100 protein-coding genes, 2 tRNA genes and 1 riboswitch (1 of these 103 only partly in view) are annotated in these 112523 nt (G+C 71.6%); of the genes, 40 read left to right on the top strand and 62 right to left on the bottom strand.

Annotated elements, in window-relative coordinates; all coding sequences use genetic code 11:
- From ACIGO6_RS19060 to ACIGO6_RS19075, 4 genes are all read right to left on the bottom strand, one after another.
- Positions 1-731: the start of a glycoside hydrolase family 3 protein gene (locus ACIGO6_RS19060; protein ID WP_399877410.1), read on the bottom strand. 763 nt of this gene lie to the left of the window's left edge; the window shows 731 of its 1494 coding nt (coding positions 1-731); it begins with the start codon at positions 729-731; the stop codon falls past the left edge of the window.
- Positions 732-739: 8 nt separating this feature from the next.
- Positions 740-1570: a carbohydrate ABC transporter permease gene (locus tag ACIGO6_RS19065; protein WP_399877413.1), complete on the bottom strand. Its 831-nt coding sequence runs from the start codon at positions 1568-1570 to the stop codon at positions 740-742.
- Complete coding sequence (locus ACIGO6_RS19070) at positions 1567-2553, bottom strand: carbohydrate ABC transporter permease (RefSeq protein WP_399877415.1); 987 nt, start codon at positions 2551-2553, stop codon at positions 1567-1569. Before ACIGO6_RS19070 ends, ACIGO6_RS19065 begins: the two co-directional genes overlap by 4 nt.
- 111 nt (positions 2554-2664) lie before the next feature.
- A complete protein-coding gene (locus tag ACIGO6_RS19075) occupies positions 2665-3942 on the bottom strand; it encodes an extracellular solute-binding protein (protein WP_399877416.1) in 1278 nt (425 codons plus the stop codon).
- A gap of 452 nt (positions 3943-4394) precedes the next feature.
- On the opposite strand from ACIGO6_RS19075, the gene ACIGO6_RS19080 reads away from it, so the two are divergent.
- The 6 genes from ACIGO6_RS19080 (at position 4395) to ACIGO6_RS19105 (ending at position 11457) form a co-directional block, all read left to right on the top strand.
- Positions 4395-5159, top strand: coding sequence for a GntR family transcriptional regulator (locus ACIGO6_RS19080; protein WP_399877419.1), 765 nt, complete (start codon positions 4395-4397; stop codon positions 5157-5159).
- Between the two features lie 147 nt (positions 5160-5306).
- Entirely contained in the window at positions 5307-5564 is a 258-nt protein-coding gene (locus tag ACIGO6_RS19085; RefSeq protein WP_399877422.1) for a DUF3311 domain-containing protein, read from the top strand.
- On the top strand, positions 5561-7171 hold the full coding sequence (gene mctP / locus ACIGO6_RS19090; protein ID WP_399877424.1) for a monocarboxylate uptake permease MctP: 1611 nt from the start codon (positions 5561-5563) through the stop codon (positions 7169-7171). Before ACIGO6_RS19085 ends, mctP begins: the two co-directional genes overlap by 4 nt.
- A gap of 72 nt (positions 7172-7243) precedes the next feature.
- Entirely contained in the window at positions 7244-7750 is a 507-nt protein-coding gene (locus tag ACIGO6_RS19095) for a GNAT family N-acetyltransferase (protein ID WP_399877427.1), read from the top strand.
- A gap of 42 nt (positions 7751-7792) precedes the next feature.
- A riboswitch (cobalamin riboswitch) is annotated at positions 7793-7948 on the top strand.
- A 123-nt stretch (positions 7949-8071) separates the two neighbouring features.
- The gene (locus ACIGO6_RS19100) at positions 8072-10444 is read left to right on the top strand and encodes a ribonucleoside-diphosphate reductase subunit alpha (protein WP_399877430.1); all 2373 of its coding nucleotides are present in this window, start codon (positions 8072-8074) and stop codon (positions 10442-10444) included.
- Complete coding sequence (locus ACIGO6_RS19105; protein ID WP_399877432.1) at positions 10444-11457, top strand: ribonucleotide-diphosphate reductase subunit beta; 1014 nt, start codon at positions 10444-10446, stop codon at positions 11455-11457. Before ACIGO6_RS19100 ends, ACIGO6_RS19105 begins: the two co-directional genes overlap by 1 nt.
- Here ACIGO6_RS19105 and ACIGO6_RS19110 read toward each other — a convergent pair.
- Positions 11370-11615, bottom strand: a complete 246-nt coding sequence (locus ACIGO6_RS19110) for a hypothetical protein (protein WP_399877435.1) — start codon at positions 11613-11615, stop codon at positions 11370-11372. The two genes, ACIGO6_RS19105 and ACIGO6_RS19110, sit on opposite strands and share 88 nt — an antisense overlap.
- Positions 11616-11707: 92 nt before the next feature.
- On the opposite strand from ACIGO6_RS19110, the gene ACIGO6_RS19115 reads away from it, so the two are divergent.
- Complete coding sequence (locus tag ACIGO6_RS19115) at positions 11708-12676, top strand: GlxA family transcriptional regulator (RefSeq protein ID WP_399877437.1); 969 nt, start codon at positions 11708-11710, stop codon at positions 12674-12676.
- A gap of 3 nt (positions 12677-12679) precedes the next feature.
- Here ACIGO6_RS19115 and ACIGO6_RS19120 read toward each other — a convergent pair whose 3' ends face one another.
- From ACIGO6_RS19120 to ACIGO6_RS19165, 10 genes are all read right to left on the bottom strand, one after another.
- The gene (locus ACIGO6_RS19120) at positions 12680-14056 is read right to left on the bottom strand and encodes a cytochrome P450 (protein WP_399877440.1); all 1377 of its coding nucleotides are present in this window, start codon (positions 14054-14056) and stop codon (positions 12680-12682) included.
- Positions 14053-15144, bottom strand: a complete 1092-nt coding sequence (cyc1, locus tag ACIGO6_RS19125) for an epi-isozizaene synthase (protein WP_399878175.1) — start codon at positions 15142-15144, stop codon at positions 14053-14055. The genes ACIGO6_RS19120 and cyc1 overlap by 4 nt, the downstream gene beginning before the upstream one ends.
- Positions 15145-15426: 282 nt before the next feature.
- Positions 15427-16077: a peptide deformylase gene (def, locus tag ACIGO6_RS19130; RefSeq protein ID WP_399877443.1), complete on the bottom strand. Its 651-nt coding sequence runs from the start codon at positions 16075-16077 to the stop codon at positions 15427-15429.
- Between the two features lie 131 nt (positions 16078-16208).
- On the bottom strand, positions 16209-17189 hold the full coding sequence (locus ACIGO6_RS19135; protein ID WP_399877446.1) for a tetratricopeptide repeat protein: 981 nt from the start codon (positions 17187-17189) through the stop codon (positions 16209-16211).
- A 115-nt stretch (positions 17190-17304) separates the two neighbouring features.
- Positions 17305-18558: an HD-GYP domain-containing protein gene (locus ACIGO6_RS19140; protein ID WP_399877449.1), complete on the bottom strand. Its 1254-nt coding sequence runs from the start codon at positions 18556-18558 to the stop codon at positions 17305-17307.
- Positions 18559-18802: 244 nt separating this feature from the next.
- On the bottom strand, positions 18803-20137 hold the full coding sequence (locus ACIGO6_RS19145; RefSeq protein WP_399877452.1) for an HD-GYP domain-containing protein: 1335 nt from the start codon (positions 20135-20137) through the stop codon (positions 18803-18805).
- Positions 20138-20247: 110 nt separating this feature from the next.
- On the bottom strand, positions 20248-20559 hold the full coding sequence (rsrA, locus tag ACIGO6_RS19150) for a mycothiol system anti-sigma-R factor (protein WP_386316574.1): 312 nt from the start codon (positions 20557-20559) through the stop codon (positions 20248-20250).
- A complete protein-coding gene (gene sigR / locus ACIGO6_RS19155; RefSeq protein ID WP_399877454.1) occupies positions 20556-21239 on the bottom strand; it encodes an RNA polymerase sigma factor SigR in 684 nt (227 codons plus the stop codon). The genes rsrA and sigR overlap by 4 nt, the downstream gene beginning before the upstream one ends.
- A gap of 257 nt (positions 21240-21496) precedes the next feature.
- A complete protein-coding gene (locus ACIGO6_RS19160) occupies positions 21497-22132 on the bottom strand; it encodes an alpha/beta family hydrolase (protein WP_399878178.1) in 636 nt (211 codons plus the stop codon).
- Between the two features lie 67 nt (positions 22133-22199).
- Complete coding sequence (locus tag ACIGO6_RS19165; RefSeq protein WP_399877456.1) at positions 22200-23015, bottom strand: SOS response-associated peptidase; 816 nt, start codon at positions 23013-23015, stop codon at positions 22200-22202.
- 49 nt (positions 23016-23064) lie between these two features.
- Here ACIGO6_RS19165 and ACIGO6_RS19170 point away from each other — a divergent pair, with 49 nt between their 5' ends.
- From ACIGO6_RS19170 to ACIGO6_RS19185, 4 genes are all read left to right on the top strand, one after another.
- On the top strand, positions 23065-23787 hold the full coding sequence (locus ACIGO6_RS19170) for a M50 family metallopeptidase (protein WP_399877458.1): 723 nt from the start codon (positions 23065-23067) through the stop codon (positions 23785-23787).
- A gap of 82 nt (positions 23788-23869) precedes the next feature.
- Positions 23870-25186: a 3-phosphoshikimate 1-carboxyvinyltransferase gene (gene aroA, locus ACIGO6_RS19175; RefSeq protein ID WP_399877459.1), complete on the top strand. Its 1317-nt coding sequence runs from the start codon at positions 23870-23872 to the stop codon at positions 25184-25186.
- 12 nt (positions 25187-25198) lie between these two features.
- Complete coding sequence (gene rsgA, locus ACIGO6_RS19180; protein WP_399877461.1) at positions 25199-26212, top strand: ribosome small subunit-dependent GTPase A; 1014 nt, start codon at positions 25199-25201, stop codon at positions 26210-26212.
- A gap of 149 nt (positions 26213-26361) precedes the next feature.
- Positions 26362-26685 (top strand): multidrug efflux SMR transporter, encoded by a 324-nt coding sequence (locus tag ACIGO6_RS19185; protein WP_055417941.1) that lies wholly within the window; start codon positions 26362-26364, stop codon positions 26683-26685.
- 7 nt (positions 26686-26692) lie between these two features.
- Here ACIGO6_RS19185 and ACIGO6_RS19190 read toward each other — a convergent pair whose 3' ends face one another.
- Entirely contained in the window at positions 26693-27307 is a 615-nt protein-coding gene (locus tag ACIGO6_RS19190; protein WP_399877465.1) for a TetR/AcrR family transcriptional regulator, read from the bottom strand.
- 214 nt (positions 27308-27521) lie between these two features.
- On the opposite strand from ACIGO6_RS19190, the gene hisN reads away from it, so the two are divergent.
- Together hisN and ACIGO6_RS19200 are read left to right on the top strand one after the other, a co-directional pair.
- Positions 27522-28322: a histidinol-phosphatase gene (gene hisN / locus ACIGO6_RS19195; protein WP_399877467.1), complete on the top strand. Its 801-nt coding sequence runs from the start codon at positions 27522-27524 to the stop codon at positions 28320-28322.
- A gap of 131 nt (positions 28323-28453) precedes the next feature.
- The gene (locus tag ACIGO6_RS19200) at positions 28454-28861 is read left to right on the top strand and encodes a cyclic nucleotide-binding/CBS domain-containing protein (protein WP_399877470.1); all 408 of its coding nucleotides are present in this window, start codon (positions 28454-28456) and stop codon (positions 28859-28861) included.
- Positions 28862-28968: 107 nt separating this feature from the next.
- Here the strand turns inward: ACIGO6_RS19200 and ACIGO6_RS19205 are convergent, their stop codons facing one another.
- Positions 28969-30420 carry a catalase gene (locus ACIGO6_RS19205; protein WP_399877473.1) on the bottom strand — a complete coding sequence of 484 codons (1452 nt, stop codon included), beginning with the start codon at positions 30418-30420 and terminating at the stop codon, positions 28969-28971.
- Between the two features lie 144 nt (positions 30421-30564).
- Between ACIGO6_RS19205 and ACIGO6_RS19210 the strand changes: the two genes are divergently transcribed.
- The gene (locus ACIGO6_RS19210; RefSeq protein ID WP_399877475.1) at positions 30565-30981 is read left to right on the top strand and encodes a Fur family transcriptional regulator; all 417 of its coding nucleotides are present in this window, start codon (positions 30565-30567) and stop codon (positions 30979-30981) included.
- A 120-nt stretch (positions 30982-31101) separates the two neighbouring features.
- Here ACIGO6_RS19210 and ACIGO6_RS19215 read toward each other — a convergent pair.
- The 4 genes from ACIGO6_RS19215 to ACIGO6_RS19230 all read right to left on the bottom strand — a co-directional run bounded on the left by ACIGO6_RS19215 (position 31102) and on the right by ACIGO6_RS19230 (position 36621).
- Positions 31102-31175, bottom strand: a tRNA-Met gene (locus tag ACIGO6_RS19215).
- Positions 31176-31430: 255 nt separating this feature from the next.
- Entirely contained in the window at positions 31431-33248 is a 1818-nt protein-coding gene (locus tag ACIGO6_RS19220; RefSeq protein WP_399877478.1) for a tetratricopeptide repeat protein, read from the bottom strand.
- A gap of 230 nt (positions 33249-33478) precedes the next feature.
- Positions 33479-33552 (bottom strand) — tRNA-Met (locus tag ACIGO6_RS19225).
- An 87-nt stretch (positions 33553-33639) separates the two neighbouring features.
- Positions 33640-36621, bottom strand: a complete 2982-nt coding sequence (locus ACIGO6_RS19230; RefSeq protein ID WP_399878181.1) for a UPF0182 family protein — start codon at positions 36619-36621, stop codon at positions 33640-33642.
- A 164-nt stretch (positions 36622-36785) separates the two neighbouring features.
- On the opposite strand from ACIGO6_RS19230, the gene ACIGO6_RS19235 reads away from it, so the two are divergent.
- On the top strand, positions 36786-37328 hold the full coding sequence (locus ACIGO6_RS19235) for a PPA1309 family protein (protein ID WP_399877481.1): 543 nt from the start codon (positions 36786-36788) through the stop codon (positions 37326-37328).
- Positions 37329-37369: 41 nt separating this feature from the next.
- On the opposite strand, the gene ACIGO6_RS19240 is transcribed toward ACIGO6_RS19235, so the two are convergent.
- The 4 genes from ACIGO6_RS19240 to ACIGO6_RS19255 form a co-directional block, all read right to left on the bottom strand.
- Complete coding sequence (locus ACIGO6_RS19240) at positions 37370-38464, bottom strand: PDZ domain-containing protein (RefSeq protein WP_399877483.1); 1095 nt, start codon at positions 38462-38464, stop codon at positions 37370-37372.
- 55 nt (positions 38465-38519) lie between these two features.
- Positions 38520-38684: a hypothetical protein gene (locus ACIGO6_RS19245; protein ID WP_399877486.1), complete on the bottom strand. Its 165-nt coding sequence runs from the start codon at positions 38682-38684 to the stop codon at positions 38520-38522.
- 150 nt (positions 38685-38834) lie between these two features.
- Positions 38835-39296 (bottom strand): molybdenum cofactor biosynthesis protein MoaE, encoded by a 462-nt coding sequence (locus ACIGO6_RS19250; protein WP_399877488.1) that lies wholly within the window; start codon positions 39294-39296, stop codon positions 38835-38837.
- Positions 39297-39408: 112 nt separating this feature from the next.
- Positions 39409-40530: an SDR family oxidoreductase gene (locus ACIGO6_RS19255; protein ID WP_399877490.1), complete on the bottom strand. Its 1122-nt coding sequence runs from the start codon at positions 40528-40530 to the stop codon at positions 39409-39411.
- Between the two features lie 192 nt (positions 40531-40722).
- Between ACIGO6_RS19255 and ACIGO6_RS19260 the strand changes: the two genes are divergently transcribed.
- Positions 40723-42186, top strand: coding sequence for a zinc-dependent metalloprotease (locus ACIGO6_RS19260; RefSeq protein WP_399877492.1), 1464 nt, complete (start codon positions 40723-40725; stop codon positions 42184-42186).
- A complete protein-coding gene (locus ACIGO6_RS19265) occupies positions 42183-42698 on the top strand; it encodes an NUDIX hydrolase (protein ID WP_399877494.1) in 516 nt (171 codons plus the stop codon). Before ACIGO6_RS19260 ends, ACIGO6_RS19265 begins: the two co-directional genes overlap by 4 nt.
- Before the next feature lie 62 nt (positions 42699-42760).
- Here ACIGO6_RS19265 and ACIGO6_RS19270 read toward each other — a convergent pair whose 3' ends face one another.
- The 4 genes from ACIGO6_RS19270 to ACIGO6_RS19285 form a co-directional block, all read right to left on the bottom strand.
- Entirely contained in the window at positions 42761-43516 is a 756-nt protein-coding gene (locus tag ACIGO6_RS19270) for an AIM24 family protein (protein ID WP_399877497.1), read from the bottom strand.
- A gap of 17 nt (positions 43517-43533) precedes the next feature.
- Complete coding sequence (locus tag ACIGO6_RS19275; protein ID WP_399877498.1) at positions 43534-44214, bottom strand: AIM24 family protein; 681 nt, start codon at positions 44212-44214, stop codon at positions 43534-43536.
- 13 nt (positions 44215-44227) lie between these two features.
- The gene (locus tag ACIGO6_RS19280) at positions 44228-45934 is read right to left on the bottom strand and encodes a TerD family protein (protein WP_399877501.1); all 1707 of its coding nucleotides are present in this window, start codon (positions 45932-45934) and stop codon (positions 44228-44230) included.
- Between the two features lie 133 nt (positions 45935-46067).
- Positions 46068-46664: a M48 family metallopeptidase gene (locus tag ACIGO6_RS19285; protein WP_399877504.1), complete on the bottom strand. Its 597-nt coding sequence runs from the start codon at positions 46662-46664 to the stop codon at positions 46068-46070.
- A 235-nt stretch (positions 46665-46899) separates the two neighbouring features.
- Between ACIGO6_RS19285 and ACIGO6_RS19290 the strand changes: the two genes are divergently transcribed.
- Together ACIGO6_RS19290 and ACIGO6_RS19295 are read left to right on the top strand one after the other, a co-directional pair.
- Complete coding sequence (locus ACIGO6_RS19290) at positions 46900-48114, top strand: TOMM precursor leader peptide-binding protein (protein ID WP_399877506.1); 1215 nt, start codon at positions 46900-46902, stop codon at positions 48112-48114.
- Entirely contained in the window at positions 48107-49546 is a 1440-nt protein-coding gene (locus tag ACIGO6_RS19295) for an ABC1 kinase family protein (protein WP_399877509.1), read from the top strand. The genes ACIGO6_RS19290 and ACIGO6_RS19295 overlap by 8 nt, the downstream gene beginning before the upstream one ends.
- A 108-nt stretch (positions 49547-49654) precedes the next feature.
- On the opposite strand, the gene ACIGO6_RS19300 is transcribed toward ACIGO6_RS19295, so the two are convergent.
- The 4 genes from ACIGO6_RS19300 to ACIGO6_RS19315 all read right to left on the bottom strand — a co-directional run bounded on the left by ACIGO6_RS19300 (position 49655) and on the right by ACIGO6_RS19315 (position 53311).
- A complete protein-coding gene (locus tag ACIGO6_RS19300; protein WP_399877510.1) occupies positions 49655-49978 on the bottom strand; it encodes a hypothetical protein in 324 nt (107 codons plus the stop codon).
- Complete coding sequence (locus tag ACIGO6_RS19305) at positions 49975-50343, bottom strand: WhiB family transcriptional regulator (RefSeq protein WP_399877512.1); 369 nt, start codon at positions 50341-50343, stop codon at positions 49975-49977. Before ACIGO6_RS19305 ends, ACIGO6_RS19300 begins: the two co-directional genes overlap by 4 nt.
- Positions 50344-50517: 174 nt before the next feature.
- Positions 50518-50850 (bottom strand): hypothetical protein, encoded by a 333-nt coding sequence (locus ACIGO6_RS19310; protein WP_399877514.1) that lies wholly within the window; start codon positions 50848-50850, stop codon positions 50518-50520.
- A 163-nt stretch (positions 50851-51013) separates the two neighbouring features.
- Positions 51014-53311: an ATP-dependent DNA helicase UvrD2 gene (locus ACIGO6_RS19315; protein ID WP_399877517.1), complete on the bottom strand. Its 2298-nt coding sequence runs from the start codon at positions 53309-53311 to the stop codon at positions 51014-51016.
- Positions 53312-53424: 113 nt separating this feature from the next.
- Between ACIGO6_RS19315 and ACIGO6_RS19320 the strand changes: the two genes are divergently transcribed.
- On the top strand, positions 53425-53667 hold the full coding sequence (locus ACIGO6_RS19320; protein WP_055417962.1) for a mycoredoxin: 243 nt from the start codon (positions 53425-53427) through the stop codon (positions 53665-53667).
- A gap of 256 nt (positions 53668-53923) precedes the next feature.
- Here ACIGO6_RS19320 and nudC read toward each other — a convergent pair whose 3' ends face one another.
- The 5 genes from nudC to ACIGO6_RS19345 all read right to left on the bottom strand — a co-directional run bounded on the left by nudC (position 53924) and on the right by ACIGO6_RS19345 (position 64533).
- A complete protein-coding gene (gene nudC / locus ACIGO6_RS19325) occupies positions 53924-54868 on the bottom strand; it encodes an NAD(+) diphosphatase (protein WP_399877520.1) in 945 nt (314 codons plus the stop codon).
- 161 nt (positions 54869-55029) lie between these two features.
- Positions 55030-56442: a dipeptidase gene (locus ACIGO6_RS19330; protein WP_399877523.1), complete on the bottom strand. Its 1413-nt coding sequence runs from the start codon at positions 56440-56442 to the stop codon at positions 55030-55032.
- A gap of 10 nt (positions 56443-56452) precedes the next feature.
- Positions 56453-60013, bottom strand: coding sequence for a UvrD-helicase domain-containing protein (locus ACIGO6_RS19335; protein WP_399877526.1), 3561 nt, complete (start codon positions 60011-60013; stop codon positions 56453-56455).
- Between the two features lie 129 nt (positions 60014-60142).
- The gene (locus tag ACIGO6_RS19340) at positions 60143-63880 is read right to left on the bottom strand and encodes an ATP-dependent helicase (RefSeq protein WP_399877529.1); all 3738 of its coding nucleotides are present in this window, start codon (positions 63878-63880) and stop codon (positions 60143-60145) included.
- 266 nt (positions 63881-64146) lie between these two features.
- Positions 64147-64533: an MGMT family protein gene (locus ACIGO6_RS19345; RefSeq protein ID WP_399877532.1), complete on the bottom strand. Its 387-nt coding sequence runs from the start codon at positions 64531-64533 to the stop codon at positions 64147-64149.
- A gap of 185 nt (positions 64534-64718) precedes the next feature.
- On the opposite strand from ACIGO6_RS19345, the gene ACIGO6_RS19350 reads away from it, so the two are divergent.
- The 3 genes from ACIGO6_RS19350 to ACIGO6_RS19360 all read left to right on the top strand — a co-directional run bounded on the left by ACIGO6_RS19350 (position 64719) and on the right by ACIGO6_RS19360 (position 70853).
- Positions 64719-67505, top strand: coding sequence for a lysylphosphatidylglycerol synthase domain-containing protein (locus tag ACIGO6_RS19350; protein ID WP_399877535.1), 2787 nt, complete (start codon positions 64719-64721; stop codon positions 67503-67505).
- Positions 67506-67622: 117 nt separating this feature from the next.
- The gene (locus tag ACIGO6_RS19355) at positions 67623-69170 is read left to right on the top strand and encodes an alpha/beta hydrolase (RefSeq protein ID WP_399877538.1); all 1548 of its coding nucleotides are present in this window, start codon (positions 67623-67625) and stop codon (positions 69168-69170) included.
- A 144-nt stretch (positions 69171-69314) separates the two neighbouring features.
- Positions 69315-70853 carry an alpha/beta hydrolase gene (locus ACIGO6_RS19360; RefSeq protein WP_399877540.1) on the top strand — a complete coding sequence of 513 codons (1539 nt, stop codon included), beginning with the start codon at positions 69315-69317 and terminating at the stop codon, positions 70851-70853.
- A gap of 71 nt (positions 70854-70924) precedes the next feature.
- Here the strand turns inward: ACIGO6_RS19360 and moeZ are convergent, their stop codons facing one another.
- The 7 genes from moeZ to ACIGO6_RS19395 all read right to left on the bottom strand — a co-directional run bounded on the left by moeZ (position 70925) and on the right by ACIGO6_RS19395 (position 80008).
- The gene (gene moeZ / locus ACIGO6_RS19365; protein ID WP_399877542.1) at positions 70925-72103 is read right to left on the bottom strand and encodes an adenylyltransferase/sulfurtransferase MoeZ; all 1179 of its coding nucleotides are present in this window, start codon (positions 72101-72103) and stop codon (positions 70925-70927) included.
- Between the two features lie 63 nt (positions 72104-72166).
- A complete protein-coding gene (locus ACIGO6_RS19370; protein ID WP_399877545.1) occupies positions 72167-72934 on the bottom strand; it encodes a spherulation-specific family 4 protein in 768 nt (255 codons plus the stop codon).
- Positions 72922-73971, bottom strand: a complete 1050-nt coding sequence (locus ACIGO6_RS19375) for an NAD-dependent epimerase/dehydratase family protein (protein ID WP_399877548.1) — start codon at positions 73969-73971, stop codon at positions 72922-72924. Before ACIGO6_RS19375 ends, ACIGO6_RS19370 begins: the two co-directional genes overlap by 13 nt.
- Positions 73972-74071: 100 nt before the next feature.
- Complete coding sequence (locus ACIGO6_RS19380) at positions 74072-75406, bottom strand: hypothetical protein (RefSeq protein WP_399877551.1); 1335 nt, start codon at positions 75404-75406, stop codon at positions 74072-74074.
- On the bottom strand, positions 75403-77151 hold the full coding sequence (locus ACIGO6_RS19385) for a DUF3492 domain-containing protein (protein ID WP_399877553.1): 1749 nt from the start codon (positions 77149-77151) through the stop codon (positions 75403-75405). Before ACIGO6_RS19385 ends, ACIGO6_RS19380 begins: the two co-directional genes overlap by 4 nt.
- Positions 77152-77366: 215 nt before the next feature.
- Complete coding sequence (locus ACIGO6_RS19390; protein WP_399877555.1) at positions 77367-78977, bottom strand: DUF3152 domain-containing protein; 1611 nt, start codon at positions 78975-78977, stop codon at positions 77367-77369.
- Positions 78978-78985: 8 nt separating this feature from the next.
- Entirely contained in the window at positions 78986-80008 is a 1023-nt protein-coding gene (locus ACIGO6_RS19395) for an alpha/beta fold hydrolase (protein ID WP_399877558.1), read from the bottom strand.
- Between the two features lie 180 nt (positions 80009-80188).
- Here ACIGO6_RS19395 and ACIGO6_RS19400 point away from each other — a divergent pair, with 180 nt between their 5' ends.
- The 4 genes from ACIGO6_RS19400 to ACIGO6_RS19415 all read left to right on the top strand — a co-directional run bounded on the left by ACIGO6_RS19400 (position 80189) and on the right by ACIGO6_RS19415 (position 82150).
- The gene (locus ACIGO6_RS19400; protein WP_399877561.1) at positions 80189-80410 is read left to right on the top strand and encodes a hypothetical protein; all 222 of its coding nucleotides are present in this window, start codon (positions 80189-80191) and stop codon (positions 80408-80410) included.
- Positions 80411-80618: 208 nt separating this feature from the next.
- Positions 80619-81260, top strand: coding sequence for a TetR/AcrR family transcriptional regulator (locus ACIGO6_RS19405; protein WP_399877563.1), 642 nt, complete (start codon positions 80619-80621; stop codon positions 81258-81260).
- A 165-nt stretch (positions 81261-81425) separates the two neighbouring features.
- Positions 81426-81653, top strand: a complete 228-nt coding sequence (locus ACIGO6_RS19410; RefSeq protein WP_019327022.1) for a DUF3107 domain-containing protein — start codon at positions 81426-81428, stop codon at positions 81651-81653.
- A gap of 227 nt (positions 81654-81880) precedes the next feature.
- The gene (locus ACIGO6_RS19415; protein ID WP_399877565.1) at positions 81881-82150 is read left to right on the top strand and encodes a hypothetical protein; all 270 of its coding nucleotides are present in this window, start codon (positions 81881-81883) and stop codon (positions 82148-82150) included.
- 41 nt (positions 82151-82191) lie between these two features.
- On the opposite strand, the gene ACIGO6_RS19420 is transcribed toward ACIGO6_RS19415, so the two are convergent.
- Positions 82192-82938, bottom strand: a complete 747-nt coding sequence (locus tag ACIGO6_RS19420) for a ferritin-like domain-containing protein (RefSeq protein ID WP_399877568.1) — start codon at positions 82936-82938, stop codon at positions 82192-82194.
- Between the two features lie 522 nt (positions 82939-83460).
- On the opposite strand from ACIGO6_RS19420, the gene ACIGO6_RS19425 reads away from it, so the two are divergent.
- Complete coding sequence (locus ACIGO6_RS19425; protein ID WP_399877571.1) at positions 83461-86130, top strand: DEAD/DEAH box helicase; 2670 nt, start codon at positions 83461-83463, stop codon at positions 86128-86130.
- A gap of 108 nt (positions 86131-86238) precedes the next feature.
- Complete coding sequence (locus ACIGO6_RS19430; RefSeq protein WP_399877574.1) at positions 86239-87135, top strand: alpha/beta fold hydrolase; 897 nt, start codon at positions 86239-86241, stop codon at positions 87133-87135.
- A 16-nt stretch (positions 87136-87151) separates the two neighbouring features.
- Here the strand turns inward: ACIGO6_RS19430 and ACIGO6_RS19435 are convergent, their stop codons facing one another.
- Positions 87152-88048: an NYN domain-containing protein gene (locus ACIGO6_RS19435; RefSeq protein WP_399877576.1), complete on the bottom strand. Its 897-nt coding sequence runs from the start codon at positions 88046-88048 to the stop codon at positions 87152-87154.
- A 228-nt stretch (positions 88049-88276) separates the two neighbouring features.
- On the opposite strand from ACIGO6_RS19435, the gene ACIGO6_RS19440 reads away from it, so the two are divergent.
- The gene (locus ACIGO6_RS19440) at positions 88277-88429 is read left to right on the top strand and encodes a hypothetical protein (protein WP_225632295.1); all 153 of its coding nucleotides are present in this window, start codon (positions 88277-88279) and stop codon (positions 88427-88429) included.
- Between the two features lie 78 nt (positions 88430-88507).
- On the opposite strand, the gene ACIGO6_RS19445 is transcribed toward ACIGO6_RS19440, so the two are convergent.
- From ACIGO6_RS19445 to ACIGO6_RS19455, 3 genes are all read right to left on the bottom strand, one after another.
- Positions 88508-89113 (bottom strand): MarC family protein, encoded by a 606-nt coding sequence (locus tag ACIGO6_RS19445; protein WP_399877578.1) that lies wholly within the window; start codon positions 89111-89113, stop codon positions 88508-88510.
- Positions 89114-89168: 55 nt separating this feature from the next.
- Positions 89169-90026, bottom strand: coding sequence for a PHP domain-containing protein (locus ACIGO6_RS19450; RefSeq protein ID WP_399877581.1), 858 nt, complete (start codon positions 90024-90026; stop codon positions 89169-89171).
- Positions 90027-90170: 144 nt separating this feature from the next.
- A complete protein-coding gene (locus ACIGO6_RS19455; protein ID WP_399877584.1) occupies positions 90171-90812 on the bottom strand; it encodes a DUF6758 family protein in 642 nt (213 codons plus the stop codon).
- A gap of 179 nt (positions 90813-90991) precedes the next feature.
- On the opposite strand from ACIGO6_RS19455, the gene ACIGO6_RS19460 reads away from it, so the two are divergent.
- Positions 90992-92251, top strand: coding sequence for an MFS transporter (locus ACIGO6_RS19460; RefSeq protein ID WP_399877587.1), 1260 nt, complete (start codon positions 90992-90994; stop codon positions 92249-92251).
- A gap of 30 nt (positions 92252-92281) precedes the next feature.
- On the opposite strand, the gene ACIGO6_RS19465 is transcribed toward ACIGO6_RS19460, so the two are convergent.
- A complete protein-coding gene (locus ACIGO6_RS19465) occupies positions 92282-92878 on the bottom strand; it encodes a suppressor of fused domain protein (protein WP_399877589.1) in 597 nt (198 codons plus the stop codon).
- 525 nt (positions 92879-93403) lie between these two features.
- Between ACIGO6_RS19465 and ACIGO6_RS19470 the strand changes: the two genes are divergently transcribed.
- Both ACIGO6_RS19470 and ACIGO6_RS19475 read left to right on the top strand, forming a co-directional pair.
- Positions 93404-94519, top strand: a complete 1116-nt coding sequence (locus tag ACIGO6_RS19470; RefSeq protein ID WP_399877591.1) for a magnesium and cobalt transport protein CorA — start codon at positions 93404-93406, stop codon at positions 94517-94519.
- Positions 94520-94542: 23 nt separating this feature from the next.
- A complete protein-coding gene (locus ACIGO6_RS19475; RefSeq protein ID WP_399877594.1) occupies positions 94543-95055 on the top strand; it encodes a hypothetical protein in 513 nt (170 codons plus the stop codon).
- A gap of 16 nt (positions 95056-95071) precedes the next feature.
- Here the strand turns inward: ACIGO6_RS19475 and ACIGO6_RS19480 are convergent, their stop codons facing one another.
- Positions 95072-95809, bottom strand: coding sequence for a hypothetical protein (locus ACIGO6_RS19480; protein WP_399877596.1), 738 nt, complete (start codon positions 95807-95809; stop codon positions 95072-95074).
- Positions 95810-96102: 293 nt separating this feature from the next.
- Here ACIGO6_RS19480 and ACIGO6_RS19485 point away from each other — a divergent pair, with 293 nt between their 5' ends.
- Genes ACIGO6_RS19485 through ACIGO6_RS19495 form a run of 3 tightly spaced genes read left to right on the top strand, consistent with a single transcriptional unit; the run spans position 96103 to position 99219 of the window.
- A complete protein-coding gene (locus tag ACIGO6_RS19485) occupies positions 96103-97449 on the top strand; it encodes a magnesium transporter MgtE N-terminal domain-containing protein (RefSeq protein WP_399877598.1) in 1347 nt (448 codons plus the stop codon).
- Entirely contained in the window at positions 97439-98041 is a 603-nt protein-coding gene (locus ACIGO6_RS19490; RefSeq protein ID WP_399877601.1) for a DUF1003 domain-containing protein, read from the top strand. Before ACIGO6_RS19485 ends, ACIGO6_RS19490 begins: the two co-directional genes overlap by 11 nt.
- 44 nt (positions 98042-98085) lie before the next feature.
- A complete protein-coding gene (locus ACIGO6_RS19495; RefSeq protein WP_399877604.1) occupies positions 98086-99219 on the top strand; it encodes an Mrp/NBP35 family ATP-binding protein in 1134 nt (377 codons plus the stop codon).
- A 130-nt stretch (positions 99220-99349) separates the two neighbouring features.
- On the opposite strand, the gene ACIGO6_RS19500 is transcribed toward ACIGO6_RS19495, so the two are convergent.
- The 5 genes from ACIGO6_RS19500 to sigE all read right to left on the bottom strand — a co-directional run bounded on the left by ACIGO6_RS19500 (position 99350) and on the right by sigE (position 104711).
- The gene (locus ACIGO6_RS19500; protein ID WP_399877607.1) at positions 99350-100021 is read right to left on the bottom strand and encodes a hypothetical protein; all 672 of its coding nucleotides are present in this window, start codon (positions 100019-100021) and stop codon (positions 99350-99352) included.
- Between the two features lie 254 nt (positions 100022-100275).
- Complete coding sequence (locus tag ACIGO6_RS19505) at positions 100276-100725, bottom strand: sec-independent translocase (protein ID WP_399877609.1); 450 nt, start codon at positions 100723-100725, stop codon at positions 100276-100278.
- A 148-nt stretch (positions 100726-100873) separates the two neighbouring features.
- Entirely contained in the window at positions 100874-102913 is a 2040-nt protein-coding gene (locus ACIGO6_RS19510) for a trypsin-like peptidase domain-containing protein (protein ID WP_399877612.1), read from the bottom strand.
- Between the two features lie 95 nt (positions 102914-103008).
- A complete protein-coding gene (locus ACIGO6_RS19515; protein ID WP_399877614.1) occupies positions 103009-104043 on the bottom strand; it encodes an anti-sigma factor family protein in 1035 nt (344 codons plus the stop codon).
- A complete protein-coding gene (gene sigE, locus ACIGO6_RS19520; RefSeq protein ID WP_399877616.1) occupies positions 104040-104711 on the bottom strand; it encodes an RNA polymerase sigma factor SigE in 672 nt (223 codons plus the stop codon). The genes ACIGO6_RS19515 and sigE overlap by 4 nt, the downstream gene beginning before the upstream one ends.
- A 287-nt stretch (positions 104712-104998) precedes the next feature.
- On the opposite strand from sigE, the gene ACIGO6_RS19525 reads away from it, so the two are divergent.
- Positions 104999-105697 (top strand): O-methyltransferase, encoded by a 699-nt coding sequence (locus ACIGO6_RS19525; RefSeq protein ID WP_399878184.1) that lies wholly within the window; start codon positions 104999-105001, stop codon positions 105695-105697.
- 92 nt (positions 105698-105789) lie between these two features.
- Here the strand turns inward: ACIGO6_RS19525 and ACIGO6_RS19530 are convergent, their stop codons facing one another.
- Positions 105790-105957, bottom strand: coding sequence for a DUF3117 domain-containing protein (locus ACIGO6_RS19530; protein ID WP_003966491.1), 168 nt, complete (start codon positions 105955-105957; stop codon positions 105790-105792).
- A 350-nt stretch (positions 105958-106307) separates the two neighbouring features.
- Here ACIGO6_RS19530 and ACIGO6_RS19535 point away from each other — a divergent pair, with 350 nt between their 5' ends.
- Positions 106308-107111, top strand: a complete 804-nt coding sequence (locus ACIGO6_RS19535) for an enoyl-CoA hydratase/isomerase family protein (protein ID WP_399877618.1) — start codon at positions 106308-106310, stop codon at positions 107109-107111.
- 28 nt (positions 107112-107139) lie between these two features.
- Here ACIGO6_RS19535 and ACIGO6_RS19540 read toward each other — a convergent pair whose 3' ends face one another.
- Entirely contained in the window at positions 107140-107727 is a 588-nt protein-coding gene (locus ACIGO6_RS19540) for a DNA-3-methyladenine glycosylase I (RefSeq protein ID WP_399877621.1), read from the bottom strand.
- Positions 107724-108083 (bottom strand): DivIVA domain-containing protein, encoded by a 360-nt coding sequence (locus ACIGO6_RS19545; RefSeq protein ID WP_399877622.1) that lies wholly within the window; start codon positions 108081-108083, stop codon positions 107724-107726. Before ACIGO6_RS19545 ends, ACIGO6_RS19540 begins: the two co-directional genes overlap by 4 nt.
- Positions 108084-108304: 221 nt before the next feature.
- Between ACIGO6_RS19545 and folP the strand changes: the two genes are divergently transcribed.
- Positions 108305-109165: a dihydropteroate synthase gene (folP, locus tag ACIGO6_RS19550; protein WP_399877624.1), complete on the top strand. Its 861-nt coding sequence runs from the start codon at positions 108305-108307 to the stop codon at positions 109163-109165.
- Positions 109166-109372: 207 nt separating this feature from the next.
- Here folP and ACIGO6_RS19555 read toward each other — a convergent pair whose 3' ends face one another.
- Positions 109373-110131, bottom strand: a complete 759-nt coding sequence (locus tag ACIGO6_RS19555; protein ID WP_399877626.1) for a TIGR00730 family Rossman fold protein — start codon at positions 110129-110131, stop codon at positions 109373-109375.
- A 108-nt stretch (positions 110132-110239) separates the two neighbouring features.
- Positions 110240-111319, bottom strand: a complete 1080-nt coding sequence (gene dapE, locus ACIGO6_RS19560; protein WP_399877629.1) for a succinyl-diaminopimelate desuccinylase — start codon at positions 111317-111319, stop codon at positions 110240-110242.
- Between the two features lie 83 nt (positions 111320-111402).
- Here dapE and ACIGO6_RS19565 point away from each other — a divergent pair, with 83 nt between their 5' ends.
- Positions 111403-112401, top strand: a complete 999-nt coding sequence (locus ACIGO6_RS19565) for a heavy metal transporter (RefSeq protein ID WP_399877631.1) — start codon at positions 111403-111405, stop codon at positions 112399-112401.
- The last annotated feature ends 122 nt before the right edge of the window (positions 112402-112523 follow it).

The following is a 112523-nucleotide window of genomic DNA, read 5'->3' on the forward strand; positions in this document are numbered from 1 at the left end:
GTCAGGATGCGGCGGGACAACGTTGCCGGGTGGTCCGGGTCCAGGGCCGGGACCAGGATGTGGGCGCTCATCACCGCGCGGCTGCCGGCGGCGACGGCCGCGCGGAACGGGACGAGGTCGCGTGCGGCCAGCACGTCGGCGTCCACGTCGATGCGCGGCATGGCGTGGTGGGAGTCGACGGCCGTGTCGCCGTGGCCGGGGAAGTGCTTGGCGCAGGCGGCCACACCGGACGACTGCAGGCCGGTGACGTAGGCGGCGGTGTGCCGGGCGACCAGGTCGGTGCCGGCGCCGAAGGCGCGTACGCCGATGACCGGGTTGTCCGGGTTGGAATTCACGTCGGCGGACGGGGCCCAGTTGAAGTTCACCCCGCACGCCGCGAGCCGGCGGCCCAGTTCCGCGGCCACCTCCCGGGTGAGCCCGACGTCGTCCACCGCGCCGAGGGCGAGGTTGCCGGGGAAGGAGGAGCCGGTGCGCACCTCCAGGCGGGTGACGTCACCGCCCTCCTCGTCGATGGCGACGAGTACGTCCTCGCGCTCGGCGCGCAGTTGCGCGGTCAGCGCCGCCACCTGCTCGGGCGCGGCGATGTTGCGCCCGAACAGGCCGACGGAGGCCAGCCCCTCACCGAGGCGGCGCAGCAGCCAGTCCGGGGCGGTGGTGCCGGTGAAGCCGGGCTGAAGGACCGTGAGTGCGTCGCGGGTGAGGGTGTCGGTCCCCCTGGCGATGGTCGTCATGGGTGGCGTTATCCCTTCACGGCGCCGGCGGTCAGGCCGCTGACGGCCTTGCGCTGCAGGAAGACGAAGAGGATGAGGATCGGGATGGCGAAGAGCGACGAGGCGGCCATGGTCGCTCCCCAGTCGTCGCCGAAGACGGTCTGGAAGCTGGTCAGCCACAGCGGCAGGGTCTGGGACTCGGCCTCCTTGTTGACGACCAGGACGAGGGGCAGCTCGTTCCAGGCGGTGATGAAGCCGAACATCGAGGTGGACATCAGGCCCGGGGCGAGCAGCGGCAGGATGACCCGGCGGAACGCCTGGCCACGGGTGCAGCCGTCGACCATCGCGGACTCCTCCAGTTCCTTCGGCACGGCGGCGACGAAGCCGCGCAGCGTCAGGATGGTGAAGGGCAGGATCATCATCATGTAGAAGAGGGTGAGCGGCACGAGGCTGTTCAGCATCGACGCGTCGCGCACGATCATGTAGATCGCGATGACCATGACTTCCCAGGGCGCCATCTGCGCCAGCATGAAGCCGACGATGAAGCCGCGCCGCCCCTTGAACCGCATCCGCGCCAGGGCGAAGGCCCCGGCCAGCGCGATGATCAGCGAGAAGACGACCGCGCAGACGGTGACGATGAACGAGTTGCCGACGTACGTCCAGAAGTGGTCGGCGTTGACCGCGGTCTTGAAGTGCCGGAAGGTGACGTCGGTCGGGAACCAGACCGGGTCCTCCGAGATGATGTCGCCGGTCGGCTTGAAGGCCGTGGCGAACATCCAGTAGACGGGGAAGACGAGGCCGATGAACAGGACGACGGCCGTGACGTTGGGCCACAGGCGGCCGAAGAGCGAGCGCTTCACAGCTCGTCCTCCTCTTGCTTGAGCACGATCCTGAGGTAGTGGGCGGTCAGGCCGAGCAGGACCAGGATGGTCAGGACGGCGATGGCCGCACCCATGCCGTAGTGCTGGTTGCCGACGCCCTCGATGTAGGCGTAGACGGGCAGGATCTCGGTGAGACGGTCCGGGCCGCCGCCGTTGAACGTGTACACCTGGACGAACGCCTTGAAGATCCAGATGACTTCGAGGAACGTCGTCGCGTAGAGGAACGGCCGCAGGACCGGCATGGTGACCGTGGTGAAGCTGCGCCAGGCGCCGGCCCCGTCCAGGGAGGCGGCCTCGTACAGCTCACCGGGGATGGTGGTGGTCGCCGCGTAGAGGTTGATCGCGACGAACGGGACGGACATCCAGACGATCAGCACGGTGACGACGAAGAAGGTCGAGAACTGGCTGCCGGTCCAGCTGAAGTCGGCCATGGAGTGCCAGCCGAGCTTGTCCAGGACCCAGTTGACGACGCCGAAGCGCTGGGCGAAGAGCCACTGGTAGACGGTGGTCGCGGCGACCACCGGCATGGCCCAGGCCAGCACCAGGCCGATCAGCAGCACGAACCGCATCTTCCGGCCGAGGCGGGCGAGCAGCAGGCCGATCAGTGCGCCCACGACCATGGTGAGGACGACGTTGACGGCGGTGAAGAGGATCGAGCGGAGGGTGACCCGCCAGAAGTCCTCGCCGGTGAGGACCTCCTTGTAGTTGTCGATGCCGTTCCACTCGGTGACGTGCTGGATCAGCTGCGCCATGTTGAGGTTCTGGAAGGACAGCAGGAGGTCCTTCAGCAGCGGCCAGCCGAGCAGCAGCACGGTGGCCGCGCAGGCGGGCAGCAGCAACAGGTACGGGGCGAACGCGCCGGCGCGTGACGCGGCTCGCGGTGTCGGCCTGCCGGTTCCCCCGTCGTCCGTCTTGCGGACGTCCCCCGGCCCGGAGGGCGGCCGTTCGGTCTGCACGGTCATGCTCGCGATCTCTCTTCTCGACCTGGGCCCGACCGGACCCTCGTACGTCGACCCGCGTACGGTCGCCGGGGCGGGGCCGTCGTTCGGCGCCCCGCCCCGGCTCCCCCGGTGTTACTGCTGCTGCGCCAGGCGCTTGTTGAACTCGCCCTCGACCTGCTTGGCGGCCTCGGCCGGGGACTTCCCCTTCAGCACGGCCGTCAGATAGGTCTTGATCGGGTTGGGGTCGTTCTCGACCGCGGCCCACTCCGCGATCAGTGGCGTGGTGTCACCGCCCGCGGAGGCCGGCGCGGCCGCCTCGGCGGCGGCGTTGCCCTGGAGGTTGCTCTTCAGCGACTCCTTGTTGGGGATGACGCCGTTGGCCTTGGCCAGCGCGCCCTCGTACTTGTCGGAGAGCGCGAGCTTCAGGAACTCCTTGGCGAGCTCCTGCTTCTTGCTGCCCGCGGCGACGGCCAGGTTGGAGCCGCCGAGGAAGACGCCCTCGGGCTTGTCGGCCGTGGCACCCGGGATGGTGAAGTAGCCGAGGTCCTTCTCGATGGCCGGGTTGGTGGTGATCGCCGTGGCGCCCTCCCAGCCCATGCCGATGATGGCGCCGGTCTTGCCCTTGGCGAAGATCTCACCCTGCTGCGGGGTGGCCTCGTCCTTGTCCTTGGGCGCCTTGGAGAGGGCCTGGAACTTCTTGTAGGTCTCGGTGGCGGCGGCGATCTTCGGGTCGTCCAGGTTGGAGACGTACTTGTCGCCGTCCTTCTTGACCAGCTCGGCGCCCTCACCGATGGCCAGGCCCACGAAGTGGTACCAGTTCTGGCCGGGCAGGTAGATCGGCTCGGCGTCGGTCTTCTCGCCGATCGTCTTGAGGTCGTTGTAGAACTCGTCGCGGGTCTTGGGCGTGTCCGTGATGCCCGCGTCCGCCCAGATCTTCTTGTTGTAGATGACCACGCGGTTGACCACGAACCACGGGGCCGCGTACTGCTTGCCGTCGAAGACGGCGGACTTGTTGAGGGACTCGGACCAGTCGGCGCCGATCCCGCTCTTGAGGTCGCTCAGGTCCGCCAGGCCGCCGGTCTTGGCGTAGGCCGGGGTCTGGGTGTTGCCGATCTCGAAGACGTCGGGCGGGTTCTCCTCGGAGAGAGCGGTGGTCAGCTTCTGCTGGATACCGTTCCACTTCTGGATCTCGAACTTGACCTTGGCCTTGGTCTTCGCCTCGAACTCCTTGGCGAGGTCCGCCTGCCAGTCGTCGGGCGAGGAACCGTCCATCACCCACACGGTGAGTGTCTCGCCGGCGTAGCCGTCCGCCCCGGCCTTCTTGCCGTCGTCGTCGCTGTCGCCCCCGCACGCCGCGATCGAGACCATCATGCCCGCGATACCGATCGCGGCTATCAGCTTGCGCTTCACGCCACCCTCCTCAGGGATGCCACAAACCCCCCTGCCTCCCCGCGGTTGCTCGTCGACGCGGACCGCCCATGGGGCCGGGACCTGGACCAATGGTGTAGACCAGTACGGGGAGCTTGGCCCAGACCAATAGGGCTGTCAAGGGTGTTCAAGCACGGTCGCCGCGTCCGTGATGCGACCGAGATATGCAGGGACCTTTCATTCCGCAAGCGGCAGATCGGACGGACCGGGACCGGGTGTACCACCACCCACCGAATGACACGTCGACACGGTCCCGAACACGCGTACCAGCGATGCCGGGCGGCGCTGTGGACTAGACCAGCCCGGGTCCCGGAGGTATACAGAAGGGATTACGGAGCGTGTGGGACCGTCCCCGCGCGCAGCCGTGCCACGATGTGAGCCGTGGCCGACAGGGATAGCGGTCGCTTCGGCACCCGGAGCCGGGAAGGCAGAGCATGAGCACCGACGTCAGCAGTGCGGAGAACGAGGGTGGGGCGACCGTCCGTACCGCGCGCGTGCCCAAGTACTACCGTCTGAAGAAGCATCTGCTCGACATGACCCGGACACAGACGCCGGGCACACCGGTCCCGCCCGAGCGCACGCTGGCCGCCGAGTTCGACACCTCGCGCACGACCGTGCGCCAGGCCCTGCAGGAACTGGTCGTCGAGGGCCGCCTCGAGCGCATCCAGGGCAAGGGCACCTTCGTCGCCAAGCCCAAGGTGTCGCAGGCACTGCAACTCACCTCGTACACCGAGGACATGCGGGCGCAGGGCCTGGAGCCCACCTCACAGCTGCTGGACATCGGCTACATCACCGCCGACGACCGGCTCGCCGAGCTGCTGGACATCACGGCCGGCGGGCGGGTGCTGCGCATCGAGCGGCTGCGCATGGCCAACGGCGAGCCGATGGCCATCGAGACCACCCACCTCAGCGCCAAGCGCTTCCCGGCGCTGCGCAGGTCCCTGGTGAAGTACACGTCCCTCTACACGGCCCTCGCCGAGGTGTACGACGTCCATCTCGCCGAGGCCGAGGAGACCATCGAGACCTCCCTGGCCACCCCGCGCGAGGCCGGCCTGCTCGGCACCGACGTGGGCCTGCCCATGCTGATGCTCTCCCGCCACTCGCTGGACCGCACGGGCCGGCCGGTGGAGTGGGTGCGGTCGGTGTACCGGGGCGACCGCTACAAGTTCGTGGCCCGCCTCAAGCGGCCCCAGGACTAGGTCTGGTCTGGACCAGAACCCGCTCACACGGGCCCCAGATTGCGGTTGGGGACCGATATACGAACGAGGGCTTCCGCTGTCCTGAAGCCGTCACCTACATTTCGTGCGCACTGCACGAGGTGATCAGCGAGGGGACGGAGCCACCGCATGTCAGAAGACCCAGAAGTGAGCAGGGGGCCGGTGGTGACGCCGGTGCGCGTCGTCATCGGCCTCTGCCTCGTCGCACCGTTCGTCGCCATGCTGTGGGTCGGCTCGTACGCCGAGACCGACCCGGCCTTCATAGGGGTCCCGTTCTTCTACTGGTACCAGATGGCCTGGGTCGTGATCTCCACCGTCCTCACGATGATCGCGTACAAGCTCTGGCAGCGTGACCAGCGCGCCCGCCGGGAAGGTGGGGCCAAGTGAACGACGGAGTGAACGGCGTCGCCCTCGCCGTCTTCATCTTCTTCTTCGTCCTCGTCACCGCGATGGGCTTCCTGGCCGCGCGCTGGCGCCGGGCGGAGAACGAGCACAGCCTGGACGAGTGGGGCCTGGGCGGCCGCTCGTTCGGCACCTGGATCACCTGGTTCCTGCTGGGCGGCGACCTGTACACGGCGTACACCTTCGTGGCCGTCCCGGCGGCGATCTACGCGGCGGGCGCGTCCGGCTTCTTCGCGGTGCCGTACACGATCCTGGTCTACCCGCTGATCTTCACCTTCCTGCCCCGCCTGTGGTCGGTCTCCCACAAGCACGGGTACGTGACGACCTCGGACTTCGTGCGCGGCCGGTTCGGCTCGAAGGGGCTGTCCCTCGCGGTGGCCGTGACCGGCATCCTGGCCACGATGCCGTACATCGCGCTCCAGCTGGTCGGCATCCAGGCCGTGCTGGACGTGATGGGCGTCGGCGGCGGCGAGGACACCAACTGGTTCATCAAGGACCTGCCCCTGCTGATCGCCTTCGGCGTGCTGGCGGCGTACACCTACTCGTCGGGTCTGCGCGCGCCCGCGCTGATCGCGTTCGTGAAGGACACGCTGATCTACATCGTGATCGCGGTGGCGATCATCTACATCCCGATCAAGCTGGGCGGGTTCGACGACATCTTCGCCTCGGCCGGTGACAAGTTCACCGAAGCGGGCAAGGGCGGCCTGGTCCCGGACGCGACGGGGCAGTGGACGTACGCCACCCTGGCGCTCGGCTCGGCGCTCGCGCTCTTCATGTACCCGCACTCGATCACCGCGACGCTGTCCTCGCGCAGCCGCGAGGTGATCCGCCGCAACACCACGATCCTGCCGCTGTACTCGCTGATGCTGGGCCTGCTCGCGCTGCTGGGCTTCATGGCGATCGCGGCCGGGGTCAAGGTGGACAACGGCCAGCTGGCGATCCCGCAGCTGTTCGAGAACATGTTCCCGGACTGGTTCGCGGGCGTGGCCTTCGCGGCGATCGGCATCGGCGCCCTGGTCCCGGCGGCGATCATGTCGATCGCGGCCGCGAACCTCTTCACCCGCAACATCTACAAGGACTTCATCAAGCCGGACGCCACCCCGGCCCAGGAGACCAAGGTCTCCAAGCTGGTGTCCCTGCTGGTGAAGGTGGGCGCGCTGGTCTTCGTCCTCGGCATGGACAAGACGGTCGCGATCAACTTCCAGCTGCTCGGCGGCATCTGGATCCTGCAGACCTTCCCGGCCCTGGTCGGCGGCCTGTTCACCCGCTGGTTCCACCGCTGGGCACTGCTCGGCGGCTGGGCGGTCGGCATGATCTACGGCACGGTCGCCGCGTACGGGGTGGCCTCGCCGACGCAGAAGCACTTCGGCGGCTCCTCGAAGGAGATCCCGGGCATCGGCGAGATCGGCTACATCGGCCTCACCGCCTTCGTACTGAACGTACTGGTCACCGTGGTCCTCACCTTCGTCCTGAAGGCCGTCAAGGCACCCGAGGGCGTCGACGAGACCAAGCCGGGCGACTACACGGCGGACGCGGGCGACCCGGGCGTGGAGGTGGAGCTCCCGCCGGCCACGGCGGGCTCCTCGCACTGATCGCCGGTTCGAGACGGGCCGTCGGAGAAATCCGGCGGCCTGTTGTCGTACCCGTCGGGCACACTCGGCCCCATGGACTTCGAGATCCGGCAGGCGGCACCTGGCGAGTACGACGCCCTCGGCGAGATCACCGCGGGGGCCTATCTCCGCGACGGGCTCCTCGACTTCGGGGAGAGCGACGCGTACCTCGGCGAGCTGCGGAACGTGGCCAAGCGGGCGGCGGCGGCCGAGGTGCTGGTCGCCGCTGCGGACGGCCGGGTGCTCGGCGGCGTGACCTTCGTGCCCCGCGGCGGCCCCATGGCCGACATCGCCGGGTCCGGCGAGGCGGAGATACGCATGCTCGCCGTCACCCGTGAGGCACGCGGCCGCGGGGTCGGCGAGGCGCTCGTGCGGGCCTGCGTCGACCGCGCCCGGGCCGTCGAGGGCTGCGTGCGCGTGGTGCTGTCGACCCAGCGGACGATGCGCACCGCCCACCGCCTCTACGAACGGCTGGGCTTCACCCGCACCCCGGGGCGCGACTGGAACCCGCTGCCGGAGCTCGACGACATCACTCTGCTCACCTATGAGCTGACACTCTGAGACCGGCGCGACACAACATCTGGGGGTGCTCACGGAACCCGACACAAGATGTATGCTCTTGCTCGCTGTCGCCGCAGGGGAATCCGGTGCGAATCCGGAACTGTCCCGCAACGGTGTACTTGCGTGTTTCCGCACGTCTTTCGCACGTGCGTCCACGCATGGTCAGTCCGAGGACCTGCCGACAGTGCGCCCGGCCGTCCCGGCCCGGGTGCCATGACGTCCGGGCCTCGTGGAGTGGGCCGGTGGACGCGACGCCGCGTGCGCTCGTGAGCTGCCCCCTGCCCTCCGCCAGGCCCCGTGCCGAGCGAGGGAGTGCCCCACGTGACCATCGCGCCAGCCGATCCGGCTTCAGCGACCCCGGCGACGGCGACCGAGGAACCCGACGGTCCCGGTGCCGCCCTGCTGCGGACGCTGACCGGGCTGACCGCCGACCTCCCCGGCGCCGACCCCGGCCGGGTCGCCGCCGCCGCACTGCGCGGCCGGTCCGCGCACGCCGACGAGACGGAGCTGCGGGAGCTGGCCACGGAGGCCGCGGCCGGCCTGATCGCGGAGGACCCCGCGTACTCCCGGCTGGCCGCCCGGCTGCTGACCACCGGCATCCGCGCCGAGGCCGCCTCCCAGGGCGTCACGACCTTCACCGAGTCCGTCGCCACCGGCCACCGCGAGGGTCTGATCGCCGACCGCACCGCCGCGTTCGTACGGCTGCACGCGGACCGTCTGGACGCGCTGATCGACCCGTCCGCCGACGACCGCTTCGGCTACTTCGGCCTGCGCACGGTGCACAGCCGGTACCTGCTGCGGCACCCGATCACCCGCAAGGTCGTCGAGACGCCCCAGCACTTCATGCTGCGGGTGGCCGCCGGGCTCGCCGAGGACGACACCGCCCGCTCGGCGGAGGAAGTCGCCGCGCTCTACGGCCTGATGAGCCGCCTCGACTACCTGCCCTCCTCCCCCACCCTCTTCAACTCCGGCACCCGGCACGCCCAGATGTCGTCCTGCTACCTCCTGGACTCCCCCAAGGACGAGCTGGACTCCCTCTACGACCGCTACCACCAGGTCGCCAACCTCTCCAAGCACGCGGGCGGCATCGGCATCGCCTACTCCCGCGTCCGCGCCCGCGGTTCGCTGATCCGCGGCACCAACGGGCACTCCAACGGCATCGTCCCGTTCCTCAAGACGCTGGACGCCTCGGTCGCCGCGGTGAACCAGGGCGGCCGGCGCAAGGGCGCGGCGGCGGTCTACCTGGAGACCTGGCACGCGGACATCGAGGAGTTCCTGGAGCTCCGCGACAACACCGGCGAGGACGCCCGCCGCACGCACAACCTGAACCTCGCGCACTGGGTGCCGGACGAGTTCATGCGCCGGGTGGACGCCGACGGGCAGTGGTCGCTGTTCTCGCCCTCGGACGTGCCCGAGCTGGTCGACCTGTACGGCGAGGAGTTCGACGCCGCCTACCGCAAGGCCGAGGCCGCGGGCCTGGCCCGTAGGACGCTTCCCGCCAGGGAGCTGTACGGCCGCATGATGCGCACCCTCGCCCAGACCGGCAACGGCTGGATGACCTTCAAGGACACCGCCAACCGCACCGCCAACCAGACCGCCGAGCCCGGTCACGTCATCCACTCCTCCAACCTCTGCACGGAGATCCTGGAGGTCACCGACGACGGCGAGACGGCCGTCTGCAACCTGGGCTCGGTGAACCTGGGCGCGTTCGTCGACGTGGCCGAGGGCGACATCGACTGGGAGCGGCTGGACGCCACCGTCCGCACCGCCGTCACCTTCCTCGACCGGGTCGTCGACATCAACTTCTACCCGACCGAGCAGGCGGGCCGCTCCAACGCCCGCTGGCGCCCGGTCGGCCTCGGCGCGATGGGCCTCCAGGACGTCTTCTTCCAGCTGCGGCTGCCCTTCGACTCCCCCGAGGCGCGCACCCTCTCCACCCGTATCGCCGAGCGGATCATGCTCGCCGCGTACGAGACCTCCGCCGACCTCGCCGAGCGCAACGGCCCGTTGCCGGCCTGGGACAAGACCCGCACCGCCCGGGGCGTGCTGCACCCGGACCACTACGGCGTCGAGCAGGCCTGGCCGGAGCGCTGGGCGGCGCTGCGCGAGCGCATGGCCACGACCGGGCTGCGCAACTCCCTGCTCCTCGCCATCGCGCCGACCGCCACCATCGCCTCCATCGCCGGCGTCTACGAGTGCATCGAGCCGCAGGTGTCCAACCTGTTCAAGCGCGAGACCCTGTCCGGCGAGTTCCTCCAGGTCAACTCGTACCTGGTGGACGACCTCAAGCGGCTCGGCGTGTGGGACGCGCGCACCCGTGAGGCGCTGCGCGAGGCGAACGGCTCGGTGCAGGGCTTCACCTGGATTCCCGAGGACGTGCGCGCGCTGTACCGCACCGCCTGGGAGATCCCCCAGCGCGGCCTGATCGACATGGCCGCCGCCCGCACCCCGTACCTCGACCAGGCCCAGTCGCTGAACCTGTTCCTGGAGACGCCGACCATCGGGAAGCTCTCCTCGATGTACGCGTACGCCTGGAAGCAGGGCCTGAAGACCACGTACTACCTGCGCTCCCGCCCGGCGACCCGCATCGCCCGCGCCGCCGCCCGGGCCACCGCCCCCGTGCAGCAGACCCCCGACCCCGAAGCGGTCGCCTGCTCCCTGGAAAACCCCGAGTCCTGCGAGGCCTGCCAGTAATGAACGACACCACCAAGAACCTGCTCGACCCGGGCTTCGAACTGACCCTGCGCCCCATGCGCTACCCGGACTTCTACGAGCGCTACCGGGACGCCATCAAGAACACCTGGCACGTCGAGGAGGTCGACCTCCACTCGGACGTCGCCGACCTCGCGAAGCTCAGCCCCGAGGAGCAGCACCTGATCGGCCGGCTGGTGGCCTTCTTCGCCACCGGTGACTCGATCGTGGCGAACAACCTGGTGCTCACCCTCTACAAGCACATCAACTCCCCCGAGGCACGGCTGTACCTGTCGCGGCAGCTGTTCGAGGAGGCCGTCCACGTCCAGTTCTATCTGACGCTGCTGGACACCTACCTGCCCGACCCGGAGGACCGCGCCGCGGCCTTCGCCGCCGTGGAGAACATCCCCTCCATCCGCGAGAAGGCCGAGTTCTGCTTCAAGTGGATGGACTCGGTCGAGTCGATCGACCGCCTGGAGACCCAGGCCGACCGCCGCCGCTTCCTGCTCAACCTCATCTGCTTCGCCGCGTGCATCGAGGGCCTCTTCTTCTACGGCGCCTTCGCCTACGTCTACTGGTTCCGCAGCCGGGGCCTGCTGCACGGCCTGGCCACCGGCACCAACTGGGTGTTCCGGGACGAGACCATGCACATGTCCTTCGCCTTCGACGTGGTCGACACCGTCCGCAAGGAGGAGCCGGACCTCTTCGACGACGCGCTGCGGCAGCAGGTCACCGACATGCTGCGGGAGGCCGTCGAGGCCGAGCTGCAGTTCGCGCGCGACCTGTGCGGTGACGGCCTCCCGGGCATGAACACCGACTCGATGCGGCAGTACCTCGAGTGCGTCGCCGACCAGCGCCTGACGCGCCTCGGTTTCGCCCCGGTGTACGGCTCCGAGAACCCCTTCTCCTTCATGGAGCTGCAGGGCGTTCAGGAGTTGACCAACTTCTTCGAGCGGCGTCCCTCGGCGTACCAGGTGGCGGTGGAGGGCACCGTCGACCTGGACGAGGACTTCTGAGTCTCCTCTCCCTCCCGGACGTCCTCCTGGGCCTCCCTGAGCTGACGGTCGATGCGCCTGTCGCGCACGATGCCGATCACCGAGGGGAGGACCATGAGGACGAGGAGTCCGAAGGTCACGAGCATTCCGATCAGGGCTTCGATCTGGTTTCCGGTCATGACACCACTGTCGCGCCGGACACTCCTGACCGGGAGTGGCAGGACTGCCGTGGGACCTCGATTTCCTGCCACTTCCGAGGCACACTGGCGGCATGCTGCAGAACGTGGCCGCCGTCCTGCTGGACGGTGCGCATCCCTTCGAACTCGGTGTGATCTGCGAGGTCTTCGGCATCGACCGGAGCGACGAGGGCCTGCCGGGGTACGACTTCGCGGTGGTGTCGGCGGAGGGCCCCTCGCTGAGCACCCATGTCGGCGGGCTGACCGTCTCCACGCCGTACGGGCTGGACCGGCTGGAGGAGGCCGACCTGATCGCCGTGCCGGCGGGCAGCGACTACGTCCGCCGGGAGTACCCGCCCGAGCTGCTGGACGCCCTGCGGCGGGCGGTGGACCGGGGCGCGCGGGTGCTGAGCGTGTGCTCCGGGGTCTTCGTGCTGGGCGCCGCGGGGCTGCTGGACGGGCGGCGGTGCGCGGTGCACTGGCACCACGCGGCCGAGCTGGCCCGGCAGTATCCGCGGGTGGCCGTCTCGCCCGACGTGCTCTACGTGGACGAGGACCCGGTGATCACCAGTGCCGGCACCGCCGCCGGCATCGACGCCTGTCTGCACATCGTCCGCAAGGAGCAGGGGCCGGAGGTCGCCAACAAGATCGCCCGGCGCATGGTCGTACCGCCGCACCGGGACGGCGGGCAGGCGCAGTACATCGAACGTCCGCTGCCGCGATCCTCCTGCGACACCGTCGGCGAGGTGCTGGCCTGGATGCAGGAGCACCTCGACGAGGAGGTCACCGTCGACCAGCTCGCGGCCCGGGCGCACATGTCCCCGCGCACGTTCGCCCGCCGCTTCCAGCAGGAGACGGGTACGACTCCCTACCGCTGGATCCTGCGCCAGCGTGTGCTGCTGGCCCAGCGGCTGCTGGAGGCGACGGACGAGACGATGGACGCGATCGCCTGGCGCACCGGCTTCGGTACGGCGGCGGCCCTCAGGCACCAGTTCGTCAGGGCCCTGGGGACCACGCCGCACGCCTACCGGCGCACCTTCAGGGGACCCGAGGCGGCCGCCTGAGCGTCACCTCGCCACCGGCCTGACCAGCAGGTCGTGCGGACGGAGGGTGATACCCACGCGGACCGCGTCGTTCGAACCGGCCACCTGCTCGAAGCGGTACTTCGTGGCGAGCGCCGCCGTGATCAGCGTCAGCTGGGCCATCGAGAAGTGGTCGCTGGGGCACTTGCGATTGCCCACGCTGAACGGCTTCATGGCGTATTTCGGCACATCCCCGGCACGTTCCGGAATCCAACGGTCCGGGTCGAACTCCAGGTTGTCGGCGTACGACTTCGGATCGCGCTGGATTGCGTACGGACTGTAGATGATGTCCGAACCGGCTGGAATGCGATAGCCACCGAGTTCGGTCTCGACCACCGCGCGCCGCGTCAATACCCATACGGCCGGACGCAAACGCATGGCCTCCAGGATGACATTGCCGGTGTGGGTGAGACTGCGGACGTCCTCGAATACCACGGGACGCCCGCCGGTGACCGCTTCGACTTCGTCGCGTATGCGGTCGGCATGTACCGGGTGTTCGGCAAGTGCCTGGAGCAACCACATGATCGTGGATGCGATGGTTTCACTGCCGGGGGTGAGTATCGCGACGACCTGGTCGTGGATCTCCTGCTCCCCGATCGGGTCGCCATTGTCGTCCTTCGCCTCCAGCAATGCCGTCAGCAAATCGTCCGGCTTTTGACCAGATGCGCGACGCTCGGCGATGATCTCGTCGACCAGGAGATGCAAATCGGCCAGGGCGTTGTTGAATTTCCGGTTGGCCGGCAGCGGCAGCCGGTAGAGGGGTCCCAGCGGGACCACCATCCGCCGGTACATGCCCCGGAAGACGGTGGCGAGCGCGACGCACAGCCGCTCGGCCCGCTCGTCCATGTACTGGCCGCGCAGCAGGCAGCGGGCCGCGACGCGCACGGCGACGCGGAAGGACTCGGAGGTGGCGTCGACGGTCCGGCCCGGCCGCCAGCGCTCGGTGAGCGCGTGCGCCTCCTCCTCCATGATGGGCCCGTAGGCCGGGATGGCGTCGAGCCTGAAGGCGGGCTGGATGGTGCGCCGCTGACGCCGGTGCAGCGGACCGTTGGCGGTCGCCACGCCCTCCTTGCCGAGCAGGCCCTCCAGCGACTCCCAGAGCGGGCCGGCTATGTGGTAGTCGGGACTCAGCGCCAGGGCGCCGGTGAGCTCCGGCGCGGTGACCGCGTAGACGGTCTTCGGGCCGAGCTTGATGCGAACGATGTCACCGTGGTCGCGCAGCTGGGACATGTACGCCAGCGGGTCGCGGGCCAGCTTCCAGCCGTGGCCGAGAAGAGGGACGCCACCACCCGCGACGGGCGGCTCGCGCAGCTCGGGCGGCGCTTCGGGACGGGTCTCGGGGTTGACGGACTCGACGGTCATTTCTCACCTGCCGCTTCGTTGTTGACGTACGGGGGCGTGGACCGGTCGTCCCAGCTGTCGACCATGTAACGGCCGGACTCGTGGTGGAACCAGTAGACGGAACTGAACCAGTTCCGCATATTGCCGACGTTGGCCCGCACGGCGCCGCTGAGTTCTTTTCCGCGTACGGTTCCGTCGGCGAGACCGTCGGCGAACCGCAACGCGTCCTGTTCCGCGGCGAGGAATTCGGTAATGCATTCCTCGACGCGCCGCCGGACTTCTCCTATGGCTTCTTCCAGAGTCAGCCCGTGATGAGTTATGAGACTGATGCCGAGATTATGGACCTCATCCCCCGCTATTTCCTTCGGCAGCGAGCAGAGGTCGTTGTACCAGGCCGCGAATTCCTGGCTCAGCAGCGCCGGGCGACGATATGCCGGGTGTTTCCTGACGGCGTCCGGAAGCTCGCAGCCCGAGCTCGGCTCCAGCAGGTCGGTCCAGATCCAGTGCGCGAAGGTGAGCCGGCGCAGCTCGAGATACTCCTCGACGCCGGGCACGATACCGCGGGTGCGGTTGTGGAATTCACGGTCGTACGCCTCGATCACGGCGTGGAAGTGCCGGGCGAACCGGGCGTTCCACGTCGCCGGCGCCGGCAGGAAGGCGTACAGCCGGCGCACGGTGTCGGCGAACCCGGCGACCAGCGTGTCCTCGTGGTGCAGATGGTCTTCGGGGGAGTCGAGTGCCATGTGCAGCCGGTCCCGCAGCCGTCGCCAGGCGACGGGGCGGCCGTGGACGATGTCCCGGTCGTGCCGGTCGTCCCAGACGAAGAACCACGCGCTGTAGTCCGCTATCGCCTGCATGACCTCGTCGGGGGCGCCCAGGTAGTAGCCCGCCATGAGGTCCGTGTAGCACAGGCCGTCGGCATATTCCTCGACCTTGTCCGCCGGCATGAGCCGTTTTTCCAGCAGCCACGCGCGTGTCTTCCTCTGTAGCTTCGGCCAATACGGGTGCAGTTGCCGGGGAAAAACCGCCTCGATCACCGGGAGACGGAGCGATGAAGGTACCGCGATCGCGGTCGGTGTCGCTGTGGTGCCGTGTGAGAAAGCATGCACGAACAAACCCCTCTCAGCCGCCGATGGCGCACCCCTCTCGCTGAGCGGGGCGTGCGCCGTTGCGTATCCCCGCGCTTCCTATTCAGCACCACAACTGACCGTTCTGGGAACGGATTTGCTTCATTCACTACCCCCTGTGCCGGAATCCTCCTGTTGTGTGGCAGGTTCCCAGCAGACGGCAGACGGCAGACGGCAGACGAACGGCGCCCGCTCAGGATGAGACCCGAACGGGCGCCGTGCGCACAGGAGATGCGGGAGATGGGAGGGGCCGCTGATGCGGCGTCAGTCGTTCGCGACCACGGGGTAGCGCGGCTCGTTCTCGGCCATCTGCCGCAGCGCGTCCTTGCGTTCACGCTTGGAGAGCCGGTCGATGTAGAGGTACCCGTACAGGTGGTCGGTCTCGTGCTGCAAACACCGTGCGAAGTAGCCGGTGCCGCGCACCTTGATGGGGTTGCCCTGCTCGTCCTGCCCGGTCACCTCGGCGTAGTCGGGGCGGGCGAGCGGCGCGTAGGCAGTCGGGACGGACAGGCAGCCCTCGTTGCTGTCGTCCAGGCGGCGCCGGTCGGCGGGCAGTTCGACGAGCCTGGGGTTGCAGACCACGCCGACGTGGCGGACGCCCTCGTCGTCGGGGCAGTCGTAGACGAAGACCTTCTTGGCGACGCCGATCTGGTTGGCGGCCAGGCCCACGCCCTCGGCGGTGCGCTGGCTGGCGAACATGTCCGCGACCAGCTGCTGGAACTCCTCGCCGAAGTCGGTGACGTCCTCGCACTCCTTGTGCAGCACCGGGTTGCCGACCACCGTGATCGGGCGCGAGGTGCCGCGCTCACGCCAGGCAGTCTCGCGCTCCTCGCAGTCCTCGGTGTCGACGACGAACCCCTCGTCGTCCACGGGGAGCACGCCCGCGTGCTGCTGATCGGTGTCCTGCTGGGCCATGACCGACGTACGCCTTCCTCGAACAACTAAGGGGTGATGCTGATGGTGACTGCTGCAGAGTCCTGGTGCTGCGGAGTCCTGGTGCTGCGGAGTCCTGGTCTGCGGAGTCCTGGTAAAGACTACGGGGCCGCTCAGCAGACCTCTTCCAGATCCCGCCAGTCCCGCGAATCCGGACTGTCCGCGACCCACCCGTCCAGCAGCCCCCTCACCAGCGCGGCCGGCGCAGCCACCCCGCACTCCCGCTCCGGCACCCACAGCTGCCCGTCGGTCCGGTGGCCGAGGGGTCCCGGGTGCCCCGGCTCGCTGTGGTCGTGCGGGTCGAGGTGCTCGCCGTCGCCCTCGTCGGACGGCATCCGGGACTCCGAGCACATCCGGCACAGCAGCCGGACGGAGGAGGACCAGTCCTCGGCGGCGAACCCGGCGTCGGCGGCGAGCTGCTCCAGCGCGTCCCGGTCGGACTCGGTGGCGGCCTCCAGGAGGACCACCCAGGTGGGCACGGGCGACGGCGCCCACAGCTCGATCTCGTCGAAGACGGGGTAGGCGTGCCCGGCGGCGGTCGTGCGCTCCCCGTGCGGCACTCCGTCGTGCAGGACGACCTCGCCCCAGCGCCGGCCCGAGGACGGCAGCGGGATGGACAGCACCTCGATGCGGGCGGGGTCCAGCCGCCGCCCCCACACGACCTCGGCCTCGCCCTCCGGGGACAGCCGTACGGCCGCGCTGCCGAGGTCCATGCCGAGGGGCTCGCCGGCGTCCGTCGCGGCCCCGGGGGTGCGCAGTCCGTAGGCCTGCCACGCGCGGCGGGCCAGCGGCCAGTCCTGGAGGGCGGTCGCGGCGATGCCGACGTTCCACCAGTCGGGCGCGCCGCTGTCCCGGTCGAGCAGCGCCACGGCCCTCAGGCCCGCCGCTCTGGCCTGCTCCCAGTCGTGCCGGAACTTGTGCAGCAGGGCGAGGTTGAACCACGACTCCGACAGCCAGGGTTCCAGGTCGGCGGCGCGCGTCAGCAACGCGCCCGCGTCCTCGTAACGACCGTCGCCGATCAGCGTGAACGCGCGGTCGGTGGCCTGCCGCCAGGAGGCGGAGGGCCGGTGCCGTCCCTTGCCGAAGATCCTCACGATTCCCGCCTGCCAGTTCCGTTCAGTGGGCTGGCTGTGCCTTCCCGCGCCCCCGGACACCCTTCTCCTTCGCATCCAACCACGTACGGCCACAAGGGCGCTCATTACCCATGGGTTACCCACCCGGGGACGCGGTATGACTGCCTCGGGACAGCACTCGGGCCAGTGCTTCCACGACGTCGGGAGCGTAGTCGCCCGCGGTGGCCAGGCGCAGCTCCTCCAGTGCCGTGAGGCCGCCTCCCGGCCCCGCGTCCCGGGCCTTCTCCTCGTAGGCGTTCACGGCCCGTATGATCCGCGCGGCAACCGGCTGCTCGCGGCAGGGGTCGGCCTGTCGCTCCACCACCACCGCGACCGCCGCGTCGACTCCCGTCTGACGGACGACGGCGCCGCCGAGCAGCGCGATCCGCCGCTGTTCGGTGACCGGCAGACCGGCGGTGGCGCCCGCCGGGACGGGGTCGACCAGGCTCAGCTGCCCGATGTCGTGCATGAGGGCCGCGTACTCCAGGACGGTCAGCTCGGCTCCGGACAGTCCCAGGTCCCGACCGACGGCCCCGCTGAGCTCGGCGACGCGGCGGGCGTGCCCGGCCGGGGTGTACCCGGCGATCTCGGTGGCCCGGGCCAGGGAGGCGATGGTCTGCCGGTAGGTGGCCCGGACGGCCGCGTACCGGCGGTAGGACAGCTGCGTGAGCAGCAGCGGGACGCAGAAGACGGGGAGCGCCCACAGTCCCGCGACGGCCACCGCGAGGGCCATCACCGCCCCGGTCGCGCACACCGCGGACGTGATGCCGACCATGCCGCGCAGCTCTTCGCGCAGCAGCGGGCCGAAGGGCCACCCGGTGCGCGCGTGCACGGGGGCCGCGGCTAGTACGGCGTCGCACAGCGTGGTGAGGGCGAGCAGCGCGATCAGCAGCAGCGCGTGTGCGGGGCCGCTCCAGTCCTGGAAGACGCCCTGGTTGGCGAGCGGCCGGAAGCACACGGCCGCGAAGGCGACGGTGAGCACGCGCCGCGTCAGATGGTCCAGCACGGGCCCGCGGCCGCGCGCGATGTACGGCACGCTGCCGAGCAGCGAGGCGGCGAGCACGACGGTGACGGTCTGGGCGACGCCGTGGTGCACGGGCCGCCCGGCGACGTTGTCGAGCAGCGCGTAGGCCAGCGCCCCGGCGGCCCCCAGCGGCGCGGTCTCGCGGCTCTCGGCCCCGGCCCGCCGGGTGAGCTCACCGAGGGTGACAAGGACGCCGAAGGCCAGCGCGACGGGCCGCTCCGTCGTCCCCGACCACAGCACGGAGGCGACGCAGCCGAGCGCGAGGAGCCCGGCGCAGGCGGGGACGAGCCCCAGGACCACGGGGGGCCGGAACCACGACGACGTCATGGCAGCCTCCCGCCGAGGCGATCCCACGCTCCCCGCCCACCCGGCACGGAGAGCACACGGCGACCGGCCCCCACACACGACCGGGCCACCCACCCGCACCGCCCCCGGGGCCCTGTCCTCGAAGACAAGCCCCCACGGCCGGCACCCACCCGCCGAACCGTCCCCGACGGCCGGTCCGAGGGGGCATCGAGGGCGCCCTCACCGCCCAGGCCCAGGGGCGACCCCGCGACGGCCCCCGCGCCCATCACGGCGTCCCCCGGCCGGCGCTGTCCCGCGTCTCCTCGCGTCGGCCCGCGCTCACCCTGGCGGGGGCGGACGGTGTGCCGTCCGCCGTCACCGCCGGGCGCCAGCCGTGGCGTCCCAGGGCGCGCACCAGCGCCCCCACCATGCGTGGGTCGAACTGAACCCCGGCGCACCGCTCGAGCTCCGCTACGGCCGCAGCCACGGGTCGGGCCCTGCTGTAGCAGCGCGTGGACGTCATCGCGTCGAAGGCGTCGGCGACGGCCACCACCCGGGCCGATTCCGGGATCCGGTCGCCGGCCAGCCCGTAGGGGTAGCCGCTGCCGTCCAGGCGTTCGTGGTGGTGGAGGACGGCGGCCCGGGCCTCGCCCAGGAAGCGGATGCCCCGCACCATCTCGTGCCCGTACTCGGGGTGCAGCTCGATCACCCGGCGCTCCCCGGGCGTCAGCGGCCCGTCCTTGCGCAGCAGCCGGGTGGGCACGCCCAGCTTGCCCACGTCGTGCAGGATCCCGGCGAAGCGGAGTGTCTCGATGCGTTCGTCGTCCATGCCCAGTTCGCGGGCGATCATCATCGAGGCCTGCCCGACCCGTTCACTGTGCCCGCGCGTGTACCCGTCCTTGATGTCGACGGCCTGCACGAGCGCACGGATGGTTGCCTGGTGCGCGGCCCGCTCCCGGTGGTACTGGGCGAACGCCCACCACGCCACGCACATCGGCAGCAGCACGAGCAGCGCGGCGACGGGACCGTACGGGCTGCACCACAGGACGGCCATCATCAGCCCGGCGAGCCCGTGCACGGCGATCGGCGCGAGCGACCGGGAGAACAGCCCCCGCCAGGCCCGGCCCGCCGGCCCCCGGTCGGCGAGCGCCAGGACGCCACCGTCCAGCAGGGTCAGGACCAGGCAGAACGCGAGTACCCCGGCCCCGGCCGGCACCAGCGCGTAGGGGAAGTCGGCCGCGACGACCGCGTCCCGCCCGCCGAGCACCCCGTGCACCCGGGCGGCGGCCCACACGGCGAGCGTCAGCTGCGCGGCCCGCCAGACGCGCCGCAGGCCGAAGGGCCGGGCCGCCGGGAACAGCAGGGCCCCGGGCAGCGCCACGAGCGCGGCGGCGGACGGCGGCAACAGGAAGGCCCCGGCGAGCAGTACGGGGTAGCAGGTCCCCACGGAACGGGACCGGGCGACCTGCTCGCACCCCGCGTACAACCCGGCGAGCAGCAGCACGGCCCACCAGGGGGTGTACCAGGGGATGTGTGCCGCGGACAGCGGGAGCAGGCAGACCAGGGCGGCCAGGGCGACACCGGTGACGTACGCACGCACCCGCGCCGGTTCCGCGTCCATGTGCCCCTCCCCCGGCCATGCCTGTCAGGCTCCGGAGCCTAGGGCGGCGGCTGGGGGACGCGGGCGGACAGCCCGCGGATTAGCACGTACGAGTGACGTGACGTGCGCGGTCAGGACTCCTGAGGAGTCGGCGGCGCGGCCGTGACGTCGTGCTCGGGCACGGACTGCCCGGAGCGGATCAGGTCGATCCGGCCCATGACCTTGGACCGCAGGTCACCCGGCACGTCGTCCTGTCCGCAGCACCGCTTGACCAGCTTCTTCACGGCCTGCTCCAGCCCGTACTTCTCCAGGCAGGGCGAGCACTCCTCGAAGTGGTGCTCGAACTTCACGCAGTCCGAGTCCGGCATCTCTTTGTCGAGGAACTCGTAGAGATGATCGAGGATTTCGCTGCAATCCGTCTCGTGCGGCTCTCCGCAGCTCATGACCCCGAGCCTTTCGCTTCGTTCGACTCTCCGGCGCCGGCCGGGACCAGACCGCGGTCGCGGGCGTAGTCCTCCAGCATGCCGCGCAGCTGACGGCGTCCACGGTGCAGCCGGGACATCACCGTACCGATGGGTGTCCCCATGATGTCGGCGATCTCCTTGTAGGCAAAGCCCTCGACGTCCGCCAGGTACACGGCGATACGGAATTCCTCGGGGATCGCCTGGAGCGCCTGCTTCACGTCCGAGTCGGGCAGGTGGTCGAGCGCCTGCGACTCCGCGGAGCGCAGACCCGTCGACATGTGCGACTCGGCGCGCGCGAGCTGCCAGTCCTCGATCTCCTCGGCCGCACTGCGCTGAGGTTCGCGCTGCTTCTTGCGGTACGAGTTGATGAAGGTGTTGGTGAGGATGCGGTACAGCCAGGCCTTGAGGTTGGTGCCCTCGCGGAACTGGTGGAAGGACGCGTACGCCTTGGCGTAGGTCTCCTGCACCAGGTCCTCGGCGTCGGCCGGATTACGTGTCATGCGCAGCGCCGCCGAGTACATCTGGTCGAGGAACTCGAGCGCGTCCCGCTCGAAGCGCGCGCTGCGCTCCGCGTTCGACTCCACGCCCGTGCCCCGGCCCTCGGGCTGCTCCGCCTGGCCGTGTTCGGTCCCTGCGTCGGTCCCAGTGACCGGACCCACCTCCTCCAGTGACGTCGCGAGACCGAGACCGGCCCCACTCGAATCGGAGGATAGACGACGATCCGGTCCGCCCGCCGCCCGAATAGGGGCGGTCTTCGCCGCGTGCAGCACCGTCCAGTCCAAGTCGGACCGGCTGCTGCGGCTCGGGCAGAAGGCTGCACCCATGCGGCGGACTTCCTCTCCTACGGCGTCGGTGCTGTTTCCCAGCAACGTATGTCCGCCACAACAGTGGTCGCCCGCCGGTCATTCCCGGACGCTCACCCGAGTGAGCCGACCCACTTCGCGACCCCCTCGGTGATCAGTTCCAGGGCCTGTTCCTGGGTGATCTCCGCCCGCTTGGGCACGGCGAAGCCGTGGTCGCCGTACGGCACCTCGATCAGGTCGTACGTCCCCCTCGGGGCTTCGGGGAACTCCTGCGGCCTGCCGAACGGGTCGTTGCCGCCCTGTACGACGAGGGTGGGCACGCCGGCGCCGAGCAGCTCGTCGGCACGGGACTTCTCGGGCTTGCCCGGCGGGTGCAGCGGGAAGCTCAGGGCGAGGACGGCGTGGGCGCCCAGCTCGGTGGCGGTGCGGCAGGCGACGCGGGCACCGGCGCTGCGGCCGCCGGAGATCACCGGCAGGCCGGGCGCCTCCAGCGCGGGCCAGATTCCGCGCCAGCCGGTGTCCAGGGTCTTCGGGGCGGGCGCCAGTTTCTTGCCGGCCACCCGCCAGGGCTGCTCGACGAGGGCGACGCTGACGCCGTGCGCGGGCAGCGCGGCCGCCAGGGCCTTCAGATCGCGCGCCTCGATGCCGCCGCCGGCGCCGTGGCTCACGGCGAGGACGAGACGGGGGCGCTTCGCGCGGTGCCAGGTGATACGGGCGGGGCCCGCGTCCGTCCCGACGACCTCCGGCACGTCCGTTGTCGCATCCGTCACGCCGGAGTCGGTCACCTCGGAGCCCGTCACGTTTGATTCCGTCACGTCAGAAGAGTGTGCCCTCTTCCGGTGCCTCCAGCTCCTTGAGCAGCTCCGGACCGTTGTTGCGGACGTTGCTCACGGCCGTGGCGACCGGGAAGGCCCGCATCAGCCCGGCGGGCGGGGGCGCCAGCAGCGAGGTCAGCTCGTCGGGGTCCGTGCGTGCCGGGTCGAGCCAGTCGTCCCACCGGTCCGGCGTCAGCATCAGGGGCATGCGCGGGTGGATGTCGGCCAGGGCGTGCGGTCCGTCGGCCGGGGCGACCGCGAGCGGCGTGGCCTCCGCCTCCGTGGTGATCACGGAGCACGTCACCCACCAGGCCTGCGGATGGTCGTCCGGCAGCGTCCTGTCCCGCCAGAACTCGTACAGCCCCGCCATGGCGAACACGGATCCGTCGGCCGGGGTCACGAAGTACGGCTGCTTGCGCGGCCGCTTCTTGCGCCCCTCGACCTCCAGGTCCCGCTCCTGCTTGCCGGTGACCCACTCGTAGTAGCCGTCGGCGGGCAGGATGCAGCGCCTGGTGGCGAAGGCACGACGGAAGGACGGCTTCTCGTGGACGGTCTCCGCGCGGGCGTTGATCATCCGGGCGCCGCCCTCGGGCGTCTTGGACCAGGAGGGGACGAGCCCCCACTTCAGCTTCCGCAGCTGGCGAACCGGCTTCGGATCCTCGACGTCTTTCAGGGGACGGTCCAGGACGGCGTAGACCTCCTTGGTGGGGGCCACGTTGTAGTCGGGCTCCAAGGTCTCCTTGGGCTCCCACTTCTCGATCTCAAAGATTCCCGCGAGATCCTCGGGTCGACGACTCGCCGCATACCGTCCGCACATACGTGCCACACTGCCAGACCCCGCGCGCAAACGAGGAGCCTTCCCCACCATGGACCACCTCGCATCGGCCTCGCTCGCCTCCCTGTGGGACGAGGTCTCCGGCACCCAGCCCGACCCCGACCTGTGGGTGGTGATCGCGACCCTGGTCGCCGCGCTGGCCGTGGTCGTGCCGCACGGGCTGTGGCGGATAGCGCGCAACGCCATCACCATCGCCCACGAGGGCGGCCACGGGCTCGTGGCGCTGCTCACCGGGCGCACGCTGACCGGTATCACCCTGCACTCGGACACCAGCGGCCTGACCGTAAGCCGCGGCAAGCCGCACGGCCTCGGGATGATCCTCACCGCGGTCTCCGGCTACACCGCTCCCCCGCTGCTCGGCCTCGGCGGCGCGGCCCTGCTGGCCTCCGGGCGGATCACCCTGCTGCTGTGGCTCGCGACGGCGCTGCTCGCCGCCCTGCTGGTGATGGTCCGCAACGCGTACGGCGTGCTGACGGTGGTACTCACCGGCGCCACGTTCGTCCTGGTGTCCTGGCTGGCCGGGCCGCAGGTGCAGGCGGCCTTCGCGTACGCGGTGGTGTGGTTCCTGCTGCTCGGCGGGGTGCGCCCGGCGTTCGAGCTGCAGAGCAAGCGGGCACGGGGAGGCGCCGGTGACTCGGACGCCGACCAGCTGGCCCGGCTGACCCACGCACCGGCGGGGGTGTGGTTCTTCCTCTTCCACGCGGTGTCGCTGTGCTCGCTGGTCGGCGGGGGACGCTGGCTGCTGGGGCTCTGAACCGGGGCGCGGCCACTTTCAGTCAGGTTTCGCCGTTTTTGATCAAGATCTCCGATCGTCCTCAGCCATTAAAGTGGGGCCCATGACCGTGAACCCCGCGCACACCGCCCTCTGGCCCGCCCCGCTCGCGAGCGGGGCCGTCGACGCGACCGTCCACGTGCCCGGGTCCAAGTCGGTCACCAACCGCGCCCTGGTGCTGGCCGCCCTCGCCTCCGAGCCCGGCTGGCTGCGCCGCCCGCTGCGCTCCCGCGACACCCTGCTGATGGCCGGCGCCCTGCGCGCGATGGGCGTCGAGATCGAGGAAGGCGTCGGCCCGGAGGGCACCGGCGAGTTCTGGCGGGTCATCCCGGCCGGCCTGCGCGGCCCGGCCACGGTCGACGTCGGCAACGCCGGCACGGTCATGCGCTTCCTGCCCCCGGTCGCCACGCTCGCCGACGGCGCCATCCGCTTCGACGGCGACCCGCGTTCGTACGAGCGTCCGCTGCACGGCGTGATCGACGCGCTGCGCGTCCTGGGTGCCCGCATCGACGACGACGGGCGCGGCGCGCTGCCGATGACCGTGCACGGCGGCGGGGCCCTGGAGGGCGGCCCGGTCGAGATCGACGCGTCCTCGTCCTCGCAGTTCGTCAGCGCCCTGCTGCTGTCCGGCCCGCGCTTCAACCAGGGCGTCGAGGTCCGCCACACCGGTGCGGCGCTGCCGTCGATGCCGCACATCCGGATGACCGTCGACATGCTGCGCTCGGTCGGCGCCCAGGTCGACACCCCGGAGTCCGGCGGCGAGCCGAACGTCTGGCGGGTCACGCCGGGCGCGCTGCTCGGCCGGGACCTGACCATCGAGCCGGACCTCTCCAACGCCCAGCCGTTCCTGGCGGCGGCGCTCGTGACCGGCGGCAGGGTCGTGATCCCCGACTGGCCGTCCCGCACCACCCAGCCCGGCGACCGGCTCCGCGAGATCTTCACCGAAATGGGCGGTTCCTGCGAACTGACGGACTACGGGCTCGTCTTCACGGGATCGGGCGCCGTGCACGGCATCGACGTCGACCTCGGCGAGGTCGGCGAGCTGACCCCGGGCATCGCGGCCGTCGCCGCCCTCGCGGACTCTCCGTCGACCTTGCGCGGGGTGGCGCACCTGCGCCTGCACGAGACGGACCGCCTGGCCGCGCTCACCAAGGAGATCAACGAACTCGGCGGTGACGTCACCGAGACCGCCGACGGCCTGCACATCCGCCCGCGCCCCCTGCACGGCGGCATCTTCCACACCTACGAGGACCACCGCATGGCCACCGCCGGCGCGATCATCGGCCTCGCGGTCGAGGGCGTGGAGATCGAGAACGTGGCGACGACCGCCAAGACCCTCCCCGAATTCCCCGACCTGTGGACCGGGATGCTCGGGGCGTAGGGACGGTTCGCCATGCGCCGCTACGGCAAGCACACCGACGAGGACGACATCCGCTCCCGTCCCAACCGCAAGGGCAACCGGCCGCGCACCCACATCCGGCCCAAGCACGAGGACGCCGCCGCGGGTCTGGTCCTCACCGTGGACCGGGGCCGGCTGACCTGCCTCGTCGAGGACCGGGTCGTCATGGCGATGAAGGCACGGGAACTGGGCCGCAAGGCGGCGATCGTCGGCGACCGGGTGGCGCTGGTCGGTGATCTGTCCGGCACGAAGGACACCCTCGCGCGCATCGTGCGCATCGAGGAGCGCACCTCGGTCCTGCGCCGCACGGCGGACGACGACGACCCCTACGAGCGCGTGGTCGTCGCCAACGCCGACCAGCTCGCCATCGTCACCGCCCTCGCCGACCCCGAGCCGCGCCCCCGCCTGATCGACCGCTGCCTGGTCGCGGCGTTCGACGGCGGCCTCACCCCGCTGCTGGTGATGACCAAGTCCGACCTCGCCCCGCCCGACGAACTGCTCGAACTGTACGGCGCGTTGGACATCCCCTACGTGGTCACCAGCCGCGAGGAACTGGAGAACGGCGACGCCGCCGACCGCGTACGGGAGCATCTGGAGGGCAAGGTCACGGCCTTCGTCGGCCACTCGGGCGTCGGCAAGACGACGCTCGTCAACGCACTGGTCCCCGAGGACCGCCGCCGTACGACGGGACACGTCAACGCGGTGACGGGACGCGGCCGGCACACGACGACCTCGGCCCTCGCGCTGCCGCTGTCCTCGGACACGGGCGGCTGGGTCGTCGACACCCCGGGCGTACGGTCGTTCGGCCTCGCGCACATCGACCCGTCGCGGGTGATTCACGCCTTCCCCGACCTGGAGCCCGGTACGGAGGGCTGCCCGCGCGCGTGCAGCCACGACGAGCCCGACTGCGCGCTGGACGCGTGGGTCGCCGAAGGTCACGCCGACCCGGCGCGGCTGTACTCGCTGCGCAGGCTGCTGTCGACGCGGGAGCGGAAGGAGGGCGACTGACCTCCGCGTTGTTTGCCGTACCGCGAGATCGGTAAGTGCATAATCGCACCAAGCCGGATCCAAGCCTGAGCAAAGTCCGGACGAAGCCGGGTAGCGACGAGGACCAGGCGACGCAGCGGTCACGGTACGGGACTACGGGAGGACGAGACATGGCGTGGCTGCTGGTCATAGTTGCCGGGGTGCTCGAAACCGGGTTCGCCGTCTGCCTGAAGCTGTCGCACGGCTTCACCCGGCTCTGGCCCACCGTCGCCTTCTGCGTCTTCGCGCTGGGCAGTTTCGGCCTGCTGACCATGTCCCTGAAGAAACTCGACGTCGGCCCCGCGTACGCGGTGTGGACCGGCATCGGCGCCGCGGGTACCGCCATTTACGGCATGGTGTTCCTGGGCGACCTGGTCTCGACCCTGAAGATCGTCTCGATCAGCCTGGTCATCATCGGCGTGATCGGTCTGCAACTGTCCGGCTCGGCCCACTGACCGGACGTCAGGACGTCAACTGCCGCGCGAGCGCGGATCGTACGAGGTCCGCCACCCCGACCTCGCCGGGCGGAGCCGCGACACAGGACAGCGCGAGGCGCACGGCCAGTTCGCAGGAGCGGGCCAGCTCGGCGGGGCCCGGTGAGGGAAGCGTGCCGGCACCGTTCAGGACGGCCACGGCACGGTCGCGGACGAGGGCCACGAAGTCGCCGGGCGCGGGCAGCGGACCGTCGGCCCGGCGCTGCGCCGGCACCGCGGAGGAGGACGGCACCGCCGTCAGGGTCGGCGAGGGCAGCCGCTCGCTCCAGCATCCGGTGAGCAGGGCCCGCACCAGCGCGTTGTCCCGGGCGGCCGACGCGGTCCACTCGGCGGTCGCGGTGAGGCGCTCGCAGGGGTCGCCTGGGCCCGAGAGCGCGCGCTCCACGCCGATGAGATAGCCGTCGGCCTCCCTGCGGACGAGCGCCCGGGCGAGCCCCTCCTTGCTCCCGAACTCGTTGTACAGCGTCTGCCGGGACACCCCGGCCGCCGCCGCCACGTCCACCATCCGCACAGCGGACCACGGCCGACGCGCCAGCGCCGTACAAGCGGCATCGAGCAGGGACTCCCGGGCTGCAGGCACCATCGCCTCCCTCGGGCCGACCGACTTGGTGCCCAGATTTGACGGGTATGGGAGCACTGTCAAGACTCACGACAGACCTCCGCCCCAGCTGCGGACAGTCGTGCCGCCGCAGCTGCGGGCAGTCACCCCCGCCCCGCGCCAACGCACCCGCACGCAACACACCACCCCGCCAAACCCTCAGTGGCCCCGCCCCGCCCCCGCCCGATACCGTGACCGCATGGCCGACTACCTCGACGACCTCCGCCTCGCCCACGTCCTCGCGGACGCCGCCGACGCCGCGACAATGGACCGCTTCAAGGCCCTCGACCTGAAGGTCGAGACCAAGCCGGACATGACCCCGGTGAGCGAGGCGGACAAGGCCGCCGAGGAACTCATCCGGGGCCACCTCGCCCGCGCCCGCCCCCGCGACGCCGTCCTCGGCGAGGAGTACGGCGTCGAGGGCACCGGCCCCCGCCGCTGGGTGATCGACCCGATCGACGGCACCAAGAACTACGTGCGCGGCGTCCCCGTCTGGGCCACCCTCATCGCCCTCATGGAGGCCGGCGAGGGCGGCTATCAGCCCGTCGTCGGCCTCGTCTCCGCCCCGGCCCTCGGCCGCCGCTGGTGGGCCGCGAAGGGCCACGGCGCCTTCACCGGCCGTAGCCTGACCTCCGCCTCCCGGCTGCAGGTCTCCCAAGTCTCGACGCTCTCCGACGCCTCCTTCGCGTACTCCTCGCTCAGCGGCTGGGAGGAGCAGGGCCGACTGGACGGCTTCCTCGACCTGACCCGCGAGGTGTGGCGCACGCGCGCGTACGGCGACTTCTGGCCGTACATGATGGTCGCCGAGGGCTCGGTGGACCTCTGCGCGGAACCCGAGCTCTCGCTCTGGGACATGGCCGCGAACGCGATCATCGTCACGGAGGCGGGCGGCACCTTCACCGGCCTCGACGGCCGCCCCGGTCCGCACAGCGGCAACGCGGCGGCGTCCAACGGCCGACTGCACGACGAGTTGCTCGGCTATCTCAACCAGCGCTACTGAGCGCCGCCAACTCCCCCTCCGCGCCCCCTTGTTGACCCGCGCTTTACCTGCCACTCTGAGGGTTCCCCCACTTGTGAACTTGTGAATCCATGAACCAACTCATGGATCACCGGCAGGAGGTGGCTCCACCCATGCTCGTCCGCGAAGCCATGAGCACGGTCGTCCTCACCATCGGCCCCGCCCACACCCTCCGCCAGGCCGCCGCACTGATGTCCGCGCGCCGCGTCGGCGCGGCCGTGGTGTACGACCCCGACGCCGGCGGCATCGGCATCCTCACCGAACGCGACGTCCTCGTCTCCGTGGGCCTGGGCCAGGACCCGGACACCGAACGCGCCCACGCCCACACCACCACCGACGTCGTGTTCGCGACGCCGTCCTGGACCGTGGAGGAGGCGGCCGGGGCGATGGCGCACGGCGGCTTCCGCCACCTCATCGTCCTCGACGGCGGCGAGCCCGCCGGCATCGTCTCGGTCCGCGACATCATCCGCTGCTGGGCGCCGGCCCGCCCGCGGCACAACGCACCGGTGGTGACGGCCTGACGGACGGGAACGACACACGACAACAACGAACGGGAACGACGAACGGGCCGGACCCCCGTTCCCGGGGATCCGGCCCGCCGCTACGACAAGCGGTCCAGTGCTGGACGTCAGCCGCGCAGGGCCTGGACCGCGGCCTCCAGCCGCTTGCCGAAGTCACCGTCGGCCTGACGGAAGTTGTTGATCGCGCGCTCGATGATGTCCTCGCGCGAGACCTGGGAGATGGCACCCGCCAGGTTGTTCACCAGGCGCTCCTTCTCCTCGTCCGTCATCAGCCGGTAGAGGTTGCCCGCCTGGACGAAGTCGTTGTCCTCGGCGTGCGACGGAGCCTCGGTCTCACCGGTGACACCGGAGACCGCGACCGGCTGCCACAGCGCCCGGTCCGTCTGGAACGGGCCGCCGAAGCTGTTCGGCTCGTAGTTCTTCGCACCCTTGTGGCGACCGTCGTACAGGAAGCCGTCACGGGAGTTGGTGCGCGCCTCGGTGGCGTGCGGGCGGTTCACCGGCAGGTGGTCGGCGTTGATGCCGACGCGGTAGCGGTGCGCGTCGCCGTAGGCGAACAGACGACCCTGGAGCATCTTGTCCGGGGACGGACCGATGCCGGGCACGAAGTGCGCCGGGGAGAAGATCGACTGCTCGACCTCGGCGAAGACGTTCTCCGGGTTGCGGTTGAGCTCCAGCTTGCCGAACCAGACGATCGGGTAGTCCGCGTGCGGCCACACCTTGGTCAGGTCGAACGGGTTGAAGCGGTACGTCGCGGCCTCGGCGACGGGCATGATCTGCACGCCGACGGTCCAGGACGGGAACTCGCCCCGCTCGATGGCCTGACGCAGGTCGCGCTGGTGGGAGTCGGGGTCCTCACCGGCGAGCTTGTCGGCCTCGGCCTGGGTGAGGCACTTGATGCCCTGGTCGGTCTTGAAGTGGTACTTGACCCAGAAGGCCTCGCCGGCCTCGTTGTTCCACTGGTACGTGTGCGAACCGAAGCCGTCCATGTGGCGGTACGACGCCGGGATGCCGCGGTCACCGAACAGCCAGGTCACCTGGTGCGTCGACTCGGGCGACAGGCTCCAGAAGTCCCAGACGTTGTCCATCTCCGTCGAACCCGTGTAGGGGTCGCGCTTCTGGGTGTGGATGAAGTCGGGGAACTTGATGGCGTCCTTGATGAAGAACACCGGGGTGTTGTTGCCGACGAGGTCGTAGTTGCCCTCTTCGGTGTAGAACTTCAGCGCGAAGCCGCGCGGGTCACGAACGGCGTCCGCCGCACCCAGGTTGCCCGCCACGGTCGAGAAGCGGAGGAAGGTCTCCGTCTCCTTGCCGACCTCGGACAGGAACTTCGCCCGCGTGTACTTGGTGACATCGGCGGTGACCGTGAAGGTGCCGTAGGCGCCGGCGCCACGGGCGTGCACGACACGCTCCGGGATGCGCTCACGGTTGAAGTGGGCCAGCTTCTCCAGGAGGAGCTGGTCCTGGACGAGCACGGGGCCGCCGACGCCCGCGGTCTCGCTGTTCTGGTTGTCGGCTACCGGAGCACCGGCCTCCGTAGTGAGCGGTCCCTGAGTCACGTACGCCTCCTGCGCCAATCCTGCAAAACCTGTCCCTTGGCTAATGCCACTGCCGATCCTACAATGGACAATGTCTAAGTCAAGCAAGACTCCAAAGTCACACACGTTCGGGACCTGGTCCCCCTTGCTGTTAGGCTGGTCTGTATGAGTGACCTACTGGAACGGCTGCGTGGACGCGGCTGGCGCATGACCGCGCAGCGGCGCGTCGTGGCCGAGGTCCTCGACGGCGAACACGTCCACCTGACGGCCGACGAGGTGCACGCCAGGGCCGTGGACAAGCTCCCCGAGATCTCCCGGGCGACCGTCTACAACACCCTGGGTGAGCTCGTGTCGCTCGGTGAGGTGCTGGAAGTCGCGACGGACAAGCGCGCCAAGCGCTACGACCCGAACGCGCACCAGCCGCACCACCACCTGGTCTGCGCCCAGTGCGGTGCGATCCGCGACGTCCACCCGATCGGCAACCCGCTGGCCGATCTGCCCGACTCGGAGCGCTTCGGCTTCACCGTCTCGGACGTCGAGGTGACCTACCGCGGCACCTGCCCGAACTGCGCCGCGGCGTAAGCCACTCCACACGCACGAAAGCCCCGGCACCGATGGGTGCCGGGGCTTTGGCGTGGGGACGTACGGCAGTCAACGCACCGAGGGCCGGAACCCTTTCGGATTCCGGCCCTCGGCCTTCAGTAGCGGGGACAGGATTTGAACCTGCGACCTCTGGGTTATGAGCCCAGCGAGCTACCGAGCTGCTCCACCCCGCGTCGATGAATGGAACATTACGTCAACCGCACGACCAGAAGCAAATCACCCCCAGCCCAGCTGCGGGCAGTCGTGCCTCCCCCAGTGCCTGAACGGCCCGGGAGGCACCCCCAGGGCGGCACGGGTGGGCGGTGGGGGTCCCCCGCTCGAGCGAAGCCGAGAGTGGGGGAGGCACCCCGTAGCGCCGGGCCGCGCGACCCACCCCCGTCCAGCACCAGCACCCGGCGCTTCCCAACGCGCCCAAGCTCAGCGCAGCGTCACGCCGACAACTCCTGCCGCAACGCATCCCGCAACCGAGCCGCCCGCTCCGCCACCTCCCGCGGCCCCAGCGACACCGCCCGGTCCGCCCACCGCTGCCCCTCCGCCAGCTCCCCCCGCCGCGCGCAGACCAGCGCGAGCCGCAGCGCCGCCCGCCCGTGCCCGGCGTCGGCCGCCCGGCGCCACCACACGACGGCCTCCGGCTCGCTCCCCTCCCGGGCCAGCAGCAGCCCGAGATTGAACGCGCCGTTGCGGGACCCCGCCTCGGCCGCCTCCCGGTACCACTGCGCCGCCTCCACCACGTCCCCCCGCGCCGCGGCCAGCATCCCGACCCGCACCTGGGCCCGGCGGTGCCCCTGGGAGGCCGCCCGCTCGTACCACTCCTCGCACTCGGACCTCTCCCGCGCCGGCTCCCCCAGCTCGTGCGCGGGCGGGGGCGGCCGGCGTGCGTCGAGTACCGTCGCCAGCCGGTACGCGGCCTCCGCACTGCCGCCCCCCGCCGCGCACCGCAGGAACCGCTCGGCCTCGCGCTCGTCCCCGTCGCGCAGCCGCGCCATGCCGACCTGCAGCGCCGCCTCCGTGTGCCCGGCTGCGGCGGCCCGCTCGTACCAGCGCAGCGCGGCCCGGTCCTCGTGCCGCCCGGCGTGCAGGATCCCGAGGTTGAAGGCGGCGTCGACGCTGCCCGCCTCGGCGGCCTTGGAGAACCACGGCTCGGCGCCGGTCTCGTCCCCGCTCTGCAGAAGCAGGATCGCCAGCGCGTTGGATGCCTCCCGGTGTCCGGCGTAGGCGGCCCGCCGGTACCACTGCTCGGCCTGCGCGGTCCGTCCCTGTTCGGCGCAGAGCAGTCCGAGGTTGTACGCCCCGTTGTCGTCCCCGGCGTCCATCGCGGCCCGGTACCACCGCTCCGCGGTCTGGGTCTCGCCGCGCTCGGCGTGCAGCGCGCCCAGCGCGTTGGCCGCGTTGCCGTCGCCGTCCTGCGCGGCCCGCAGCCACCACACGGCGGCGCTCTCGGTGTCGCCGGCGTCCCGCAGCAGGAAGCCGAGCGCGCAGGCCGCGCGTGCCTCACCGTCCTTGGCCGAGGTCAGGTACCAGCGGCCGGCCTCCTTGAGCTCGCCCCGCTTCTCCAGGATCGCCCCGAGGTGGAGTGCGGCCCGCCGGTGGCCGCGCGCGGCGGCCTGCCGGTACCACTGCTCGGCCCCTTCGGCCGGCGCCGCCCCGTCGTCCTCGGCCTTCCTCCCGGCGCGCCGGTCCAGCGTCCGGGCCAGCCGGTACGCGGCCTCCCGGTGCCCACGCTCCGCGGCGGCCCGCATCCACCGCTCGGCGCCGGCGTCGTCGCCCCGGTGTTCCAGCAGGTCGGCGAGTGCGTAGGCGCCCAGTACATGGCCCTGTTCGGCGGACTGGCACAGCCAGTACTCGGCGGCGGGCTCGTCCCCGCGCTCACGGAAGTGCCTTCCCAGCGCGTGGGCGGCCGCGGCGGACCCGGCGACGGCGGCGATCCGCCACCATCCGGCGGCCTCGTCGGCGTAACCGCGCTGGTGGAGCAGGACGCCCAGGTTGTTGGCGGCGGCTCGGTCACCGGCCGCGGTGGCGGCGCGCAGATGGGACTCGGCCCCGTCGAAGTCGCCGCGGCGCAGCAGCATCGCGCCGAGGACGCTCATCGCCTCGACGTCACCGGCATCGGCGGCAAGCCGCCGGCGTACTTCCTCGGCGGCCTCGTCGGCGGCTTCCTGAGCCTCGTCCGCGGTGTCCTCCTGACCGGACGGCTGGGCAAAACGCCCTGTCCCGAACAGATTTGCCATGTCCCCCATAACGTCCATCGTCGCACCACCTGCAACCTGGGTACATCCGGTATACCGCAGCCAGTGAGGTCACTTCAGCGTTTTGTCGACATGCCCACAGGGAGACAAGTCAAACACAGATCTCCTCAACTCCCCTTGCCGACGCGGCCGTCGCCACCATCGGTACATGCGTTCGCACATCACGAAGGCCCGGATCCCTGGTGGGATCCGGGCCTTCGTGGTCGCTCGCACGTAGCTCACGACTTCAGTAGCGGGGACAGGATTTGAACCTGCGACCTCTGGGTTATGAGCCCAGCGAGCTACCGAGCTGCTCCACCCCGCGCCGTTGTGTTCACAACCGTATCACGGCGCGGGATGGGCCTTGACCAGCTCGAATGCCCGGCTCGAGCTCCCGGCTCGAGCGGCGGGGTCAGCCGCCGCCGGAGCCCCCGGTCGGAGTCGGACTCGGACTGGCCGTGCCGTCCCCGCTCTTGTCGCCCGGGTTCTTGTCGTCCCCGTTCTTGCCGCCGGCGCTCTGGTCGGCCTTGGCCTGAGCGTCCTCGGCCCGCTGCAGCGCCTCCTCCAGGTCCTTCTGCGCCTCGGCGTACGCGGCGAGGTCCTTCTGCTCCAGGGCCTTCTGGCCGGCCTCGAAGGCCTTCTGCGCATCGCTCAGCGCTTCCCGGACCGTGGGGCTGGTGGACGTCGGTGGCGGCTCGGCCGTGTCGTCACCCTCCTCCGGTGGTGGCTCGGTCCCGGTCCCGGACTCCTGCGCTCCGAAGACCTTGCTGAGGGCCTCGTCGAGCGTGTCCTCGAAGGCGGTGGTGCCTCCGTAGCTCACCAGCACCTTGCGCAGCAAGGGGTACTTGAGGTCGCCACCGCGTACGTAGACCGGCTCCACGTACAACAGGCCTCCGTCGAGCGGCACCGTCAGCAGGTTTCCGTACTCGACCTCCGAGTCGCCGCCTCTCAGCAGCCTGATGGACTCGGCGATGTCCTGTTCGGAGTTGAACTGGCTCTGGACCTGTTTGGGACCGTCGACGGTCGTGCTCGTCGGCAGTTTCAGGATTCTGATCTTGCCGTAGCCCTCCGTCCCGGCCTCGGCGTCGACCGCCATGAACGCGCTGAGGTTGTCCCGCCCGTTGGGCGTGAACGTCGTCGTCAGCGAGAAGGCCTGCTGGTCCTGGTCGGGCATCTTCATGCTCAGGTAGTACGGCGGCACCGCGTCGCCCGACTTGTTGGTCGGGTCGTCCGGCACCTGCCACACCTCGCTGCCGCTGAGGAAGGTGTTCGCGTCCTTCACGTGATAGCGGGTGAGCAGCTCGCGCTGGACCTTGAACAGGTCCTGCGGGTAGCGCAGATGCGCCATCAGGTCGCTGGAGATCTCGCTCTTGTCCTGCACCGTGTCCGGGAACGCCTTCATCCAGGTCTTCAGGACCGGATCCTGGGTGTCCCACTCGTAGAGCTTGACGTCACCGCTGTACGCGTCGACGGTCGCCTTCACGGAGTTGCGGATGTAGTTGACCTGGTTCTGCTGGGCCACCACCGCACGCTGGTCGTTGGCCGCGGTCAGCGAGTCGGCCGTGGTGTCGCCGAGCGTCGTGCGGGAGGCGTACGGATAGCCGTTCGTCGTCGTGTACGCGTCGACGATCCACTGGATACGGCCGTCCACCACCGCGGGGTAGGCGTCACCGTCGATGGTCAGCCACGGGGCGACCGCCTCGACGCGCTCCTTGGGCGTGCGGTTGTACAGGATCCGCGAGCCCTCGCCGATCGCGCCGGAGTAGAGGATCTGCGGCTCGCTGAACGCCGCCGCGTACGCCGCCCGGTTGATCGGGTTGGACAGGTCGACCCCGCCGTCGCCCTTGTAGCTGAAGGTCTTCTCCCCGGTGTCGTCGGAGTAGTCGATCTCCTTCTGGGGACCGCCGACGATCGAGTAGGTGGTGGTCTTCTCGCCGTAGTAGATCCGCTGCTCGTACCTCGGGAGGTCGCCCTCGGACGGCAGGTTGGACTCGGTGAAGACCGGGCGGCCCTCGGAGTCGACCTGGGTGCCCTTGGCCGCGACCACGCCGTAGCCGTGGGTGTAGCGGAAGTGGTTGTTGATCCAGTTCTTCTTCGGAATGCCGGCGAGATTCAGCTCGCGCAGACCGATGACCGTGTCCTGGTCCTTGCCGTCCTTGGCGTAACGGTCGACGTCCAGGTTGGTCGGGAACGCGTAGTAGTTCCGCATCTGCTGGAGCTGCTGGAACGTCGGCGAGATGACATTCGGGTCCATGATCCGGATGGATGCCGCGGCATCCACGTCGTCACGGAGCTTGGTCTTGTCCTTGGTCTCGCTCTTGCCCGCGTACTCGGAGACCTGGGTGCCCTCGATCCCGTATGCCTCGCGCGTCGCCTTGAGGTTCTTCTCGACGTACGGCGCTTCCTTGGCCTGCTCGTTCGGCTGGACCTGGAACTTCTGGACCAGGGCCGGGTACAGACCGCCGATGAGGATCGCGGAGAGCACCATCAGGCCGAAGCCGATCACGGGCAGCTGCCAGGTGCGCCGCCACAGGGTGGCGAAGAACAGCAGCGCGCAGATGACCGCGATGCAGAAGAGGATCGTCTTGGCGGGCAGATAGGCGTTGGCGTCGACGTACCGCAGACCCGTCCAGTTGTCGGTGGCCTTGAAGTCGCTCGACTTCACCGCCAGCCCGTACCGGTCGAGCCAGTAGGCGACGGCCTTGAGGGCGACGAAGACACCGATGAGCACCGAGAGGTGTCCGGTGGCCGCGGCCGTGGCGCGCGCGCCCGGGCTGGTGACGCGCAGTCCGCCGTACAGGTAGTGGGTGAGCGCGGCGGCGATCACGGAGATGATCACGGCTGCGAAGCCGAAGCCGAGCAGGAACCGGTACCAGGGCAGGTCGAAGGCGTAGAAGGAGACGTCCAGCTTGAACTGGGGGTCCTTCTGGCCGAACGGCACGCCGTTGACCCACATCAGCCAGGTCCGCCACTGGCCGGCCGCCGAGGCGCCGGCGATCAGGCCGACCAGGGCGGTGATGCCGAACAGCAGCCACTTCTTGTACGGGGCGATGCCCATCCGGTACCGGTCGAGGTTCTGCTGCTCCATCGACATGGCGCTCAGCGGCGGCCGCAGCCGGTGGGCCAGCCAGATGTTGAACCCGACGGCGAGCGCCATCAGCAGACCGAACACGAAGAAGAGTCCGATCTTGGTCCACAGGGTCGTCGTGAACACCGACGAGTAGTGGACCGACCGATACCACAGCCAGTCCGTCCAGAAGCCCGCGAACATGGTGAACGCCATGCCGAGCACGGCGAGGACACCAAGAGTCATCAGCAGGGTTCGGACACGCCGGGACGGGCGGCCCACTCTGATCCGCGGCCCCGTCGGGGGGCCTCCGCCGCGGTCCGGCATCTGGAAAGCCAAGGTGCGCACCTCGAAGTTCGCTGTTGATCCGTCAGGCCCTCGGGTTCGCGGGCCCCCCGTGCGCCCCCGTGATCGTGGGCCCACACTTATGCAACTTACTCATCGTTTACTCGGTTCCCGATTCGGGCCAGTAACGAGGCAGGATTGTGACCATGTCCAACACCCCCATGGCAGCGAGCCCCCTCACCCGGGCCGTACTCGAGATCGACGAGTACGTCTCCGGCCTGGGCTGGGACCAGCCCGCACGCCTCTTTGCACTTGTCGACACCGCGCGGCTGCGGGCCGACCAGCCCTCGCTCGCGGACCGGCTCGGTCTGCAGGACGAGCCGGAGAGCTCCGGCCTGACCCCGATCGAGCAGGACGAAATTCCAACGGACCAGCCTCTGGACGAGTTCCTGGGCACCATCGCCTGGCCCGACGCGGTGGTCGGGTGCGCGCTCGTGGTGGAGCGCCTGATGCTGCCGCCGTCCGCCGAGGCGCAGGTCCCGCAGGGCCTGAACGAGGCGAAGCTGGCGCGGTGGGTGGCGGAGCACCCGGACCGCCAGGAGGTCCGCATGACGGTCGCGGTGCTGCGCGACGGCGCCCGCGACTCGGCGCTGCGGCTGCGGGAGAAGGACTCCGCCACGGAGGTCCTCACGGGCTCCGACTTGGTGCCGGGGCTGGCGCAGGCGCTGACCGCGACGTTCGAGGAGTAGTCCCACGGGCCCCGAGGGGCCCTGCGTGGCCGCCCGCTCGGTCAGCCGGTCGTGCACTTCGGCAGGTCGCCGGTCTTCCCGGAGCGGATGTCCTCAAGTGCGCCGAGGGCGTCGTCGATGGTGTCCACCTTCACGAGGGTGAGCCCGTCGGGGATGTCCTCGGCGGCGGCCGCGCAGTTGTCGGCGGGCGTCAGGAAGTACTGCGCGCCCTTGTCGCGCGCCCCGATGGTCTTCATGCCGATGCCACCGATCGGGCCGATCTTGCCGTTGTCGTCGATCGTCCCGGTGCCGGCGACGAACTTGCCGCCGGTGAGGTCACCCGGAGTGAGCTTGTCGTAGATGCCGAGGGCGAACATCAGGCCGGCGCTCGGGCCGCCGACGTCGGCCAGCTTGATGTCGACGGAGAAGGGGAACGTGTGATCGGTCCCCGCGGAGATTCCGACGATGGCGCGCTTCTCGCCCGCGTCGTCGGAGGCCGCGGTGGTGATCGCGACCTTCTGCGTCCGGGTGGGCGTCCGCCCCTCCTTCTCCGCGGCGGCCTGTTCCTTGGCGGGCACGATGGTGAAGACGACGTCCTGCCCGGGCTCGTGCTTGGTCACCAGTTCGGCGACGTCGGCGGGCTTCTTGACCGCGGTGCCGTCCACGGCCTTGATCACGTCACCGGCGTGCAGCCTGCCCTCGGCCGGGGAGTCCTTGACGACCGTGGAGACGACCACCCAGGACTTCACCGGGATGTCGAGCGCCTTCAGCGCGGCGACCTTGGCGCTCTCCTGGGACTGGCTGAACTCCTCGGCGTTCTCCTGGGTGGCCTCTTCCTCGGTCTTGCCGTCCGGGTAGAGGGTCTCGTGCGGCACCACGCGGTTGTCGTGCGCGAGCCACCCGTAGACGGCCTCCACGAGGTTCATCCGGTACTCGGCGCTGGTGACACGGACGGTGGTCATGTTCAGATGACCGCTCGCCTCGTAGGTCTTGTGCCCGGAGATCTGCAGCACCGGCTCGCCGTCGTGGTCCCCCAGCGTGTTCACCGTCGGCCCCGGGGACATCTCCGAGTACGGCACGGGAATGAACACACCCGCGCACAGGAGCGCGATCAGCATCAGGGTGGAGGCGAGCATCGTCGCGGTGCGGCGTGGCATGGCACGACAGTACGGGACGTGACTGTCAGAGCACCGTCAGGGCTGCGCCGTCCGGTCAGGCTCCGGTGCGGGGCCGCTCCATGGCCTCACGGAACCGCGCGTACCCGTCCAGCTCGGGACCGTCGCTCCGGGCCTTGCGGGTCCGGTTGGCCCAGCTGCCCCACAGACCCGCGCCGACAGCAGCCAAAAGCGGAATCAGCAACCAGGCAAGTGCTGCCATGCCGACCTCCCAACCCCGTGAGTGTCCGCCACTGACTGATCAGCAGATTAACCATCCGCAGTGACAACGCTCACGCCGGGGTGCCGGTTACGCAACCGGGGCCACACGGTCACACAGGGGTGCAGGGGCTCAGGGGTGCAGGGGCCGCCTTCAGCAGGCGCCCACCCATTCCTCGGTGCCGTCGGAGAACGTCTGATGCTTCCAGATGGGCACTTCGTGCTTCAGGTCGTCGATCAGCTTGCGGCAGGCGTCGAATGCCTCTCCCCGGTGCGGGCACGACACCGCGACCACCACCGCGAGGTCCCCGACCTGCAGATCCCCCACGCGGTGTACGGCCGCGAGGGCCCGTACGGGGTACTCCGCGACGACCTTCTCCGCGATCCGCCGCATCTCGGCCTCGGCACTGGGATGGCACGAGTACCCGAGCCGGTCGACGTCGGTCCCGCCGTCGTGGTTCCGCACGGTCCCCACGAACAGCGCGGTCCCCCCGGCCGCGTCGTCCCCGACGGCCCGGAAGACCTCGTCCACGGAGAGGGGCGTCTCCCGGATGCCGATCAGCTTGACGGGGTCCGGTGCGGCCTGCTCACCGGGGTGGTCGTTCGTGGTTGCCATACGCCCATCGTGCCCCACGGCACGGACAGCGCGGAATAGCGCTATCACCCGGCACGCGCGCGTACCGCTTTGGAGCCTCCTACAGGGGGCCGATCAGGCCGCAGGAGCCCGCTCAGATCCGGCGCCGTGCCTTCCGCGCCCGCCGCACCACCGCGGCCGCGCCCAGCAGCGCCACCGTCGCACCGGCGGCTCCCGCGGCCGTGGCGTCCTTGCGCCCGAGGCGCCGCCCGGCGACCGTGTGCCGCCCGGAGACCTCCTCGAGCAGCTCCGCGAGCACCTCCTCGTTGGTGTACTTCGGCCGCCATCCGGCGTCGTGCAGCCGGCTGCCGCTCACCACCCAGGGGTACATCGTGTAGGCCAGGTCCCCGGCCGGTGAGGGCGTCAGGCCGATCCGGTGCAGCCGGGCCGCCGCACCGAGCGCGACCGCCGACGGCAGCTCCATCCGCCGGATCCCGCTGAGCTCCTCGACCTCCTCCTGCTCCAGCCACCCGTCGCACCCGACGGCCAGCTCTCCGTCGGCCTTCTCCAGAACGGCGTACTCCAGAGCGCTGCACAGATCGTCGACGTGACAGAACTGCCAGGCCGGCCGGGACCCGGCCACCACGAGCAGCCGTGGCGACTCGAAATACCTGGTCAGTGCGGTGTCCACGCCTCCGACCAGCACCGCGGGCCGGACGACGGTCACATTGAGCCCGGGATGCGCGCGCGGCGCGCGGCGCGCGAGCCGCTCGATCTCCAGCAGGTCCCCGACGCCCGTGGCCTCGGCCGTGGCGCGCAGCTCGGCGTCCTCGGACAGCGGCAGCTCGTTGTCCTCGAGCGCGCCGTAGACCATCGCGGACGTGCACAGCACGACCCGGTGCACGCCGGCCGCGGCGGCGGCGGTCAGGACGGTCTGGGTCCCCCGGACGTTGTAAGCCGTCCGGGCGGCCGCGTCGGTCTCCAGATCGAGGTCGAGCGCCAGGTGCACCACGACGTCCGCGCCGCGCAGCTTCTCGGCGATGGCCGGGTCCCGTACGTCCAGGATCTGCCACTGCGCCGCCGCGCACTCGCCACGTCGTTCGTCGATGGCCACGACCTGCCTGACCTCGTCGGACGCGGCGAGGCGCGCCGTGAGCAGCGCGCCGATCCCGGAGGCGGCTCCGGTGACCGCGACGACGGGTCCGCGCGCGCCGGAGCCGAGGGAACTGGTTGACTGGTTTCGCGCTGCGCGAACCTGCGGATCTGGGGAACTCACCGGGCGTCTCCAGCGGTTGTCTTCAGTACGGGCGCGCTCGACGCGTACGTACCAGGTGGCATCCATCCTGCCGCAGGCCGTCAGTCGGCGAAGCACCGAGGCCCGAACCGCCCCGGGTGTCTACGCTGGGTGGTGAAGTCGGGCAGCCGTGCCGCCGGAAAGAACCGGCGGCCTTACCAGCCGAGGAACCCCGTGAGTGACACCCCATTCGGATTCGGCCTTCCGCCGGAGGAGCCGGACCACGGCGACGAGGGCAAGAAGAAGGACCAGCAGAGCGGCGGTGGTCAGGGACCGGCCAACCCGTTCGGTTTCGGGCTGCCCGGTGCCGGAGGCCTTGGCGGCCCCGGCGGTCCGGGTGCGGACAACCCGTTCGCCGCCATGTTCGGTTCCATGAACCCCACCGACCTGGGCGCCGCGTTCCAGCAGCTCGGCCAGATGCTCTCCTACGAGGGCGGCCCGGTGAACTGGGACATGGCCAAGCAGATCGCCCGCCAGACGGTCTCCCAGGGCACGCCGGACGGTACCAAGGACGCGAGTGTCGGCCCCGCCGAGCGCAATGCCGTCCAGGAGGCCGTCCGCCTCGCCGACCTGTGGCTGGACGACGCGACCGCCCTGCCCTCCGGCGCGGGCACTGCGGTGGCGTGGAGCCGTGCGGAGTGGGTCGAGGCGACCCTGCCCGCCTGGCGCGAGCTGGTCGACCCGGTGGCCGAGCGCGTCGGCACCGCCATGGGCGACGTGCTGCCCGAGGAGATGCAGGCCATGGCCGGCCCGCTGATCGGCATGATGCGTTCCATGGGCGGCGCCATGTTCGGCACCCAGATCGGGCAGGCCGTCGGTGTGCTCGCCGGTGAGGTCGTCGGCTCGACCGACGTGGGCCTGCCGCTCGGCCCGGCCGGCAGGGCCGCGCTGCTTCCGGTGAACGTGGAGGCGTTCGGCAAGGACCTCGGCGTGCCGCAGGAGGAGGTGCGGCTGTACCTCGCCCTGCGCGAGGCCGCCCACCAGCGCCTCTTCGCGCACGTGCCGTGGCTGCGCTCGCACCTGTTCGGCGCGGTCGAGGGCTACGCCCGCGGGATCAAGGTCGACACGGCCAAGCTGGAGGACGTGGTCGGCCAGTTCGACCCGCAGAACCCCGAGCAACTGCAGGAGGCCCTCCAGCAGGGCATGTTCCAGCCGGAGGACTCCCCGGAGCAGAAGGCGGCCCTGGCCCGTCTGGAGACGGCTCTGGCACTCGTCGAGGGCTGGGTGGACGCGGTGGTGCACGCCGCCGCCAAGCCGCGCCTGTCCTCCGCCGACGCGCTGCGCGAGACGCTGCGCCGCCGTCGCGCCACCGGCGGCCCGGCGGAGCAGACCTTCGCGACGCTGATCGGCCTGGAGCTGCGCCCGCGCCGCCTGCGCGACGCCTCCCGTCTGTGGGCGTCCCTGACGGACGCGCGCGGTGTCGACGGCCGGGACGGCCTGTGGGCCCACCCGGACATGCTGCCGACCGCGGACGACCTCGCTGACGCGGACGGCTTCGTGCACCGCGAGCAGCTCGACTTCTCCGAGCTGGACAAAATGCTCGGCGAAGCGGCAGGCAAGCACGCCCCGAAGCCCGACCTGAAGAAGGACGAGAAGGACCAGGACGAGGCCGACGGCAAGGACGACGACACCGAGTGAGCCTCCACGACGACGCGGTCCTGGCCCTGAAGGCGTACGAGGGCCAGGACGAGCTGCGGCAGGTCTATCTGGACCACCTCGCGACACACCCGGACGGCCTGTGGAAGGCCTGCGGCGACGGGCACATCACGGCGAGCGCCCTGGTGATCGACCCCTCGCGCGATCAGGTCCTGCTCACCCTGCACAAGAAGCTGCGCATGTGGCTGCAGATGGGCGGCCACTGCGAGCCGGCCGACGAGACCCTGGCGAGGGCGGCGCTGCGCGAGGCGACCGAGGAGTCGGGCATCACGGACCTGGCCCTGGTCCCCGGCGGCCCGGTGCGGCTGGACCGCCACCACACGCCCTGCGCCTGGCACCTGGACGTCCAGTACGCGGCGGTGGCTCCGGCCGGGGCCGTGGAGGCGATCAGCGACGAGTCCCTCGACCTGCGCTGGTTCCCGTACGCCGAGGTGCCGGACGTGGCCGACGACTCGGTCGTACGCCTGCTGGAGGCGGCCCGCGCCCGGCTGTGAACGCGTAACGCGTAAGGGGTGACCGCCATGGCGATCACCCCTTACCGCACTGCGCTCGGCCCTCAGCTCCAGACGTTGCCCTGGTTCTGGCCCCGGGCCCCCTGCTGACCCATGCCGTACTGCGCGGCCAGGCCCGATCCGAGCTGGGCGTTCTGCGGCGGCAGCAGCTCGCTGGGCTGGACGAGCGCGAAGCCGCTGCCCATGAAGCTGAGCTCCCAGCCCTCACCCGTGCTGCCCCGGCGCCGCCACACTCCCGAGGAGTGCGTCTGGGCCTGCATCTGCACGCGCAGGCCGGTGGACCAGGCGACGATCGCGTCCGCGTCGCAGTTGACGTACTTGTCGGGAGTCACCTGCATCAGCAGCGGGGCTCCCGAGGTCATCAGGGCGACCTTGCCCCGGCCGGTGATGTTCAGCTGGTACTTCCCCGAGCCGGAGATGCCGTACAGGCTGTCGACCGCGATGACCTCGTGGTGGAGGGACGAGTCCATCGCCAGCACGTAGCTGCTGTCGACGGTGAGACCGTCCTGGTCGACCTCCATCACGTGGACGCACTGGGCGAGGTTGGCGAAGAAGACCGTGCCCTGCCCGTGGCAGCGCATCAGGTCCAGGCCCTCACCGGTGTGCGCACGCGCGCGTGACTGGTTGTTGCTCTGGTACTCGGCGTCGAACTCGACGAGCCCCTGGTAGGCGACCATCGTGCCCTTGCGGGCGAGCACGTCGTCGTGACCCTCCAGGGCGACGCGGAGCATGTGCTTGTTCTGCAGGCTCCAGGCTTCCTGGGTCTGCTGGTCGTTGTAGGCGAAAAGCGGGCTCTGCATGATGTTCTGGCTCCCCCTCAGCCCCGGACCCGGAGGCGGTCGGTGCTGTCCTCGCTGGGCTGGACGACGACGATGCCCTGACCGGAGAAGGCCATCTGGAAGGCCTCACCGCTGCCGCGGCCGATCAGCGACTGCGCCTTGAAGCTGCGCTTGCCCTTCACCTTGAGGTTCGGGGACCAGGCGACGAGTGCGTCCGGGTCGACGTACGTCTCGTCCTCGCCACCGCCGCAGTCGACGACGATCGGCTTGCCCCGGGAGGTGAGGGCGACCCAGCCCTGTCCGGAGATCTTCGTGTTCCACAGGCCCTGCCCGGCGAACTTCGCCAGCCCCTTGACCCGCTCCACTCCCCACGTCAGATGGGCGTCGAAGGCGAGCAGGTTGGTGGCGTTGACGGAGATCCCGTCGCCGTTGAGGTTGATGACGACGACGTTCGCGCCGTAGTCGGCGAGGTAGAGCAGACCGTCGCCGGAGCACTTCATCAGGGGCGCGCCCTCACCGGTCATCCAGTCCTTGGCGATCTGGCGGACGGCCGGCGGGTTGGGCTCGTACTGGACGAAGCCCTCGTAGGCGACCATCGACCCCACGCGCGCGAGGAGGTCGTTTCCGGTCTGCATGGCGACCTTCAGCATGTGGTTGCCGTGGTTCTCCATGCGGGCGGTGACCGGTGCGGGGGCGTAGCCCGCGAGCGGCTGGTTCATGTCGGGCTCTCCCTCAGATCTCGTACGGCTGGACGATGATGAAGTTGCCGGGCGCGGCCCGGAACTGCAGGTTGACGCTCTCGCCCGTGTCGCCGGCGTAGGAGTTGCGACGCATCCGCACCTGGCTGGAGACGACCACCTGGGCGGCGGCCGACCAGGCGACCACGGCGTTGCAGTCGGCGAAGGTGGTGGGCGTGACCGGCAGCACCACGGGCACGCCGTGCGTCTTGACGACGATCGTGCCGGTGCCCTGGAACTGCATCGTGAACAGCGCGCCGCCGGGAATGCCGTGGCCCTCGATGCGACGGACCTCGTACTGGAGGCTCTCGTCGAAGGCGAGGACGTTCTCCGCCGAGACGCACACCGCGTCGCCCTGGAGCTCGATGGGGTGCAGCATCGCGGAGTTGTCGGCGAGGAAGACCTGGCCCTTGCCCGTGCAGCGCATCAGCTGCATCTCCTGGCCGGTCGCGTTGCCCACGACCCGGCCGGTGAATCCGGCGCCCTTGTAGCTGAAGTCGACCTTGCCCTGGTAGAGCACCATGCTGCCCTGCCGGGCCAGTACCGGCTGGCCTTCCGCACCGAGGTCCACGCGGACGAGCTTCTTGTTCTGCTGGGTCCAGCGCTGACCGGTCGCCGTCTCCCGGAACTGCTGGAGCGCCGCGCTGACACCGGCACCCTGCGGCGCGCCCTGGGGCATGCCCTGCGGCACGCCCTGGGGAACCTGCTGGCCGTACCCCGGCGGCGGCACCGGCTGCCCGTACCCCTGAGGCGGGGTGGGCTGACCGTAGCCGGGCGGTGGGGCCGGGGCCTGGGGGGCCTGCGGCAGGCCGTAGCCGGGCGGCAGCGGGGCGGTCTGACCGGGGACCTGGCCGTATGGCGGCGGCTGCTGACCCGGCTGGGCGTACGGCGCGGGGGCCGGGGCCGGTGGCGGCACGGGGGAACCGCCGGGCGGCGTGTTCATGGGCGCGACGATGGTCGGCTCGGCGTGCACGTTCGGCGCGGGGGGCGGGGTGGCGCCGGGCGGGGGCGCGAAGCCCTGCGGCGCGGGCTGGGCGGGCTGGACGGGCTGCGGCGCGGGGGCCGGTGCGGGAGCGCCGAACGCCGGCGGCGCGGCGGCCTGGGCGGGCGGGGCGAAGCCGGGGACGGCGCCGGCCTGGGGCTGCTGCGGCTGCTGCGCCGCGGGCGCCTCCTCCTGGGCCACCTCTCCGCCGAAGTTCCTCAGCAGCGCGTCGAGCCCGCCGTCGAAGCCCTGGCCGACGGCGGCGAACCGCCACACGTCCTTCAGATAGAAGTCGCCCAGCATCACCGCCCGCTCGGTGGAGAACTCCGCGCCGCTGAACGGGTAGCGGGCCACCTCCTCACCGCCGGCGACGATCCGGATGTAGCCGGGTCCGACCTGCGACATCTGGCCGGCACCGTCGATCGTCGCGGTGAAGGACAGCTTCTGGATCTGCGGCGGGATCCGGTCGAGGGTGACCCGGAAGGACTCCGTGTCACCCGCCTGCGCACCCAGGAGCTGGATGGACTCCTCCGGGGTCTTCGGCTGGTTGAAGAACACGAAGTACCGGTCGTCCGACAACCGTTCGTCGGCGTCGAGACCGAAGCAACTGATGTCGAAGGTCAGCCCGGGGGCGGAGATCTGCACGCCTACGTACAGATCCGTGCCCGCGGTGAGGTCACTGATCCTGGCCTTGTGGCCGCGTTGAAATTCCCTGGCCATGCGTTACGACCGTCCCCCATCCGAATGCGAGTGCGTCGCGCCAGGCTAACGGCAATGTCCGACACCGGAGGAGGTCGGTACAGACCCGGTACAGAATGCGTGCGCGGCCGTGTCGGACACCGGCCCGGGCGCGCTACTCGCTGCGGGCCCCGGGGACGTGCGGCAACCGGTCGGCGGCGACCACACCCTCCAGATAGCCCCTGGCCCGCTCGGTGCGCGGATACGCCTCCAGCAGCCGCCAGAACCGGGGCCCGTGCCCGGGGACCAGCAGATGCGCCAGCTCGTGGAGCAGCACGTAGTCGACGACGTACTCGGGCATGCCCTGGAGCCGGTGGGACAGCCGGATGCTTCCTTCGGCGGGGGTGCACGAGCCCCAGCGTGTGTTCTGGTTGGTGACCCAACGGACCGCGGAGGGCCGGGCCCGTCCGTCGAAGTACTGGGCCGAAAGGCGCTCCGCCCGCTCGGCCAGTTCCGCGTCGCCGAGGACGCGCTTGCTCTCCTGGGCGGCGAGCTTGTCCAGCATGAGGCTCACCCAGCGTTGCTCCTCCGCCTCGGACATCCGGGCGGGGATCAGCACGACGGTGCGATCGCCCTCGCGGTACGCGGAGACCGTCCGGCGTCGCCGGTTGCTCCTGCGGACCTCGATCGCGCTCGCCCCCGAGCCGTTCGGCGGCGGATTCGTCGGTGTGCGCTGGGGCGCCCCGGCGCGGTGCAGTGGGTCGGCGGACACGCCCCGACGTTACCCGCTGCACACGGGGAAGTCCCGGCTCCGGGATGCTTCGGTGCCGATCCGCCGCCTCGCCTCCCAGACACGCGACCGACTTGTGTGACGAATGACTTGTACGACGAATAACCACTACCTGTGGACAACTTTCGGCGCCCGGCCGCGGACCGGGGCATCCTGGCACTCGCCGGCGGATTCGCAACCGACCGCACAGACAGCGAAGACATACAGGGGACCAGGCATGCATCCGATGGTGAAGCCCGCACTCAGGCGCGGCTGGCGCGATCTGAACACCGTGCAGTTCGGGATGACGCCGGCGCACGCTCTGACGCTCGGCCCGGTGGACACGGCGACGGGCAGCTTCCTGGAACTGCTCAACGGCACCCGCGGGCCGGCACTCCTGCGCGAGGAGGGGCGCCGCATGGACCTGCCGGACGGACACGTCGACCGGGTGGTGGAGCGGCTGGCCCGGGCCGGGCTCCTCGACGACTCGCGCGGCGGCGGTCCGGAAGCCGAGGCCCTGCGGGAGGAGAAGGAGATCCTGGACCGGCTCCGCCCCGACCTGGCCTCACTGTCGTTGACTACCTCCGAGCCCGGGGACGCGATCAGACACCTGGCCGCCCGGCGTGCCCAGCGGGTGCGGGTGAAGGGTGCGGGCCGGGTGGGCGCGGTGTTGTCCTGCCTGTTGTCGAGCGCCGGCGTCGGCGAGATCGATGTGCGCGACGGTGGATGCGTCGAGCCGTGGGACGTCGCCCCGGGCGGGCTGCCCGCCGAGTCCGTCGGCGACCGCCGGGACGAGACGGCGCGCCGCGTCGTGCGCCGGGCCGCTCCCGGCAGGCCGCCGCGCCGCGGACCGACGACGCCGCCGGAGGAGGGCGACCCGGGTTTCTCCCTGGTGATCCTCGCCCCGCGCGACGACGTCGCGGTCCACACCCCCGACCCCGCCACCGCGGAGTCCCTGATGGCCTCGGGTACGCCCCATCTGTACGCCGGTGTCGTGGAGGGTACCGGCGTCGTCGGCCCCCTCGTGCTGCCCGGCGAGACGGGGTGTGCGGGCTGCCTGCACGCGGACCGCACCGATCGGGACCCGGCCTGGCCGCGCCTGGTGGCGCAGTGGCGCTCCGGCGGGCAACGGCAGGTTGGAGCCTGCGATCTCACGCTGGCCACGGCCGTCGCCGGGCTGGCGGCAGCCCACGCGCTCGCCTTCCTGGACGGCCGGGCCCCCTCGAGCGTCGGCGAGCGATGGGAGGCCTCCCTGCCCGGACTGCGGTGGCAGGCGCGGCCGGTCCCGGCCCACCCCGCGTGCCGGTGCGGAGCCGCCGGGAAAGGTAAGCAGGAACACACCCCCGAGGACCGGGAGCGGCGCGAGACAATGGCTGGGCAATGGCCGTCGGCAGAGGTACGCCGCGAGGCGGGAACGGCGCGGCCGGCTGGGACTTGGAGGGCGCATGTCTGATCTTCCGCGCAAGGCGGTCACCCGGACCGCCAAACTCGCCGCGCTCCCGCTCGGCTTCGCCGGGCGGGCGACCTGGGGGCTGGGCAAGCGGATCGTGGGCGAGTCCGCGGAGATCGTCGGCCAGCAGCTGCAGCAGCGGACCGCGGAGCAGTTGTTCAAGGTGCTCGGCGAGCTCAAGGGCGGGGCGATGAAGTTCGGCCAGGCCCTGTCCGTCTTCGAGTCGGCGCTGCCCGAGGAGGTCGCCGGGCCCTATCGGGCGGCGCTGACCAAACTGCAGGAAGCGGCACCGCCGATGCCGACGCGCACGGTGCACTCGGTTCTCGCGGAGCGGCTCGGAGAGGACTGGCAGGACCTGTTCCTGGAGTTCGAGGACAAGCCGGCCGCCGCCGCCTCGATCGGCCAGGTGCACCGCGCGGTGTGGCACGACGGCCGCGAGGTGGCGGTCAAGGTGCAGTACCCGGGGGCCGGCGAGGCACTGCTGTCCGATCTGAACCAGCTGAGCCGCTTCGCCCGTCTGCTGGGCCCCCTGGTCCCCGGCATGGACGTCAAACCGCTGATCACAGAGCTCAAGGACCGTGTCTCGGAGGAACTGGACTACGACTTGGAGGCGCAGGCCCAGCGGGCTCACGCCGAGGAGTTCGCGGACGACCCGGACATCGTGGTGCCGGACGTCGTCCACCAGTGTGAGCAGGTGCTGATCACCGAGTGGATGGACGGCATCCCGATGTCGGAGATCATCACGGACGGCACACCGGAGCAGCGCGACAGGGCCGGACAGCTCCTGGCCCACTTCCTGTTCTCGGGCCCGGCCCGCACCGGCCTCCTGCACGCCGACCCGCACCCCGGCAACTTCCGTCTGCTGCCCGGCGGGCCGGAGGGCGAGGACGACTGGCGCCTGGGCGTCCTGGACTTCGGCACGGTCGACCGCCTCCCGGGCGGCCTGCCGGAGCCCATCGGGGAGGCCCTGCGCATGACGCTGGACGGCGAGGCCGAGGCCGTCTACGAGATGCTCTGTGCGGAGGGCTTCGTCAAGGAGTCGATAGAGCTCGACCCGGACGCCGTCCTCGACTACCTCCTGCCGATCATCGAACCGGCCAGGGTCGACGCCTTCACCTTCACCCGCGGCTGGATGCGCAGCCAGGCGGCCCGGATCGCCGACCCCCGTTCTCCCGCGTACCAGCTGGCCAAGCAGCTCAACCTGCCGCCGGCCTACCTACTGATCCACCGCGTGACCTTGAGCACCATCGGCGTGCTGTGTCAGCTGGGAGCAACGGTGCGGCTGCGCGACGAGCTTGACGAGTGGCTGGTGGGATTCCTCCCCGAGACAGAGGCGGAGGACGAGACAAGGGCAGAAGAAGAGGACGAACGAGAGGAAGAGGCCGACGCCGTGGACGGCGTGGACGGGGTTGAGCAGGCGGCAGCGGAGGCGTGAGCCGCCGACGGTGAACGCCTGTGGGGGCCGGTCCGTTCGGACGGACCGACCCCCACAGGATGAGCTTCACCTCCCGCACCGGGGAGGCCACCGTTTCGGTGTACTCGGTTACTGCATGACCGCCATGGCGAGCGCACGCCGGGCTCGCATCGAGGCGCGCTCGGCCCGGCGCTGCATCCGGCGAGCGGTCGCCAGGCGCAGGGCTCGGCGTTCCTGCTCCGCCTCTTGCAGGCGGTCGTGCATATGCGCACGTGCCAGGGCTTCTGGGATGAGTTGCATCTGACGGGTCCTGTTCTGACGCGAGTCCTTCGCGCCGCTGGTGGTGAAGTCTTCAGGCACGGTGCCTGCGGTGTCGTGGGTGGACGGCTTCATCGGGGCCTGCTTCTCGGGGTCGTGCGTGAGGGGGCGGTCGATCGTTCCTGCGATGTTCATGCCGTGACCGGGTTCTTGCGCGGGCGACCACGGGGCCGCTTCCGGGCGACGACGACACCCTGGACGAACAGCTCGCCACCCCAGACGCCCCAGGGCTCACGCCGCTCCTTGGCGCCCGCGAGGCAGGCCTCGATGAGCGGGCAGGTGCGGCAGAGGGACTTGGCGTACTCGACGTCCGCCGGCGACTCCGCGAAGAAGACCTCCGGGTCGTAGGAACGGCAGGGGACGGGCACGCCGAGGTTCTCGATGGCGTCGTCGAGCGCGGTGAGCGCGGTGAGCGGGGTCAAGGTGGAGTCCTCCGTGGGGCAGGGCTTGGGGATCGTGTCGGAAGGCGGTACGGACGGGGCGTGCGCTTCGAGTTGCACGGGTGGTCTTCCTCGTCTGGTCGTTCCGGCCGGTTGGCCGGGTGGCGGCGTGGTACCGGGTTCTTTTCTTGTCCCGAGGCTCCTTCGTGCTGTCCTCCCCGTTCGGGGAAAACAGAAGGGCCGCGGATCCCGGATGGGGTTCCGCGGCCCTGAAGGCGCCGGCCTGATCGGCGATCAGGCTGGATCACTCCAGGGTTCTGGCCCACGGAAGGCCCACATCAGGTGGTGCTGCGTCGTCTGCTTCCGGAATCCGGCACCGGTCGCCGTAAAGGCATAGGCCTCTGCCTGTGCCTCTACCGCTGCTTCCAGTGCCTTGGTCGGTCGCTCATTGCGCTCACGGACGGGGAGACCCGCGGGAGCGAGGGAGGCCGAGGCCGGACGCACGGCACGAATGCCGGACAGACCGGTGCCCGGGTTGGAAACGCCGAGCATGCACAGGGAGACGGCCGAGCGATCGGTCATTTTGGCGGTGGAGCTGACGATGGAGCTGAAGTTGATGCTGATCACTGGACTCGCCTCCTCTCGGCGTCTCGGGGGACTGGGCGAACCAATCCGCGGATATGTAAGTACAGCACGGATTCAGGGCCTCCGGGAAGGCCGCTGCTCCCGTGACCAAGAACCTATGGGGATTCCTGGGGCATGCGCAAACTATTTTTTCGACGAGTTTGCATCAGCCGTCCTCGTCAAGCCCCTCGACGCTCTGGCCAGCGCAGATGGCCAGGACGTCGGCTCCGAAGCGGTGGAGCTTGCGGGCCACCACCCCAGGGATCCGGGCCAGTTCGCGTTCGTCCTCCGGGACGGACTCGGCGATCGCCATCAGCGTCTTGTCGGTGAAGACGCAGAACGCCGGCTGCCCGCTGAGCCCCGCCTGGATCTCACGCCACTCGCGCAGCCGCGCGTAGACGCCCTCGTCCATGTCGGACGGGCAGTCCTCGCAGCGCATCAACTTCATCTCGCCGGCGTCGGTGAGCGTGCGGCCGCAGACCCGGCAGCGGGCCGGGGTCCGCGGTGTCCGTCGGGGGACGGCGCCCGAGGTGCCGCCGCCCCCGTGGCCACCCCCGACGCCGCGCTCCACGCCCCCGGAGCCGCCCACGGCCGTTCGCCCGCCGGTCGAGCCCGACCCGGGCCGCAGCCCTCTCAGAAAACGGCTGGGGCGACGGCTCGGCCGGCCACCGGGAGAACGGGCCAGCGCCCAGGACACCTGCAGGCGTTCGCGCGCCCGGGTGACCCCGACGTACAGGAGACGGCGCTCCTCTTCGATCTGCTCCTCGGTCTTTGCGTAGGTGATCGGCATCATGCCCTCGGCGACGCCGACCAGGAAGACGACGTCCCACTCCAGGCCCTTGGCCGAGTGCAGGGAGGCGAGGGTGACGCCCTGCACCGTCGGGGCGTGCTGGGCGTTCATCCTCTCGTCGAGCTCCGCGACGAGGTCGCCGAGGCCGGCGCCCGGTCTGGCGGTGGCGAAGTCCTGAGCGAGGCCGACCAGGGCGGCCAGCGACTCCCAGCTCTCCCGGACGGCACCGGAGCCGGCCGGGGGCTGCGGGGTCCACCCCTCCCCCGAGAGCACGGCTCGCACCTGGGAGGGCAGGTCGACGACGTCGTCGAGCAGGGAGTCGTTGCCGCCGAAACGCGCCGCGGCCCGCAGGGAGCTGTGGGCCTTGCGCACCTCCGGCCGGTCGAAGAACCGCTCGGCGCCCCGCAGCTGGTAGGGAACACCGGCGTCGGCGAGAGCCTGCTCATAGGTCTCGGACTGGGAGTTGGTCCGGAAGAGGACCGCTATCTCGGCGGCGGGAACGCCCGCATCGATCAGCTCGCGGATGCGGCGGGCGGCGCCCTCGGCCTCGGCCGGTTCGTCGGTGTACTCGGTGTAGACGGGCTCGGGACCCGCGGGTCGCTGGGAGACCAGTTCCAGACGGTGGTCGGCGGCCCGGCCGCGGGCCTGGGCGAGCAGGCCGTTGGCGAGGTGGACGACCTGCGGAGTGGAGCGGTAGTCGCGGACCAGCTTGACGACGGTGGCGCCCGGATGGCGCGTGCGGAAGTCGAGCAGGTGGTCGGGGGTTGCTCCCGTGAACGAATAGATCGTCTGGCTGGCGTCGCCGACCACGCACAGGTCGTCGCGGTCGCCGAGCCACAGCTCCAGCAGACGCTGCTGAAGTGGGCTCACGTCCTGGTACTCGTCGACCACGAAGTGCTGGTACTGGGCGCGTACCTGCTCGGCGACGTCGTGGCGGTCCTGGAGGACGGCCACCGTCAGCAGCAGCACGTCCTCGAAGTCGATGACACCGCGGCCGCGCTTGAGGTCCTCGTAGGCGGAGTAGAGCTGGGCGATCTCGGCCGGGTCGCGGGGTGCCTCACGGCCGGCCTTGGCGGCCGCGAGGGCGTAGTCGGCGGGGACGGTCTGGGTGACCTTGGACCACTCGATCTCGGCGGTGACATCGCGCAGCTCGCCCCGGTCGAGCCGGATGCGACAGGCGGCGGCCGCGTCGGCGACGAGCTGGATCTTGCGGTCGACGAGCCTGGGCAGGGAGCCGCCGATCGCTTTCGGCCAAAAGTACTGGAGCTGGCGCAGGGCGGCCGAGTGGAAGGTGCGGGCCTGCACGCCGGCGGCGCCGAGCTGGCGCAGCCGACCGCGCATCTCGCCGGCGGCGCGGTTGGTGAAGGTGACGGCGAGCACGCTGGAGGGCTGGAGGACCCCGGAGCGCACCCCGTAGGCGATGCGGTGGGTGATCGCCCGGGTCTTGCCCGTACCGGCGCCCGCCAGCACGCACACCGGACCGCGCAGGGCGGTCGCCACCTCGCGCTGCTCGGGGTCGAGCCCGTCGAGCACCGCGTCGGCCGAGTCCGGTACCTGCGGGAAGAGGGTGGAATGCGTTGCTGCTGTCACACCGCCATGCTGCCAGGTCGCGGGAGACAGGTGAGTCGGTTGTCCACAGGCACGCACCGATAGTCGTACCAATGCGACAGGCATCACGCGCCGGAAGCCCGCCGGGAATGGTGGCGGCGCCACGGACGTTCCCCACCTGCGACCTCATCCAGAGAGCTGCGACCTCATCCCCGAGCCGCCGAAGGAGCACGAGAGACATGCCGGGCACTGTGACGATGTACAGCACCACGTGGTGCGGCTACTGCCGTCGGCTGAAGAGCCAGATGGACCGCGAGGGCATCGCGTACACCGAGATCAACATCGAGCAGGACCCGGAGTCCGCCGCGTTCGTGGAGAAGGCGAATGGCGGAAACCAGACGGTGCCGACCGTGCTCTTCCCGGACGGCTCGACGCTGACGAACCCGTCGCTGGCGCAGGTGAAGCAGAAGGTCGGCGCGTAAGCAGACGGACGGCAGGACGGTAGAGAGGGGTGGGGGGGCCCCCCCCCCGGGGGGGGCCCCCCCCCCCCCCGCCGCGCCCGCCGGGCCCCCGGGGGGGGGGGGGGGGGGGGGGGGGGGGGGCGGGGCGGCCCCGGGGGGGGGGGGGGGGCCCCCGGGGGGGGGGGGGGCCTCCGCGGGGGGGGGGGCGGGGGTTGGGGGGGGGGCCCCCCCGGGGGGGGGGCCCCCCCACCCCTCTCTACCGTCCTGCCGTCCTGTCTCAGACGAAGCCGCGTGTCGGCAGTGGCTTGCCGTACCAGAGCTCGATGAGGCGGGCCGCGATCGAGATGCCGTAGGGCGGGAGCACCTCGCCGGACTCGAAGGCGGCACCCAGCTCGTCACGGGAGAACCAGCGGGCCTCGTGGATCTCGTCACCGTCGACATTGATGTCGGTGGAGGTGGCGCGGGCCGTGAAGCCCAGCATGAGGCTGGACGGGAAGGGCCAGGGCTGGCTGGCGACGTACTCGACGGGGCCGACGGTGATGCCGACCTCCTCGTGCACCTCGCGGCGCACCGACTGCTCGATGGACTCGCCGGGCTCCACGAAACCGGCGAGCGTCGAGAACCGGCCCTCGGGCCAGTGGACCTGGCGGCCGAGCAGGATGCGGTCGTCCGCGTCGGTTACGGCCATGATCACCGCGGGGTCGGTCCGGGGATAGTGCTCGGCGCCGCAGGCGGGGCAGCGGCGGATGTGGCCCGCGGCGGCGATGACAGTGCGCTCGCCGCAGCGGGAGCAGAACCGGTGCAGACGCTGCCAGTTCTCCAGGGCGACCGCGTGGGCCATCAGGCCCGCGTCGCGGGGCGACAGGAGCAGCCCGGCCTCGCGCAGGCCCGCCGGGCGGGCGGACTGGTCCATGCGGCCGGGCAGGGAGTCCTTCTGGAGGGCGAAGTAGCTGACGCCGTCCTCGTCGGTGCCCAGGAAGTAGCGGTGTGCCTCGGTGAGCGGGGCCTCGAAGGACGGGGTCATGACGAGTTCGGTACGCCCGTCGGGCGTCTCGTCGATGAGGACCTGGCCGCCGGAGACCACGAAGCAGCGCGTCGAGGGGTGGCTCCACGCCGCCGCGAGCCAGGCCTCGTCGAGGCGGTGGTGGGCGGCGCGGTCGATACCGCTCGGGGCGGTGAGCGAGATGGGACGGTCGGCGGTGTGGTCGGTCCAGGTGGTCACGGGTGCTTCCAACTCCCCCGGTGAGCGGTTCTTTTCGGCAGGCGGTTCAGCGGGTCGTACGACGGGTGGCGACCGGGTCCGGGAGGGCTCGGCTGTGCGCGGCGGCCCCTCCAGTGTGCCGCGCGCGCGAGGCACGTCCGGACGCGGTCGGTGCGGAGCACTCAGGGTGCGTGGCGCCAGTACTCCGCCAGGTCGGCCCACAGGTGGGCGGAGGTTTCGACGCCCTTGACGAGCAGGTCCAGCTCCACCTTCTCGTCGGGGGCGTGCCAGCCGTCGGACGGGACGGAGATGCCGAGGAAGAGCACCGGGGAGCCGAGGACCTCCTGGAGGTCGGCGGCCGGTCCGGAGCCGCCCTCGCGGGTGAAGCGGACCGGCTTCTCGAAGGCGCGGCCCATGGCGCGGACCACCGATTGCAGCGCCGGGTGGTCCAGCGGTGTCAGGCACGGTCGTGTGGCCGCGCCGAAGGTGATCTCGCAACGGATGCCGGCGGGCACCTGCTCGGCGGCCCAGGCGCGGACTGCCTTCTCGACGTGGTGGGGGTCCTGGCCCGCGACCAGGCGGAAGGAGAGCTTCACCATGGCGGACGACGGGATGATCGTCTTGCTTCCCGGTCCCTGGTAGCCGCCGCCGATGCCGTTGACCTCGGCGGTGGGGCGGGCCCAGATGCGCTCCAGGGTGGTGTGGCCCGCCTCGCCGTGGGCGGCGTGGGACTTGGCCGTGCGCAGCCACTGCCGCTCGTCGAAGGGCAGCTCGGCGAAAAGGGCGCGTTCGTGGTCGGTGAGCTCGATCACTCCGTCGTAGAAGCCCGGGATCGCCACGCGCGCGTGCTCGTCGTGCAGGGCGGCGACGAGGCGGGCGACGGCCGTGGCGGGGTTGGGGACCGCGCCGCCGAAGGAGCCCGAGTGGATGTCCTGGTCGGGTCCGTGCAGCTGGATCTCGCACTCGGCGAGGCCGCGCATGCCGGTGCACACCGTGGGGGTGTCCTCGGACCACATGCCGGTGTCGGAGACGATCACCGCGTCGGCGGCGAGCCGCTCGGCACGCTCCTCCACCAGGGCGCGGAAGTGCGGGGAGCCGGACTCCTCCTCGCCCTCGATCAGCAGCTTGAGATTCACCGCCGGGGCGGTGCGGCCGGTGGCGGCGAGGTGGGCGCGGACGCCGAGTGTGTGGAAGAACACCTGCCCCTTGTCGTCGGCCGCACCGCGCGCGTAGAGACGGTTCTCGCGGACGACGGGTTCGAAGGGCTCGCTGTGCCAGCCGTCCTCGCGGGCCGCCGGCTGCACGTCGTGGTGGCCGTAGACGAGGATCGTGGGTGCTTCCGGGTCGCCGGAGGACCACTCGGCGAAGACGGCCGGGGCGCCCGGGGTCGGCCAGACCTCGGCGGTCGGGAAGCCTGTCTCCTTCAGTTTGGCGGCGAGCCAGTCGGCGCTGCGGCGCACATCGGTCGCGTGATCCGGCTGCGCCGACACGGACGGGATACGCAGCCAGTCGACGAGGTCGTCGAGGAAGGCGGCGCGGTGCTGCTCGATGTACGTACGGACAGCGCTGACAGCATTGTCAACGGGGTGGCTCATGCTCACGAGCCTATCGGCCCGCACGGACACCCGGATCGTGCGGTTCGTCACCGACCGGCTCGGCCAGCAGCAGGCTCTCCAGCGCGGCGCGGTCCGGCAGCCCGTCGGGCCGGACGATCTCGCCGGTGCGTACGTACAGGAAGGCGGCCGTGACCGACTCCAGTGGTACGCGCTGCTGCTCGGCCCAGGCGAGGCGGTAGAGCGCGAGCTGGAGCGGGTCGGCGGTGGCGGCGCGGCCGGTCTTCCAGTCGACGATCTCGTACGTGGCGGTCCGGCCGTCGCCCTCCTTGTAGACGGCGTCGATGCGGCCGCGTACGACTCGGCCGGCGAGGGAGAGCTGGAACGGCGCCTCGACGCGGTAAGGGGTGCGCCGGGCGTATGCGGTGCGCTCGAAGGCGTCCTTGAGGAACTCCAGATCGCTCTCGTCGGCGATCTCGGCGTCGCTGCCGGGCAGCTCCTCCGGTTCCAGCAGGGGCAGCGTCAGCGGTTCGAAGCGGGCTTCCACCCAGGCGTGGAAACGGGTTCCGCGACGGGCGGCGGGCTGGGGCGGGCGGGGCATGGGCCGGGCCAGCTCCTGCGCGAAGCCGTCCGGGTCCGCGGCCAGGCTCAGCAGTTGGGAGGCGGTCAGCGACGCGGGAAGACGCACTTCGGTGACGCTCTCGCGGGCGCGCAGGAGCTCGCCGGTGAGCGCGTCCAGGTCGCGGTCCCAGGAGGCGACGGTGCGGGCCTCCTCCGGGGTCAGGCGGGCGGGTGCGGGCTCCTGCGGGGCGGGCGCCGGTTCGGGTGTGCTCGGGTGAGGGCGCACGGCGTGGGTGTCGCCGGGCGGCCGGTCAGGAGGCGTCGCCTGGTGCGGGACAGTGGGGCGGCCCGGTGATCGTGTGACGGGCCGGTCCGTGGGCGGTGTGGCGGGGCGGTCCGTGGTCCAGGAGTCCCAGTCGGCGGGGTCTTCGGCCGGGTCGCGAACCTGTTCCTCCAGGAGGGCCTCGTCGTCCTCGGGGGGCGGCGGCCAGTCCGGGTCGTCGTGGGTGTCCGGGTGGTGCGCGGCGGCGGGGTGGCCGTTGTCGTGGGAGGCGAGGCTGTGGAGGTGGGCGAGGACCGTCTCGGCGGCGGCCCGGCGGCGGGCGAGGGCCTCGTCGTCCAGGGGCAGGGGCCAGGCCTGGTCGGCGGTCGCCCGGTGCAGGGCCGGGTTCTCCTCGTCCTCGGCGGGTTCGTCCGCCCAGGCCTCGATCTCGCCGTGTCCCGCGGCGCAGTGTTCGTACAGGGCCGTCAGGAAGTCGGACGGTCCGCGGGGTTTCTTCTGGCTGGGGCCCCACCAGTGGCCGGAGCCCAGCAGCAGGGAGCGGGGGCGGGTGAAGGTGACGTACCCGAGGCGGAGTTCCTCGGTGTGCTGGTGGTCCTTCATGGCCTCGTGGAAGGCCTTGAGGCCGCGGGAGTCCCAGGAGCCGACGTCGGGCAGGGTGTCGGCGTCGCCGCGCAGGCCGTGCGGCAGCACCTTGCCCTGGGCGGTCCACTTCTCGCGGCCCTGGCCGCTGGGGAAGGTGCCGGTGACCAGGCCCGGAACGGCGACGACGTCCCACTCCAGGCCCTTGGACTTGTGCGCGGTGAGCACCTTGACGGTGTTCTCGCCGCCGGGCAGGGCGTTGTCGAGGCCCTTCTCGTACTGGACGGCGGTCCGGAGGAAACCGAGGAAGGCGAGCAGGGTGGCTTCGCCGTCGCTCGCCGCGAAGGACGCGGCGACGTCCAGGAAGTTCGAGAGGGTCTCGCGGCGGCGGGCGGCCAGGGCGTGCGGGGACGCCGACAGCTCGACCTCCAGGCCGGTGACGGCGAGGACGCGGTGCAGGACGTCCATGAGCGGGTCGGCGAGGGCGCGGCGAAGGTCGCGCAGTTCGGCGGCCAGCCGTGCGAACCGCACGCGCGCGTCCGGTGAGAAGGGCAGCCCGTCGTCGTCGCCGGTGCCGTCCAGCGGCGTCTCCAGGAAGGTGTCGAGGGCGTCCGCGAGCGATATCACCTCGGACGGGTCGACGCCCTCGACGGCCTCGGCGAGGCGTCGGTCGGGGTCGTCGTCGCCGTCCACGCGCGCGTGGCTCACCAGGAGCCGGGCGCGGCGGCCCAGCAGGGCGAGGTCACGGGGGCCGATGCGCCAGCGCGGGCCGGTGAGCAGTCGGACCAGGGCGGCGTTGGCGCCGGGGTCCTGGAGGACCTCGCAGACGGCGACCAGGTCGGCCACCTCGGGCAGGTGCAGCAGTCCGGAGAGGCCCACGACCTCGACGGGGACGTCGCGGGCCACCAGCGCGCCCTGGATCTCGGCGAAGTCGGTCGCCGTGCGGCACAGGACGGCGATCTCGCCGGGCGCCTTGCCGGTGCGTACGAGGTGGGCGACGGAGTCGGCGATCCAGTCGATCTCCTCGGCGTGGGTGCGCAGCAGGGCACAGCGGACCGTGCCGTCGCGTTCGGCGCCGGGGGCGGGCCGAAGAGCCTCCACGCCCGCGTGCATGGCGCGCAGGGGTTCGGCGAGGCCGTTGGCGAGGTCGAGGAGGCGGCCGCCGCTGCGGCGGTTCTCGCTGAGGGCCTGGCGGGTGGCGGGGCGGCCGTCGGCGCGGGCGAAGTGCTCCGGGAAGTCGTCCAGGTTGGCCACGGAGGCGCCCCGCCAGCCGTAGATCGCCTGGCAGGGGTCGCCCACGGCGGTCACGGGGTGGCCGGTGCCGCCGCCGAACAGACCCGCCAGGAGGATGCGCTGGGCCACCGAGGTGTCCTGGTACTCGTCGAGCAGGACGACCCGGAATTCGTCGCGCAGGACGCGGCCCACCTCGGGAAGCCCGGCGAGCTGTGCGGACAGGGCGATCTGGTCGCCGAAGTCGAGCAGATCGCGTTCGCGTTTGGCGGCCCGGTAGCGGATCACCAGGTCGGCGAGTTCGCGGCGCGCGGCGGCGGCCTCGGGGACCTTGCGCAGATCGGCGTTGCTGAGTTTGACGCGCTGAAGGGAGTCCAGGAGGCCGGCGTCCCAGGTGCGCAGTTCCTCGGGGCGTACGAGGTGCTCGGCGAGCTCGGCGTCCAGGGCGAGAAGGTCGCTCACCAGGTCGGCGAAGGAGCGGGTGAGCGCCGGGTAGGGGCCGGGGGCCTCGCGCAGGATGCGCGCGGCGAGCTGGTAGCGGGAGGCGTCGGCGAGGAGGCGGGAGGTCGGTTCCAGACCGAGGCGCAGGCCGTGGTCGGTCAGGAGGCGGCCGGCGAAGGCGTGGTACGTCGAGATCACCGGTTCGCCCGGCGGGTTGTCCGGGTCGATCACGTCCGGGTCGGTGACACCGGCCCGGACGAGGGCCGTGCGGACACGGTCGGCGAGCTCACCGGCCGCCTTGTTGGTGAAGGTGAGGCCGAGCACCTGTTCCGGGGCCACCTGGCCGGTGCCGACCAGCCACACCACGCGCGCGGCCATCACGGTCGTCTTGCCCGATCCGGCTCCGGCCACGATCACCTGCGGGGCGGGCGGCGCGATGATGCAGGCCGTCTGCTCCGGGGTGAAGGGGATGCCGAGGAGCTCCTTGAGCTGCTCGGGATCGGTGAGATGGGCGGGCACGTCACAGAGGCTAACGGCGGCCACCGACAGCGGAGGCCGGGTCGCCCTTGGAGCCGGGAGAAGTGCTGGTCAGCACGTGTGGTGCGTCTTGTCACACCGGGACGCACCGGTGACGTCCGCACCGGTCGCTCACTCCACGACGTGCCGTCCCTCGGGCCGTGCGCTGCACGACGCGCGGAAGGCGCAGTGGGTGCAGTGCTGGCCCGTGGTCGGGGCGAACCGTTCGTCGAGGACCTTGCCGGCGGCCGTGGCCAGCAGGTCTCCGACCCACTCGCCCGCGGGCCCCTCCAGGGACTCCTGTGCCTGCACCTTGGGGAGCGTCTCGCCGCCGTCCCGCTTGGGCGCGCCCTGGCGCAGCTGGACGAGTTCGGCGCCACCCGGTTCCGGACGTACGCCGCCGAAGGCCTCGTCGACGGCTCCTTCGCGCACGGCGAGCTGGTAGACGGCGAGCTGGGGATGGCGGGCCACTTCGGCGGAGGTGGGCGCCTGCTTGCCGGTCTTGAAGTCGACGACGTAGGCGCGGCCGTCGCCGTCGGTCTCGACGCGGTCCATCTGGCCGCGGATGCGCACCTCGTAGTCACCGGCCTCCAGGGTCACGTCGAAGTCGTGCTCGCTCGCCACCGGTGTGCGCCCGGCGCGGTCCATGACGTGCCACTTCAGGAAGCGTTCGAGCGCCACGCGCGCGTTGGCCTTCTCCTGCGCCGACTTCCACGGCGCGTCGAAGGCGAGCGCGTTCCACACGGAGTCCAGGCGCTCCATGAGGACGTCGAGGTCGGCCGGCGTGCGTCCGGAGGCCACCTCGTCGGCGAGGACGTGCACCACGTTGCCGAAGCCCTGGGCGGCGGTCGCGGGCGCGTCGGCCTTCACCTCGCGTCCCAGGAACCACTGCAGGGCGCAGGTGTTGGCCAGCTGGTCCAGGGCGCTGCCGGAGAGCGTGACGGGCTGATCGCGGTCGCGCAGCGGCACCTTGCTCTCGGTCGGGTCCCACATGCCCCACCAGCGGTAGGGATGGGCGGACGGCACCAGGGGGCGGCCGTCCTCGTCGGCGAGGGCGGCAAGGCGGGCCAGGCGGCGGGCGGCGGCCTCCCTCAGGGGTTCGGAGACGCGGGGGTCGACCGTGGTGGCGCGCAGCTCGGCGACGAGTGCCGCGACGGCGAGGGGGCGGCGCGGGCGGCCCGTGACGTCGGAAGGTTCGACGCCGAGCTCGGTCAGGAACCGGGAGGGCTGGTCACCGTCGTCGGCCGGTGCCTTCACGGCCGTCACGACGAGGCGTTCACGCGCGCGTGTGGCGGCCACGTAGAACAGGCGGCGCTCCTCGGCGAGCAGCGCTCCTGGCGTGAGGGGTTCGGCGAGTCCGTCCCGGCCGATGCGGTCGGCCTCCAGCAGGGAGCCGCGGCGGCGCAGGTCCGGCCACAGTCCCTCCTGGACGCCCGCGACGACGACCAGCCGCCACTCCAGCCCCTTCGCGCGGTGTGCGGTCATCAGGCGGACGGCGTCGGGGCGCACGGCACGCCGGGTGAGGGTGTCGGCGGCGATGTCCTCGGCGTCGATCTCCTCCAGGAAGTTCAGGGCGCCCCGGCCGCCGGTGCGCTCCTCCGCGCGGACGGCCGTCGCGAACAGCGCGCACACGGCGTCGAGGTCGCGGTCGGCGTTGCGCCCGGCCGCGCCGCCGCGCCGGGCGGAGCGCTCCAGACGGGTGGGCCACGGGGTGCCCTCCCAGAGGTCCCACAGCGCCTCCTCTGCGCTGCCGCCGCCCGCCAGACGCGCGCGTGCCTTGTGCAGCAGCGCGCCGAGCCGCTGGGCGCCGCGCGCGTACGCGGGGTCGTGCACCGCCAGCCGCTCCGGCTCGGCCAGCGCCCGCGCGAGCAGTTCGTCCGAGGGCGGCGGCAGGGGGTTGCCGGCCGCGCGCTCCTCCTCGCGCAGGGCGCGGCCGAGGCGGCGCAGGTCGGCGGCGTCCATGCCGGCGAGGGGTGAGGTGAGCAGGGTGAGGGCGGTGTCGGTGGGGAGCCAGCACGCTTCCTCCGGGGGGCCGGAGCCGTCGCCGGGCGCCGGCCCCTCCGCCGTAACGACGTCTGCCGTATCGGCGTCGGCCGCTGCAACGGCCTCGACCGCCGCATCGGCGTCCGCTCCGGCCGCGGTCTCCACCGCCGGACCAGCGCCCGCCCCGGCCGCGGTCTCCGCTGTCGCGCTCGGGATTTCCGCGGGCGCGGCCTCCGTCGTGTCGTCGGTGTCCGTTCCGTGCTCGGCGTGCCCCGCCCGGTCGGCGTCCGCTTCGCGCGTGGACGTCGCGGCGCCATCGACGCCCGCGCCGGGCACGGCCTCGCCGTCGGCGGCCGCATCGGCACCAGTACCAGCAGCAGCACCAGCACCCCCGGCCACGGCCCCATCACCGCCGGCCTCACCCCGAGCCTCCGGCACGTCACCGGCACCGGTCCTGGCCCCGGTCCCGGACCCCGGCCGCTCCCCCGCCGCCGCCTCCGCCTCCGCCACGGCCCGCAGTGCCGTCAGCAAGGGCGCCACCGCCGGCTCGTGCCGCAGGGGGAGGTCGTCGCCGTCGATGTCCAGGGGGACGCCGGCCGAGGTGAGGGCGCGGCGGACCGTGGGGATGCTGCGGGACCCGGCGCGCACCAGGACGGCCATGTCGCTCCAGGGGACGCCGTCCTCCAGGTGGGCCCGGCGCAGGATGTCGGCGATGTTGTCCAGCTCGGTCCCGGACGTCGGGTACGTGTAGACCTCCACGCGCCCCCCGTCCCGTACCGGGGCGAGTTCGCGGTGGGCGCGCACCTTGTCGGCGGGAAGCCGGGTCAGCGGCATGCGCTGGGTCAGCAGCCGGGTGGCGGCCAGGAGGGCGCCCCCGGAGCGGCGCGAGGTCCGCAGTACCTCGACCGGCGCCGGGCGGCCGTCCGCGCGCGGGAAGGCGTTCGGGAAGTCGAGGATGCCGTTGACGTCCGCGCCCCGGAAGGCGTAGATCGACTGGTCGGGGTCGCCGAAGGCGACGAGGGTGCGCCCGCCGCCGGCCAGGGCGTGCAGCAGCCGCACCTGGGCCGGGTCGGTGTCCTGGTACTCGTCGACGTACACCGCGTCGTACTGAGCCGCCAGGTGCGCGGCGACCTCGGGACGGCGGGCGAGGAGCACCGCGCGGTGGACCAGTTCCGCGTAGTCGAGCACGCCTTGCAGGTCGAGCACGTCGAGGTACTCGGCGAGGAAGACGGCGGCCGCCCGCCAGTCCGGGCGGCCGATGCGGCGGGCGAAGGCCCCCAGGGCGTCCGGACCGAGGCCCAGTTCACGGCTGCGGGCGAGAACCGCGCGGACCTCGTCGGCGAAGCCGCGGGTGGTCAGGCAGGCCCGCAGTTCGTCCGGCCAGCGCACATGAGCCAGCCCGAGCCGCTCCAGATCGGCCTGCCCGGCGAGCAGCTCGCGTACCGCCACGTCCTGCTCCGGGCCGGAGAGCAGCCGCAGGGGCTCCACGAAGAGGTCGCTGTCCTGGTGGGCGCGGACCAGGGCGTAACCGAAGGAGTGAAAGGTCGTTGCCCGAGGAGCACGCGCGGCGCCCATGCGCAGCGCCATCCGGTCGCGCAGCTCGACGGCCGCCTTGCGGCTGAAGGTCAGCACCAGGATCCGCTCGGGGTCGCCGCCGCGGTCGATCCGGTGCGCCACGGACTCGACCAGCGTGGTGGTCTTGCCGGTGCCCGGGCCGGCCAGGACGAGCAGCGGCCCGGTCCTGTGGTCAACCACGGCGCGCTGTGCGGCGTCCAGACGAGGGGGGTCGATGCGTGCCGGCGGGGTACGCACCAGTCGGTAAGCGCCACGGCTCCCCCGTCGCGCCTGGGGGTGCGACGGGTGTCCGGTGGAGGAAGAGGAGCTCACGTGGTTCGCCGGTCCTGGTGGGTGTGCTGGTGGGCCGTCCGCGCTGCGGGTACGGCGGTGGCCGCGGGATGAGGGTGACGCGCGCGGCCGACGCTACGCCGGTGGACGAGGCGGAAGCAGGGCTTCCCCTTCTTCCCCCAGGACCCTCTCGGCACGGGAGTCCCCCGCCCCACGAACGTACGTCATGTCACGGACGTACCCGAAACATCCCTTTTCGCTCATCCGGATCACAGGCCACACGCCGGCCGGGCCGATGCCGGAAGCTGTCAGGTGTGACCCTGTGCACGTTCGCCGCCGTCCCATCGCGCCCGTCTCAGGTCGAGGCGCGGCAGATGGCCCTCCGCGGCTCTGTTCGCCTCCCTCAGGGGCGTGCCCTCCTCCCGGTAGCGGCCGAGCGCCTCGAGTTCGTGCCCCGCGAGCAGCACTCCGTCCGCGCGGACCACGCGCCACCACGGCACGCCTCCCCCGTAGAGGGACATCACCCGTCCGACCTGACGGGGTCCCCCCTCCTCCAGGTACTCGGCGACGTCCCCGTACGTCATGACGCGGCCCGGTGGAATGAGTTCGGTCACCTCGAGTACTCGCTCGGCGTACTCGGGCAGCGCGTCCACGTATTCCGGGCGGTCGCCGTCCGGAAGGCTCTGCTCGCTCATCCGACCCATCCTGCCCCACCCCACCGACAATGCGACGCGCTCCCGACGGTGCGTGCCCCTCGCCCGGGAGCGGCGCTTCGGGCAGACTGTGCGGCCCGCGCGGGCACCCTGATGCCTCCGCAGGCCGCCACGGCATGCCACCATCGTGCGGGCGGTGACCAGTGATACGAGAGCAAGAAGAGGCGATGAAGCAGCAGGGTGTGCACCCCGAGGACGCCGAGGGCACCTCTGACTCTTCGTCGCGCCCGGACACCGCGACCGGAAGTGACGAGAAGCCCGGCGAGCGCGCGACAGGAGGCCCGTCGGCGACGGCCGCCGACCCCGAGGACGTGGCGCACATCGACGAGGTGGAGGGCGACGAACCGCTGCTCCCCGCGCGCGTGCACCGTCCGTCCGACCTGATGCGGCTCCTGGTGGGCGTGCTCGCCGTCGGCGTGCTGCTCGCCGTCGCGGCCTTCGCGCACGGCACCACCTCGGGCCTCGAACAGGACATCACCAAGGGCACCGGACAGGCTCCCGATCTGCTGATCAAGATCGCGGGTCTGGCCTCCAGCATCGCGATCCTCCTGGTGCCCGTCGCGTTCGCCATCGAGCGGCTGGTCAAACGGGACGGACTGCGCATCGCCGACGGCGTCCTGGCGGCGGTCCTCGCGCACGGTGTGACCCTCGCCACCGATCTGTGGGTCGCCAAGGCGGCCCCCGGTTCCATCCAGGAGGCGCTCACCCAGCCGTCGCCGGGCGACGTCCACGCCCTCACCGATCCCGTGCACGGCTATCTGGCGCCGGTCATCGCCTATATGACGGCCGTCGGCATGTCCCGCCGACCCCGGTGGCGCGCGGTGCTGTGGATCGTGCTGCTCCTCGACGCCTTCTCGATGCTCGTCACCGGCTACACGACGCCTTTCTCCATCATCCTGACGGTCCTCATCGGCTGGACCGTGGCCTACGGGACGCTGTACGCGGTCGGCTCCCCGAACGTCCGTCCCACCGGGCGGACACTGATGGCGGGCCTGCGGACCGTGGGCTTCCACCCGGTGACCGCCGCCCGCGAGGAGGCACCGCCGGACACCGCCGAGACCGGTGACCGCGGCCGGCGCTACTTCGTCACCCTGGAGGACGGCCGTCCACTGGACGTGACGGTGGTGGACCGGGAGCAGCAGGCCCAGGGCTTCTTCTACCGTGCGTGGCGCAATCTGACGCTGCGCGGCTTCGCCACCCGCAGCAGTCTCCCGTCGCTGCGGCAGGCCCTGGAGCAGGAGGCGCTGCTCGCCTACGCGGCGATCGCGGCGGGCGCCAACGCCCCCAAGCTGATCGCGACGTCCGAACTGGGTCCCGACGCCGTGATGCTCGTCTACGAGCACACCGGCGGGCGCACCCTCGACTCGTTGCCGGACGAGGAGATCACCGACGAACTGCTGCGCGGCGCCTGGGAGCAGGTGCGGGCCCTGCAGTCCCGTCGCATCGCACACCGCAGACTGGTGGGCGACGCGATTCTGGTGGATCGTTCCGGCACGGTGATCCTCACCGACCTGCGCATCGGCGAGATCGCCGCCGGGGACCTGCTGCTGCGCATGGACATCTCCCAGCTTCTGGTGACGCTCGGCCTGCGGGTGGGTGCCGAACGAGCGGTCGCCTCGGCGGTGGGAGTGCTCGGGCCCGACGCCGTCGCGGACTGTCTCCCGATGCTCCAGCCCATCGCGCTCAGCCGCTCCACGCGCGCGACCCTGCGCAAGCTGGCCCGGGAGCGTGCCCAGCGAGAGCGCGAGGCGGTCCTGGAGTCCTCCCGAGAGGCCAAGGCGGCCCGCGCGGAGGAGACGGAGGGAGCCGGCGACCGCGGTCCCGTACGCGACGCACACGACAAGCCCGGCCCCGGCAAACCCGGAAAGCCCGACAAGAAGGCCGTGCGCGCCGAGCAGCGGGCCGAGAAACGGGCCGTGGACGAGGCGCTGGAGGAGGCACGCGAGGAGGACCTGCTCACGCTGATCCGGCATGCCGTGCTGCGCATCAGGCCGCAGGCCCCCGTCGAGCCGGCCCGGCTGGAGCGCATCCGGCCGCGCACCCTGATCAGCTTCATCGCCGGTGCGATCGGCGCGTACTTCCTGCTGACCCAGCTCACCCACATCGAGTTCGGTCCGCTGATCTCGAACGCCGAGTGGGGCTGGGTCGTCGCGGCCGTGCTGTTCTCGGCGGCGAGCTACGTCGCGGCGGCGATGGCCCTCCTGGGGTTCGTGCCGGAGCGGGTGCCGTTCGTGCGGACCGTGGCCGCGCAGGTCGCCGGGTCGTTCGTGAAGATCGTCGCGCCCGCGGCGGTCGGCGGCGTCGCCCTGAACACGCGCTTCCTGCAGCGTGCGGGCGTCCGGCCGGGGCTCGCGGTGGCGAGTGTCGGCGCGTCGCAGCTGTTCGGCCTCGGCTGTCACATCCTCATGCTGCTCGCCTTCGGCTATCTGACCGGTACCGAGAAGACACCGTCGCTGTCGCCGTCCCGGACGGTCATCGCGGGTCTGCTGACGGTGGCGGTGCTCGTGCTCGTGGTGACCTCGGTGCCGTTCCTGCGGAAATTCGTCGTCACGCGCGTGCGGTCGCTCTTCGCCGGAGTCGTGCCGCGCATGCTGGACGTGCTGCAGCGGCCGCAGAAGCTGATCACCGGCATCGGCGGCATGCTGCTGCTCACCGCCTGCTTCGTGATGTGCCTGGACGCCTCGATCCGCGCCTTCGGGGACGAGTCGACATCGATCAGCCTGGCCAGCGTCGCCGTGGTCTTCCTCGCGGGCAACGCCCTGGGGTCCGCCGCTCCGACGCCGGGTGGTGTGGGCGCGGTGGAAGCCACCCTGACGGTCGGTCTGATCGCCGTGGGCCTGCCCAAGGAGGTCGCCGCACCCGCGGTACTGCTGTTCCGGCTGCTCACACTGTGGCTGCCAGTACTGCCGGGCTGGCTGGCCTTCAACCACCTGTCGCGGAAAGAGGCGCTGTAGGGGCCCCGTAGCCCTGACTCGTACGACCCCTGCCTCGTACGGCCCTTACCTCGTACGGCCTACCTCGTACGGCCCTTGTCCCGAGCGCACGCACCCGCGCGACCGCACGATGGACGCATGCCGTATCCCGCCCGGCTGCGCGCCGCCGCCCTCACCGCCACCGCCGTCGTGCTGTCCGCCCTGCTGTCGGGCTGTGGTGACGACTCCCCGAAGGCGGAGGACCTGCCGGACCAGAAGCTCAGCTGGAAGGCCTGCCCGGCGCCGTCCGAGGCCGAAGGCGGCGGCACCGCCCCGTCCCCGCTGCCGGACGGTGCCGAGTGGCAGTGCGCCACCATGCGGGCGCCGCTCGACTGGGACGATCCCGAGGGCGACACGATCGGCCTCGCGCTGATCCGGGCCAGGGCGAGCGGCGGGGCGGACCGGCGGATCGGCTCGCTGGTCTTCAACTTCGGCGGCCCGGGCGGCTCGGGTGTCACCGCCCTGCACGCCTTCGGCCAGGACTATGCGAACCTGCGCACCCGATACGACCTGGTCAGCTTCGACCCGCGCGGTGTCGGCCGCAGCGTCCCCGTGGAATGCCTGGACGACAAGCAGCTCGACACCTACTTCCAGCAGGACGCGACCCCGGACGACGCCGCCGAGCGCACCGAGCTGCTGAACAACACGGAGAGGTTCAACGCGGCCTGCGAGAAGAACTCGAAGAGGATGCTGCCGCACGTGGCCACCACCGACGCGGCCCGCGACATGGACCTGATGCGCCAGGTCCTCGGCGACGACAAGCTGCACTACTTCGGCATCTCCTACGGCACCGAACTCGGCGGGGTCTACGCCCACCTGTTCCCGAAGAAGGTGGGCCGTGCCGTCTTCGACGCGGTCGTCGACCCCACCCAGACCTCGGAACAGGGGTCGCTCGGTCAGGCCAAGGGTTTCCAGCGCGCGCTGGACAACTACGCCGAGGACTGCGTGTCGAAGATCGAGGACTGCCCCGTCGGCGACAGCGCAAGGGACGTCAAGGACCGCATCGCCCGGCTGCTGAAGGACCTCGACCGCACCCCGCTCCCGGGCGTCTTCCCCCGCGAGCTCACCCAGACCGCCGCGACGGGTGGCATCGCGCAGGCGCTGTACTCGAAGGACTTCTGGGAGTACCTCACCGAAGGTCTGGTCCAGGCCTACGACGGTGACGGCAGGGTTCTGATGGTGCTCTCGGACTCGTTGAACGGACGCAACGAGAACGGTGAGTACAGCAACATCACCGCGGCCAACGTCGCCATCAACTGCGCCGACGACAAACCGCGGTACGACCCGGCGTACGTGGAACGCAAGCTGCCCGAGTTCCGGAAGGCGTCCCCGCTGTTCGGCGACTACCTCGCCTGGTCCATGATCGGCTGCACCGACTGGCCGGTCGCCGGCGCCGCCGACCATCCCGACGTCGGCGCGCCCGGGGCACCGCCGATCCTGGTGATCGGCAACACCGGCGACCCGGCGACGCCCTACGAGGGCGCGGGAAGGATGGCGAAGGCGCTGGGAAAGGGCGTCGGTGTGGAACTGACCTACAAGGGCCAGGGGCACGGCGCCTACGACAGCGGGAACAAGTGCGTGCGGGACGCGGTGGACGGCTATCTGCTGGACGGGAAGGTGCCCGCCGCCGGGACCGTCTGCTCCTGACCTGCCCCACGACACCAAAGCTCGCCCGAACCCGCAGGTCAGAGCGTTATCCACAGGGCGCGGTGGGCGATGTGCGATCCCGCCTACCATGGCATGACCGCCATCCGCTGCACGGCGCGGACGGCTCGCGAGGGGGGAGAGCACATGACGCGGCTCGGACGGTGGACGGCTCTGACGGCCGCCGCCGCACTGCTGACGGCGGGCTGCAGCAGCGGCTCGTCCGGCGACGACAAGGCCGACGAGGGCGAGAGCAGCGCGCGACCGTCGGCGGCGGCACCGTCGGGGGTGCCCGAGTCGCTGGCCTCCCAGACTCCGGACTGGGGCCGCTGCAAGGCCACCGCCGGCTCCCCCGCGCCGGGCGACGACTGGCAGTGCGCCACGCTCAAGGCGCCACTGGACTGGGCGAAACCCGACGGCGAGACGATCGACCTCGCCCTGATCCGGGCGAAGGCCACCGGTGACCAGCGCATCGGCTCCCTGCTGTTCAACTTCGGCGGCCCCGGGGGCTCGGGCGTCTCCATGATGCCGTCCTACGCCGACACCGTCTCCTCCCTGCACGAGCGGTACGACCTGGTGAGCTGGGACCCCCGCGGGGTGGCGGCCAGCGAGGGCGTCCGCTGTCGCAGCGACGAGGCGATCGAGGACGCCGAGTCGGTGGACTCCACGCCCGACACCGCCGCCGAGGAACAGGCGTATCTGAAGGACGCCGCCGACTTCGGACAGGGCTGCGAGAAAGCCGCCGGCAAGCTGATGGCCCATGTCTCGACCACGGACACCGCCCGCGACATGGACCTGATGCGGCATGTGCTGGGCGACGAGAAGATGCACTACTTCGGCATCTCCTACGGCACCGAACTCGGCGGGGTCTACGCCCACCTGTTCCCGAAGCGGGTGGGGCGCGTGATCCTCGACGCGGTGGTGGACCCGAGCGCCGACACGATGGGCCATGCCGAGAACCAGATCAGGGGCTTCCAGCGCGCGCTGGACGACTATCTGGAGTCCACCGGGCAGGACCCGGAGCAGGGATCGCAGAAGATCGCCGGCCTGCTGAAACGGCTCGACGCCCGGCCGCTGCCGACGTCGTCGGACCGGAAGCTGACCCAGACGCTCGCGCTCACCGGCATCGTCCTGCCGCTGTACAGCAAGGACGGCTGGCCGGCCCTGACCAGCGCCCTGGCCGCGGCCGAGGACGGCGACGGCTCGGAGCTGCTGGCGCTCGCGGACGGCTACAACGAACGAGACCCCTCGGGGCGCTACGGCACGACGACCCACTCCCAGCGGGTCATATCGTGCCTGGACGGCAAGCAGCGGCCGACCGTCGAGGAGACGAAGAAGCTGCTCCCGAGGTTCGAGAAGATCTCGCCCGTGTTCGGCACCTTCCTCGGCTGGGACACGGCGGGCTGGTGTCACGACTGGCCGGTGGCCGGACAGCACGAGACCCCGGAGGTGAGCGCGTCCGGCGCGGCCCCGATCCTGGTGGTCGGCAACACCGGCGACCCGGCCACTCCCTACGAGGGCGCCCGCAGGATGGCGGACGAGCTGGGCAAGGAGGTCGGAGTGGTGCTCACCTGGGAGGGCGAGGGGCACGGGGCTTACGGGAGCGGGAGCGACTGTGTCGACTCGGCGGTCGACGCCTACCTGCTGAAGGGCACGGTGCCCAAGGACGGCAAGGTCTGCTCATGACCGCGGCGGGGGCTTCGGGCACCTGCGGTGCGCGAAACCCCCGCCGTCCGGGAAGCGGGACCGGCGTCCGGTCAGTAGACGGGCTTCGCCGGCTCGATCTGGTTGACCCAGCCGATCACGCCGCCGCCGACGTGCACGGCGTCCGAGAAGCCGGCGGACTTGAGGACCGCCAGGACTTCCGCACTACGGACACCCGTCTTGCAGTTCAAGACAATCTTCTTGTCCTGCGGGAGGCTCTCGAGGGCGGAGCCCATGAGGAACTCGTTCTTCGGGACCAGCCGCGCGCCCGGGATGGAGACGATCTCGAACTCGTTCGGCTCGCGGACGTCGATGATCTCGATGTTCTCGCCGTCGTCGATCCACTCCTTGAGCTGCTTGGGAGTGATCGTGGAGTCGGCGGCCGCCGCCTGGGCCTCCTCGGACACGACGCCGCAGAAGGCCTCGTAGTCGATGAGCTCGGTGACGGTCGGGTTTTCGCCGCAGACCGCGCAGTTGGGGTCCTTGCGGACCTTGACCTGGCGGTACTGCATCTCCAGGGCGTCGTAGATCATCAGGCGGCCGACCAGCGGCTCGCCGATGCCCGCGAGGAGCTTGATGGCCTCGTTGGTCTGGATGGAGCCGATGGACGCGCACAGCACGCCCAGGACGCCGCCCTCGGCGCAGGAGGGGACCATGCCGGGGGGCGGGGGCTCCGGGTAGAGGCAGCGGTAGCAGGGCCCGTGCTCGGACCAGAAGACGGAGGCCTGGCCGTCGAAGCGGTAGATCGAGCCCCAGACGTAGGGCTTGTTCAGCAGCACGCAGGCGTCGTTGACCAGGTAGCGGGTCGCGAAGTTGTCCGTACCGTCGACGATCAGGTCGTACTGGCTGAAGATGTCCATCACGTTGTCGGCCTCGAGCCGCTCCTGGTGAAGGACCACGTCCACGTACGGGTTGATGCCCTTGATGGTGTCGCGGGCGGACTCGGCCTTGGAGCGGCCGATGTCGGACTGGCTGTGGATGACCTGCCGCTGCAGGTTCGACTCGTCGACCTCGTCGAACTCCACGATGCCGAGCGTGCCGACACCGGCTGCCGCCAGGTACATCAGGGTCGGCGAGCCGAGCCCGCCCGCACCCACGGCGAGCACCTTGGCGTTCTTCAGCCGCTTCTGCCCGTCCATCCCCACATCGGGGATGATCAGGTGGCGGGAGTACCTGCGGACCTCGTCTACGGTGAGCTCGGGGGCCGGCTCGACCAGGGGTGGCAGCGACACGGGGACTCCGTTGGTCGGTCAGTAATTACGGTTGTTCTCCTCGTAACACTGCCACGGCCTTTTTCATTCCGAGACACCTGTCCCGACCCGCGAGACGATTTCGTCCCAGTAGCCGGGCATCGTCTCCCAGGGGTCGACTCGACCGCTTCGGCCGCCCCGAACGCCCCGGTCCGTGCGGTCGGTGAAGTAGATCGTCGCGGCGCCCTGCCAGCGGGCGATGCGCAACGCCTCCTCCAGATGTCCGCGGGGGACGCCGTGGACGAAGTGGCAGAAGCGTTCGGGCGGGTGGTCGGCGCTCCAGTCGGCCGCCTGGGACCAGCGGTAGTCACTCCAGGTACCCGAGAAGGTGACCAACTGGTCGGCGTTCTCGGCATAACCGGGGTAGGGGTGGGTGCCGTGGTTCAGGACGATGTGGGCATCGTCACGGATCACCCGCAGGGTGGTGACCGTGCGGCGGACCTCGGGGAGGGCGGCCTTCCCGGACGGGCAGCGGTCGAGGAGGAAGCCGTCGACCCGGTACCAGTCGAGATACCGGTGCGCGTCGGAGATCAGTTCACCGAAGGTCCGGGCGCCGTGGGCGGCGTCGAGGTGGCCGAGGACGCGGACGCCCGCATTGCGCAGGTGGCCGGCGGCCTCCAGGCAGTGCGGGTCGGGCTGGACACCGGGGCCGTCGGCGACGTTGAGGACGACCCAGTGCAGCGGTGTGCCCGGGTTGGTGAGGCCGGCCCATTCACCGGGAGCGACGAGGGGGTGGGCCAGGCCCGGCACAGCGAGGCCGGTGCGGACCTCGGTGCTCGCGGTGCCCGCCGCGGTACTGGTCAGATACGGCATGCCGCCTCCATCCAGATGTCGGCCAGGGATTCCTCGAGGGCGATCCGGGGCCGCCAGCCGAGCCGGTCGCGCGCGGTGCGTACGTCGGCCTGCTGCCAGCTGCCGCAGCCGTCCGGGTAGGGGTGGGCGACCGGGGCCGCGTGCTCGGTCTCGGCGCGGTGCCCGAGGGCCTCCGTGCGGTGATGTCCGAGGGCATCGGTGCGGTGGTGACCGAGGCCGTCGGCACGGTGGCCGAGGGCCTCGGCGCGGGGGTGGCCGATGGTCGGCCGCAGCGCGCCGGGCGGCCCGTCGAGTTCGTGCAGGGTGCCGCCGTAGCCGGCCACGCGGGCGAGGGTGGCGGCGGCGTCGCGCAGGCGGACGGCGCGGCCGGAGCCGATGTTGATGACCCCCTGCGCGGCGGAGAGCGAGGCGGCGTGGACGGCGCGGGCCACGTCGCGGACGTCGATGAAGTCGCGTTGGGCGCCGAGTCCGCCGAGCCTGAGTTCGCCGTCGCCGGACTGCATCGCGCGGCGCATGGCCTCGGCGAGGCGGCCCAGTGGGGAGCCGGCCGGGGTGCCGGGACCGGCGGGCGAGAAGACACGGAGGACGACGGCGTCCAGGCCGGAGCCGAGGACCAGTTCGGTCGCGGCGAGTTTGCTGACGCCGTAGGGGCCGCCGGGGCGGGGCACGGCATCCTCCGCGGTGGAGGAGCCGGGCTGGCTGGGACCGTACTCCGCGCTGCAGCCGACCTGCACCAGGCGGGCGCCGCAGCCGCTGCGCCGCAGGGCCTCGCAGACGGTGGCGACGGCGACGGTGTTGTGCCGGGTGAGTTCGCGGGCACCGCCGCGGGTGGCGCCCGCGCAGTTGACGACGACGCCGGGGTGGACCGCGTCGAGGAAGCGGGTGAGGGCGCCGGGGCTGCCGGTGGCGAGGTCGAAGCGGACGTCGGCGTCGTCGCCCCGGCCGAGGGCGGTGAGCTGGACGGCCGGGTCGGCGAGCAGGCGGTCGGCGACGAAGCGGCCGATGTAGCCGTTGGCTCCGATCAGCAGGACTCTCATCGGGCGGCTCCCGGTGCCGAGGCGTCGGGTCGGGAGGTGGTCATCTGGGGGCTCCTTCGGAGGGTGGTGCGGTCATGTGGGGGGCTGTCCGGGCGCGCGATCACGGCTGCTGCTCCGCAGAGGCGTGGGCCGACGCCCTGGTCAGTCGGCGGGTCGCGTGGATCAGGAGGGTGAGGGCACCGATGCCGCAGGCTGCCGTCGGAACGCCTGCCGGGCCGCAGGCGACGACGAGCTCCTCCACGGGTACGGCCAGGAAGCCGCAGCCGGGGAGGCGGCCGGCGAAGAGCGTGGCCAGGGCGCCCGCCTCGGCGGCGACCGCGGCGGTGAGGACGAGCGTGGGGGCATGGGTGTGGCCGTGCACGGTGAGCAGACGGGCGAGCAGGAGCAGGGCACCCAGGGCGAGCGTCTGTGGGTAGGCGGCGGGCTCGCCGAGGACCGCGCCGGTCAGCGCGAGCAGAGCCGTCAGGGCGACCAGGAAGAGGGCGAACGTGCCGAGCAGCAGGGGGCGTACGGAGGCGGAGAAGTCGGCCAGACCGCGGCTGACCGTCAGTTTGCGGCGCGCGCGGACGGCGAAGAAGTGGGCGCTCCAGGCCGCCGGCGCGCAGGCCAGGGCGAGGGCCAGGACCGGGACGACGGTGAGGGGCCACGGGCCGTCGGCGGTGCCGTCGGGCAGGCCGTCGGGGCCACCGGCGAGGGCGGCGCCGAGCAGACCGTCGCCGAGGAGGGCGTAGCCGAGGAGCCAGCAGGTCCGGGTGCCGGTGGTGCGCGTGGTGGCGTACAGCGGCCCTCGGCGCAGTGCGGCGCGCAGCGCGAGGGTCACCGCGAGGGTGCCGGCGGCGGCCACGATCAGACGCGGCCGGCCGTCGGTGAGGCGAAGGCCGGCCACGGCGGCGGCGCACAGCACACCCGGCAGCAGGGCGAGGAGGATCCAGACGGCGCGTGCCCGGGGTGCCGACGGATCCGTGGCGCGGGGAGGGGTGTCGGCGTCGCGCGGTACGCGGGCGTACATCTCCTCCGCGAGGGAGAAGACGTCCCGGTGACGGAAGCGGGCCGCGGTCCGGTCGGTGACGCCGTGCGCCTCCAGGCCCGCCGCGATCTCCAGCGGGTCCACGGCTCGTTCGCACAGCGTGCGGTGACGGTGCATCAGGGCCTTCACCGGGTCCGCGGTGGCGCCGCGGGCAGCGGTGGGCGACTGCTTGCCCCCGTCGGCCACTGCGGCACCGACGCCCTCGCTCGGCCGCCCGCCCCCGCCCGAAGAGCGCCCCCCGACCGGGGACCGTCCCCCACCCGGCGACCTGCCCTCGCCCGAAAACCCGCCCTCGGCCGGCGTCTGTGCGCCATCGCTCGCGTCGGTCAGGGAGCGGTGTGCGCTTTCGTCCCAGGCGCCGGGGCTGCCCGGGGTCTCGGGGCGGTCCAGTTCACCGAGCCCGCTCATCGGGCCCCCTCGGTCGCGGGGAGCGAGATCGGCGCCCGGGCGGGGGCGTCCGTCGCCCAGCCGGGCCCGCCCCGGGCCACGACACGGGCCGGCGGGTCGGTCCAGCGGCCGGACACCCGGGCCTCGGCGGGGACGGCGAAGGGCAGTGGCTCGCCGGTGTCGTCGAGGACGACGCGATGGACCGGCGTCCGCGAGAGGATGTCCAGGTAAATGCCGTGAAATGCCGCGACGTTCTGCTCGACGGTGAACAGCTCGAGTGCGCGGGCACGCGCGGCGGCACCCAGGCGCTCACGGCGCTCGGGGTCGCGCAACAGGGCGACGCACGCCTCGGCGAGCGCCCGCGGATTGCGCGGAGGCACCACGAGCCCGGTGCCGCCGATGACCTCCACCACGGCGCCGACGTCCGTGGACACCGTCGCGCGACCGCAGAGCATGGCCTCGACGAGGCCGGCCGGGAACCCCTCGACGACGCTGGAGAGGACGACCAGCGCACCGGAGGCGTACGCGTCTGCACGGGACGGCAGTTCGGGTCCGCCGGTCTCCTCGAAGGACACGGGGTTACGGCCGACGGCGTGCGGGCCGTCGGCCTCGTCCGGGAAGAGCTGCGCGGCCAGGCCCTTGCAGTGGACGTGGTAGGCCGCGCCCTCGGGACCGCCGGGCGTGCCGACGATCCTGAGACGCGCCCCCGGTTCCGCCTTGCGGATCTCGGCGAAGGCGTGCAGCAGCGAGACCAGGTCCTTGGCGGGCTCGACACGGCCGACCCAGACGAGCGTGCGCGGGCCGGCACCCTGCGGTGACTCCCCCGCGGCACCCAGCTGCCCGGCCTCTCCCGCCTCTCCCGCCTCCGCGAAGGGAGCCGCGTCCATCCCCGGGTACACCGTCCGGAGCTTGGCGCGGTCGGCCCCGCACCGCTCCTGCCAGCGGCGGGCGTGCGTGTTGCCGGGCGTGATCACGGCTGCGCGCCGGTAGGTCTCGGCGGCCAGCCTGCCGTGGAAGGCGGCCAGCAGGGACCGTATCGCGGGCGGGGAGTCGGGTTCCGTGAGGTAGTGCGTCCGCAGCCGCACCCCGTACTCGGTCACCAGCAGGGGAACGTCGAAGAAGTGCCGGGCGAGCAGGCCCGGAAGGGCCGCCGTGCCACCGGAGGCCGCGTGGCACAGGTCGACCGCGCCCAGACCGTCGTCCTCGTACCAGTCGAGCGACAAGGGGCGCAGGGCGCGTTCGAGGCGCGCGGCCACGGTGAGCAGATCGGGGACGCGCGCCTCTCGCGCGGAGCGGTGGGCGCCGGGCGCGCGACAGGCGCGTTCGAGTGCGCGGACGGCGGTGTCCGAGCGGAGTGCGCCGGGCAGTCCGCCCTCGTCGCGGGCGAGTTCGGCGAGGCCGTACAGCGCGCTGGCGAAACGGTCCGCCTCAAGTGCGGACGTCTCCGCCGATGCCCCGAACGAGTCTCCGGGTGCGGCCGTGGACAGGGCCGCGACCAGTTCGCCGTAGTACTCGGCGAAGCGCCGGCGCGCGCGCCGCCCGTGGACGACCCCGTCGTCCCCGGCGTCCCACAGCGGAGCCGTGCGCACCCGGCTGACCTGCGGCGGCAGCGGAACCCACCCCTCGGCATCCTGGCACTCGCTGCGGCTGAGGGCGTAGACGTCGAACTCGTGCTGCCCGAGCCCGCGCACGAGCCGGTCGCACCAGAGCCCGGCCTCACCGCTCACATACGGATAGCCACCCTCCGTAAGCAGTCCGATGCGCACGCGCGCACCCCCGATCTCCCGTTTGGGGAGCCGCCGTTGGCCCGGCGGCTCGCAGCGGGACGAAGGTATGCGGACAACACGGTGGCGCGATGGACGGTTGTCCATCGCGCCACCAAAAGGGGTGAACGGTCGTAACTTTCCCGCACGGGACGCGTTCGATCGCGCTAGGAGATCAAGCAGTCACCAGCTGTCACGTTCCGGCCAGGCATCGCCGGTCAGTCGCCGCTGTGGGGGTACGCCCAGGCGTTGGGGCGGCAGTCGATCCCGTCGTGGTCCACGAACTTGGTCTGCTGCTGCATGACCGGGGCGAGTTCGCCGTCCTTGTCGCAGGTGACGTGGTTGAAGCCGATGCGGTGGCCGACCTCGTGGTTGATCAGCATCTGCCGGTACGCGTAGATGTCGTTGCCGAACGGCTCCGCCCCCTGCGCCCATCGGTAGGCGTTGATCATCACGCGCTCGGTGGCGGCGGAGTCGCAGGACACGTTGTCCACGGTGGTGTCCAGGCCGGACTTGGCGCACCACTCGGCGGTGGTGCCGGGGCTGGCCAGCGTGATCACGAAGTCGGCCTCCCCCGAGTAGACGCGCTCGAAGGTGCGCGCGCGGTTGTGGGCCCAGCTCCGGTCGTCGTTGAGCGTCTTCTCCACGGCCTCGGCGAAGAGCTCCCCGTCGAGACCGAGTCCCTGCTCCACGTCCACGCGGTAGGTGTACTCCTGCCCCGTCCCCGTCCCCTTGTCGGTGCCGGGGATCGCGTCGAACTTCCCCGACCCCTTCATCGAGGCACTGAGCGGGTACGTCTTGCCCATCTTCTGTTCGTACGTCAGCGGCGCCGCGGGCGCGGACGGCGTCGGCCGCTCGTCCGCGCGCGACGCGGAGTCGCGGGCGTCCCTGGCGGCCTGGTCGGTGGCGGACTGCGACCGCACCTCCTCACCCTGCGGCCCGTCGGCGACCTGGCCGGCCACGACGACCGCCAGCACGGTGGTGACGGCGGCCGCGGCGATGCCGGTGAAGGTCCGCCCCTTGCCGCCCTTGGCCGCGGCGGGACCGCCGACGGGATCACCGGTGGGCGGCGCGTCGTCCGCGTCGGACGCGACGCCACGGCCCGTGGCCCCGGGGCCCCCGTCGTCGGCGCTCCAGTCGGTGACGGAGGCGTACGGGTCGGCGGGCTGCGGGGTGACGGGCGTACGGCGCGGGGGACGGGCCGTGAAGACGTCGTCGTCCTCGCCGAACGCGTCCAGGTACTCCTGCCGCGGCCCTCCCGGGGGCGCCTGCCGCTGCCGCGGGAAGGGGGAACCGGGCCGCGTGGACCGACCCGGATGCGTGGGAGCACCGGTCGGCAACCCCGCCGCAGTGCCGTACCCCGCGCCGGTCCGACCGCTCAACTCGCCCCAGCCACCGCCCGCCTCACGTTGCTCGGGATGACCACCACGGACCTGCGGCACACCGTGCGCCGGGGTGCCGCCGAGGAACCCGGGGACACCGCGCGCGGGCGTACCGTCCGGCATCCGCGGGACACCACGAGCCGGCCCCTCACCCGAAGCCGACGGAAAACCATGCGCGGGCGTCCCGTCCGGCAGCCACGGTCCCGGACCCGGGCCCGCGCCCGCGTACCCCTGACCTCGCCCGGGGCCTCCCCCCGGGACCCCACCCGGCGCCCCGTACGGTCCCGCACCGGGCCTCGCACCCGGAGGTGGTGCCGGCGCCCGCTCGCCCTCCGGAGAGCCGGGCACCCGGCGGCGGCCCGGCCACCCGGGCCGGGCCTCCCGCGCTGCTGCGGTGTTCGCGTCGTCGGCCTTGGGTGCGGGTCCGCGGCGGCTGTGGCGTCCCACGTCGCGCCTCAGCCTCCTGTGGTCTGATGGGCGGGCTCGTCGTCGACGACCCCGCCGGTCCGGTCGCCGGCCGTCGACTTCCCGGTGTCCGCGAGGAGTTCCCGGAACGCCGTGGCCACGGTCTCCGGATACTCCATCATCGCCACGTGCCCTGCGTCCGGCAGAGTCAGCAGCCGGGAGTCACGGAAGGCGCGGGCAGCCCGCTGGGCCATGCGGTAGCCGACGAGTTGGTCCCGTCCACCGTAGACCAGGAGCGTGGGTGCGAGAACCCGACCGGCCTGTCGCCACAGCCCGTGCTGGCCGCCCACCGTGTAGGCGTTGACGAGGCCGCGGGCGGAACGCGCCATCGCGTCCCAGAAGTACGGCAGTTGCAGTCGCCGCTCCATCTCCTCCACGGCGTTGCGGAAGCCCTCCGGCGTCACCCTCCCCGGGTCGCCGTAGCAGAGCGCCGTCACACCGCGGACGCGCTGCTCCGCGGTCCACTCCCGGGAGAGCCGGGTGAACAGCGACACCACGCCCGGCAGCGCCAGCAGACCCGTCGGCACGGCGCTGCGCTGCACGCGGATCTCCGGCAGCGCGGGCGACACGAGGGTCAGCGTCCGCACGAGGTCGGGCCGCGCCGCGGCGACGCGGGTCGCGACGGCGCCGCCCAGCGAGTTGCCGAAGAGGTGCACGGGGCCGCGCCCGGCGGCATCGAGGTGGCGGATGACCGCGCGCGCGTGGCCCGTGATCGAGTAGTTGCCGTCGTCCGGCGGCGGGGAGTCGCCGAAGCCCGGCAGGTCGACGGCCTCGCTGTCGACGACGTCGTCCAGCAGCGGCATCAGCGCCGACCAGTTCTGCGAGGAGCCGCCGAGGCCGTGGACGTACAACGCGGGCGGGAGCCCCTCGCGCGCCGGCCGTCTCGAACGCACCGCCAGGGTGATGCCGCGCAGGTGGACCGACCTGAGGTGCTCGCCCTCCGCGACCTTGACGGCTGCGACCTTGGGCAGCACGTTGGCAGGCGGCACGGACGGCAGCTCGGTCGAAGACATGCGGCAATGTTACGAGACGATCACGCAGTGGCTCATGTGTTCGCCGTCACAAGCGCGGACGGGTCGGTGCCGCACAACCCGACACATGGCGTCCCGATCGGGTGTCTCCTAGGCTCGTGGAGTGGGCACCCGCGTGTGGCCCCTGCATCTTCAGGGACGTTCGTAGGAAGGGAGCCCAGCATGACCGTCGACCCGACCGACCCCGATACCTTCGACGAGGAAGCACAGGAACCGCAGGAGTTCGATGTCGAGGCACCCGACGCCGACGCGGCCGAGCAGCAGGCGGACCTCACCCCGGAGCGCGACGATTCGCTGACCGGCGTCGACCCGGACCGCGCCAACGAGGCCGACCTGGTGGAACAGGCCCGTGTCGTCTCCCACGGCGAGGACGACTACCGCTGAGCGCGGGGCCGCGCACGCGGCCGAGAGGCTCCGCGGAGCAGAAGGGAGGCCGATTTTTGCCCGGCCTGGACCCTTTTGAAACCTGTTGTGCAGCTTTCGCCACTGTCCGGTCCGTGAAATTCTGCGCTCGCACCGCGCACACCACGGTTACCGAAAAGTACGATGGCGAGGCGGCGCACACCGCACGTGGACGACTATGGGAGGCGGCGTGACAGCCATCGAGCAGACAGAGGCGGTACGCCCGCGGGGCACACGCCTTCCCCGCCGTGCCCGACGCAACCAGCTGCTGGGCGCCGCACAGGAAGTGTTCGTGGCCCAGGGCTACCACGCGGCCGCGATGGACGACATCGCCGAGCGGGCCGGTGTCAGCAAGCCGGTGCTCTACCAGCACTTCCCGGGCAAGCTCGACCTCTACCTCGCGCTGCTGGACCAGCACTGCGAGGCCCTGATCCAGTCCGTGCGCAACGCGCTCGCGTCGACGACCGACAACAAGCACCGCGTCCGCGCCACGATGGACGCGTACTTCGCGTACGTCGAGGACGACGGCGGCGCCTTCCGTCTGGTCTTCGAGTCGGACCTGACGAACGAGCCCGCAGTGCGCGAGCGCGTCGACAAGGTCACGAACGAGTGCGCCGAGGCGATCTGTGACGTCATCGCCGAGGACACCGGCCTCTCGCGCGCCGAGTCGATGCTGCTGGCCTCCGGGCTGGGCGGCCTCGCCCAGGTGGTGGCCCGCTCATGGCTGCACAGCGACCGCAGCGTGCCCCGCGACCAGGCGGTCCAGCTGCTGGCCTCGCTGGCCTGGCGGGGCATCGCCGGATTCCCCCTGCACGGCAGCGAGCAGCACTGACCGGCACGACGTCGCCGCGCTTCGGGGCGTGCGCCGGTTCTGTTCCCGTCGGCTGTTCGCTCCTGGCGTTCTCCGGCGGAGCGTGTACGTCCCCTCACCGGGCTAATGTGTGCTGGGTACGGCGCGGAGATCGCGCACTTCACTGACCGTCGGAGGGACATAGCCGTGGAGGTCAAGATCGGCGTGCAGCACGCGCCCCGCGAGATCGTTCTGGAGAGCGGTCAGAGTGCCGAGGAGGTCGAGCGTGTGGTGGCCGAGGCACTGGCGGGCAAGTCGCAGCTGCTGAGCCTCGTGGACGAACACGGCCGCAAGGTCCTGGTGCCGGCCGACCGTCTGGCCTACGTCGAGATCGGCGAGCCGTCCCCGCGCAAGGTGGGCTTCGGCGCGCTGTAGTCGGCGCACGCGTAGTCGAGGAGGGCCCGGCGGTGACTCGGTGAGTCACCGCCGGGCCCGCCTCGTTGGCCCGCCTCGTTCGGCCCTCTTCGTCCGACCCTCCTCGCTCGTCCCGTTTCACGGACGGAGCACAGTTCACCCACAGGGTGAGGATTGCATTCCGCAGGTCAGGGGTAGGACGGCTGTGACCGTTTGGGGCAGGCCAGCCATGTGGGAGGGACCCCGACATGCTCTTGGAAGCGCTCAGCGCCGCGATCCTCGGCTTCGCCCTGGCGTGGGCCGCCGCCCACCGTCTGCCGCACCGCCTCCCGGCCCCCGTCCTGGTGCTGCCGACGGGGATCGCGGGAGCCCTCTTCGGGGCGTTCGTGACGCACACCGCGCTGGGCGCCGGCAGTCTCCTGCTGGTTCTCCTGGGCTCGGCGGCCCTGTCCGCGGCCTCGCTGTCGCTCCTGCTGCGCCCCGCGGGAAGACTCCGCCGCCGGTCGGCGACCGCCTGACCGGTCGCCGTAGCGGGTCGCGCCCGCGCTGAGACGACGGCTCAGGCAGCCAGACCCAGCGCTGCCATCCGCTTGGTGTGCGCCTCGGTGATCCGGGAGAACATCCGGCCCACCTCCGCGAGGTCGAAGCCGTCCGCCACACCGCCCACGAGCATCGTCGACAGCGCGTCCCGGTCGGCCACCACCCGCTGGGACTGGGAGAGCGCCTCCCCCATCAGCCGCCGCGCCCACAGTGCGAGCCGCCCGCCCACGCGCGGGTCCGCGTCGATCGCCGCGCGCACCTTCTCCACGGCGAAACCGGCGTGCCCGGTGTCGTCGAGCACGGCCAGCACCAGTTCGCGGGTGTCCGAGTCGAGGCGGGCGGCGACCTCACGGTAGAAGTCGCTGGCGATGGAGTCGCCGACGTACGCCTTGACCAGGCCCTCCAGCCAGTCGGAGGGGTCCGTCTGCTTGTGGAAGCCGTCGTAGGCGGCCACGAACGGCTCCATCGCCGCCGTCGGCTCCTCACCGATGTCGGCGAGCCGGTCGCGCAGCCGCTCGAAGTGGTGGAACTCCGCCGACGCCATCTTCGCCAGTTCCGCCTTGTCCGCCAGCGTGGGCGCCAGCTTGGCGTCCTCCGCGAGCCGCTCGAACGCCGCCAGCTCGCCATACGCGAGCGCGCCGAGCAGGTCCACGACGGCAGCTCGGTACTGCGGGTCGGCGGCGGCCGTCGCCCAGTCCCGGGCGGCGACCGAAGTGGGTTCGGCGGTGGCGTCTGCGGCGTTGCCAGGCTTGTCAGAGCTCGTCATGCAGCGCACAATAGCTCGCCCGTCGCGCGCCGGAAGGCCCCCGGTGACTCCCGGTCGCTCCCAGGCCGGCCCCGGCGAATCAGTGTGACGACGACTACGTGACCAAATCGGCCATCGCGTGTGCGCGAATCCGGGGTATGGTGGTAATGCGCCTGCCGAGTATGTGACGTACGGGTACGTGACATCTTCGTCGGGCCGCACGCATGAGGATGCCCGGTCGGTGGCCCGATCGGCTCCGACCCGACAGCCCTCCCTGCCGTACGCCACACTGCGTACGGAATCCGGAGGGGGACCCTCAGTGGTACGAGCGCTGGAGCGTCGACAGAGGTCCCGTGTCCTACGGCTCCCGTAAGGCGGCCGACGTCCCCGACACGGTCCGGCACGACCCGCGCGCTCGCCTCGCACCACGTACACAGAAGAGGCAGCACCCTGACTACGACGTTCCGATCCCTCGGGATCCTCCCCGAGACCGCCGAAGCCCTCGAAGCCGTCGGCATCACCACCCCCTTCCCCATCCAGGAGATGACGCTCCCCGTGGCCCTGTCGGGCACGGACGTCATCGGCCAGGCCAAGACCGGCACCGGCAAGACGCTGGGCTTCGGTCTTCCGCTCCTCGAGCGCGTCACCGTCCCCGTCGACGTGGAGGCGGGCCGCGCCGCACCCGAGTCCCTGACCGACGCCCCCCAGGCCCTCGTCGTCGTCCCGACGCGCGAGCTGTGCCAGCAGGTCACCAACGACCTGCTCACCGCCGGCAAGGTCCGCAACGTGCGCGTCACCGCGATCTACGGCGGCCGGGCCTACGAGCCGCAGGTGGAGGCCCTGAAGAAGGGCGTCGACGTGATCGTCGGCACCCCGGGCCGCCTGCTGGACCTCGCGGGCCAGAAGAAGCTCAGCCTGAAGCACGTCAAGTGCCTGGTCCTCGACGAGGCCGACGAGATGCTCGACCTGGGCTTCCTGCCCGACGTCGAGAAGATCATCAACATGCTGCCGACCAGGCGCCAGACCATGCTGTTCTCGGCCACCATGCCGGGCGCGGTCATCGGACTGGCCCGGCGTTACATGTCGCAGCCCACCCACATCCGCGCCACTTCGCCGGACGACGAGGGCGCGACGGTCGCGAACACGAAGCAGTTCATCTACCGCGCGCACAACATGGACAAGCCCGAGATGGTGGCGCGCATACTGCAGGCCGAGGGCCGCGGACTGGCCATGGTCTTCTGCCGCACCAAGCGCACGGCGGCCGACCTGGCCGACCAGCTCAAGCAGCGCGGCTTCGCCTCCGGCGCGGTCCACGGCGACCTCGGCCAGGGCGCCCGCGAGCAGGCCCTGCGCGCCTTCCGCAACGGCAAGGTGGACGTGCTCGTCTGCACCGACGTGGCCGCCCGCGGCATCGACGTCGAGGGCGTGACGCACGTCATCAACTACCAGTCGCCGGAAGAGGAGAAGACGTACCTGCACCGCATCGGCCGCACCGGCCGCGCGGGCGCCAAGGGTACGGCGATCACCCTCGTCGACTGGGACGACATCCCGCGCTGGCAGCTGATCAACAAGGCGCTGCAGCTGGACTTCAACGACCCGCCGGAGACGTACTCCACCTCCCCGCACTTCTACACCGACCTCGGCATCCCCGAGGGCACCAAGGGCGTCCTGCCGCGCTCGGAGCGCACGCGCGCCGGGCTCGACGCGGAGGAACTGGAGGACCTGGGCGAGCCGGGCGGTCGCGGTGGCCGCACGCGCGGTGACCGGGGTGACCGGGGCGGCCGGGACGAGTCCCGTTCCGCCGACCGCGAGCGTTCGTCCCGTACGCCGCGCCGTCGCCGTCGGATGCGCGGCGGGGCGCCGGTGGACGCGGACGCCTCCGCGACCGCTGCGGCACCCGAGGCCGTGACCGGCGGCGCGGACAGCGCCACGGACACGGACGCCGCCCAGGCTCCCCGCACCCTGCGCCGCCGGCGCCGTACGCGGAGCGGCGAGCCGTCGCGCCAGCCGGTGACGGCCGCGCCGGCCGAGGCCCCCGCAGCGCAGGCGACGGAGGGCACCGCACTCGCGGTCTCCGAAGCCGCGGAGGTCGCAGAGGTCGCAGACGTCATGGAGACCCCGGCGAAGCCGCGTCGCCGCCGCACCCGCAAGGCAGCCGAGGCACCGGCCCCGCTGGAGACCACGTCGGTGGTCGAGCCCACGGCCACCGAGCCCACGGCCACCGAGTCGGCGGTCGCCGAGCCGGCGGTCGCCGAGGCCCCCGCGGAGAAGCCGCGCCGCCGCACCCGCAAGGCCACGGCCGCCACCGCCGAGACGGCGGTCGACACGGCGGAGGCAACGGCCGAGCCCCTGTCCGCACCGACGGAGACGAAGCCCCGCCGCCCCCGGAAGACGGCCGCCACGAAGACGGCCGCCGCCGAGACGGCCGCCAAGGCGGAAGCCACCGTCGACATCGCTGAAGCCACGGAGACCAAGCCCCGCCGCCGCACCCGCAAGGCGGTAGAGGCCACCGAGACGGTCGCCGAGGCACCGGAGGCCACCGAGGCCAAGCCCCGCCGCACCCGGAAGACGGCCGCCACGAAGACGGCCGCCGCCGAGACGGCCGCCAAGGCGGAAGCCGCCGTCGACACCGCCGAGGCCGCGGAGGCCAAGCCGCGCCGCCGCACCCGCAAGGCGGCCGAACCCGCGGAAGCCGCCGCCGAGATCCCGGCTCAGGCCTCTCACGAGGCCGAGACGGCCGCACCCAAGCGACGGACCCGCAAGGCCACGGCCACGGCCACCGAGGCGTCCGCCGACACGGCCGAGGCGAAGCCGAAGACGCGCCGCACCCGCAAGGCGGCAGACGCCACCGAGACGGTCGCCGACGCACCGGAGGCCACCGAGGCCAAGCCCCGCCGCACCCGGAAGACGGCCGCCACGAAGACGGCCGCCGCCGAGACGGCCGCCAAGGCGGAAGCCGCCGTCGACACCGCCGAGGCCGCGGAGGCCAAGCCGCGCCGCCGCACCCGCAAGACGGCCGAACCCGCGGAAGCCGCCGCCGAGATCCCGGCTCAGGCCTCTCACGAGGCCGAGACGGCCGCACCCAAGCGACGGACCCGCAAGGCCACGGCCACCGAGGCGTCCGCCGACACGGCCGAGGCGAAGCCGAAGACGCGCCGCACCCGCAAGGCGGCCACGGCTGCCCCGCAGCCCGCGGAGTCCGCCGAGAGCTGATCCGCGCCGCTCACCCGACCGTCGGCCCGGTCCCGCGATCCACGCGGGACCGGGCCGACGTCGTTCCCGCAGCCCCGGAGGCCGCCCGCCGACCGATAGCCTCTGCCCGTGAGCCAGAACGCCGCCTTCACCCCGCCCCCCGACGCCCGCGCGTACCGGCTGCGTACCGCGCGCGGCGAGTTCGCCGTCGTCGATTCGCCCGTGGCCGGCGGTGCCGAGGCGAAGGGCGTGGTGCTGATGCTGCCCGGGTTCACGGGGAGCAAGGAGGACTTCACGCTGCTGCACGAACCGCTCGGGGCACGCGGGTACCGTACGGTCGCCGTGGACGGGCGGGGACAGTACGAGTCCGACGGGCCCGAGCTCGACGAAGCCGCCTACGCGCAGGCGGAGCTGGCCCGGGACGTGCTCGCGCAGGTCGCCGCCCTGGAGACGCGCGTCCATCTCGTCGGGCACTCCCTGGGCGGCCAGATCGCGCGCGCCGCCGTCCTGCTCGACCACTCCCCCTTCGTGTCCCTCACGCTGATGTCCTCGGGCCCGGCACGGATCTCGGAGTCCCAGCAACAGCGCGTGAAGCTCCTGCGGGACGCGCTCGACACCATGACGATGGCCGAGGTCTGGGAGGTGATCCAGGCCATGGGCCCGCCCGAGGAGGTCGGCGGCCCCGCCGTCGGCCCGGCCGACCCGGAACGGCTGCGCAACCGCTGGCTGGGCACCAGCCCCGCCCAACTCCGTGCCACCGGGCGCCAGTTGTGTGCCGAGCCGGACCGGGTCGCCGAACTCGCCGCCGTACCGCTGCCGTACCACGTGCTGTCGGGCGCCTACGACGACACCTGGTCCGTGTCCCTCCTGGACGACATGGCGCGACGGCTGGACGCGCGCCGGACCGTCGTCCCCGGCGCCGAGCACTCCCCCAACACCGACCAGCCCCTGCCGACCGCCCGCGCCCTCGCCGACTTCTGGGACGACGTACCGACGCAGTCACCGCAGCGGCCCACCGGCTCCTGAGAGGGAAGCGGAAGGTTCAGTACTGCGCCTGCAGGTGCTCCCAGAAGCCGTCCCGCAGCGCCCGGCGCAGGTCGGCCTGGCCGCGCAGGGAGTACTGGAGCATCCCCTCCGCCTCGACCAGCAGGTCCTGGTCCACCGAGCCGGGGAGGTAGGGGTGGCCGGGGAGCAGCTCCACCAGTGACTCGCGGCCCCGTGCGGCCAGCCACTTCGCCGCGATCTGCGCACCCACGAAGCGGACGTCCTCGCGGGCGGGCCGGGCCACGCCCGTCGCGTCGAAGGCGTGCGCGGTGCGCCGGGAGACGTACGGCTTGAAGAAGTCCAGGTCGAAGGTGCGCTGGCTGTCGACCTCCCAGAGCAGCGGGTCGGCCTGGTTGCGCCCCTCGGGGGCCTCGACGCCCCACAGGTGGACGCGGGCGCCGTACCCCTGGGCGGCCTCGACCGCCGACACCAGGTCCTCGTCGCCGCCGAGCAGCGCCGCGTCGCTGATGGCGCGGTGCCGGGCGAGGGACTCCAAGTCGGAGCGGATGAGGGAGTCGACGCCCTTCTGCTGGTTGTTGGCGTTCAGATTGCCCAGGCGGACCTTCACGTCCGGCAGCTCGGCGATGGTCTGCTGCTCGGCGGTGTGGATGCGGCGCCGGGCGCCGTCGTACCAGTAGACGCGCAGCAGGCGGCTGTCCGCGAAGATGGTGCGGGCCTTGTCGATGAGCGCCTCGATCAGCCCCTCGGCATCCAGGTCGAAGGCCCGGCGGTCCTCGGTCCCGGCCACCAGTCGCCCCGCCGCCGCGTAGAGGTATCCGGCGTCCACGAAGATCGCGTGGGTCGAGGGCGTCTTCGCCACCTCGGCGAGCATGCGCTGGAGCAGCTCGTTGGTGCGATCGATGCGGGCGTTCAGGGGCGCGAGGTCGTCGTTCATCACCCTCCATTGTCCCGGCGGTCACGCTGCGAATACAACCGGTCCCGGTCAGTCTTGCAACGACACGGAGGCTTACCGGTCAGTAATTAGCCGTTCGAAAAATTTCTTTAGCGTAGGGAATGTTTGTAACACGCACCCCGTTGACTGCTACGGAAGCCCGGGCACCGACGACCCGGGAGCCACACCAGTAGTTCTCCTCAGGAGGATGACCAGATCAAGGGAGAGGCCATGCGCTTTGAAGTCATGCGACTCGACGACATCGACGGAACCCCCGTCGACACGACCGTCGTGGACGCCGCCTCCGTGAACCGCATCGTTCAGCAGGCCGCCGCCATCGGGCAGCGCCTGTGGATCCGCCCCGCCGACACCTCGGCCTTGTAGCGCGGACCTGCCGCACACACGTCCAGGGCCCCCGCACGGAACGCCGTGCGGGGGCCCTGCGCGTGCATCGCACCCGCCTCACGCGCCCTGGATCACCTGCGTGACGCCGTTGATGATCTGCTGCACGGCGATGGCGGAGAGCATCATTCCGGCGAGGCGGGTCACCAGGACCACACCGCCGTCCTTGATGACCCGGATGATCAGCAGCGAGTAGCGCATCACCAGCCACAGCACCACATGGATCGCGAGGATCGCCGCCCAGACCGACACCTGGGTGGTCACGCTGTCGGCCTTCTGCACCGCCAGGATGACCGACACGATCGCCCCGGGCCCGGCGAGCAGCGGCATGCCCAGCGGTACGAGCGCGACGTTGACGTCCTTGGTCTGCTTCGGCTCGTCCGTCTTGCCGGTGAGCAGGTCGAGCGCGATGAGCAGGAGCAGCAGCCCGCCCGCGATCATCAGTGCGGGCACGGACACGTGCAGGTAGTCCAGGATCTGGTGCCCGAGCAGACCGAACACGGTGATCACGCCACCGGCGACGCAGACGGCCTGGAAGGCCATCCGCTTCTGCACCTTGGCGGGGCGACCGGAGGTCAGCGCGAGGAAGATCGGGGTGATCCCGGGGGGATCCATGATGACAAAAAGGGTCAGGAAGAGGGAGCCGAAGACGGCGACGTCGAACATGGGTGAGCTACTGGCCTTGCGCGAGAGGTGAGAGGTGGGCGTGCGGGGGTGCGGCTCAGACCCCGCCGGCCCCCGGCACGGGGAACGCCCCGAACGCCCGCCGCGTGATCTCCCCGTACACCTCGGGGTCGGTCGTGTACTCGCCGAGCACGCAGGTCTTGCGGCTGCCGTGGTAGTCGCTGGAGCCGGTCACCAGGAGCCCCAGCTCCTTGGCCGTGCCGCGCAGCCGGGCCCGGGTGTCCCCGTCGTGGTCCATGTGGTCGACCTCGATGCCGTCGAGCCCGGCGGCGGCCAGCTCGGCGATCGTGGTCTCGGGCACCGTACGGCCCCGCTTGGCGGCGGCCGGGTGCGCGAAGACGGCGACCCCGCCCGCGCCCTTGATCAGCCGGAGCGCCTCGAAGGGGTCGGTCTCGTGCTTCTCCACGAAGGCCCGGCCGCCGTCGGCCAGCCAGTCCTGGGTGAAGGCATCGCCCACGGTCGGCACCACGCCGAGTTCCACGAGCGCCGAGGCCACGTGGGGCCGTCCGACCGACCCGCCGCCCGCGATCCGGGCCACCTGCTCCCAGGTGACGGGGACGCCGAGCGCGTTGAGCTTGGCGACCATGCCCCGGGCCCGCGGCACCCGGTCGTCCCGGACCAGCTCGCGCTCGGCGAGCAGGGCGGGCTCCTCGGGGTCGAAGAGGTAGGCCAGCATGTGCATGCTGATGCCGTCGACACGGCAGGAGAGCTCGGCGCCGGTGACCAGCGTGAGCCCCTCCGGCAGCGCGGCGACGGCCTCGGCGTGTCCGCGGGTGGTGTCGTGGTCGGTCAGCGCGACGACGTCCAGCCCGGCCGCGGCGGCCTTGCGCACCAGCTGGGCCGGGGAGTCCGTGCCGTCGGACGCGGTGGAGTGGGTGTGCAGATCAATGCGCACGACGCTGACTCCAGGCGGTGACGGAACGGAAGGGGACGCTCAAGGATAACCGGAACTCGGACCGCCGCTGTCACACCCGAAACGGTCCTGCGCCCACTACCGCCGGGCGTCCCCACCGGGCCGGGCACAGGCCGCGGATCGGGGCTACGGCTGGATCAACCGCGGCGACAGCGCCCCGCACGGCACCAGGTCCACCTCGGCGCCCGCCTCCCGCAGGTCGGCCAGCACCAGCTCCTCGTACATCAGCAGCCCCGACCGCTCGGGCCAGACGACGGCCCACAGCCACATCCCGAGGGCCTCCCCGGCGAAGACGGCGCGGTCGACGGGTGCGCCGGAGACGTGCCAGAGAGGGGTCGGGCGGCCGGCGGCCAGGACCTTGGCCTGGGGTGGCTTCTCCACGTTCATGTACGGGCCCGGGTCCGGGGCGTCGATGCCGGCGTACCGCGCGCCGAGGCCGACGCCGAGCTCCTCGGCGACCAGGATCAGCTCGCCGATGCCCCCGAGGGGACCGGGTCCGGAGCAGGCGACCGCGGTCGCCCGGCCGCCGCTGCGGTCGTCGCCCGCGCAGGCCACGCCGGTGAACAGCCAGCCGACCGGCAGCGGCCACGGCATCCACACCGGCACCTGGGTGCGGTGCACCACGACGCCGAGCGCCTCGACGCTGGGCGGGAGCACGGGCTGGAGCGGGTGCACGGTCCCGTGCACATCACACTGCCAGGAATCGGCGAAGAGGCCGGGAGCCCTGACCCGGCCACCACACTTCGGGCAACTGGGTTCGCCCCTCATAGGGCCCCACGCTCCTACCCTCGCTCCCCCACGTCAAGGACGATCACCCATCCGGGCGGCAGGGCTGACCGGGGAAAACTAGATGTACCTTGCATTAATTAGCCACCCTAACTTACTATGTGCATACACCAACCATTTCGGCCGTCCCCCAACGACCACCTGTCGCCATTGGAGCAAGAATGGACCCCTTCGACGCGGGCACAGGCGGCATCCTGCGCCAGCCCAAGGCCGTGTGGGCGACCGCCGGCGCGTCCGTCGTGGCCTTCATGGGCATCGGGCTCGTGGACCCGATCCTTCCGTCCATAGCCAAGGGCCTGGACGCGAGCGCCAGCCAGGTCTCCCTCCTGTTCACCTCGTACTTCCTCATCACCGCCCTCGCGATGCTGGTCACCGGCTTCGTCTCGAGCCGCATCGGCGGCCGCAAGACGCTGCTGCTCGGCCTCGCCTTCGTCGTCGTCTTCGCGGGCCTGGCGGGCACGTCCGACACCGTCGGTCAGCTCGTCGGCTACCGGGCGGGCTGGGGCCTCGGCAACGCGCTGTTCGTCTCGACGGCCCTCGCGGTCATCGTCGGCGCGGCGGCCGGCGGCAGCGCCGCGGCGATCCTGCTGTACGAGTCCGCCCTCGGCCTCGGCATGGCCTGCGGCCCACTGCTGGGCGCGCTGCTCGGTGACGCCAGCTGGCGCTACCCGTTCTTCGGCACCGCGTTCCTGATGGCGATCGGCTTCCTGTGCATCACGGTGTTCCTCAAGGAACAGCCCAAGCCGGCCCGCAAGACCTCGCTGCTGGACCCGGTCAGGGCGCTGGGCCACGGCGGCCTCGCCTCCGCCGCGCTCTCGGCGTTCTTCTACAACTACACGTTCTTCACCGTGCTGGCCTTCACGCCGTTCGTACTGAACATGACGCCGTACAAGTCCGGTGCCGTGTTCTTCGCCTGGGGCGTGCTGCTCGCCGTCTTCTCGGTGCTCGTGGCGCCGCGCATGCAGAAGCGGTTCGGCTCGCTGAAGGTGCTCGGCGGCTCGCTGGTACTGCTCGCGGCCGACGTGCTGGTCCTCGGGTACGGCAACCACACGACGGCCATCGTCTGCACGATCCTGTCCGGCGCGTTCATCGGCGTGAACAACACGGTCTACACCGAGCTGGCCCTCGGGGTGTCGGACGCGCCGCGTCCGGTGGCGAGCGCGGGCTACAACTTCGTCCGCTGGTTCGCGGCGGCGGCGGCTCCCTACTTCGCGCCGAAGATCGAGGAGTGGACCGACATCCACATCCCGTTCGTGGTGGCGGCGGTCACCGCCGTGCTGGGCGCGGCCGTCGTCCTCGTACGGCGTCGCGCGCTCGCCCTCCCCCACTCTCGGCTTCGCTCGAGCGGGGGAACCCCCATGGCCGAGGAGCCGGAGCCGAAGCACGCGACCGAGGACGGGGTCACGGTCTTCGCCAACTGACGAACGAAGACCGGGACTTGGTGAGTTCCGTCACTCCAGTGGGACGGACCTGCGGGACGGATCCCGCAGGTCCGTCCCGTGCGTCAGCCAGCGCTCCTGAAGGGCCTGCGCGCCGTGCACCCGCTTCCAGGCGGCCTCGTTCGCGGTCATCGGCAGCAGCGGCAGGAACCGTACGGGGTCCAGCGGGGCGTCGAGCTCCAGGTCCTCGACCAGGCCGCCCGGCTCGGCGACCAGCACCGAGGTGAACGGGGCCCCGGGCCACAGCGCCTCGCCGACGTCGAGTGAGGCACCGGGAGCCACGACCACACCCTCGACCTGCGGGGACGCGGCCAGCACAGCGAGGGGGCGGAGCACCTTGTCGGTGTCGGCGAGACCGGTCCGGACGGACAGGACCAGCTCGGCACGGGGACCCTTGACCGGGTCGGCGAGCACGGCCGTCGGGTCCGCCATGGGCTGCGACGACATGCCCAGGGTGGCGTAGCGGACGATGTCGCCCTCCTGACCGCCGCCGGGGAAGCGGAGCACCTCGATGCGGTCGGTGCCGAGGAAGGTGACCGCCGCGCGTGCGTCCGGCTCGCCCAGAGCGCTGCGCAACCGGGCCTCGACCAGAGGAAGAACATCAGCCATGCGGCGAGCATAGAACTCGTAGGGAAGCGGCAAAGCGGCGCCTTGACACACCGGGTGACTGATACTCTGGGTCAGCGCTTCGGGGCAGCACGCAGTGCGTCGCGATCAAGCCCCGACGCCATGAAGACTCCCCTACGGGGAACCCCTCCAAACAAGGGGAATGGATCGTCCCTCACGAGGGACCGGCCGGAGGAGGTGGGGCTGGCATGGACCGAAGTCGACCGTGCAGTACCACCCGCTCTTCCTGCCTCTGACGCAGCCGCTCCGGCTCTCCGCCGCTGCCGCTTCCTCTCACCTGCGCCTCACCGGCGCGCCTTCACACGGAAGAGCACTTCGTCTCGTTGTGCCCGATCCGGTCCACCGGTCCGGATCCAGCAGCTGAATCAGCAGCGAAGCCGGCCACCGCAACGGTGCGGTGCCCCCCGCTTTGTGGACGCGCCGCACACGCGTGGTCAGGACGTCCTCATTCCGGGTGGTTCCACCCGTCACCGGCCCCGTTCGCTGCCCGTCGCGAAGGAGCCCGCCATGTCGATGATCCGTGACCTGCGCGCCGCGGTCCGCCCGTCCCGCGTCTCTCTGCGCAAGGAAACCGGCGTCTACGACACCACCCGCGACCCGGCGACCGCCTCCGCCGTCGTCGACTGCGCCGTCTACCGCGACGGCATGCGGGTCGAGACCGAAACGCCGCTCAGCCCGCACCAGGCGATGCGCCAGGTGCGCCGCGACGGCGGGTTCGTGTGGATCGGCCTGCACGAGCCCACCGAGGACGAATTCGCCGGGATCGCCCGGGAGTTCGGACTGCACCCACTGGCCGTGGAGGACGCCGTCCAGGCCCACCAGCGGCCCAAGCTGGAGCGTTACGACGACTCCCTGTTCACGGTCTTCAAGACCATCCACTACGTCGACCACGACGAGCTCACCGCCACCAGCGAGGTCGTCGAGACCGGCGAGGTCATGTGCTTCACCGGGCGGGACTTCTTCATCACCGTCCGGCACGGCGGGCAGGGCTCGCTGCGCGCGCTGCGGCACCGGCTGCAGGAGGACCCCGAGCTGCTGCTCAAGGGCCCCTCGGCGGTGCTGCACGCCATCGCCGACCACGTCGTCGACGGCTACATCGCGGTCGCCGACGCGGTGCAGGACGACATCGACGAGGTCGAGACGGAGGTGTTCTCGCCGGGCCGCAAGGGCACGCCGCGCGGCACGGACGCCGGCCGGATCTACCAACTCAAGCGCGAGGTACTGGAGTTCAAGCGGGCGGTGTCCCCGCTGCTGCGGCCCATGCAGCTGCTCAGCGAGCGGCCCATGCGGCTGATCGACCCGGAGATCCAGAAGTACTTCCGCGACGTCGCCGACCACGTGGCGCGGGTGCAGGAGCAGGTCATCGGCTTCGACGAGCTGCTGAACTCCATCCTCCAGGCCAACCTCGCGCAGGCGTCCGTCGCGCAGAACGAGGACATGCGCAAGATCACCTCGTGGGCCGCGATCATCGCCGTACCGACGATGGTGTGCGGGGTGTACGGCATGAACTTCGACCACATGCCGGAGACCCACTGGAAGTACGGGTACCCGCTGGTCCTGTCGATCACGGTCGGCATCTGTCTGGGGATCCACCGCACGCTCAAGCGCAACGGCTGGCTGTGAGCCGGCCTGGATAGGCTGGCCGCATGACAAGTGAGCTGCTCGACCAGGCCCTCGTCGAGGAGGCCACGAAGAAGTCCGGGCTCATCTGGGTCGAGGCGCCCGGGGTGCCCGCGCGAGCACTGTGGCACGTCTGGCACGAGGGCGCGGCCTGCGTCGTCGGCGACGGTCCCGGCGAGCAGCCGCTGCCTGGGCTGGCCGACGGGGTCGCGGCCGAGGTGACGGTGCGCAGCAAGGACAAGGGGGGCCGACTGGTCTCCTGGTCGGCGCGGGTCGTGGAGCTGCCCTCCGGCTCCGACGCGTGGCAGGCGGCGGTCGCCGACCTCAAGGGCAAGCGCCTCAACGCCCCGGACGGCGAGGCGATGACCGAGCGCTGGGCGCGCGAGTGCCGGGTACTGCGCCTGGAGCCGACGGGGGCCACGGCGCCCCTGCCCGACGGTTCGCTGGCCGAGGCGCCCCTGCAGAGCCCGGCGACGACGCGCGAGCCGGTCCCGGCGGGGCTGCCACGCCTGCTGCTGAAGCGGCGCAAACGGCGCTAGCGGCGCCGGTGGGGCCCTACGACGTCGGCAGCTGCTTGCCGTAGTCCAGCGTGTCGTCCTTCGCCGGTTCCTTGAGCGCGAAGTCCTTGTTCCAGTCCGAGAAGCCGATCGTGCCCGCGCTGCCCGCCCGCACCAGGCGCAGTGGGTACGGCGTGCCCTCCAGGGAGACGTCGAGGGAGCCGCCGGCGCCCTCGTCGCCGGTGATGCGGATGGTGCGCACGCCCGCCTGCTCGTGCCGGCCGTCCGTGGCCACCGTGCCGTGCAGGCTCAGCAGATCGCCGAGGAGGACGTCCTTGTCCGTGAAGCCGCTGAACTTCTGGTACGCCGGGTCGCGCTGCGGCACCTTCACGTACTTGCCGGCCAGCTTCTCGGCGGCCGCCGCGTCACCCCCGTCGTTGCTCCAGAACCCGGCGTCGGCCTTGAGGAAGAGCTGCTCGCCGACGCGCAGCAGCCCGAACGTCGTCCCCTCGGCGGCGACCGACCCGGTGCCCCCGTCGGGCTTCAGCCGCATGTCGAGGGTGTACGTGTTCCCGCCCGCGGCCACGGTCCCGTGCAGACGGACCGCTCCGGCGGACTCGGCGGCCGTGCGGGCCTTGGCGTGGATCTTGTCGGCCGGAAGTTTCCCGACGCCGTTGGTCCCCGCGTCCGGGTCCTCGCTGCTGCATCCCGTCAGCCCCGCCCCCGCCACGGCCAGGGCGCACACCGCGCTCAGCACGGTGGCCCTGCGGATCCGGCGCCGGGGAGTCACAGACACAGGTGGGACTGCCTTTCTGACAGGGGCTGACAGGCCGCCGGCAGGGAGCTGACCAGGCCCTGACGGCGTACCGCAGCGTACCGGGGCCCCGCACGACGAACGGAGCCAGTCCGTCCGGACCGGCCACCCGGGCGGAGCCGTTCGGGACGGGCTAGCCTGAAGCCCGTCCGAGCGGGCAATTCGGAAAAGAGACACCGTACGACACAGCTCTCACGCACTCTGACGCACGTCTCAGGCAGTCTGACGCACGTCTCACGCAGTCCGACGCACGCATACGAAAAGGAGCCGCGGCCATGGCAGCGGGCGCCCCCCGGATCTTCGTCTCGCACCTCTCCGGCATCGCCGTGTTCGACCCGGCAGGCGACCAGGTGGGGCGTGTCCGCGATCTGGTCGTCATGCTCCGCGTCGGCCGCAAACCTCCGCGCGTACTGGGTCTGGTCGTCGAACTCACCACCCGCCGCCGCATCTTCCTGCCGATGACCCGGGTCACCGGCATCGAGTCCGGCCAGGTCATCACCACCGGCGTGCTCAACGTACGGCGCTTCGAGCAGCGCCCCACCGAGCGCCTCGTCTTCGGTGAACTGCTCGACCGCCGGGTCACCCTCAACGAGACCGGTGAGGAGGTCACCGTCCTGGACCTGTCGGTGCAGCAGCTCCCGGCCCGCCGGGACTGGGAGATCGACAAGGTCTTCGTCCGCAAGGGGAAGAAGGGCGGCGCCTTCCGGCGCAGCAAGGGCGAGACGCTGACCGTCGAGTGGTCCGGCGTCACCGGCTTCTCCGTGGAGGAGCAGGGGCAGGGCGCCGAGAACCTCCTCGCCACCTTCGAGCAGTTGCGCCCCGCCGACCTCGCCAACGTCCTGCACCACCTGTCCGCCAAGCGCCGCGCCGAGGTCGCCGCCGCCCTCGACGACGACCGCCTGGCCGACGTGCTGGAGGAGCTGCCGGAGGACGACCAGATCGAGATCCTCGGCAAGCTCAAGGAGGAGCGCGCCGCGGACGTGCTGGAGGCGATGGACCCCGACGACGCGGCCGACCTGCTCGGCGAGCTGCCCGAGGCGGACAAGGAGCGGCTGCTGAGCCTGATGGAGCCCGACGACGCGGCCGACATGCGTCGCCTGATGGCGTACGAGGAGCACACGGCCGGCGGTCTGATGACGACCGAGCCGATCGTGCTGCGGCCCGACGCCACCGTCGCCGACGCCCTGGCCCGCATCCGCAATCCCGACCTGTCCCCGGCGCACGCGGCCCAGGTCTACGTCTGCCGCCCGCCCGAGGAGACCCCGACCGGCAAGTACCTGGGCACGGTCCATTTCCAGCGCCTGCTGCGCGACCCCCCGTACACCCTGGTCGGCTCGATCCTCGACGACGATCTGCAACCGCTGGAGCCGGACGCCGCGCTGCCCGTGGTCGCCGGGTTCTTCGCCACGTACGACATGGTCGCGGCGCCCGTCGTCGACGAGTCCGGGTCGCTGCTGGGCGCGATCACCGTGGACGACGTGGTGGACCACATGCTGCCCGACGACTGGCGGGAGACCGAGTACCACCTCGACGACGAGACCGGAGGGACCGGGGCGACCGGAGGGACCGGGGCGACCGGAGCGGCCGGAGCGGCGAAGGAGGTGCGTGCCGATGGCGCCTGAGCGCGATACGGCGCCCCGTGAGCGCACGGTGTCGGGGGCCACGGCGGCCTCCCGCTCCCGCGGCACCCGCCTGGACCAGCCCCGGGCCCCGCGCCGCCGCCTGCTGCCCGAGTGGGACCCGGAGGCCTTCGGACGGCTCTCGGAACGCATCGCACGGTTTCTGGGCACCGGGCGGTTCATCGTCTGGATGACGATCGTCATCATCCTGTGGGTGGTGTGGAACGTGTCCGCGCCGAGCAGCCTGCGGTTCGACGAGTACCCGTTCATCTTCCTGACGCTGATGCTCTCGCTGCAGGCCTCCTACGCGGCCCCGCTGATCCTGCTCGCGCAGAACCGGCAGGACGACCGTGACCGGGTCAACCTGGAGCAGGACCGCAAGCAGAACGAGCGGTCGATCGCCGACACCGAGTACCTGACCCGCGAGATCGCCGCCCTGCGCATCGGCCTCGGCGAGGTCGCGACGCGGGACTGGATCCGCTCCGAGCTGCAGGACGCGCTGAAGGAGTTGGAGGAGCGGCAGAACGGCCACCATCCCGACCGCGGGGTATTCCCGGCAGAACGGTCGCGGGGACGTGACGTACACGACCGGTGACGGGGCTTTCCGTGCCCTATGGGCGGCGCCGTACCATCGTCCTTATGGCTACGGAAGACGCGGTGCGCGAGGCACTGGCGACGGTGAACGACCCCGAGATCAACCGGCCCATCACCGAGCTCGGGATGGTCAAGTCGGTGGAGATCGGCGCGGACGGAGCGGTCGCGGTCGCCGTGTACCTGACGGTCTCGGGCTGCCCCATGCGGGACACGATCACGCAGCGCGTGACGGACGCGGTCTCCCGGGTCGAGGGTGTCACGCGGGTCGACGTCGAGCTCGACGTGATGAGCGACGAGCAGCGCAAGGAACTGGCGAGCGCCCTGCGCGGCGGCCAGACCGAGCGCGAGGTTCCCTTCGCCAAGCCCGGCAGCCTCACCCGGGTCTACGCGGTCGCCTCCGGCAAGGGCGGCGTCGGCAAGTCCTCGGTGACGGTGAACCTGGCGGCGGCGATGGCGGCCGACGGCCTCAAGGTCGGTGTCGTGGACGCCGACATCTACGGCCACTCCGTGCCCCGCATGCTGGGCGTCGACGGGCGTCCCACCCAGGTCGAGAACATGATCATGCCGCCGTCGGCGAACGGCGTGAAGGTCATCTCCATCGGCATGTTCACCCCGGGCAACGCGCCGGTCGTCTGGCGCGGCCCGATGCTGCACCGCGCGCTCCAGCAGTTCCTGGCGGACGTGTACTGGGGCGACCTCGACGTCCTGCTGCTCGACCTGCCGCCCGGCACCGGCGACATCGCCATCTCCGTGGCGCAGCTCGTGCCGAACGCCGAGATCCTGGTCGTGACGACGCCTCAGCAGGCGGCGGCCGAGGTGGCCGAGCGGGCGGGCGCGATCGCCGTCCAGACCCACCAGAAGATCGTCGGTGTCGTCGAGAACATGTCCGGGCTGCCCTGCCCGCACTGCGACGAGATGGTCGACGTGTTCGGCACGGGCGGCGGCCAGATGGTCGCCGACGGACTGACCCGCACGACCGGCGCCTCGGTCCCGGTCCTCGGCGCCATCCCGATCGACGTACGTCTGCGCGAGGGCGGCGACGACGGCAAGCCCGTGGTCCTGTCCGACCCGGACTCCCCGGCGGGCGCGGCCCTGCGCTCGATCGCGGGCAAGCTGGGCGGGCGTCAGCGGGGCCTGTCGGGGCTGTCGCTGGGGATCACCCCGAAGAACAAGTTCTGACGTTCCGTATGGGGATTTCCGTACGGGACCCGGGGCGCTGTCCGGCAGGACGGCGCCCCTTGTCGTACTCCGGCTGCGTCGTACGCCCGGCTGGGTCGCACGCCCAGCCGCGTCGTACGACCGGCTGCCGTCAGGCGTACGCGGTGATGTCCTTGACCACGGAGAAGGCCAGCCCGTACGCGCTCATGCCCCTGCCGTACGCGCCCAGGTGGACGCCCTGTTCGGTGGAGCCGGCGAGCACCCAGCCGAACTCGGACTCCCGGTAGTGGAAGGACGTCGGCACGCCGTCCACGGGGAGGGACAGGGTCGACCAGTCCTCCCCGTCGAGGTCGTCGGCGAGGACCCACGCGGTCTCGGTCTGCTGCTCCAGCCAGTCGTCGCGCAGCGAGTGGTCCATCTGGCCGGGCCAGGTGAAGGACAGCAGGCCCACACCGGCGAGCCAGGCCGCCGAGGACACCGAGGTGGCCTCCAGCAGGCCCGTGCCGTCGGCGCTGCGCCGGTCGGGGTTGGCCGCCACGGTCACGACGACCGCGAACTTCTCCTTGGCGTCCCGCTCGTCGCCCGCCACGTGCTCGTTGCGCACCGACGGTTCGTCGCCGTGTCCGATCGAGCCGTGTTCCACGGCCCCGTCGGCCGCAGTGCCGACCTGCATCAGCCAGCGCCGTCCCGTGAAGGCCTCGTCCAGGCCGTACCAAGGGAAGGGCGCGCGCAGGTAGCCGTCGACCGTACGCCGGGCGGAGGAGACCCGTGGTCCGTCCTCCGCGGCCGGCGCCTGCGCGACCGTCCCACTCGTCGTCTCCATGTGCCCGGACGCCTCCTCGCTCTCGTCGGAACGGAACGGCCCGCCCCCCTTCGGGCGCACTCGTCCGGTCCGCACAACAACTCGGGCAGCATAGCCACACCACTGGCGGCAGCCGGGAAACCGCCCGGCGTGTGGGTCGCCCGGACGTCGTTCTCAGGCCCTGCGCGCCCTGCGGACTCCGTCCCGAGTGTGATACGCGTCACGCAGGAGCAAGAGCCACGCTCCCGTGCCGTACGGCAGCCCGCCGGCCGAGCTCAGGTGGCGTCCGCGTCGAAGGGCGGGCGGTCGTCGCGGGCGGGGGTCTCGGGCTTCTTCGACATGTCGATGCGGCCGCCGGTGGAGCCGGAGGAGGACGAGGAGGAGCCGGACGACGACTCGGACTCGCGGCCGTGGACCGCGTCGGTGACCTCGGCCATCTCCTTCTTCAGGTCGAAGCCGTTGCGGATCTCCTTGAGCCCCAGCTCGTCGTTGTCCAGCTGCTTGCGGATGAACGTCTTGGGGTTGAGGTCCTCGAACTCGAAGTCCTTGAACTCGGGGCCCAGCTCCTGCCGGATGTCCTGCTTGGCGCTGTCCGAGAACTCCCGGATCTTCCGGATGGTGCGCGTCACGTCCTGGATGACCTTGGGGAGCTTGTCCGGACCGAAGACGAGCACGGCGAGGACGACGAGCGTCACCAGCTCGAGTGCGCCTATGTCATTGAACACCTGAAGCTCCTTGGGATGTCCGGGCCGCCACCACGGTACCCGGCGACCCTGTCCGACGGGTACCGTCCGGTCGGCCCCGACCGCGTGTATGCGAGCGCTTTCCGAATTGTTTGCCTTCCTGGTCCCTTGTCGCGTCCCGTGCCGCGGTTCAGTCGCCGTCGGAGGAGCCGAGGACCAGTGAGACCTTCGTCTCCTTGCCCGCGCGCTCCAGGGTCAGTTCCAGGCGGTCGCCGGGGCGGTGGGCGCGCGTCTTGACGATGAGTTCCTCGCCGGAGTGCACGCGCCGGCCGTCGACCTCGGTGATCACGTCCCCGGCCTTGAGACCGGCCTCGGCGCCGGGGCCGCCGGCGGTGACCGGGGGTCCGCCGTCGCTGCCCTTGGTGCCGACGCGGGCGCCGTCGCCCGTGTAGTTCATGTCGAGGGTGATGCCGATGACCGGGTGGGTGGCCTTGCCGGTGTTGATCAGTTCCTCGGCGACGCGCTTGCCCTGGTTGATGGGGATGGCGAAACCGAGGCCTATGGAGCCGGCCTGGCCGCCGTCCGACTCGGCGCCGCCGCTGCCGGCGGACCGGATCGCGGAGTTGATGCCGATGACCCGGCCCCGGGCGTCCAGGAGAGGGCCGCCGGAGTTGCCGGGGTTGATGGGCGCGTCGGTCTGCAGGGCGTCGACGTACGACACGTCGCTGCCGTCGCCCTCCTCGCCGCCCGCGGTGATGGGCCGCTCCTTGGCGCTGATGATGCCGGAGGTGACCGTGCCCGCCAGGTCGAAGGGCGCGCCGATGGCGACGACGGGGTCACCGACGTGGACGTTCTCGGAGTTGCCGAGCGGCATGGGGGTGAGGTTCCGCACGCCGCTCACCTTCACCACGGCGAGGTCGTATCCGCTGTCGCGGCCGACGACCGTGGCGTCGGCGGTGTCGCCGCTGTTGAAGGTGACGGTTATCTCGCCGCCGGATCCGGCGGGCTCCACGACGTGGTTGTTGGTCAGGATGTGCCCGCGGTCGTCGAGTACGAAGCCGGTGCCGGTGCCCGCGGCGTCGCTGCCGCTCACGTGCAGCGTCACCACGCTGGGCAGGGCGCGGGCGGCGATCCCGGCCACGCTGTCGGGGGCCCGGTCGGCCGCCTCCTTCCCGGCCTGCGGCAGCTCCACGGTCCCCACGCCGCCGTTGCGCTCCAGGTACGCCCCTATGGCGCCGCCGATGCCGCCGGAGACCAGGGCGATCAGCAGGGCCCCGCCGACGAGCATCCGCACGGCCCGCCTGCGTCGCTGCTGCGATGTGCGGGTGCCGGCCCCGTGGTGCTGGAGAGGCGCGGCGGCGGCCGAGGCGGCCCAGGGGTCGTAGCGCCCCCAGGGGTCGGCGGAAGCGTCGGTGCCGGGTGCCGGGAACGCCGACGGCTCCGCCGGCGGGACGGACGCGGGAGGCACCGCCGCTGCCGGCGCGCCGTGCGTGCCGTGGGCCGGCGTCGCCGCCGGATGCGGTGGGGCGTCCGTCCCCGGGACGGTGGCGCCCACGAGCGGGGACGACGGGCCCGCGTGGGACGACACCGCTGCCGTCGTGCCGTGCACCGACGGGGCGGGAGGCGGGGCGTCCGCCAAGGACGGCTCCGGTACCGCTCCCGGAGGCGGGGACGGCACCGCCGCCGACGTGCCGTGGGCCGGCGTCGCCGCCGGGTGCTGGACCGGCGGGGCGGGGGCCCAGGGCCCCGGCTCGCCGTACGGCGGCGTGCTGTACGGATCGGGATCGTGCAACGGCTTCGGCCGCTCGGCGCCGGTGCCCGCATACGGACCGGCGGCGTGGGTTTCGGGCGGTTGGGGGGCGGCGGGTGGGTGCATGGTCGCGTGCGACGCCGCGTCGGGGACCGTGCCGCTGGGCGGGGCGGTCTCCTGGTTGGCGGCTGTCCGCGGGGCGGGGTCGGTGGGCGTGGCCGGATGTGGTTCCGCGTGCTGGTTGCCGGCCGTGGGGCCGTTCGGCGTCGGGGACGGGCGGTCCAGCTCGTAGTCCCCCCCGTCGGCCACCCGGGGCGCCGTCGGGCGCTCCAGCTCGAAGTCGCCGTCGTCGGACGTGTCACCACCGGTACCGGTGGTGGGCGTCGCGCGCGGGCGTTCCAGTTCGAAGTCGCCGTCGGCGTCCTGGGACGAGCGGGGACGACTCCACCACTTCGCCTTCGTGGGCTTCCCCTCGTTCATGTTCTCCCCCGCAGCTGGCCGCAGATCGTCGGCTCCAAGGGCTCTGGCGCCATCCCGGATTCAATCAGGTTCGCGGCCCGGCGCGCAGAGTCCGGTCAGGGAACCGGGCGGTGGGAGGCGGCGGGGGACGCCGACGGGGACAAGGACTGGACCGGCTCGGGGACGGGCGCGGCGAGCAGGCCGGGTGGCCTGAGCTCGGGGGCCGTCGACCAGGACGTCAGGGCCGACAGGGCGAGCGGCGGAACCGCTTCGAGCGGACGTATCAGCGGCGACATCGCGGCGGCACCGGCCGTCACCGGAGTGGTCAGCGCGCGCACCGCCTGCTGCTGGGGATCCGCGCCCGGAGGGACCGGCAGCCCCGGCAGCAACGGCGCGGACATCACGGTGGGCGCGACAGGTGTGTCGCCCAGCGCCCGCTGCCCCTGGACCTGCCCGGGCAGCGCACCGGCCGAGCGACGGCGCTGGCTTTCGGAACCCGTGACCGCTCCCGCGCCCTGCGTGCGCGTCGGCGTCACATTGCTTCCGCTTCCCGAGCCCCGCGCCTCCGTGGTGGTGTCCGGCATGCCGGCGGTGACACCGCCCAGCGCGATCGCGGCCAGCGACACCGCCCCGGCGGCGGCGAACGCGAACCGCAGGCCGCGCGAGGCGGACCGCTCGTCGTGCCGGCTCACGTCGTGGATCCGGAAGCCCCGGCCCTGCGAGGAGGGCGGCAGCAGGGAGGCGTGCGGCCGGACGGGTACGTAGTCGAACTCGAACCGCTCGCCCCGCTCGGTACCGAAGGCCCCGGAGGACGGGGACGCGTCGAACCTGCCGGGCAGCCCGGCCAGGCCGTCGGAGAACCCTCCGCCGCCCAGCGACGAGCCACCTCTGTCCGTGTCACCTCCCCCGGGCAGCCCCTGGAGGCGGGCGAGGAAGCTCTCGGAGGGGGCCGGCGGGGCCGCCTTCGCGAAGACGCTCTTCAACCGGCGCTGTGCGTCGACCTCCGCCTTGCACTTCGGGCAGGTGGCCACGTGCGCCAGCACGCGCTCGCGCGCGTCATGACCGAGCTCTCCGTCCACCAGGGCGGAGAGTCGGTCTCCCAGATGCTGCTCAGCGAGATGATCCTCGGATTTAGGCCGTGACCCACTCACGCGCTCGTGCCCCCTCCTCCCAGTGCGGGAACACGGGCCACGAACGAGCGACGCTCGGCACGCGCCTTGGGGGAACGATGCGCGAGAGCCTTGCGCAGCTGGGAGCGGCCACGGTGGATGCGGGAGCGGACCGTGCCGAGCTTCACACCGAGGGTCGCGGCGATCTCCTCGTACGACAGCCCCTCGATGTCGCACAGGACGACGGCGGCCCGGAACTCGGGCGCGAGGGTGTCCAGCGCCTGCTGGACGTCCGCGTCGAAGTGGGCGTCGTGGAAGATCTGCTGCGGGGTGGGCTCCTTGCTGGCGAGCCGCTCGGCCGCGTCGTCGCCGAGCGCGTCGAAGCGGATGCGCTGCTTGCGGCGGACCATGTCCAGGAAGAGGTTGGTCGTGATGCGGTGCAGCCAGCCCTCGAAGGTGCCCGGCGTGTAGGTCGACAACGACCGGAAGACGCGGACGAAGACCTCCTGGGTGAGGTCCTCGGCGTCGTGCTGATTGCCGGTGAGGCGGTAGGCGAGGCGGTAGACCCGGCCGCTGTGGGTGCTGACGATCTCCTCCCAGGTGGGCGGAGTCCACGCCTGCCCGTCCGCGTCGCTGGTGAAGGTCGCGGTCTGGGCGGGTCCCGTGGCGGGACCGTCGGCGTGGCTGGGGTCAGCAGCGGTGTCGTTCACGGATTTCGGCCTGCCTGCCGATCCGAGGAAGCGCCGCAGCACTCCTCTCCGATCCGCGGGTGCGGCCGCACCTCCCCTGTCGGCTCTGGTGGTGTCCAGTGGAGCCCCTACCATAGCCACCTCGCCCGTTAGCTCCGGATAAGCGGTTTTACGAGAATTTGATCTGGGCTGACACGGCTCGTACGGCTGCGTCAGCACTTGCTCGGCACCCTGGCCCAATTCGCCGCCCCCGTCGCAGTCCCGGCCCCTCGGTCGTCTCCTTGCTCTCCTCTTAAACGACCGGTCCCATCTGCGGGTTCCCGACCCCAACGGATACAGTCACGCCGAGGCAAGTACGGGGACAGGAGAGGGTCATTACCGGCAACCGGCAGACGAGCTGGGCGTTCGCCGACGCCTATGTCGCCGAGGACGACGCGCTGCGCTGGGCACGCGACCGGGCCCGTGAGGCGGGCCTGCGCTCGGTGACCCCAGGCACGGGCTCGGCCCTGGGCTTGCTCGCCGCCGCCGTGGACGCCAAGGCGGTCGCGGAGATCGGCACCGGCTGCGGTGTCTCCGGGATCCACCTCTTGCACGGCATGCGGCCGGACGGGGTGCTGACCACGGTCGACCCGGAGCCGGAGCACCAGCAGTTCGCCCGTCAGGCCTTCCGGGCCGCGGGCTTCGCCAGCAACCGTGCCCGTTTCATCCCGGGCCGTGCCCTGGACGTCCTTCCCCGGCTCGCGGACGCCGGTTACGACCTGGTCTTCTGCGACGGCGACCGCATGGAGTACCAGGACTACCTCGCTGAATCGTTGCGCCTGCTGCGCCCGGGAGGTCTCGTCGCCTTCGAGGGCGTGTTCGGCGCCGGCCGGACGATCGACTCCGGGCCGCAGCCCGCGGAGGTGCTGCGACTGCGGGAACTCCTGCGCGCGGTGCGGGAGAGTCAGGAGCTGGTGCCGTCACTGCTGCCGGTGGGCGACGGGCTGCTGTGCGCCGTCAAAAGGTGACCGGCCAAACGGTGACCGCGGGAAACGGAAAACAATCACCCCGGCACCATGCGCGGTACCGGGGCGACTGAACGGGTATGGTCGCTTGCGCGTCAGCCGACGACCTTCTTGAGGGCGTCGCCGAGCGCGTCGGCCTCGTCGGGGGTCAGCTCGACGACGAGTCGACCGCCGCCTTCGAGCGGAACGCGCATGACGATGCCCCGCCCCTCCTTGGTCACCTCGAGCGGGCCATCGCCCGTCCGCGGCTTCATGGCCGCCATGCTCGTTCCCCTTCCTGATACCAGCTCACCGTCACCGCCGACGGCCCGTGAGGGCACGCGCAGTCCGGCATGGACGCGCGACACCGGCATCGAACACATTGCTTCCCAGTCATTATCCCGCATCCCAGGACCCGATGACCAACATCGGTAGGCATCGCTTGGGCAACGCGCGCGAGCAAAACCACTCAATTCGGGGATGTGCCTGCGATACTGCGCGCCCTCGCCCACTTCCACCGAATGGATACGGACCGGAATTCTTTGACGCAGGTCACACCGCCGGATCGGTCCGCCGCCGGTGATCTCCGTCATGCTGTCTCCCGGACACACACCACGACGCGGAGGGGAAATCCATGGCCGACACCGTGCTCTACGAGGTGAGCGACGGACTCGCGACGATCACGCTGAACCGCCCCGAGGCGATGAACGCGCTGAACATCGACACCAAGGTCGCGCTCCGGGACGCGGTGCGCTCCGCCGCGGCGGACGACGCCGTACGGGCGGTGCTGCTCACCGCGGCCGGGGAGCGGGCGTTCTGCGTCGGCCAGGACCTCAAGGAGCACATCGGGCTGCTGGCCGACGACCGGGAGACGGGCTCGGGCCGGACCATGAGCACGGTGCGCGAGCACTACAACCCGATCGTGCGGGCGCTGACCGAGGCGGCCAAGCCGGTGGTCGCCGCGGTGAACGGCGTGGCGGCCGGGGCCGGCTTCGGGTTCGCGCTCGCTGCGGACTACCGGATCGTCGCGGACACGGCGGCGTTCAACACGTCCTTCGCGGGCGTTGCGCTGACCGCCGACTCCGGCATCTCCTGGACCCTGCCGCGCGTCGTCGGCCCCGGGCGCGCCGCCGACCTGCTGCTCTTCCCGCGCAGCATCGGCGCCCGGGAGGCGTACGAGCTGGGCATCGCCAACCGGGTCGTACCCGCCGCCGACCTGCGCGCCGAGGCCGAGCAGACGGCGCGGGCGCTGGCCGCGGGGCCGACGGTGGCGTACGCCGCGCTGAAGGAGGCGATGGCGTACGGGCTGACCCACTCGCTCTCCGAGACGCTGGAGAAGGAGGACGAGCTGCAGTCGCGGGCGGGGGCCTCGGAGGACCACGCGATCGCGGTGCGGGCGTTCGTCAACAAGGAGAAGCCGAAGTACCTGGGCCGCTGAGCGGGACCGGTGACGGTCCCCCGCCCCCTCACCGGGCGCTTCTGGCCACGCAGGTCTCCAGGTGGTCGTCGACCAGTCCGCAGGCCTGCATCAGCGCGTACGCCGTCGTCGGGCCGACGAAGCGCAGGCCCCGCTTCTTCAGGGCCTTGGACAGCGCCGTGGACTCGGGTGTGACGGCCGGGACGTCGGCGAGGGTCTTCGGGACCGGGCGGCCGGCCCGGTCCGGGGCGTGCGACCAGATCAGCTCGTCCAGCTCACGCGGGGCCCACTCGGCCAGCACGCGCGCGTTGGCGAGGGTCGCGTCGATCTTGGCGCGGTTGCGGATGATGCCGGCGTCGGCGAGCAGGCGTGCGCGGTCCTCGTCGGTGAAGGCCGCCACCTTGGCGATCTCGAAGTCCGCGAAGGCGGTACGGAAGCCGGGGCGGCGGCGGAGGATCGTGATCCAGGACAGGCCGGACTGGAAGGCCTCCAGGCTGAGCCGTTCGAACAGGGCGTCGTCGCCGTGGACCGGACGGCCCCACTCCTCGTCGTGGTACGTCACGTAGTCCGCGGTGGACAGGGCCCAGGGACAGCGCGGCGCGCCGTCCGGTCCTGCCACGGCTTCCCCGGCGCTCACTGCTGCTCCTCCTGAGCCGGCTTCTCCATGGAGACGTGCGGATGGGCGGCGGCGGCCCGGGCACCGGCCAGCGCGGACTCCAGGTCGGCGATGCGCGCGTCGCGCTCGGCCAGCTCGGCGCCGAGACGGCCGAGGGCGTCGTCGACGTCCGCCATGCGGTAGCCGCGGACGACGAGCGGGAAACGGAGCCGCTCCACGTCCGCACGGCCCACCGGGCGGTCCGGGGGCAGCGAGTCCCGCAGCCGCTCCGGCGGGACGTCGGGCAACGGCCCGCTGTCGCCGCCGCTCACCACCGCGAGCGTGACCGCGGTGACCACGACGGCCAGCGCGATGACGAGGAACAGGAACATGACCATCGCTGGGCCCCCATGGTCGGGTCTCGGAGTACTCGGAGTACCGGGTGTACTCGGCGTCGTCGGAGTCGGTTGTGTCGGGTCCGATCGTGCCATGCGAGTCTGACAGTGCGGGTCGCAGGCGGTCCAAGACCGCTTCGAGGACGCGCAGGCCGGTTCGTGGACCGGATTCCGAGGCGAGAGCGGGACGTGAGAACGGGATGGGCGAGGAGATGTCACAGGGGATGCTCAGGCTGGGCAGGCGCGAGTTCGCGGCGCACGAGCCGGTGATCATGGCGATCGTGAACCGGACCCCGGACTCCTTCTACGACCAGGGGGCGACCTTCCGCGACGAGCCAGCCCTCGCACGCGTGGAGCAGGCGGTGGCCGAGGGCGCCGCGATCATCGACATCGGCGGGGTGAAGGCGGGCCCCGGGGACGAGGTCTCGGCGGCGGAGGAGGCGCGGCGGACGGTGGGGTTCGTCGCGGAGGTGCGGCGGCGGTTCCCGGACGTCGTGATCAGCGTGGACACCTGGCGGCACGAGGTGGGCGAGGCCGTGTGCGAGGTGGGGGCGGACCTGCTGAACGACGCGTGGGGCGGCGTCGACCCCAAGCTCGCTGAGGTCGCCGCGCGGTACGGGGTTGGGCTGGTGTGCACGCACGCCGGTGGCGCTCAGCCGCGGACCCGGCCGCACCGGGTGACGTACGACGACGTCATGGCCGACATCCTTCAGGTGACGCTGGGGCTGGCCGAGCGGGCGGCGGCGCTGGGGGTGCCGCGGGAGTCGGTGCTGATCGATCCCGGGCACGACTTCGGGAAGAACACGCGGCACAGCCTGGAGGCGACCCGGCGGCTCGGGGAGATGGTGGAGACGGGGTGGCCGGTGCTGGTGTCCCTGTCCAACAAGGACTTCGTCGGGGAGACACTGGACAAGCCCGTGAAGGAACGGGTGCTGGGGACGCTGGCGACGACGGCGGTGTCGGCCTGGCTGGGGGCGCGGGTGTACCGGGTGCACGAGGTGGCGGAGACGCGGCAGGTGCTGGACATGGTGGCGACGATCGCGGGGCACCGTGAGCCGGCGGTGGCCCGGCGGGGGTTGGCGTAGCGCGGTCGGCTCCGCCGGAGTCGCCTGGGGGTGCTGCCCGGGAGCCGGCGCGGGGTGGTGGGCCGAGGCGTGGTTCCTCGCCCCCGCCGCCCTTACCCGTTCCCGTCCCCGGGGGCTTCGCCCCTTCGACCCCACCAGGGGCTCCGCCCCCGGACCCCGGCGGGGGCCTGGCCCCCTGACACCACGGGCTCCGGGCCCTGCACCCCGCTAGCGGCCCGCCTCCTTCGAGACCAGGGCCACCGCCTCCTCCACGTCGTCCGTGACGTGGAAGAGCAGGAGGTCCTTCTCCGCGGCCTTGCCCTGGGCCACCAGGGTGTCGCGGAGCCAGTTCACCAGGCCGCCCCAGTACTCGGTGCCGAACAGGACGATGGGGAAGCGGGTCACCTTCTGGGTCTGGACCAGGGTGAGGGCCTCGAAGAGCTCGTCGAGGGTGCCGAGGCCGCCGGGCAGAACCACGAAGCCCTGCGCGTACTTCACGAACATCATCTTGCGGACGAAGAAGTAACGGAAGTTCAGCCCGATGTCGACGTACGGGTTGAGCCCCTGCTCGAAGGGCAGCTCGATGCCGAGGCCGACCGACGTGCCCTTAGCCTCCAGGGCGCCCTTGTTGGCCGCCTCCATGGCGCCCGGCCCACCACCGGTGATGACCGCGAAGCCCGCCTCGACCAGGCCGCGGCCCAGCCGGACGCCTGCGTCGTACTCCGGCGAGTCCACCGGCGTACGGGCGGAACCGAAGACGCTGATCGCGGGCGGAAGTTCGGCCAGCGTGCCGAAGCCCTCGATGAACTCCGACTGGATGCGCAGCACGCGCCAGGGGTCGGTGTGGACCCAGTCCGTCGGTGCACGCTCGTCCAGCAGGCGCTGGTCCGTGGTGCTCTTCTGGACCTGGCCGCGCCGCCGGAGGACAGGGCCCAGGCGCTGCTCCTCCGGTGGCTGCTTCTTGCCCTCGGGGTTGCCGGTCGGCATGCGCGCTCCCTCCGTTTGCGGGTTTTTCCACCTCAGCGTAGATCTACGCGGGTTACGTACGGGGGACCTCAGCATGTCCGGAACGCTGCGGCGTAAACCCCCCGCGGATCATGCGGTCAGCCAGGTCCGCAGCCGTTCCTCCCCCGCGAGGATCTTCGTCACCTCGACCCGTTCGTCACGCTTGTGCGCCAAGTGCGGGTTGCCCGGACCGTAGTTGACCGCCGGGACGCCGAGCGCCGAGAAGCGGGACACGTCCGTCCAGCCGTACTTGGGCTGCGGGGTGCCGCCCACCGCCTCGATGAAGGCCGCCGCGGCGGGGTGGGACAGCCCCGGCAGGGCCGCGCCGCTGTGGTCGTCGACCACGAACTCCGTCACCCCGCAGTCCGCGAAGACCTCGCGCACGTGGGCGAGCGCCTCCTCGGGGCTGCGGTCGGGGGCGTAGCGGAAGTTGACGGTGACCACGCACTCGTCGGGGATGACGTTGCCCGCCACGCCGCCCGTGATGCCGACCGCGTTCAGGCCCTCGCGGTACTCCAGGCCGTCGATCACCGGGTAGCGCGGTTCATAGGCGGCCAGGCGGGCGAGGATGGGCGCGGCCGCGTGGATCGCGTTGGAGCCCATCCAGGAGCGGGCCGAGTGCGCCCGCTCGCCGGTCGTCCTCAGCAGCACCCGCAGCGTGCCCTGGCAGCCGCCCTCCACCTGGCCGTCCGACGGTTCGAGGAGCACCGCGAAGTCGCCCTCCAGCCACTCGGGATGCGCCTCGGCGACGTGCTTCAGCCCGTTCAGCTCGGCGGCGACCTCCTCGTTGTCGTAGAAGACGAAGGTCAGGTCGCGGTTGGGCGCCGGGACCGTGGCCGCGATGCGCAGCTGGACCGCCACGCCCGCCTTCATGTCGCAGGTGCCGCAGCCCCACAGGACGCCGTCCGCGTCGAGGCGGGAGGGGACGTTGTCCGCGATCGGTACGGTGTCGATGTGGCCGGCCAGGATCACGCGCTCCGCCCGGCCCAGGTTCGTGCGGGCCACGACATTGTTGCCGTACCGCTCGACCGACAGGTGCGGCAGGGCGCGCAGGGCGCTCTCGATCGCGTCCGCCAGCGGCTCCTCGGTGCCGCTCTCGGAGGGGAAGTCGACGAGCCGGGCGGTGAGCTCCGCGGCGTCCAGCGTGAGGTCAAGCGGGGTATCGGCCATGGCCCGACCCTAACGCCCCTGCCCTTTCGGGCACTGTGCGTACCCGGCGTACACCACGCCCTACCCTCCAGTACCTTGTACGCGTGCTTCAGCCGTCGCCGACCCGCAAACGTCATGGCCGCCTCGTCCGTTCCGGGGCGGCCACCGTGGTCCTGCTCGCCGTCGCCGGGTACCTCGCGGTGCAGTACGTCACCGGGGGCGCGGGCGCGCCGGGGTGCAAGGTGGTCTCGGCCGGGGACGAGGGGGCGGTCTACGAGTTCACCCCGGAGCAGGCCGTGAACGCGGCGACGATCACCGCCGTGGGCACCGCGCGCAACCTGCCGGAGCGGGCGGTGACGATCGCGCTGGCGACCGCGCTGCAGGAGTCGGCCCTGCGCAACCTGGACCACGGCGACCGCGACTCGCTCGGCCTGTTCCAGCAGCGGCCCTCGCAGGGCTGGGGCACGCCGGAGGAGATCATGGACCCGGCGTACTCGGCGGGCCTGTTCTACGACCATCTGGTCGAGGTGCCCGGTTACACGGACCTCCCGTTGACCGTCGCCGCCCAGCGCGTGCAGCGCAGCGGCTTCCCGGACGCGTACGCCAAGCACGAGCCGGACGCCAGGCTGCTCGCCGCCGCGCTGACCGGACGGTCCGCGGCGACGCTGACCTGCGACGGGCGTCGCGGCGCGGACCGGATGAAGGGGCCGGACGCGGTGCGCGCGGCGCTCGTACGGGACTTCGGGCGCGATGTGCTCCAGCCGGCCGGCGCGGACGTCTCGTCGAAGTCCGCGTCCGCACCGGCCGCGGGCGCGGCGGGCGCGGGCGCGGCGGGCGGCTCCGACGGGCGGACCGTGACGCTGCCCGTGACCGCCGGCGCGGGTTCCGGCGCGGGTACGCAGGAGCGCCCGGAGCAGCGCGGCTGGCAGTTGGCGCACTGGGCGGTGGCCAACGCCTCCGCGCTGCACCTGGAACGGGTCTCCTACGCCGGCCGGGAGTGGACGGCGGGGAACACCGACAGCAAGTGGCATCCCACGGCCACGGGGAGCACCGGGGGCGGGGAGCGGGCCGGCGGATCGGTCCGGATCACGTCCGCGCGGTAACGGTCATCCGTACGGTTCGTCATCCCTGCGAGTGTCCGTGACAGCGCCTGACCGACGCGGTGCGCGGGATCCCGCGTCGTCGCGCCCGCATCGCCCCGCGCCCAGGAAGGCCAAGCGCCGTA

Source organism: Streptomyces sp. NPDC053750, assembly GCF_044544295.1.
GTDB lineage: Bacteria > Actinomycetota > Actinomycetes > Streptomycetales > Streptomycetaceae > Streptomyces.

Excerpts from the sequence above, each read along its gene's own strand:
- ACIGO6_RS19070 (WP_399877415.1), bottom strand. The coding sequence starts at position 2,553 with ATGACCGTGCAGACCGAACGGCCGCCCTCCGGGCCGGGGGACGTCCGC.
- ACIGO6_RS19080 (WP_399877419.1), top strand. The coding sequence starts at position 4,395 with ATGAGCACCGACGTCAGCAGTGCGGAGAACGAGGGTGGGGCGACCGTC.
- ACIGO6_RS19085 (WP_399877422.1), top strand. The coding sequence starts at position 5,307 with ATGTCAGAAGACCCAGAAGTGAGCAGGGGGCCGGTGGTGACGCCGGTG.
- ACIGO6_RS19095 (WP_399877427.1), top strand. The coding sequence starts at position 7,244 with ATGGACTTCGAGATCCGGCAGGCGGCACCTGGCGAGTACGACGCCCTC.
- ACIGO6_RS19105 (WP_399877432.1), top strand. The coding sequence starts at position 10,444 with ATGAACGACACCACCAAGAACCTGCTCGACCCGGGCTTCGAACTGACC.
- ACIGO6_RS19110 (WP_399877435.1), bottom strand. The coding sequence starts at position 11,615 with ATGACCGGAAACCAGATCGAAGCCCTGATCGGAATGCTCGTGACCTTC.
- ACIGO6_RS19115 (WP_399877437.1), top strand. The coding sequence starts at position 11,708 with ATGCTGCAGAACGTGGCCGCCGTCCTGCTGGACGGTGCGCATCCCTTC.
- ACIGO6_RS19120 (WP_399877440.1), bottom strand. The coding sequence starts at position 14,056 with ATGACCGTCGAGTCCGTCAACCCCGAGACCCGTCCCGAAGCGCCGCCC.
- def (WP_399877443.1), bottom strand. The coding sequence starts at position 16,077 with ATGGCCCAGCAGGACACCGATCAGCAGCACGCGGGCGTGCTCCCCGTG.
- ACIGO6_RS19140 (WP_399877449.1), bottom strand. The coding sequence starts at position 18,558 with ATGACGTCGTCGTGGTTCCGGCCCCCCGTGGTCCTGGGGCTCGTCCCC.
- ACIGO6_RS19145 (WP_399877452.1), bottom strand. The coding sequence starts at position 20,137 with ATGGACGCGGAACCGGCGCGGGTGCGTGCGTACGTCACCGGTGTCGCC.
- rsrA (WP_386316574.1), bottom strand. The coding sequence starts at position 20,559 with ATGAGCTGCGGAGAGCCGCACGAGACGGATTGCAGCGAAATCCTCGAT.
- ACIGO6_RS19165 (WP_399877456.1), bottom strand. The coding sequence starts at position 23,015 with ATGTGCGGACGGTATGCGGCGAGTCGTCGACCCGAGGATCTCGCGGGA.
- ACIGO6_RS19170 (WP_399877458.1), top strand. The coding sequence starts at position 23,065 with ATGGACCACCTCGCATCGGCCTCGCTCGCCTCCCTGTGGGACGAGGTC.
- aroA (WP_399877459.1), top strand. The coding sequence starts at position 23,870 with ATGACCGTGAACCCCGCGCACACCGCCCTCTGGCCCGCCCCGCTCGCG.
- rsgA (WP_399877461.1), top strand. The coding sequence starts at position 25,199 with ATGCGCCGCTACGGCAAGCACACCGACGAGGACGACATCCGCTCCCGT.
- ACIGO6_RS19185 (WP_055417941.1), top strand. The coding sequence starts at position 26,362 with ATGGCGTGGCTGCTGGTCATAGTTGCCGGGGTGCTCGAAACCGGGTTC.
- ACIGO6_RS19190 (WP_399877465.1), bottom strand. The coding sequence starts at position 27,307 with ATGGTGCCTGCAGCCCGGGAGTCCCTGCTCGATGCCGCTTGTACGGCG.
- hisN (WP_399877467.1), top strand. The coding sequence starts at position 27,522 with ATGGCCGACTACCTCGACGACCTCCGCCTCGCCCACGTCCTCGCGGAC.
- ACIGO6_RS19200 (WP_399877470.1), top strand. The coding sequence starts at position 28,454 with ATGCTCGTCCGCGAAGCCATGAGCACGGTCGTCCTCACCATCGGCCCC.
- ACIGO6_RS19210 (WP_399877475.1), top strand. The coding sequence starts at position 30,565 with ATGAGTGACCTACTGGAACGGCTGCGTGGACGCGGCTGGCGCATGACC.
- ACIGO6_RS19220 (WP_399877478.1), bottom strand. The coding sequence starts at position 33,248 with ATGGACGTTATGGGGGACATGGCAAATCTGTTCGGGACAGGGCGTTTT.
- ACIGO6_RS19230 (WP_399878181.1), bottom strand. The coding sequence starts at position 36,621 with ATGCCGGACCGCGGCGGAGGCCCCCCGACGGGGCCGCGGATCAGAGTG.
- ACIGO6_RS19235 (WP_399877481.1), top strand. The coding sequence starts at position 36,786 with ATGTCCAACACCCCCATGGCAGCGAGCCCCCTCACCCGGGCCGTACTC.
- ACIGO6_RS19240 (WP_399877483.1), bottom strand. The coding sequence starts at position 38,464 with ATGCCACGCCGCACCGCGACGATGCTCGCCTCCACCCTGATGCTGATC.
- ACIGO6_RS19245 (WP_399877486.1), bottom strand. The coding sequence starts at position 38,684 with ATGGCAGCACTTGCCTGGTTGCTGATTCCGCTTTTGGCTGCTGTCGGC.
- ACIGO6_RS19250 (WP_399877488.1), bottom strand. The coding sequence starts at position 39,296 with ATGGCAACCACGAACGACCACCCCGGTGAGCAGGCCGCACCGGACCCC.
- ACIGO6_RS19270 (WP_399877497.1), bottom strand. The coding sequence starts at position 43,516 with ATGCAGAGCCCGCTTTTCGCCTACAACGACCAGCAGACCCAGGAAGCC.
- ACIGO6_RS19275 (WP_399877498.1), bottom strand. The coding sequence starts at position 44,214 with ATGAACCAGCCGCTCGCGGGCTACGCCCCCGCACCGGTCACCGCCCGC.
- ACIGO6_RS19280 (WP_399877501.1), bottom strand. The coding sequence starts at position 45,934 with ATGGCCAGGGAATTTCAACGCGGCCACAAGGCCAGGATCAGTGACCTC.
- ACIGO6_RS19290 (WP_399877506.1), top strand. The coding sequence starts at position 46,900 with ATGCATCCGATGGTGAAGCCCGCACTCAGGCGCGGCTGGCGCGATCTG.
- ACIGO6_RS19295 (WP_399877509.1), top strand. The coding sequence starts at position 48,107 with ATGTCTGATCTTCCGCGCAAGGCGGTCACCCGGACCGCCAAACTCGCC.
- ACIGO6_RS19300 (WP_399877510.1), bottom strand. The coding sequence starts at position 49,978 with ATGAACATCGCAGGAACGATCGACCGCCCCCTCACGCACGACCCCGAG.
- ACIGO6_RS19315 (WP_399877517.1), bottom strand. The coding sequence starts at position 53,311 with ATGCCTGTCGCATTGGTACGACTATCGGTGCGTGCCTGTGGACAACCG.
- ACIGO6_RS19320 (WP_055417962.1), top strand. The coding sequence starts at position 53,425 with ATGCCGGGCACTGTGACGATGTACAGCACCACGTGGTGCGGCTACTGC.
- ACIGO6_RS19330 (WP_399877523.1), bottom strand. The coding sequence starts at position 56,442 with ATGAGCCACCCCGTTGACAATGCTGTCAGCGCTGTCCGTACGTACATC.
- ACIGO6_RS19345 (WP_399877532.1), bottom strand. The coding sequence starts at position 64,533 with ATGAGCGAGCAGAGCCTTCCGGACGGCGACCGCCCGGAATACGTGGAC.
- ACIGO6_RS19350 (WP_399877535.1), top strand. The coding sequence starts at position 64,719 with ATGAAGCAGCAGGGTGTGCACCCCGAGGACGCCGAGGGCACCTCTGAC.
- ACIGO6_RS19355 (WP_399877538.1), top strand. The coding sequence starts at position 67,623 with ATGCCGTATCCCGCCCGGCTGCGCGCCGCCGCCCTCACCGCCACCGCC.
- ACIGO6_RS19360 (WP_399877540.1), top strand. The coding sequence starts at position 69,315 with ATGACGCGGCTCGGACGGTGGACGGCTCTGACGGCCGCCGCCGCACTG.
- ACIGO6_RS19370 (WP_399877545.1), bottom strand. The coding sequence starts at position 72,934 with ATGCCGTATCTGACCAGTACCGCGGCGGGCACCGCGAGCACCGAGGTC.
- ACIGO6_RS19375 (WP_399877548.1), bottom strand. The coding sequence starts at position 73,971 with ATGAGAGTCCTGCTGATCGGAGCCAACGGCTACATCGGCCGCTTCGTC.
- ACIGO6_RS19380 (WP_399877551.1), bottom strand. The coding sequence starts at position 75,406 with ATGAGCGGGCTCGGTGAACTGGACCGCCCCGAGACCCCGGGCAGCCCC.
- ACIGO6_RS19395 (WP_399877558.1), bottom strand. The coding sequence starts at position 80,008 with ATGTCTTCGACCGAGCTGCCGTCCGTGCCGCCTGCCAACGTGCTGCCC.
- ACIGO6_RS19400 (WP_399877561.1), top strand. The coding sequence starts at position 80,189 with ATGACCGTCGACCCGACCGACCCCGATACCTTCGACGAGGAAGCACAG.
- ACIGO6_RS19415 (WP_399877565.1), top strand. The coding sequence starts at position 81,881 with ATGCTCTTGGAAGCGCTCAGCGCCGCGATCCTCGGCTTCGCCCTGGCG.
- ACIGO6_RS19420 (WP_399877568.1), bottom strand. The coding sequence starts at position 82,938 with ATGACGAGCTCTGACAAGCCTGGCAACGCCGCAGACGCCACCGCCGAA.
- ACIGO6_RS19425 (WP_399877571.1), top strand. The coding sequence starts at position 83,461 with ATGACGCTCCCCGTGGCCCTGTCGGGCACGGACGTCATCGGCCAGGCC.
- ACIGO6_RS19435 (WP_399877576.1), bottom strand. The coding sequence starts at position 88,048 with ATGAACGACGACCTCGCGCCCCTGAACGCCCGCATCGATCGCACCAAC.
- ACIGO6_RS19440 (WP_225632295.1), top strand. The coding sequence starts at position 88,277 with ATGCGCTTTGAAGTCATGCGACTCGACGACATCGACGGAACCCCCGTC.
- ACIGO6_RS19445 (WP_399877578.1), bottom strand. The coding sequence starts at position 89,113 with ATGTTCGACGTCGCCGTCTTCGGCTCCCTCTTCCTGACCCTTTTTGTC.
- ACIGO6_RS19455 (WP_399877584.1), bottom strand. The coding sequence starts at position 90,812 with ATGAGGGGCGAACCCAGTTGCCCGAAGTGTGGTGGCCGGGTCAGGGCT.
- ACIGO6_RS19460 (WP_399877587.1), top strand. The coding sequence starts at position 90,992 with ATGGACCCCTTCGACGCGGGCACAGGCGGCATCCTGCGCCAGCCCAAG.
- ACIGO6_RS19465 (WP_399877589.1), bottom strand. The coding sequence starts at position 92,878 with ATGGCTGATGTTCTTCCTCTGGTCGAGGCCCGGTTGCGCAGCGCTCTG.
- ACIGO6_RS19470 (WP_399877591.1), top strand. The coding sequence starts at position 93,404 with ATGTCGATGATCCGTGACCTGCGCGCCGCGGTCCGCCCGTCCCGCGTC.
- ACIGO6_RS19475 (WP_399877594.1), top strand. The coding sequence starts at position 94,543 with ATGACAAGTGAGCTGCTCGACCAGGCCCTCGTCGAGGAGGCCACGAAG.
- ACIGO6_RS19485 (WP_399877598.1), top strand. The coding sequence starts at position 96,103 with ATGGCAGCGGGCGCCCCCCGGATCTTCGTCTCGCACCTCTCCGGCATC.
- ACIGO6_RS19490 (WP_399877601.1), top strand. The coding sequence starts at position 97,439 with ATGGCGCCTGAGCGCGATACGGCGCCCCGTGAGCGCACGGTGTCGGGG.
- ACIGO6_RS19495 (WP_399877604.1), top strand. The coding sequence starts at position 98,086 with ATGGCTACGGAAGACGCGGTGCGCGAGGCACTGGCGACGGTGAACGAC.
- ACIGO6_RS19500 (WP_399877607.1), bottom strand. The coding sequence starts at position 100,021 with ATGGAGACGACGAGTGGGACGGTCGCGCAGGCGCCGGCCGCGGAGGAC.
- ACIGO6_RS19510 (WP_399877612.1), bottom strand. The coding sequence starts at position 102,913 with ATGAACGAGGGGAAGCCCACGAAGGCGAAGTGGTGGAGTCGTCCCCGC.
- ACIGO6_RS19530 (WP_003966491.1), bottom strand. The coding sequence starts at position 105,957 with ATGGCGGCCATGAAGCCGCGGACGGGCGATGGCCCGCTCGAGGTGACC.
- ACIGO6_RS19535 (WP_399877618.1), top strand. The coding sequence starts at position 106,308 with ATGGCCGACACCGTGCTCTACGAGGTGAGCGACGGACTCGCGACGATC.
- ACIGO6_RS19545 (WP_399877622.1), bottom strand. The coding sequence starts at position 108,083 with ATGGTCATGTTCCTGTTCCTCGTCATCGCGCTGGCCGTCGTGGTCACC.
- folP (WP_399877624.1), top strand. The coding sequence starts at position 108,305 with ATGCTCAGGCTGGGCAGGCGCGAGTTCGCGGCGCACGAGCCGGTGATC.
- ACIGO6_RS19555 (WP_399877626.1), bottom strand. The coding sequence starts at position 110,131 with ATGCCGACCGGCAACCCCGAGGGCAAGAAGCAGCCACCGGAGGAGCAG.
- dapE (WP_399877629.1), bottom strand. The coding sequence starts at position 111,319 with ATGGCCGATACCCCGCTTGACCTCACGCTGGACGCCGCGGAGCTCACC.